The sequence below is a fragment of the Streptomyces tibetensis genome (genome assembly GCF_007655005.1).
Classification (GTDB): domain Bacteria; phylum Actinomycetota; class Actinomycetes; order Streptomycetales; family Streptomycetaceae; genus Streptomyces; species Streptomyces tibetensis.
Map to the genome: position 1 here is coordinate 112,438 of NZ_SZVW01000004.1, position 114,140 is coordinate 226,577.

95 protein-coding genes, 4 tRNA genes and 7 pseudogenes (2 of these 106 only partly in view) are annotated in these 114,140 nt (G+C 70.5%); 55 read left to right on the forward strand and 51 right to left on the reverse strand.

Going from position 1 to position 114,140, the window contains the following annotated elements; all coding sequences use genetic code 11:
* Positions 1-146, forward strand: partial view of an RNA polymerase sigma factor SigF gene (locus tag FDO69_RS07720; RefSeq protein ID WP_104778999.1) — the end only. 757 nt of this gene lie to the left of the window's left edge; the window shows 146 of its 903 coding nt (coding positions 758-903); the start codon falls outside the window, past its left edge; its stop codon occupies positions 144-146.
* Between the two features lie 255 nt (positions 147-401).
* Here the strand turns inward: FDO69_RS07720 and FDO69_RS07725 are convergent, their stop codons facing one another.
* Complete coding sequence (locus tag FDO69_RS07725; protein ID WP_104779000.1) at positions 402-599, reverse strand: hypothetical protein; 198 nt, start codon at positions 597-599, stop codon at positions 402-404.
* A gap of 215 nt (positions 600-814) precedes the next feature.
* On the opposite strand from FDO69_RS07725, the gene FDO69_RS07730 reads away from it, so the two are divergent.
* The 3 genes from FDO69_RS07730 to FDO69_RS07740 all read left to right on the forward strand — a co-directional run bounded on the left by FDO69_RS07730 (position 815) and on the right by FDO69_RS07740 (position 4,764).
* Complete coding sequence (locus FDO69_RS07730) at positions 815-1,303, forward strand: MarR family winged helix-turn-helix transcriptional regulator (protein WP_104779001.1); 489 nt, start codon at positions 815-817, stop codon at positions 1,301-1,303.
* A gap of 97 nt (positions 1,304-1,400) precedes the next feature.
* Positions 1,401-3,854 (forward strand): MFS transporter, encoded by a 2,454-nt coding sequence (locus FDO69_RS07735; protein ID WP_167526551.1) that lies wholly within the window; start codon positions 1,401-1,403, stop codon positions 3,852-3,854.
* Between the two features lie 88 nt (positions 3,855-3,942).
* Complete coding sequence (locus FDO69_RS07740) at positions 3,943-4,764, forward strand: YceI family protein (RefSeq protein ID WP_104779003.1); 822 nt, start codon at positions 3,943-3,945, stop codon at positions 4,762-4,764.
* Here FDO69_RS07740 and FDO69_RS07745 read toward each other — a convergent pair.
* Together FDO69_RS07745 and FDO69_RS07750 are read right to left on the reverse strand one after the other, a co-directional pair.
* Complete coding sequence (locus tag FDO69_RS07745) at positions 4,747-5,448, reverse strand: GAF and ANTAR domain-containing protein (RefSeq protein WP_104779004.1); 702 nt, start codon at positions 5,446-5,448, stop codon at positions 4,747-4,749. The genes FDO69_RS07740 and FDO69_RS07745 overlap by 18 nt on opposite strands.
* A 57-nt stretch (positions 5,449-5,505) precedes the next feature.
* Positions 5,506-6,225: a GAF and ANTAR domain-containing protein gene (locus tag FDO69_RS07750; RefSeq protein ID WP_104779005.1), complete on the reverse strand. Its 720-nt coding sequence runs from the start codon at positions 6,223-6,225 to the stop codon at positions 5,506-5,508.
* A gap of 273 nt (positions 6,226-6,498) precedes the next feature.
* Here FDO69_RS07750 and FDO69_RS07755 point away from each other — a divergent pair, with 273 nt between their 5' ends.
* Together FDO69_RS07755 and FDO69_RS07760 are read left to right on the forward strand one after the other, a co-directional pair.
* Positions 6,499-6,792, forward strand: coding sequence for an STAS domain-containing protein (locus FDO69_RS07755; protein ID WP_104779272.1), 294 nt, complete (start codon positions 6,499-6,501; stop codon positions 6,790-6,792).
* A gap of 10 nt (positions 6,793-6,802) precedes the next feature.
* Positions 6,803-7,273 carry a PPOX class F420-dependent oxidoreductase gene (locus FDO69_RS07760; RefSeq protein ID WP_104779006.1) on the forward strand — a complete coding sequence of 157 codons (471 nt, stop codon included), beginning with the start codon at positions 6,803-6,805 and terminating at the stop codon, positions 7,271-7,273.
* Here FDO69_RS07760 and FDO69_RS07765 read toward each other — a convergent pair.
* The 8 genes from FDO69_RS07765 to FDO69_RS07800 form a co-directional block, all read right to left on the reverse strand.
* Positions 7,270-8,046 (reverse strand): TetR/AcrR family transcriptional regulator, encoded by a 777-nt coding sequence (locus FDO69_RS07765; RefSeq protein ID WP_104779007.1) that lies wholly within the window; start codon positions 8,044-8,046, stop codon positions 7,270-7,272. The genes FDO69_RS07760 and FDO69_RS07765 overlap by 4 nt on opposite strands.
* Before the next feature lie 143 nt (positions 8,047-8,189).
* Positions 8,190-9,686 (reverse strand): MFS transporter, encoded by a 1,497-nt coding sequence (locus tag FDO69_RS07770; RefSeq protein WP_104779008.1) that lies wholly within the window; start codon positions 9,684-9,686, stop codon positions 8,190-8,192.
* A gap of 140 nt (positions 9,687-9,826) precedes the next feature.
* Positions 9,827-12,088, reverse strand: a complete 2,262-nt coding sequence (locus FDO69_RS07775; protein ID WP_104779009.1) for an ArnT family glycosyltransferase — start codon at positions 12,086-12,088, stop codon at positions 9,827-9,829.
* Positions 12,085-13,461: a bifunctional glycosyltransferase family 2/GtrA family protein gene (locus tag FDO69_RS07780; RefSeq protein ID WP_104779010.1), complete on the reverse strand. Its 1,377-nt coding sequence runs from the start codon at positions 13,459-13,461 to the stop codon at positions 12,085-12,087. Before FDO69_RS07780 ends, FDO69_RS07775 begins: the two co-directional genes overlap by 4 nt.
* A 14-nt stretch (positions 13,462-13,475) precedes the next feature.
* Entirely contained in the window at positions 13,476-15,155 is a 1,680-nt protein-coding gene (locus FDO69_RS07785) for a sensor histidine kinase (RefSeq protein ID WP_104779011.1), read from the reverse strand.
* Positions 15,152-15,892, reverse strand: coding sequence for a response regulator transcription factor (locus FDO69_RS07790; protein WP_104779012.1), 741 nt, complete (start codon positions 15,890-15,892; stop codon positions 15,152-15,154). Before FDO69_RS07790 ends, FDO69_RS07785 begins: the two co-directional genes overlap by 4 nt.
* Positions 15,893-16,601: 709 nt before the next feature.
* Positions 16,602-17,474 (reverse strand): DUF2797 domain-containing protein, encoded by an 873-nt coding sequence (locus FDO69_RS07795; RefSeq protein WP_104779013.1) that lies wholly within the window; start codon positions 17,472-17,474, stop codon positions 16,602-16,604.
* Between the two features lie 204 nt (positions 17,475-17,678).
* On the reverse strand, positions 17,679-18,089 hold the full coding sequence (locus FDO69_RS07800) for an HGxxPAAW family protein (RefSeq protein ID WP_104779014.1): 411 nt from the start codon (positions 18,087-18,089) through the stop codon (positions 17,679-17,681).
* 96 nt (positions 18,090-18,185) lie between these two features.
* Between FDO69_RS07800 and FDO69_RS07805 the strand changes: the two genes are divergently transcribed.
* The gene (locus FDO69_RS07805) at positions 18,186-18,662 is read left to right on the forward strand and encodes a MarR family winged helix-turn-helix transcriptional regulator (protein ID WP_104779015.1); all 477 of its coding nucleotides are present in this window, start codon (positions 18,186-18,188) and stop codon (positions 18,660-18,662) included.
* A gap of 46 nt (positions 18,663-18,708) precedes the next feature.
* Here FDO69_RS07805 and FDO69_RS07810 read toward each other — a convergent pair whose 3' ends face one another.
* Positions 18,709-18,975, reverse strand: coding sequence for a hypothetical protein (locus tag FDO69_RS07810; protein WP_104779016.1), 267 nt, complete (start codon positions 18,973-18,975; stop codon positions 18,709-18,711).
* Between the two features lie 228 nt (positions 18,976-19,203).
* Here FDO69_RS07810 and FDO69_RS07815 point away from each other — a divergent pair, with 228 nt between their 5' ends.
* Entirely contained in the window at positions 19,204-19,548 is a 345-nt protein-coding gene (locus tag FDO69_RS07815) for an SH3 domain-containing protein (protein WP_234387869.1), read from the forward strand.
* 490 nt (positions 19,549-20,038) lie between these two features.
* Here FDO69_RS07815 and FDO69_RS07820 read toward each other — a convergent pair whose 3' ends face one another.
* The 3 genes and pseudogenes from FDO69_RS07820 to FDO69_RS41810 all read right to left on the reverse strand — a co-directional run.
* Positions 20,039-20,872, reverse strand: coding sequence for a YihY/virulence factor BrkB family protein (locus FDO69_RS07820; RefSeq protein WP_104779017.1), 834 nt, complete (start codon positions 20,870-20,872; stop codon positions 20,039-20,041).
* A 361-nt stretch (positions 20,873-21,233) separates the two neighbouring features.
* Positions 21,234-21,638, reverse strand: a complete 405-nt coding sequence (locus FDO69_RS07830) for an STAS domain-containing protein (protein WP_104779018.1) — start codon at positions 21,636-21,638, stop codon at positions 21,234-21,236.
* A gap of 401 nt (positions 21,639-22,039) precedes the next feature.
* Positions 22,040-22,501, reverse strand: a pseudogene (locus FDO69_RS41810) (DUF5994 family protein); the annotation flags it as partial.
* Between the two features lie 645 nt (positions 22,502-23,146).
* On the opposite strand from FDO69_RS41810, the gene FDO69_RS41815 reads away from it, so the two are divergent.
* Positions 23,147-23,395 (forward strand): hypothetical protein, encoded by a 249-nt coding sequence (locus tag FDO69_RS41815; protein WP_104779019.1) that lies wholly within the window; start codon positions 23,147-23,149, stop codon positions 23,393-23,395.
* 7 nt (positions 23,396-23,402) lie between these two features.
* Here the strand turns inward: FDO69_RS41815 and FDO69_RS07850 are convergent, their stop codons facing one another.
* Positions 23,403-23,663: a GntR family transcriptional regulator gene (locus FDO69_RS07850; protein WP_234387870.1), complete on the reverse strand. Its 261-nt coding sequence runs from the start codon at positions 23,661-23,663 to the stop codon at positions 23,403-23,405.
* Between the two features lie 470 nt (positions 23,664-24,133).
* Between FDO69_RS07850 and FDO69_RS07855 the strand changes: the two genes are divergently transcribed.
* On the forward strand, positions 24,134-24,418 hold the full coding sequence (locus tag FDO69_RS07855; protein ID WP_104779020.1) for a hypothetical protein: 285 nt from the start codon (positions 24,134-24,136) through the stop codon (positions 24,416-24,418).
* A gap of 523 nt (positions 24,419-24,941) precedes the next feature.
* Here FDO69_RS07855 and FDO69_RS07860 read toward each other — a convergent pair.
* The gene (locus FDO69_RS07860; protein WP_104779021.1) at positions 24,942-25,958 is read right to left on the reverse strand and encodes a Crp/Fnr family transcriptional regulator; all 1,017 of its coding nucleotides are present in this window, start codon (positions 25,956-25,958) and stop codon (positions 24,942-24,944) included.
* A gap of 586 nt (positions 25,959-26,544) precedes the next feature.
* On the opposite strand from FDO69_RS07860, the pseudogene FDO69_RS41585 reads away from it, so the two are divergent.
* The 3 genes and pseudogenes from FDO69_RS41585 to FDO69_RS07875 form a co-directional block, all read left to right on the forward strand.
* Positions 26,545-26,899, forward strand: a pseudogene (locus FDO69_RS41585) (IS5/IS1182 family transposase); the annotation flags it as partial.
* 63 nt (positions 26,900-26,962) lie between these two features.
* A pseudogene (locus FDO69_RS07870) lies at positions 26,963-27,388 on the forward strand (transposase); the annotation flags it as partial.
* 223 nt (positions 27,389-27,611) lie between these two features.
* Positions 27,612-28,694: a pentapeptide repeat-containing protein gene (locus tag FDO69_RS07875; protein WP_159030596.1), complete on the forward strand. Its 1,083-nt coding sequence runs from the start codon at positions 27,612-27,614 to the stop codon at positions 28,692-28,694.
* Positions 28,695-28,763: 69 nt separating this feature from the next.
* Here the strand turns inward: FDO69_RS07875 and FDO69_RS07880 are convergent, their stop codons facing one another.
* Positions 28,764-29,855: a helix-turn-helix domain-containing protein gene (locus tag FDO69_RS07880; RefSeq protein ID WP_104779023.1), complete on the reverse strand. Its 1,092-nt coding sequence runs from the start codon at positions 29,853-29,855 to the stop codon at positions 28,764-28,766.
* A gap of 31 nt (positions 29,856-29,886) precedes the next feature.
* Positions 29,887-30,570 (reverse strand): hypothetical protein, encoded by a 684-nt coding sequence (locus FDO69_RS07885; protein ID WP_104779024.1) that lies wholly within the window; start codon positions 30,568-30,570, stop codon positions 29,887-29,889.
* A gap of 333 nt (positions 30,571-30,903) precedes the next feature.
* On the opposite strand from FDO69_RS07885, the gene FDO69_RS07890 reads away from it, so the two are divergent.
* Positions 30,904-31,437 carry an NUDIX hydrolase gene (locus FDO69_RS07890; RefSeq protein WP_020274944.1) on the forward strand — a complete coding sequence of 178 codons (534 nt, stop codon included), beginning with the start codon at positions 30,904-30,906 and terminating at the stop codon, positions 31,435-31,437.
* On the opposite strand, the gene FDO69_RS07895 is transcribed toward FDO69_RS07890, so the two are convergent.
* Positions 31,415-32,755 carry an NsdA family TPR-like regulatory protein gene (locus FDO69_RS07895; RefSeq protein WP_104779025.1) on the reverse strand — a complete coding sequence of 447 codons (1,341 nt, stop codon included), beginning with the start codon at positions 32,753-32,755 and terminating at the stop codon, positions 31,415-31,417. The genes FDO69_RS07890 and FDO69_RS07895 overlap by 23 nt on opposite strands.
* A gap of 113 nt (positions 32,756-32,868) precedes the next feature.
* On the opposite strand from FDO69_RS07895, the gene FDO69_RS07900 reads away from it, so the two are divergent.
* The 3 genes from FDO69_RS07900 (at position 32,869) to FDO69_RS07910 (ending at position 34,670) form a co-directional block, all read left to right on the forward strand.
* Positions 32,869-33,111: a hypothetical protein gene (locus FDO69_RS07900; protein ID WP_104779026.1), complete on the forward strand. Its 243-nt coding sequence runs from the start codon at positions 32,869-32,871 to the stop codon at positions 33,109-33,111.
* Between the two features lie 202 nt (positions 33,112-33,313).
* The gene (locus tag FDO69_RS07905) at positions 33,314-33,757 is read left to right on the forward strand and encodes a glycine-rich domain-containing protein (RefSeq protein WP_104779027.1); all 444 of its coding nucleotides are present in this window, start codon (positions 33,314-33,316) and stop codon (positions 33,755-33,757) included.
* Between the two features lie 70 nt (positions 33,758-33,827).
* Positions 33,828-34,670 carry a serine/threonine-protein kinase gene (locus FDO69_RS07910; protein WP_104779028.1) on the forward strand — a complete coding sequence of 281 codons (843 nt, stop codon included), beginning with the start codon at positions 33,828-33,830 and terminating at the stop codon, positions 34,668-34,670.
* A gap of 893 nt (positions 34,671-35,563) precedes the next feature.
* Here the strand turns inward: FDO69_RS07910 and FDO69_RS07915 are convergent.
* Positions 35,564-36,049 (reverse strand): GntR family transcriptional regulator, encoded by a 486-nt coding sequence (locus tag FDO69_RS07915; RefSeq protein ID WP_104779029.1) that lies wholly within the window; start codon positions 36,047-36,049, stop codon positions 35,564-35,566.
* 170 nt (positions 36,050-36,219) lie between these two features.
* On the opposite strand from FDO69_RS07915, the gene FDO69_RS07920 reads away from it, so the two are divergent.
* From FDO69_RS07920 to FDO69_RS07945, 7 genes and pseudogenes are all read left to right on the forward strand, one after another.
* Positions 36,220-36,570 (forward strand): SCO3933 family regulatory protein, encoded by a 351-nt coding sequence (locus tag FDO69_RS07920; RefSeq protein ID WP_031104037.1) that lies wholly within the window; start codon positions 36,220-36,222, stop codon positions 36,568-36,570.
* A gap of 83 nt (positions 36,571-36,653) precedes the next feature.
* The gene (locus FDO69_RS42665; protein ID WP_267896215.1) at positions 36,654-36,779 is read left to right on the forward strand and encodes a hypothetical protein; all 126 of its coding nucleotides are present in this window, start codon (positions 36,654-36,656) and stop codon (positions 36,777-36,779) included.
* Positions 36,776-38,197 (forward strand): FtsK/SpoIIIE domain-containing protein, encoded by a 1,422-nt coding sequence (locus FDO69_RS07925; protein WP_104779031.1) that lies wholly within the window; start codon positions 36,776-36,778, stop codon positions 38,195-38,197. Before FDO69_RS42665 ends, FDO69_RS07925 begins: the two co-directional genes overlap by 4 nt.
* 46 nt (positions 38,198-38,243) lie before the next feature.
* Entirely contained in the window at positions 38,244-38,966 is a 723-nt protein-coding gene (locus FDO69_RS07930; RefSeq protein WP_104779032.1) for a SpdA protein, read from the forward strand.
* 152 nt (positions 38,967-39,118) lie between these two features.
* A pseudogene (locus FDO69_RS07935) lies at positions 39,119-40,575 on the forward strand (replication initiator).
* The gene (locus FDO69_RS07940) at positions 40,572-40,754 is read left to right on the forward strand and encodes a helix-turn-helix domain-containing protein (RefSeq protein WP_104779033.1); all 183 of its coding nucleotides are present in this window, start codon (positions 40,572-40,574) and stop codon (positions 40,752-40,754) included. Before FDO69_RS07935 ends, FDO69_RS07940 begins: the two are co-directional and overlap by 4 nt.
* Positions 40,754-42,037, forward strand: a pseudogene (locus tag FDO69_RS07945) (site-specific integrase). Before FDO69_RS07940 ends, FDO69_RS07945 begins: the two are co-directional and overlap by 1 nt.
* A 91-nt stretch (positions 42,038-42,128) precedes the next feature.
* Here the strand turns inward: FDO69_RS07945 and FDO69_RS07950 are convergent.
* Both FDO69_RS07950 and FDO69_RS07955 read right to left on the reverse strand, forming a co-directional pair.
* Positions 42,129-42,201 (reverse strand) — tRNA-Arg (locus tag FDO69_RS07950).
* Positions 42,202-42,397: 196 nt separating this feature from the next.
* Positions 42,398-42,488 (reverse strand) — tRNA-Ser (locus FDO69_RS07955).
* A 184-nt stretch (positions 42,489-42,672) separates the two neighbouring features.
* Between FDO69_RS07955 and FDO69_RS07960 the strand changes: the two genes are divergently transcribed.
* Positions 42,673-43,191, forward strand: coding sequence for an SSI family serine proteinase inhibitor (locus tag FDO69_RS07960; RefSeq protein WP_104779034.1), 519 nt, complete (start codon positions 42,673-42,675; stop codon positions 43,189-43,191).
* A 564-nt stretch (positions 43,192-43,755) separates the two neighbouring features.
* Complete coding sequence (locus tag FDO69_RS07965; RefSeq protein WP_104779035.1) at positions 43,756-48,948, forward strand: PAS domain-containing protein; 5,193 nt, start codon at positions 43,756-43,758, stop codon at positions 48,946-48,948.
* Positions 48,949-49,018: 70 nt separating this feature from the next.
* Here FDO69_RS07965 and FDO69_RS07970 read toward each other — a convergent pair whose 3' ends face one another.
* On the reverse strand, positions 49,019-49,597 hold the full coding sequence (locus FDO69_RS07970) for a TetR/AcrR family transcriptional regulator (protein WP_104779036.1): 579 nt from the start codon (positions 49,595-49,597) through the stop codon (positions 49,019-49,021).
* Between the two features lie 129 nt (positions 49,598-49,726).
* Between FDO69_RS07970 and FDO69_RS07975 the strand changes: the two genes are divergently transcribed.
* Positions 49,727-50,926, forward strand: a complete 1,200-nt coding sequence (locus FDO69_RS07975; RefSeq protein WP_104779037.1) for an MFS transporter — start codon at positions 49,727-49,729, stop codon at positions 50,924-50,926.
* Positions 50,927-50,998: 72 nt separating this feature from the next.
* Here the strand turns inward: FDO69_RS07975 and FDO69_RS07980 are convergent, their stop codons facing one another.
* From FDO69_RS07980 to FDO69_RS08010, 7 genes are all read right to left on the reverse strand, one after another.
* The gene (locus tag FDO69_RS07980) at positions 50,999-51,880 is read right to left on the reverse strand and encodes a hypothetical protein (RefSeq protein WP_104779038.1); all 882 of its coding nucleotides are present in this window, start codon (positions 51,878-51,880) and stop codon (positions 50,999-51,001) included.
* A 98-nt stretch (positions 51,881-51,978) separates the two neighbouring features.
* Positions 51,979-53,634, reverse strand: coding sequence for a long-chain fatty acid--CoA ligase (locus tag FDO69_RS07985; RefSeq protein ID WP_104779275.1), 1,656 nt, complete (start codon positions 53,632-53,634; stop codon positions 51,979-51,981).
* A gap of 158 nt (positions 53,635-53,792) precedes the next feature.
* A complete protein-coding gene (locus FDO69_RS07990) occupies positions 53,793-54,353 on the reverse strand; it encodes a SigE family RNA polymerase sigma factor (protein WP_104779039.1) in 561 nt (186 codons plus the stop codon).
* A 133-nt stretch (positions 54,354-54,486) separates the two neighbouring features.
* A complete protein-coding gene (locus tag FDO69_RS07995) occupies positions 54,487-55,659 on the reverse strand; it encodes a lipid-transfer protein (RefSeq protein WP_104779040.1) in 1,173 nt (390 codons plus the stop codon).
* Positions 55,660-55,714: 55 nt separating this feature from the next.
* Positions 55,715-56,143, reverse strand: a complete 429-nt coding sequence (locus FDO69_RS08000) for a MaoC family dehydratase (RefSeq protein ID WP_104779041.1) — start codon at positions 56,141-56,143, stop codon at positions 55,715-55,717.
* Positions 56,140-57,054, reverse strand: a complete 915-nt coding sequence (locus tag FDO69_RS08005) for a bifunctional MaoC family dehydratase N-terminal/OB-fold nucleic acid binding domain-containing protein (RefSeq protein WP_104779042.1) — start codon at positions 57,052-57,054, stop codon at positions 56,140-56,142. The genes FDO69_RS08000 and FDO69_RS08005 overlap by 4 nt, the downstream gene beginning before the upstream one ends.
* A 189-nt stretch (positions 57,055-57,243) precedes the next feature.
* Positions 57,244-57,570 (reverse strand): hypothetical protein, encoded by a 327-nt coding sequence (locus tag FDO69_RS08010; protein ID WP_104779043.1) that lies wholly within the window; start codon positions 57,568-57,570, stop codon positions 57,244-57,246.
* Positions 57,571-57,940: 370 nt separating this feature from the next.
* On the opposite strand from FDO69_RS08010, the gene FDO69_RS08015 reads away from it, so the two are divergent.
* From FDO69_RS08015 to FDO69_RS08030, 4 genes are all read left to right on the forward strand, one after another.
* Positions 57,941-58,807: a bifunctional DNA primase/polymerase gene (locus FDO69_RS08015; protein ID WP_104779044.1), complete on the forward strand. Its 867-nt coding sequence runs from the start codon at positions 57,941-57,943 to the stop codon at positions 58,805-58,807.
* Positions 58,808-58,844: 37 nt separating this feature from the next.
* The gene (locus FDO69_RS08020; RefSeq protein ID WP_104779045.1) at positions 58,845-59,309 is read left to right on the forward strand and encodes a hypothetical protein; all 465 of its coding nucleotides are present in this window, start codon (positions 58,845-58,847) and stop codon (positions 59,307-59,309) included.
* A 9-nt stretch (positions 59,310-59,318) separates the two neighbouring features.
* Positions 59,319-59,843, forward strand: a complete 525-nt coding sequence (locus FDO69_RS08025; RefSeq protein ID WP_104779046.1) for a DinB family protein — start codon at positions 59,319-59,321, stop codon at positions 59,841-59,843.
* Positions 59,844-59,923: 80 nt separating this feature from the next.
* A complete protein-coding gene (locus FDO69_RS08030) occupies positions 59,924-60,496 on the forward strand; it encodes a GNAT family N-acetyltransferase (RefSeq protein WP_104779047.1) in 573 nt (190 codons plus the stop codon).
* A 191-nt stretch (positions 60,497-60,687) separates the two neighbouring features.
* On the opposite strand, the gene FDO69_RS08035 is transcribed toward FDO69_RS08030, so the two are convergent.
* The gene (locus FDO69_RS08035; RefSeq protein ID WP_104779048.1) at positions 60,688-64,968 is read right to left on the reverse strand and encodes an nSTAND1 domain-containing NTPase; all 4,281 of its coding nucleotides are present in this window, start codon (positions 64,966-64,968) and stop codon (positions 60,688-60,690) included.
* A 571-nt stretch (positions 64,969-65,539) separates the two neighbouring features.
* Between FDO69_RS08035 and FDO69_RS08040 the strand changes: the two genes are divergently transcribed.
* The 3 genes from FDO69_RS08040 (at position 65,540) to FDO69_RS08050 (ending at position 67,082) form a co-directional block, all read left to right on the forward strand.
* Entirely contained in the window at positions 65,540-66,007 is a 468-nt protein-coding gene (locus FDO69_RS08040) for a hypothetical protein (RefSeq protein WP_234387873.1), read from the forward strand.
* An 88-nt stretch (positions 66,008-66,095) separates the two neighbouring features.
* Positions 66,096-66,311 carry a ferredoxin gene (locus FDO69_RS08045; RefSeq protein WP_104779050.1) on the forward strand — a complete coding sequence of 72 codons (216 nt, stop codon included), beginning with the start codon at positions 66,096-66,098 and terminating at the stop codon, positions 66,309-66,311.
* 9 nt (positions 66,312-66,320) lie between these two features.
* On the forward strand, positions 66,321-67,082 hold the full coding sequence (locus FDO69_RS08050) for a PIG-L deacetylase family protein (protein ID WP_104779051.1): 762 nt from the start codon (positions 66,321-66,323) through the stop codon (positions 67,080-67,082).
* A gap of 58 nt (positions 67,083-67,140) precedes the next feature.
* Here the strand turns inward: FDO69_RS08050 and FDO69_RS08055 are convergent, their stop codons facing one another.
* The 4 genes from FDO69_RS08055 to FDO69_RS08075 form a co-directional block, all read right to left on the reverse strand.
* A complete protein-coding gene (locus tag FDO69_RS08055) occupies positions 67,141-67,911 on the reverse strand; it encodes a glycosyltransferase family 2 protein (RefSeq protein WP_167526542.1) in 771 nt (256 codons plus the stop codon).
* A gap of 1,015 nt (positions 67,912-68,926) precedes the next feature.
* The gene (locus tag FDO69_RS08065) at positions 68,927-70,156 is read right to left on the reverse strand and encodes a SpoIIE family protein phosphatase (protein ID WP_104779052.1); all 1,230 of its coding nucleotides are present in this window, start codon (positions 70,154-70,156) and stop codon (positions 68,927-68,929) included.
* A gap of 419 nt (positions 70,157-70,575) precedes the next feature.
* Positions 70,576-70,662: transfer RNA gene (locus FDO69_RS08070), tRNA-Ser, on the reverse strand.
* Positions 70,663-70,725: 63 nt separating this feature from the next.
* Positions 70,726-72,144 carry a S1C family serine protease gene (locus tag FDO69_RS08075; RefSeq protein WP_104779053.1) on the reverse strand — a complete coding sequence of 473 codons (1,419 nt, stop codon included), beginning with the start codon at positions 72,142-72,144 and terminating at the stop codon, positions 70,726-70,728.
* A 286-nt stretch (positions 72,145-72,430) separates the two neighbouring features.
* Between FDO69_RS08075 and FDO69_RS08085 the strand changes: the two genes are divergently transcribed.
* From FDO69_RS08085 to FDO69_RS08095, 3 genes are all read left to right on the forward strand, one after another.
* A complete protein-coding gene (locus tag FDO69_RS08085; RefSeq protein WP_104779054.1) occupies positions 72,431-73,258 on the forward strand; it encodes a glycerophosphodiester phosphodiesterase in 828 nt (275 codons plus the stop codon).
* 168 nt (positions 73,259-73,426) lie between these two features.
* Positions 73,427-74,065 (forward strand): ATP-binding protein, encoded by a 639-nt coding sequence (locus FDO69_RS08090; protein ID WP_104779055.1) that lies wholly within the window; start codon positions 73,427-73,429, stop codon positions 74,063-74,065.
* A gap of 122 nt (positions 74,066-74,187) precedes the next feature.
* Positions 74,188-75,177, forward strand: a complete 990-nt coding sequence (locus FDO69_RS08095) for a DUF5926 family protein (protein WP_104779056.1) — start codon at positions 74,188-74,190, stop codon at positions 75,175-75,177.
* Positions 75,178-75,428: 251 nt separating this feature from the next.
* On the opposite strand, the gene FDO69_RS08100 is transcribed toward FDO69_RS08095, so the two are convergent.
* On the reverse strand, positions 75,429-76,100 hold the full coding sequence (locus tag FDO69_RS08100; RefSeq protein WP_104779057.1) for a hypothetical protein: 672 nt from the start codon (positions 76,098-76,100) through the stop codon (positions 75,429-75,431).
* 55 nt (positions 76,101-76,155) lie between these two features.
* On the reverse strand, positions 76,156-76,821 hold the full coding sequence (locus FDO69_RS08105) for a bifunctional DNA primase/polymerase (RefSeq protein WP_104779058.1): 666 nt from the start codon (positions 76,819-76,821) through the stop codon (positions 76,156-76,158).
* Between the two features lie 503 nt (positions 76,822-77,324).
* Between FDO69_RS08105 and FDO69_RS08110 the strand changes: the two genes are divergently transcribed.
* Positions 77,325-78,839 carry a PP2C family protein-serine/threonine phosphatase gene (locus FDO69_RS08110; RefSeq protein WP_104779059.1) on the forward strand — a complete coding sequence of 505 codons (1,515 nt, stop codon included), beginning with the start codon at positions 77,325-77,327 and terminating at the stop codon, positions 78,837-78,839.
* Positions 78,840-78,921: 82 nt separating this feature from the next.
* Positions 78,922-80,379 carry an aminopeptidase P family protein gene (locus FDO69_RS08115; RefSeq protein ID WP_104779278.1) on the forward strand — a complete coding sequence of 486 codons (1,458 nt, stop codon included), beginning with the start codon at positions 78,922-78,924 and terminating at the stop codon, positions 80,377-80,379.
* A 73-nt stretch (positions 80,380-80,452) separates the two neighbouring features.
* On the opposite strand, the pseudogene FDO69_RS41825 reads toward FDO69_RS08115, so the two are convergent.
* Positions 80,453-80,768 (reverse strand): annotated as a pseudogene (locus tag FDO69_RS41825) (triphosphoribosyl-dephospho-CoA synthase); the annotation flags it as partial.
* A gap of 269 nt (positions 80,769-81,037) precedes the next feature.
* On the opposite strand from FDO69_RS41825, the gene FDO69_RS08125 reads away from it, so the two are divergent.
* On the forward strand, positions 81,038-84,031 hold the full coding sequence (locus FDO69_RS08125) for a glycine--tRNA ligase (RefSeq protein WP_104779060.1): 2,994 nt from the start codon (positions 81,038-81,040) through the stop codon (positions 84,029-84,031).
* A gap of 72 nt (positions 84,032-84,103) precedes the next feature.
* On the opposite strand, the gene FDO69_RS08130 is transcribed toward FDO69_RS08125, so the two are convergent.
* A complete protein-coding gene (locus tag FDO69_RS08130; RefSeq protein WP_104779061.1) occupies positions 84,104-84,568 on the reverse strand; it encodes an ATP-binding protein in 465 nt (154 codons plus the stop codon).
* 244 nt (positions 84,569-84,812) lie between these two features.
* On the opposite strand from FDO69_RS08130, the gene FDO69_RS08135 reads away from it, so the two are divergent.
* The 9 genes from FDO69_RS08135 to FDO69_RS08175 all read left to right on the forward strand — a co-directional run bounded on the left by FDO69_RS08135 (position 84,813) and on the right by FDO69_RS08175 (position 94,748).
* Positions 84,813-85,634 (forward strand): hypothetical protein, encoded by an 822-nt coding sequence (locus tag FDO69_RS08135; RefSeq protein ID WP_104779062.1) that lies wholly within the window; start codon positions 84,813-84,815, stop codon positions 85,632-85,634.
* Positions 85,635-85,752: 118 nt separating this feature from the next.
* Positions 85,753-86,496, forward strand: a complete 744-nt coding sequence (locus tag FDO69_RS08140; RefSeq protein ID WP_104779063.1) for a YcnI family copper-binding membrane protein — start codon at positions 85,753-85,755, stop codon at positions 86,494-86,496.
* Positions 86,497-86,590: 94 nt separating this feature from the next.
* A complete protein-coding gene (locus FDO69_RS08145; RefSeq protein WP_104779064.1) occupies positions 86,591-87,244 on the forward strand; it encodes an SCO family protein in 654 nt (217 codons plus the stop codon).
* Positions 87,241-87,714 carry a copper chaperone PCu(A)C gene (locus FDO69_RS08150; RefSeq protein WP_104779065.1) on the forward strand — a complete coding sequence of 158 codons (474 nt, stop codon included), beginning with the start codon at positions 87,241-87,243 and terminating at the stop codon, positions 87,712-87,714. The genes FDO69_RS08145 and FDO69_RS08150 overlap by 4 nt, the downstream gene beginning before the upstream one ends.
* Before the next feature lie 13 nt (positions 87,715-87,727).
* Complete coding sequence (locus tag FDO69_RS08155; RefSeq protein WP_104779066.1) at positions 87,728-89,815, forward strand: copper resistance CopC/CopD family protein; 2,088 nt, start codon at positions 87,728-87,730, stop codon at positions 89,813-89,815.
* Between the two features lie 6 nt (positions 89,816-89,821).
* Positions 89,822-91,120: an iron uptake transporter deferrochelatase/peroxidase subunit gene (efeB, locus tag FDO69_RS08160; RefSeq protein ID WP_104779067.1), complete on the forward strand. Its 1,299-nt coding sequence runs from the start codon at positions 89,822-89,824 to the stop codon at positions 91,118-91,120.
* 62 nt (positions 91,121-91,182) lie between these two features.
* A complete protein-coding gene (gene pheA, locus FDO69_RS08165; RefSeq protein ID WP_104779068.1) occupies positions 91,183-92,115 on the forward strand; it encodes a prephenate dehydratase in 933 nt (310 codons plus the stop codon).
* A 540-nt stretch (positions 92,116-92,655) separates the two neighbouring features.
* The gene (serS, locus tag FDO69_RS08170) at positions 92,656-93,933 is read left to right on the forward strand and encodes a serine--tRNA ligase (protein WP_104779069.1); all 1,278 of its coding nucleotides are present in this window, start codon (positions 92,656-92,658) and stop codon (positions 93,931-93,933) included.
* A complete protein-coding gene (locus tag FDO69_RS08175) occupies positions 93,930-94,748 on the forward strand; it encodes an HAD family hydrolase (protein ID WP_104779070.1) in 819 nt (272 codons plus the stop codon). Before serS ends, FDO69_RS08175 begins: the two co-directional genes overlap by 4 nt.
* Positions 94,749-94,826: 78 nt before the next feature.
* On the opposite strand, the gene FDO69_RS08180 is transcribed toward FDO69_RS08175, so the two are convergent.
* The 6 genes from FDO69_RS08180 to FDO69_RS08205 form a co-directional block, all read right to left on the reverse strand.
* A tRNA-Ser gene (locus FDO69_RS08180) sits at positions 94,827-94,914 on the reverse strand.
* A 371-nt stretch (positions 94,915-95,285) separates the two neighbouring features.
* Positions 95,286-95,549, reverse strand: a complete 264-nt coding sequence (locus FDO69_RS08185) for an SGM_3592 family protein (protein ID WP_104779071.1) — start codon at positions 95,547-95,549, stop codon at positions 95,286-95,288.
* A 101-nt stretch (positions 95,550-95,650) separates the two neighbouring features.
* Positions 95,651-96,370 (reverse strand): ABC transporter permease, encoded by a 720-nt coding sequence (locus tag FDO69_RS08190; RefSeq protein ID WP_104779072.1) that lies wholly within the window; start codon positions 96,368-96,370, stop codon positions 95,651-95,653.
* 9 nt (positions 96,371-96,379) lie between these two features.
* The gene (locus tag FDO69_RS08195) at positions 96,380-97,291 is read right to left on the reverse strand and encodes an ABC transporter ATP-binding protein (protein ID WP_104779073.1); all 912 of its coding nucleotides are present in this window, start codon (positions 97,289-97,291) and stop codon (positions 96,380-96,382) included.
* Positions 97,288-98,205, reverse strand: coding sequence for a hypothetical protein (locus tag FDO69_RS08200; protein WP_104779074.1), 918 nt, complete (start codon positions 98,203-98,205; stop codon positions 97,288-97,290). The genes FDO69_RS08195 and FDO69_RS08200 overlap by 4 nt, the downstream gene beginning before the upstream one ends.
* On the reverse strand, positions 98,195-99,163 hold the full coding sequence (locus FDO69_RS08205) for an ABC transporter ATP-binding protein (protein WP_104779075.1): 969 nt from the start codon (positions 99,161-99,163) through the stop codon (positions 98,195-98,197). The genes FDO69_RS08200 and FDO69_RS08205 overlap by 11 nt, the downstream gene beginning before the upstream one ends.
* A gap of 168 nt (positions 99,164-99,331) precedes the next feature.
* Between FDO69_RS08205 and FDO69_RS08210 the strand changes: the two genes are divergently transcribed.
* The 4 genes from FDO69_RS08210 to FDO69_RS08225 all read left to right on the forward strand — a co-directional run bounded on the left by FDO69_RS08210 (position 99,332) and on the right by FDO69_RS08225 (position 103,891).
* Positions 99,332-101,089: an SDR family oxidoreductase gene (locus FDO69_RS08210; protein WP_104779076.1), complete on the forward strand. Its 1,758-nt coding sequence runs from the start codon at positions 99,332-99,334 to the stop codon at positions 101,087-101,089.
* Between the two features lie 214 nt (positions 101,090-101,303).
* On the forward strand, positions 101,304-101,846 hold the full coding sequence (locus FDO69_RS08215; protein ID WP_104779077.1) for an RNA 2'-phosphotransferase: 543 nt from the start codon (positions 101,304-101,306) through the stop codon (positions 101,844-101,846).
* An 82-nt stretch (positions 101,847-101,928) separates the two neighbouring features.
* Entirely contained in the window at positions 101,929-102,831 is a 903-nt protein-coding gene (locus FDO69_RS08220; RefSeq protein ID WP_104779078.1) for an LLM class flavin-dependent oxidoreductase, read from the forward strand.
* A gap of 190 nt (positions 102,832-103,021) precedes the next feature.
* Positions 103,022-103,891, forward strand: a complete 870-nt coding sequence (locus tag FDO69_RS08225; protein WP_167526544.1) for a Cof-type HAD-IIB family hydrolase — start codon at positions 103,022-103,024, stop codon at positions 103,889-103,891.
* A 19-nt stretch (positions 103,892-103,910) separates the two neighbouring features.
* On the opposite strand, the gene FDO69_RS08230 is transcribed toward FDO69_RS08225, so the two are convergent.
* From FDO69_RS08230 to FDO69_RS08245, 4 genes are all read right to left on the reverse strand, one after another.
* Positions 103,911-104,972, reverse strand: coding sequence for a M23 family metallopeptidase (locus FDO69_RS08230; RefSeq protein WP_104779080.1), 1,062 nt, complete (start codon positions 104,970-104,972; stop codon positions 103,911-103,913).
* A 101-nt stretch (positions 104,973-105,073) separates the two neighbouring features.
* The gene (gene cydD / locus FDO69_RS08235; RefSeq protein ID WP_104779081.1) at positions 105,074-108,589 is read right to left on the reverse strand and encodes a thiol reductant ABC exporter subunit CydD; all 3,516 of its coding nucleotides are present in this window, start codon (positions 108,587-108,589) and stop codon (positions 105,074-105,076) included.
* A 12-nt stretch (positions 108,590-108,601) separates the two neighbouring features.
* Positions 108,602-109,606, reverse strand: coding sequence for a cytochrome d ubiquinol oxidase subunit II (gene cydB, locus FDO69_RS08240; RefSeq protein ID WP_104779082.1), 1,005 nt, complete (start codon positions 109,604-109,606; stop codon positions 108,602-108,604).
* 20 nt (positions 109,607-109,626) lie between these two features.
* A complete protein-coding gene (locus FDO69_RS08245; RefSeq protein WP_104779083.1) occupies positions 109,627-111,135 on the reverse strand; it encodes a cytochrome ubiquinol oxidase subunit I in 1,509 nt (502 codons plus the stop codon).
* 149 nt (positions 111,136-111,284) lie between these two features.
* Between FDO69_RS08245 and FDO69_RS08250 the strand changes: the two are divergent.
* Positions 111,285-111,675: pseudogene (locus FDO69_RS08250) on the forward strand (cyclophilin-like fold protein).
* Between the two features lie 50 nt (positions 111,676-111,725).
* Here FDO69_RS08250 and hisC read toward each other — a convergent pair.
* Positions 111,726-112,805, reverse strand: coding sequence for a histidinol-phosphate transaminase (hisC, locus tag FDO69_RS08255; protein WP_104779084.1), 1,080 nt, complete (start codon positions 112,803-112,805; stop codon positions 111,726-111,728).
* A 431-nt stretch (positions 112,806-113,236) separates the two neighbouring features.
* On the opposite strand from hisC, the gene FDO69_RS08260 reads away from it, so the two are divergent.
* Positions 113,237-114,140, forward strand: the 5' portion of a protein-coding gene (locus FDO69_RS08260) for a LacI family DNA-binding transcriptional regulator (RefSeq protein WP_104779085.1). It continues 209 nt past the right edge of the window; only the first 904 of its 1,113 coding nucleotides appear in the window; it begins with the start codon at positions 113,237-113,239; its stop codon lies beyond the right edge, outside the window.

Consider the following 114,140-nt stretch of genomic DNA (forward strand, 5'->3'; position numbering starts at 1 on the left):
GTGAGCGGCGGATCATCATGCTGCGGTTCTTCGCGAACATGACCCAGTCGCAGATCGGTGAGGAGGTCGGCATCTCGCAGATGCACGTCTCCCGGCTGCTGACCCGGACGCTGTCGCAGCTCCGGGAAGGCCTGATCTCGGACTGAGCGAGTCCAGACGGGCCTGCGGGGTCTGAGGCCTGAGGTCTGAGGTCTGAGATCTCGCGGAGTCTGACGGGACCTCGCGGAGTCTGGCGGAGGGCTGGGGCGCGGCCGTTCAGGCCGCGCCGTATGCCTGTGCCGGTTCGGTGGGGGTGCGGATGCTTCGCCTGATGCCGGGTGCGGGTCGGGGCCGCGCCGGGTTGCGGACCCACCCGGCCTCAGCCGTTACGCCCCGCTACCTGAAAACAGCAGCCGTGGGCGTTACGCCAGCGCCAGCCAAGCCACCGCTGCGATGACCGCTACGGCGACGACCACGCCGAGGATGAGGCCGATGCGCGGGCCGCTGCTGGTGGGTGCCGCCGCCTGACGGCCCTGCGGGGCCTCGTCGACGAACGCGCGGAACATCTGGGTGCTGCCGGCGGGGTCGTGATTGCCCTGCGGGGCCTGGTTGTTAGCCATGGCCCGAGACCCTAGCGAAAAGGACGGGGCTCCCCAAGTGGGGGTTGAGGTTCCGTTTGGGTCCGAGTGACCCCTACCGCCGGGCTCGTCACCAGCACATTTACTCCCGCAATACTTGCCTTTGCCAAGTTTTTGTACCGCACCCCCCTCTTTTATTTGCCTGCAGCAACCAACAGCTCCTATGGTTGCCCTAAGCAACGAAAGCGGGAGGGGTCATGGCCGAAAAGGCGCAGTACGAAGAGCTGGTCCGCCAGTTCAGCGCCTTCGGCGCCGTGAAGCGGGAGCTCGGACGGATCATGCCCGCCGAGTGCCCCGGCGGGTCGGCGGCCGTGCTGACCCTGCTGGGCCGCCACGGCGACATGCGCATGAGCAAGCTCGCCGAGCTGCTCGCGGTGGACATGTCGGTCACCAGCCGCCACGTCGCACACGTCGTGGCCCGGGGCTGGATCGAGCGCTCCCCCGACCCGGCGGACAAACGCTCACGCATCCTGCGCCTCACACCCGCGGGCCACACACAGCTCGACGAGCTGTCCCGGCGGACCACCGAGGTCCTCGCCGAGCGCCTGAGCGACTGGACCGACGAGGAGGTCGGCCAGCTCACGGACCTCATGGCGCGGCTGAGGGAGAGCTTCGACTGCCGTCCCGGGACCCGGGCCGCACCGCCCGCTTTCGACCAGACCACCCGTACACCCGCAAGCACGTAAGAAAAGGAAGCCCATGGCAACGACCACACCAGCCGGTGTGCGGGCTCATGCCAAGCACGGGGGAGGCTCCCACGGCTCCTCCGGCGACGGCGCTCCCATGACGCACCGGCAGATCATGGAGGCCCTCACCGGCCTTCTGCTCGGCATGTTCGTCGCGATCCTGTCGTCGACGATCGTCTCCAACGCCCTGCCCCGCATCATCGGCGACCTCGGTGGCGGCCAGAGCGCCTACACCTGGGTCGTGACCGCCTCCCTGCTGACGATGACGGCCTCCACCCCGCTGTGGGGCAAGCTCGCCGACCTGTTCTCCAAGAAGCTGCTGATCCAGCTCGCGCTGGTCGTCTTCGTCCTGGGTTCGGCGGCGGCGGGCATGTCCCAGAACCCGGGCATGCTCATCGCCTTCCGCGCGGTCCAGGGCATCGGCATGGGCGGTCTGTCCGCCCTGGCCCAGATCATCATGGCGGCGATGATCTCGCCGCGTGAGCGCGGCCGTTACAACGGATACCTCGGCGCCACCTTCGCCACCGCCATGGTCGGCGGCCCGCTGGTCGGCGGCGTCATCACCGACACCGACTGGCTCGGCTGGCGCTGGTGCTTCTACGTCGGCGTGCCCTTCGCGGTGATCGCCCTGATCGTGCTGCAGAAGACCCTGCACCTGCCCGTCGTGAAGCGGAAGGTCAAGGTCGACTGGGCCGGCGCCTTCTTCATCACCGCGGCCGTCTGCCTGCTGCTGGTCTGGGTGACCTTCGCCGGTGATAAGTACGACTGGCTCTCCTGGCAGACGTACGCGATGGTCGGCGGTTCCGTGGTGCTGCTGGCGCTGTTCGTCCTCGTCGAGGCGAAGGCCAGTGAGCCGATCATCCCGCTGCGGCTGTTCCGCAACCGCACCATCACGCTGGCCTCCGTGGCCTCCCTGTTCGTCGGCGTCGCGATGTTCTCCGGCACCGTCTTCTTCAGCCAGTACTTCCAGCTGGCGCGGGACAAGTCGCCGACGATGTCCGGCGTCATGACGATCCCGATGATCGCGGGTCTCTTCGTCTCCTCCACCGTCTCCGGCCAGATCATCACCCGGACCGGGCGCTGGAAGGGTTGGCTGCTCGGCGGCGGCGTGCTGGTGACGGCCGGCCTCGGTCTGCTGGGCACGATCCGGTACGACACCGAGTACTGGCACATAGCGATCTTCATGGCGCTGATGGGCCTCGGCATCGGCATGATGATGCAGAACCTGGTGCTCTGCACGCAGAACCAGGTGGAGCCGAGCGACCTGGGCGCCGCCAGCTCCACGGTGACCTTCTTCCGGTCCCTGGGCGGTGCCGTCGGCGTCTCGGCGCTGGGCGCGGTCCTGGGCAACAAGATCACCGACTACGTCAAGGACGGCCTCGCCGACCTCGGCGCGAAGGGCGCGGCCCTCGGACACGCCGGCACCGGCGGTGGCGGCATCCCCGACCTCGACGCGATGCCCGCGCCGATCCGCACCGTCGTGGAGAGCGCCTACGGCCACGGTGTCGCGGACGTCTTCCTCTACTCGGCCCCGCTGGCGCTGCTCGCGCTGCTGGTGTCGCTGTTCATCAAGGAGGTCCCGTTGAAGACGAAGGGTGGGCTGGCGCAGGCCGCCGAGTCCGAGACGCCGGCCGTGGCTCCCGCCGAGGCTGTCGCCGTCGAGGCTCCCGCCGCGGACAAGACCGCGCCGAGCTGGGCCGTGGCCGAGACCGGGGCCGGGCCCGAAGGCACCCAGCGGCTCGCCGCCGTCGCCACGGCGGAGCGTCCGCAGGAGACCTCCGGCGGGGCCCCCGGTGTCCCCGTCCGCGGGTACGTCCGCGGGAACGAGTCCGCGCCCGTGCCGCAGGCCGCCGTCACGCTGATCTCGCTGGGCGGGCGTCAGCTGGGCCGGTCCGTGGCGCAGGCCGACGGCTCGTACGCCGTGGACGCCCCGGGCGCCGGCTCGTACGTCCTGATCGCCTCCGCCGACGGCTTCCAGCCGCAGGCCTCCACGGTCGTGGTGAGCGGCGAGCCGGTCGCCTACGACATCCTGCTCAGCGGTACCAGCGGGCTGACCGGCCTGGTGCGGGCCGCCGAGAGCGGGCAGCCGGTCAAGGACGCCATGGTCATCGTCACGGATGTGCGCGGGGACCTGCTGGCCAACGCGACCACGGGTGAGCAGGGCGAGTTCTCCTTCGCCGAGCTGGTGCCGGGGGCGGTGACCGTCGCGGTGAACGCCGCCGGGTACCGGCCGCGCGCCCTGCCCGTCGAGGTGGGCGGCACCGGAGTCACCCGGGTCGAGATCGACCTGGACTCGGGCGCCCGCGTCCAGGGTGTCGTCCGCGCCCCGCACGGCCCGCTGGCCGACGCCCGGGTGACGCTGGTCGACCAGGCGGGCAACGTCGTCGGCTCGGCCACGACCGGGACGGACGGGGCGTACGCCTTCACCGACCTGGACGGCGGCGAGTACACCGTCATCGCCACGGGCTACCCGCCGGTGGCCACCGCCCTGACGGTCGCGGGTGCCGGCACCGACGGCCACGACATCGAACTCGCCCACCCCGGCGAGTAGTCCGACCCCGGCCCGTGGCAGTGGGGCGCGCTCTGAGCGGAGGTGCGCCCCCTGTCGCGGGCCGGTTTCTTTCTGAGGAGCAGCTGAGATGGGACTGACCGCGAGGATCCGTACCCGCGATGGATGGGCCGTGTCGCACGCGGTCGTCACGGTCGCGGACATGACCGGCGCGCAGGTGCTGCGGGCCGAGGCCGACGCGGAGGGCGCCGTGCGGGACACGACGCCGATGGAGGCGGGGGCGTACACCGTCATCGTCACGGCTGTGGGCTATGCGCCCGCGGCCTCCAGCGTGATCGTGACCGCGAGCGGGCGGGCCGAGGTCGGCACCGTGACGCTGGCGCGCCAGGGCGGCACCGAGCTGCCGCCGCCCGGGCCGTGGACCGTCGACCCGGTGCACTCCAGCGTGGCCGCCGTGGCCCAGCACCTGGGCATCTCCAGCGTGCACGGCCGGTTCACGGAGTTCTCCGGCGCGATCGAGATCGCCCCGGACGACGTCACCAAGTCGCGGGTGGAGGCGGTGATCCGGGCCGCGTCGATCGACACCGGCAACGGCATGCGTGACGGGCACCTGAAGTCGCCGGACTTCCTGGACGTCGAGCGGTTCCCGGAGATCACCTTCCGGTCGACAGGGCTGACGGCGGCCGGGTCCGACCGGTGGACCGTCCACGGCGAGCTGGGCATGCACGGGGTCGTACGGCCCGTGGACCTGGACCTGGCCTACCTCGGCACGGGTCCGGACCCGTGGGGCGGTACCCGGGCGGCGTTCCGCGCGACGACCGAACTGCACCGTGAGGACTTCGCCATGAACTACAACCAGGTCCTGCAGGCCGGCATCGCCGCCATCGGCACGACGCTGAAGGTGGAGCTGGACATCCAGGCCGTGCAGGGCGAGTCACTTCCGGCGGCGTGAGTCCGGGGCGGACACCCGCGCCACCAACTGGCCGCACAGGTCACGGAGTTTGACGTTCCGGTCCTGTGAGGCCCGGCGCAACCGCTCCAGCGCGCTCCGCGCGTCGACGCGCTCCCGGGCCATCAGGATGCCGATCGCCTGGTCGATGACGCTGCGGGAGAGCAGCGCGGTGCGCACGTCGGCCGCCGACTGGTGCCGGCGCTCGATCCGCAGGGCCACGTCGATCGCGTCCCCGGCCCGGGCCGCGAAGGCGCGGGCCGCGTCCCGGCCCGGGTCCAGCGCCCCGGCCCGCCCTCCGTAGAAGTTGAGCGCGGCGCCCTTCTCGCTCTCGACGACGACCGGCACCGCCAGCACACAGCGCACGCCGACGGACAGCGCGTACTCCGTGTACGCGGGCCAGCGGGACTCCTCGGTGAGATCCGGGGCGTACTGCTCCTCGCCGGTCTCGGCCGCGTCGACGCACGGCCCCGAGCCGTTCTCGTACTGGCGCAGGTCCAGGCCGCTGGGCATGCCGTCACTGCCGGCCAGGGTGAGCAGCCGGCCGTCGCGGCGCACGGTGATGCTGCACGCGTCGGCGCCGGGCACGTCCTGCACCGCGCGGTCGGTCAGATCGCGCAGCAGGGTGTCGAGACCGCTGCTGCGCACCATCGCCTGGTCCAGCGTGTCGGACGTCTCGGAGCTCATGGCCGTACGGGTATCCCGTCATCCCCCGAACACGCCCCTGACGTAATCGACCTCACGTCAGGGGGCGTTGCCGCCCACGATCCGGCGGGCGAGGTCGCGCAGTTTCACGTTCTCCCGCTGGGAGGCCCGCACCAGGCTCTCGAAGGCCGCGGCCGCGTCGATGCCCTGGCGCTCCATGAGGATGCCGGTGGCCTGGCCGATCAGGTCCCGGGTGTGCATGGCCTCGGTGAGCTGCTCGCGCACGGTCGCGGAGTCCAGGGCGATGCTGACGTGCGCGCTGAACAGCCGGCCGACGCGCGTGGCCTCCTCGTCGAAGGCGCCCGGCTTGCGCGCGTAGGCCGTGAGCACGGTCAGCCGGCGACGGTCGGCGCGCAGCCGCAACGACAGCGCCGAGCGCAGTCCCAGGGCCGCCAGCACGTCCCAGCCGTCGTCGGCCTCGCTGTCCGTTATCCGCGCGACCGGGTTGTTCCACAACCGGTCCCACAGCCCGTGCTGTTCGCGGCCGGTGTGCCGGGCCTCGGCGGAGCGCACGACCTCGTCGGTCCAGGCCAGCGTGCGGAGCTTGTTGCCGCGCTCGATGACGGAGATGCCGGCGTGCTCGGCGCCCGGCATGAGATGCACGGCCAGCCGGACCGCCGTGCGGAGCGTGCTGTGAGGCGTGAGGGTTTCGTGCAGTTGCTGAGAAGCCACCGTCAGGGCTTCGGCCAGCTCGACACCAGCCGGAAAACGGGGCAAATCAGGAAACTCGGACGCAGCCACCACGAACCTCTTCGGCATGCACGGCCATGGCCGTGCGCAGGAGAGCTCCGCAGCACATTCCCGACTGCGAGCACAGGACGGAGAGCACTCTAACTGCTCGGTTGCCTCCGGGTGACGCCCGGCCGACGGCGCCACGGACAGCTTCCACCGCCCGCCCCCCGCATGATGGAATGGCCTTCGGGTCAGGAAGCGGCCTTACGGAAATCCGGACGAACGTCTGCCAGGTGAGCCGTGACCCTCTTCACGAATCCCACAGAACCGCGCGACCTCCCCGGCCGCGTCCACCTCACCATGCCCGCCGAGATCGACTTCTGTAACGCGGCGGAGCTGCTGCCGCTCGTCCTGTCCGCGGCCCGGGCCCGCGGCGACCGGCTGGAAGTCCTCGTCCTCGACCTGACCACGACCTCCTTCATGGACTCCCAGGGCATCCGCCTCATCAACGCCATACGGCAGCGGCTGCGCCCCGGGGCCGCCGTGCGTCTGGTGGCCCGGCCCGAGGGGATCACGAGCCGGGTCCTGGAGCTGACCGGAATGCGCCGGGACGTGCCCGTGTACGACAACCTCGCCGAGGCCCTGGCGTCGTAGGCTGCCGCACATGGCACCGAACATCGCGACGAACACCCGCGTGTCCCTGGACGAGTTGCTCGACTTCGTACGCCCCCGGCACCACGCGATCCTGCTGACCCGGCGCTCCGACGGCGGCCCTCAGGGCTCCCCGCTGACCTGCGGTGTCGACGACTCCGGCCGGATCGTGGTCTCCACCTACCCGGAGCGCGCCAAGACCCGCAACGCCAAGCGGGACCCCCGCGTGAGCCTGCTCGTGCTCAGCGACGACTGGAACGGCCCCTGGGTCCAGATCGACGGCACGGCCGAGGTCGTCGACTCCCCCGACTCCGTCGAACCGCTCGTGGAGTACTACCGGAACATCGCCGGTGAGCACCCCGACTGGGACGAGTACCGCGCGGCCATGCTCAAGCAGGGCAAGTCGATCATCCGGATCACGCCGGACCGGTGGGGCCCCGTGGCGACCGGCGGGTTCCCGGCGCGACTGGTGGAAGGGGACTAGCCCCCGGGAGTGCCACTCTCACGGGCGACCATCGCCTCGATGCCCGCGATCAGCAGCTCCAGCGCGAACTCGAAGTCGCGCTCCAGCATCTCGGCGACCGTGTCGCCGCCGCGCGCCGCCATGATCTCCCGGGACTCCCGCAGGACGTCGGCGGCCTGCGGGGCGGCGGTCACCGTGCTCATGGCCTGCTGGAAGTACTCGTCCACGCTCATACCGCCGGCCGCGGCCCGGGCGGCGAGGTGGCCCTCCATGGTGCCGTACCCGTAGACGAACTGGAAGACGGCCGCGATCGTGCTCGTCAGGCGTTTCGCGGGCAGCCCGGTCCTGCGGACGGCGCGCTGGACGACCCGGGAGAACGCCAGGCTGTGCGGGCCGATGTTGAGGAAGACCCCGACCAGCGCGGACACCCAGGGGTGCCGCACCAGCAGCGTCCGGTACTCCCGGGCGAGCGCCCGCACCTGGTCGCGCCAGTCCTCACCGGCGTCCGGATCGGGCAGCCGCACCTCGCCCATGGCCTGGTCGAGGGCGAGTTCGAGCAGGTCGTCCTTGGTGTCGACGTACCAGTAGACGGACATCGCGGTGACGTTCAGCTCGCCGGCGAGCCGCCGCATGGAGAACTTGGCCAGTCCCTCGGCGTCCAGCAGCCGGACGGTGACGTCGACGATGCGCGCCCGGTCCAGCCCCGAGGGCTGCCCGCCACCGCGCCGCCGGTGCGCTGTGCTCTCCAGCCAGACGCTGGACCGCGGCTGATCCTGCCGGGCGGCTTTCGCCATGGCGCACCTTCCTCGACCTCTTACTGCCGATCATGCTAGGCGCCCTCAGGGGCGCGGGACTGTGTCATTGTGCGGCTCCGCCGCGTGGGCGCGATCAACCACAGCGGCGCCGCACGCGCACGACGACCGCACACCCCGAGCTCCTAGGCGGACTCTGCCCGCTCAGCACGCCGAAGCAACGCCGCCGCGACCAGCCCGCCCGCCAGCACGGCGACCGCACCCACCAGCTGACTCGTCTCCAGGCCGGCGGCGAACGCGTCGGAGATCCTGGCCTTCTCCTCGGCCGAGTCCGCCGCCGCAAGCGCCGCCGGCAGTGACGCCGCCGACACGGCGACCAACGACGCGAACCGCGAGTTGAGCACCGCACCGAGCACCGCGACGCCCAGCCCGTTGCCGAACTCGGCGAGGGTTCCGTTGATCCCCGCTCCGACCCCCGCCTTCTCCGGCGGGATCGCCCCCATGATCGCGTTGGCCATCGCCGGCATGGACAGCGCCACACCCGCGCCCATCACGACCAGGCCGAGCAGCATTCCGCCGTACCCGTGTCCACCGAGCAGGGCGATCGCCGCCAGTCCCGCGGACACCAGGGTCATGCCGAGCGCGATGGCCGCCGGCGTACCGGCCTTCAGCACCAGCTTCGCCCCGACCCCCGTGAAGTTGAGCGCGACGACGGTCAGCGCCAGCGGCGCCGTCCGCAACCCGGCGTCCAGCGGCTCGTACCCGAGCACGAACTGGAGGTGCTGCGTGAGCAGGAACAGCGACCCCGTCATGCCGAACGCCACGAGGATCGCGCCCGCGACCGCGCCGACGAACTTCTGGTTGCGGAAGAAGTGCATGTCGAGCATCGGGTGCTCGGTCCGCAGCTCCCACAGCACGAACAGGCCGAGCACGACCAGCCCGGCCAGCGCCGAGACCAGCACCTGTGCGGAGGTCCAGCCGTGCTCGGGCCCGGTGATGATCGCGTACACGACGGCCGTCATGCCGATCGTCGACAGGACCGCGCCGAGCAGGTCGGGCCGGTCACCGGCCCTGTGCTTCGACTCCGGCACCAGCGCGGCGACCGCGACCAGGCCCAGCACCGCGACCGGGATGTTGATGAGGAAGATCGCGCCCCACCAGAAGTGGTTCAGCATCACACCGCCGATCAGCGGCCCGGCCGCGAAGCCGAGCGAACTGACCGTCGACCACAGCGCGATGGCCTTCACGCGTTCCTGGTCGTCGAAGATCTGCACGACGACGGCGAGGGTCGTGGTCATCAGCAGCGCGCCCCCTATGCCCATGCCCGCACGGGCCGCGATCAGCTGGGCGGGGCTCTGGGACAGCCCCGCCGCCAGCGATCCCACGCCGAAGATCGCGAGGCCCGACATCAGCATCAGCTTGCGGCCGTAGCGGTCGGCGGAGTTGCCGGCGGTGAGGAGCAGGCCGGACTGCACCAGGGAGTAGGCGTTCATCATCCACTGGACGTCGGCGGTCGAGGCGTCCATCTCGCGGGTGAGCGAGGGGATGGCCACGTTGAGGATCGTGTTGTCGAGCAGCACGGTGAGCTGCGCGAGGCAGATGACACCGAGGATCAGCCAGCGCTGTGGGTGGCCGCCCTGCATGTTCTGGGGCGCGGCCTTTTCCTGGGGGGACGTCGTCATGTTGTACACCGTAGAACAGTTGCTATACGGCGTACAACGGAGTTGCGGCGGAGACCGTGAAGGGCGGTGGCTTTCGGCCACCGCCCTTCGTCCGGCCCTTCCTCCGGCCTTCATCCGGCCTTCATCCGGTCAGGAGCGGGTCAGCTGCTCGCCTTCGTGGTGAGGTCGTAGAACGTGGCCGAACCGGCCGTGACCTTCTTGAAGTTGGCCTCGACCCAGGAGGTGATCTGGGAGGACGTGCCCTCGGCGCTGCCGCCCGTGTCGCCGCCCCTGCCGCCCATGCCGCCCATGCCGCCCATGCCGCCCGAGGCGATGAAGTAGTGGATCTTTCCGTCCGCCACGTACTGCTTGAACTGGGCCAGGGTCGGGGACGGGTCGGTGCCGTTGAAGCCGCCGATGGCCATCACCGGGTCGCCGGTGGACAGCTGGTAACTCGCCGCGTTCTGGGCGCCGATGGCCGCCGCGACCCAGGTGTACCGGTCGGCGTCGGTCTGCAGCAGCTTCTTGGCCTCGGAGCTGACGCTGGCGCCGTTGAGCAGACCGCCGACACCGCCACCGCCGCCCATGCCGCCCGTACGGCCGCCGTCGCCGTTCTGCCGGTTCTGGCCCTGCCGGCCCTGCTGGTTCTGCTGGCCCTGCTGGTTCTGGCCGCCGCCCGGGAACCCGCCGCCGGGGAAGCCGTTGCCCTGCTGCCCCTGAGCGTTGCCGTTGCCGTTCTGCTGGTTCTGGCCGCCGCCCGGGAGGCCGCCACCACCACCGGGGAAGCCGCCGCCCGGACCACCGCCACCGCCCGGGCCGCCGCGGCCGCCGGCCACCGCCGGACCCGCCGTGACGATCGAGCCGGTGTGCCCCTCGTTCACGGTGGTGAGGGTGTACGCCGCCGGACCGGCCAGCGCGGCGACGAGGCCCAGCCCGGCCGCTCCCAGGGCCAGTCGGCTGCCGAGCCGGCCGGCGAAGATCAGGCCGAGGGCCGCCGTCAGCCCGCCGACCAGGACGACCCACTTGAGCCAGGGCAGGTAGTCGGAGGAGCGGTTGAGCAGGACGTACCCCCAGGCCGCGGTCGCCGTCATCGCGGCGGCCAGGGTCAGCGAGGCCCACGCCTTGCGGCGCTTCTCCCACAGCAGCGTCGCACCCATCCCTACCAGCGGGGCGATGTAGGGGGCGAGGGCGACCGTGTAGTACTCGTGGAAGATGCCCTGCATGTAGCTGAAGACCAGCATGGTGGTGAGCAGCGCGCCGCCCCACACCAGGAACGCGCCGCGGGTCGCCGAGGTCCGGCGGGCCATGGGGGTCCCCCCGCTCGAGCGAAGTCGAGAGTGGGGGAGCGTGGCCACCAGCCCCGCCACCAGCAGGATCAGCGCGGCCGGGATCAGCCAGGAGATCTGGCCGCCGATGGAGGAGCTGAACAGCCGGTCCCAGCCGGTCTCGCCCCACGCTCCACCGCCGTTGCCACCCCCGCCGCCGCCTCCGACGCTGCCGGTCTCGTCGCCGTTGAGGCGGCCCAGGCCGTTGTAGCCGAAGGTCAGGTTCAGGAAGCTGTTGTTCTGCGAACCGCCGATGTACGGGCGGGAGGACGCGGGCCAGAGTTCGACGATCGCGACCCACCAGCCACCGGAGACGACGATCGCGACCAAGGCCGCGGCGAGCTGCCCGATCCGCTTCTTCACCGTCACCGGGGCGCAGACGCCGTACACGAGGGCGAGCGGCGGCAGGATCAGAAAGGCCTGGAGCGTCTTGGCGAGGAAGGCGAAGCCGACCGCGACACCGGCCCACAGCAGCCACTTCGTGCGGCCGTCCTCCAGGGCGCGGATGACGCAACAGCAGGCCGCCGCCATCAGCAGCGCCAGCATCGCGTCGGGGTTGTTGAAGCGGAACATCAGCGCCGCGACGGGGGTGAGCGCGAGCACGGCGCCCGCGATCAGACCGGCCGCGGGGCTGAACCGGCGGCGCACGGCCGCGTACACGACGGCCACCGTGCCGACGCCCATGAGGACTTCGGGCGCGAGGATCGCCCACGAGCTGAGCCCGAAGAGCCGCACGGACAGAGCCATGGGCCACAGGGCGGCCGGCGGCTTGTCGACGGTGATGGCGTTCGCGGCGTCGAGCGAGCCGAAGAAGAACGCCTTCCAGGACTGGCTGCCGGCCTGCACGGCCGCGGAGTAGAAGGAGTTGGCGTAGCCGGAGGCGCTCAGGTTGTACAGGTAGAGCACGGCCGTCGCCAGCAGCAGGGCGAGGAAGGCCGGACGGGCCCAGCGGGGGTCCTCGGGGCGGCCGCGCCACAGCCGCTGTGGGAAGGGCCGGTGCGGGGCACCGGCGTGCGGAGCCGGTGCGGGTTCCGGACGCGTCCGGGTGCCGGGACCCGTGCCTGCGCCGGTGATCTGCTGGTCGAAGTGGACGGTCATCGCGAGTCCCTCGCATCGGTGTCGTGCGGGCGCACCGGCAGCAACCGCACGGTGGTGTCCCGCCAGGAGTCCGCGACGTCACCGGCGCGGAACGGGGTGGTGACGTACGAGGCGACGGGCGTCGGGTCGTCCTCGCGCCGGTCGGGGAAGAGCCACGCCCGGAAGAGCAGGAAGCGCAGCACGGTCGCCGCGAGGTTGGCCGCGATGAGGACGGCCAGTTCGGTGGAGTGCGCGGGCTCGGAGGTCGCCGCGTTCAGCGCCGCGAGCGAGCCGCTGGTCAGGGCGAGTCCGATCCCGAAGACGACCAGGCCCTGCGCCTGGTGCCGTACGGCCCCGCCGCGCCCGCGCACCCCGAAGGTGAGCCGCCGGTTGGCCGCGGTGTTGGCGACCGCCGAAACCAGCAGGGCGAGGGCGTTGGCGATCTGGGAGCCGGTGACGACCCGGAAGCCGCTGTAGAGCAGCAGATAGAAGAGCGTGGACAGGGCGCCGACCACGCAGAACCCGACGAGCTGGCGGGCCAGTCCCCTCGGCACGTCCACGAGGTCACGGTCGCGCGGGTCGTCGCCGAACGGCCGGGCGATCCGGTCCAGCGGCAGCGAGCCGGTGGCCAGGGCCCTGCCGACCCGCCACACGCCTTTGAGGTCGTCGGTCGCGGTCCTGACGATGTGCACGGTCGAGTCGGGGTCGTCGACCCAGTCGACCGGCACCTCGTGGATCCTGAGCCCCGCCCGCTCGGCGAGCACCAGCATCTCGGTGTCGAAGAACCAGCCGGTGTCCTCGACGAGCGGCAGCAGCACCTGTGCCACGTCCCGGCGGATCGCCTTGAAGCCGCACTGGGCGTCCGAGAACCGCGCCTGGAGCGAGCCGCGCAGGATGAGGTTGTAGGCCCGGCTGATGAACTCCCGCTTGGGCCCGCGCACCACCCGTGAACTGCGGGCCAGCCGGGAGCCGATCGCGAGGTCCGAATGGCCGGAGATCAGCGGCGCCACCAGCGGCAGCAGGGCGTTGAGGTCGGTGGACAGATCCACGTCCATGTAGGCGAGGACCGGGGCGTCCGAGGCCGACCAGACGGCCCGCAGCGCCCGGCCCCGCCCCTTCTGCTCCAGGCGGAAGGTGGTGACCTCGGGAATCTCCGCCGCCAGCCTTCCGGCCACCTCCGGGGTGGTGTCCGTGGAGGCGTTGTCCGCGATCGTGATGCGGAACGCGTACGGGAACGTCCGGTCGAGATGCTCGTGCAGTCTGCGGACGCACGGCTGGAGGTCCTTCTCCTCGTTGTAGACGGGGATCACTACGTCCAGGACAGGCGTACCGGCTGGTGCGGCCGGGAGGTGCTCCCGCGCCGGCAGGGTGCCGGGAGAAGAATCGGTTCGCATGGAACCGACTTTCGTCAGGCGCCCTGTCGTGCCGGTGTGGTGACGCTGTGGCGTGCCTGTGAGTGCTGTTGCCGGCTCATGTCCGGCTGCGGCTGCGCCGGGAGCACCTGTCGCCGGCTCATGTCCGGCTGCCCCTGCGCCGGGAGCGCGGGCAGGTGCAGCGTGAAGACGGTCCGCCCGGGCACGCTGTCGACGGTCACGGCACCGCCGTGCGCGGTCGCCACGGCCTGCACGATGGCCAGGCCCAGGCCGGTCGAGCCGTGGGTGCGGGATCGCGCGGAGTCGCCGCGCGCGAACCGTTCGAAGACGTGCGGAAGCAACTCGGCCGGAATGCCCTGCCCGTCGTCCTCGACGTCCACGCACAGCCAGGGTCCGCGCCGCTGGACGCGGGCGGTGACGGTCGTACCGGGGGGCGTGTGGGTGCGCGCGTTGCCGAGCAGGTTGACGAGGACCTGCTGCAGCCGGGCCGCGTCCGCCGAGACGAGCGCGGGCTCGTCGGGCAGGTCGAGGCGCCAGTTGTGGTCCTGGCCGGCGGCACGGGCGTCGCTGATGGTGTCCACGACGAGTGGGACGAGGTCGGTCTGCTCGAACTGCAGGGGCCGGCCGGCGTCGAGCCGGGCGAGCAGCAGCAGATCCTCTACGAGCAGCGTCATGCGCCCGGCCTCGGACTCGATCCGCCCGAGCGCGTGCCGGGTGTCCGGCCCGACGTCCTCACGCCCGCGTCTGGTCAGTTCGGCGTATCCGCGGATGGAGGCGAGGGGGGTGCGCAGCTCGTGACTGGCGTCGGCGACGAACTGCCGGACCCGCGTCTCGCTCTGCTGCCGTGCGTGCAGGGCGCCGTGGACGTGGTCGAGCATCCGGTTGAGCGCGGCGCCGACCCGGCCGACCTCGGTGTGCGGGTCGGTCTCGGAGTCGGGCACACGCTCGCTGAGGTTCACCTCGCCGGTGTGCAGGGGGAGTTCGGAGACCCGGGTGGCGGTGGCGGCGACTCGGCGGAGCGGGCGGGTGGCCACGCCGACGATGACCGTACCGGCGATGCCGGCGGCGACGAGGCCGGCAGCGGTGACGCTGATCTCGACCAGGACGAGAGTGTTGAGGGTGTCGGTGACGTCGGTGGTGGGCAGCGCGACGTAGTAGGCGCCGTTGGCCCCTTTGCGGTATTCCGCGCGGTACTCGCCCAGCCCGGAGATGGTGACCGTGTGTGCCTTGCCGTCCTTGGCGACGGCGTTCAGCTCGGTCATCTGCGTCTTGCTCAGCGTGTACGGCGCGGCCTGCGTGACGTCGTTGTCGTCCTTGGTGGGCTTGCTGACCATGCCCTCGGTGATCGCGCCGCTCCGGACCTTCGCGGCGATGGTGCCGATCATCTGCTGCGGCCCCTGCGTGACGAACTCCGAGAGATCGGGAACCTTGGGCACCCCCTTGTCCGGCCGGCCCGTGGGCTTCGGCCCGGGCTGTGCGCCGTCGGGCAGCTCGGGGCCGGCGCCCGCGGCGCGACCCACCACCCCGCTGAGCGCGCTGTCCAGCTGCTCGTACAGGCGGGAGTGCATCGCGATCGTCGTCACCGTCCCGATGACGGCACACACGACGGCGATCAGCGCCAGGGCGGAGACCACGAGCCGCGTCCGCAGCGTGCGCGGCCGGCGCAGTCGCCCCTGTCTGTCCCCGTGGACCCGCAGCCGCCGTCGTCCGCTCACGACGCCGCGGGCTTGATCAGGTACCCGGCACCGCGCCGCGTGTGGATCATCGGCTCACGCCCGGCGTCGATCTTTCGCCGCAGATAGGAGATGTACAGCTCGACCACGTTGGCCTGGCCGCCGAAGTCGTACGACCACACGCGGTCGAGGATCTGCGCCTTGCTGAGCACCCGGCGCGGATTGCGCATCAGGAACCGCAGCAGCTCGAACTCGGTGGCGGTGAGGTGGATGTTGTCGCCGGCCCGGGTCACCTCGTGGCTGTCCTCGTCGAGGGTGAGGTCGCCGACGACCAGCGTGGAGTCCGAGCGCCGGTCGGCGGCACCGGAGCGGCGTATCAGCCCCCGCAGCCGCGCGACGACCTCCTCCAGGCTGAACGGCTTGGTGACGTAGTCGTCCCCGCCGGCCGTCAGCCCGGCGATCCGGTCCTCGACGGCGTCCTTGGCGGTCAGGAACAGCACGGGCACGTCCGGCAGGTCCCGGCGCAGCCGCCCGAGGACGGCCAGCCCGTCCATGTCGGGCAGCATCATGTCGAGGACGACGGCGTCGGGCCGGAAGTCACGGGCGGCCTGGATCGCGCCCGTGCCGTCACCGGCGCTCCGGATCTGCCACCCTTCGTAGCGCAGGGCCATGGACAGCAGCTCCGTGATCGACAGCTCGTCGTCCACCACAAGCACGCGGACGGGGCTCCCGTCCGGCCTGAGCAGTTCGGTGCGCCCCTGGGGCGAGGTCGTGGTCATGTGAACACGATGTCGAGGGCCTCTGAGAACCCGCTTTCGTCAACCTGTGATTTCTCTGAGAAACGCACAGGCACTTCTCAGGGGACTCCTGGGAAGCCCGACCGGTGCGGAACGGGCCGGGCTGGTAGTGAGGGCCGGGAGGCCCGGCCGGTTCAGAGTCCAGAACGGGCCGGGCGGGTCAGGGAACGCCCGCAGAGCCCGGCGGGGTCAGAGTCCAGAACAGGCCGCGCTGCTCAGGGAACGCCCGCAGAGCCCGGCGGGGTCAGAGTCCAGAACAGGCCGCGCTGCTCAGGGAACGCCCGCAGAGCCCGGCGGGTTCAGAGTCCAGAACAGGCCGAGCTGCTCAGGGAACGCCCGCAGAGCCCGGCCGGTTCAGAGTCCAGAACGGGCCGGGCTGGTCAGGGAACGCCCGCAGAGCCCGGCGGGTTCAGAGTCCAGAACAGGCCGAGCTGCTCCGGGGACGCCCGCAGAGCCCGGCGGGGTCAGAGTCCAGAACAGGCCGCGCTGCTCAGGGAACGCCCGCGGAGCCCGGCGGGTTCAGAGCTCAGAACAGGCCGAGCTGGTCAGGGAACGCCCGCAGCGCCCGGCGGGTTCAGAGCTCAGAACAGGCCGAGCTGGTCAGGGAACGCCCGCAGCGCCCGGCGGGTTCAGAGCTCAGAACAGGCCGAGCTGCTCAGGGAACGCCCGCAGAGCCCGGCGGGTTCAGAGTTCAGAACAAGCCGTCCTGCATGCCCGCGACCTCCTTGGACTGCCTGATCGGCACGGTCACTTCACTCCCCGTGGCGGGCACCAGCCCCCACCCGGTCATCAACCGCGTGTCGAGCACCACGACCCCGGCACCGGTGGCCAGATGCAGATCGGGTCCCGCGGCCGCGACCAGCTCCCCGCCGACCGCACCCCCGGCGACGAGCTCGCGAACGTCCCCGGCGGCGACGGGCACCCCGGCGAGCCCGAACACCCCCACGTGGTCGACGACCCGCAGTGGCTCCCGTACGAGCGACTCCGGCCACGCGGGGAGCGCGACCGCCCGCTGATACAGCTCGGCGACCTCACGGGCCCGGTCGGCGGCGGCCTCCGGCAGCGCGGCCCGCACGGCCCGCTTGTCGACGTACGGAATCCGGTCGGGCACCCGCAGGGCGGCCCTGAGCAGCTCCTCCGTACGCCGCGCGGCCATGAGCGGACCGACGCCGAGCCAGCTGAAACAGACGGCTCCCTGTTCGAGCAGCCGCGCGCTTCCCCGCTCCCGGGCCGTGATCCCGACCTTGACCATGCCGGGCCCGAACCACGCCAGGTACACGCGGTACGGCCGTGGATCGTCGGCGATGGTGTCCGCCGCCACCGAGTGCGCCCGGTCCAGCCGCGCACACTCCTCGCACCGCGCCCCCGTACTCCGCCCCGGCACGACCGCACCCAGCGGGCACGCATGCCCCCGAGCTCCCACGCAGCTGCGCACGCCCCCTTCCGCGACCTCGAAGGCCACGCGTTTCCCCCAGGTCAGCGCACTGCGCCGCCCGCCACCCCACACCAGCACGGGACCATCCGCCGACCACCGCAGCCCCGAGCACTTCCATGCCTGTGCCATCTCTGCCGAGAGTAGGGGGCACCACTGACATCGGGCGGCTGACGAGGGCCGCCCGACGGGGACCGCCTGCGAGGCCCGCCTGAAGAGGACCGCCTGAAGAGGACCGCCTGACGGGGCCGCTTGACGAGGCCCGCCTCACGGGGCCGCTTGACGAGGCCCGCCTCACGGGGCCGCTTGACGGGGGCCGCCTGATGAGGATCGGCCTCACTTCACGGAGTCGGTCCCCACCGCGGCGACGGTCTCCGGCTCACCCGTGCGCTGCACCGGCATGACCGGCTGCACCGCGCCCGCACCCGCCCCCGCACCAGCCGCACGCCGCCCGCGCCCGGCCAGCCGGCACCCCAGGCACTCCTCGTGCCCGCCCGGCGCCGCCGAGTCCCGCACGCGCCAGCCCCACTCGGCCCGGGACCGCACGCCCGGCCCCTTCCCCCACCCGGCAAGGTGCAGGGCCCAGGTGACGAGCAGACTCACGAGCCCGATCGCCAGCCCGCCGGCGATCAGCACACCGGAGACGGTGCACACCCCTAGCCCCGCCACACAGGCCCCGACCGAGGCGATGGCGAATCCGACCCATCCCGCGACCGTGTGCCCGTGGTCATACTGATGTGCACTCACGTGCCACTCCCTCGCACCCGAGGGTCCGACCCACGGAACCCCTCACCTGCTAAGACTTTTACCACCCAAACATCTCACGAACTAAGGGATCTGGGAATGCACGCGAAGCCTCGTCCGGCCGCCACGCCGGAGCAGGCGCTGTCGGCCATGGACCAACTCATCGCGACTCACCTGGTCGGACAGCACGAGATCGCCCAACAGGTGGGCCTGAGTGTGACCGACCTCACCTGCTTCGCCTATGTCATCGAGGCCGGCGAGAACCTCCCCACGGCAGGCGACCTGGCGGCCCGCGTCCATGTCACCACCGGCGCGGTCACCGGCATCCTCAACCGCCTGGAGCGCGCCGGCTACATCACCCGCCGCCCCGACCCCACGGACCGCCGCCGCATCCGCGTCGCGGCCCAGCCCGACGCGGTCGCCCGGGTCCGGGAGGTCTACGAGCCGTACTACGCACGCCTCACGCACCTCTTCGCGGACTACTCGCCGGACGAGATCGCGGTCCTGCACGACTGGTTCACCCGCGCCGGCACGCTCGCGGCGACCTACCTGGAAGAGCACTGCCGCCCGGACTGAACCAACCCTCCGGCCGGGCACCTCACCGAAGGAACGCCCAAGGCACCTACTTGGGCTGCCGCGAGTGCCGGCTCGACCGTCGGCGCACGGTGAAGACGCAGGCGAGCACGCCGAGGCCCCAGGCGATCAGGAGGGCACCCCACAGCGGCATGGTCACGATCGGCACGAGCAGGCGGATCTCGACGTCCGAGCGGTTCTCGAAGATGAAGATCAGGGCAACCGCACTGATCAGAACGAACGGCAGGAAGCGGCGGACACCGGGGCGGGAAAAGAACGGTGCGCGCGCCTTGTGGTCCCGGCTGGTCTGAGCCATGGAGTACTCCTCCATCACGTTGCCCCCGAACCCAGCGTCCCCTTGCCGGCCGGGGCGCGCCACCGACGCCCCCCGTCTTTGAAGATTGCACAAAGTCGCGGAGCGTGGGCGTCACCTCTGCAAAAGCGCCGACTACGCTCACCGCGTTGCGAGTTCGCTGGAACGAGCGACAACGAGCGGCGCGTCCATACGGGGGTGCGCCTGTCACTGGCACAGGAGAAGGCAAGCATGCGGCAAGGTTTGCTCCGCAACACGATCGCGACGACTGTCGCGGCGGTCGCACTGTTCGGCGGGGCGATGATCACCGCCCCGAGCGCCGGCGCGGTCACCAACCCGAAGTGCAATCTCGACGAACCGGACCAGACGTACTACAAGATCAAAACGAACAACGTGAACCTGCGCAAGGGCCCCGCAACGAGCTACGGCTCCCTGGGGCAGCTGACCAAGGGGACCAAGTTCACGTACTACTGCACCAAGACGTACCCCACTCCGGTCTGGTGGTACGGCAAGGTGACGTCCGGGGCCCACAAGGGCGTCACGGGATGGGTCCGCAGCGACTACGTCACCTACTGACAACCCCGACGCGGCGGCAACCCTCCGTCAGCGAAGGCGAGATCGCCCCGCCACCGCACGTGCGGAGCATGCACACGTCGGACGTGCCGTGGTCTACGGCCTGACGGGTTGCGGCGATCCCGCCTTCGAAGCAAGAGGCCAGAGGCCCTGCGGACTGCTCCGCAGGGCCTCTGGCCTGCTGCGCACTCGGCAGAATTCGAGCCTGCGACCTTCTGATCCGCAGGATCGGGCACCCTCTGGCAGGAGGGCCGACGGCTTCCTGCTCCGATCGCTCGTAGCAGCGATCGTGCGCGCACGTGTGCCGTCGTTGCCGTCAGAACTGCCGTCAACTTCGAACGGCTGGTCGCCGCAGCAACGGCGATCAGGACGGTTCCCTCAGGCCGCTCCGGCGCCCCGCCTCCGTCCGCCCACCAGGGGCGGACGGGTGCGACACGCTGGCCCGGGCGTGTCGGGGGGCGTGGTCCACGCGGGGTTCACGTCCGGATGTGCCTCATCTGGGCCGCTTCAGTAGGTGTGCCATGCGAGGGAGTTCTTCGCACAGCAGTCGACCGACCAGCGCCCCGCCGAAGATGACGACACCGACACCGACCAACCAGGACTCGATGACGAGAACACTTCCGACAGGTCCGTAGGTGACAGCGTTGGATGCGATCAACGGCGAGAAGACGAGCTTGGAAAAGACCCTCAGACCGAGCAGCCCGATCACGGTGGCCACAGCGCCGGGCAGCAGGGCACGCCAGCGGATCCTCCCGCCGAGCAAAAGGCGTTGGGACCACCACAGGAACAGCACTGCGCTAAGCGAGGCCACGGCCCCGCCTCCCAGAGGTTCGCGCAGCAGCGTGATGGTGGCGGAGAAGTAGAGGTATCCGATGAGGACGCCGAGCCACACCACATGCCGCCATCTGGCCCACCAGCGAGCCGGCGGCAATTCCCAGACCTTTTCATAGCCTGTCTGCACGGCCGCACTGAAGGCCAGGCCGAACACGGCAAGGGTGGCGATACCGAACACGGTGGTGGTCCGTAGGGCCTGGCCGGGCCCAATGAACAACTGCTCGACCTGCCGCCTGGAAGCCGTCGACACGCCGAGCCCTTCCCCCAGCCACTGCGCGAACCCCCGTCCGTGCTCGAGGTCGGCAGAGGAAACAATGATCAGCAGCGGCACCAGCGTGAGGAGCCCCAGCGCCGCGAAGCCCAGTGAACGCGACCACAGCTCGATATCGCTGCTCCGCCGCCATCCACGCCCGACTGGCGAACTACTGATCACGCGGTGCAGTCGCCCGAACCAGGATGAACGGTCCGTGGCGCCTGCAGGCTTCATCGGCATGCCTGTCGACTACCACGGTCGAAACCCATGTCACGCGAGGGCGCGACCCAAAAATCCCGGAAGCCTGGGCACAGAGGACCACCGAGGGCCATCAGGGTGTGAGTGCCCGCAGGGGCTCGCGCGATGCGGGGATCCGTTTGCACACCCTTTGAAAGCCGTCTCCTCCCCGATCAGCAGCGCGAATCCGGCCCCCGGATGTCGCAGCCGCCGCAGGAACGCCTTCCGGCCTCGATACTCCTGGCCAGCCTGCGCCAGGGAAGACTCCACGTACAGATCGGCCAGGTCCTCCCGCACTGGTCTCGGCCTGCCGGCGGTTCAGCCGGCGCAGACGTACGGCGTGGGCGGGAGCGGTGTGCTTCCCTCACCCTGTGGCGGCTCCCGGCGGAGCGGGGACGTCACCGCGCGCCGACCGCGGCGGCGGGAAACCGCGTGATGGTGGGCGAACGGTGTGGAGCTCGTGGAGCAGGAAACCGGAGCCGGTGATCTCGATGATGCGGGCCATGATCGGTGGCGGATGGTGCAGCCGGAGGATCGTTCCGGCTTCGGTGGCAAGCCCCGATGCCATGAGGAAGGCGTTGAGTCCGCTGGCGTCGCAGAAGGTGACCTCAGTGAGATCGACGTCGGTGGTGCGGATGCCGTCGTGCAGGCATTCGGCCAGCGCGGCACGCACGAGCGGGGCGGTGGCCAGGTCGATCTCTCCTGCAAGGGTGATCAACGCGCACGTGGTGTGGTCGTATCGGTGGACGTACAACCGCGGAAGAGGCATGGCTCCTCAGTTCGGAGTGCCCGTCGGAGAGCCTCGTGGCCGGGCCGGGTCCGGCCCTCGCGGCATACGCCGGTACGGGGTGTGCGGGGGTAGCGGGTGAACGGCCGGCCCACAAGCCTGAGGTAGCGAGCACCGTGGCTGATCCGTCGTCCGGGGATGCGCCACGAATCGGACGGGAGGTCCGCGCCCGGCGGCATCGCGACTTGGAGGGATGGCTGCCCCGGCCTCTGGGCAGCCATGACGCTGGAGCCCCCCGGCCTGTCGTGTGCGGTGCTGCGGCCGGGTTCTGGACTGCGGCTATCGGTTCGGTCGGTTCGGCCCGTTCGGTGACGGACCGGGAGAGTCTGCCGGATGGGTGGGGGTCGCGTCCGCCTCTTCGGCCCGGTCGCGTCGTGCAGCGTCCGCAGACGCGTCGCCTCCTCCACCAGCCGGCTCGCGGTCGACACACCGCGCGGGTCGCTCGCGGCGGCCATCAGCCAGGCGGCCGAGTCGGGAGTCGTCTGCGGCGGGACCACAAGGAGATTCCGGCGGCCCACGTGGCAGGAGAGCAACAGCAGTTCATGCGGGTCTTGCTCGTCCCGGAACCAGCCCACGTTCACCACGTGCCCGGCGACGGGCACCTTGTGTGGGATGACCGGCCACTGGTTGGGATTGACCGTGACCCGGGTGATCCGCCCCCACAGCGGATCCAGTACGGCGGCCAGGGACGGCAGTTCCGCCCCGAGATCGCGGGAGCGAGGCCACCAGGCGCCGTCCAGCAGAGCCGGCGCGGAGCCGGCGGGAGCCAGCGACAGACGCAGAGAGGACGTGGAGAACCGGTCATCGGCCTCGGTCGTCGGCGGGCGGGAAATGGTCGCAGTCACGACGCGAACCCTGCCCCGGGCCAGCTTGAACCGGCCCGGAATATTCAATCGCCGAAAACGACACAAGCCTGAAAGCCGGTGCTCGAAATATCCTCGGTAAATCCAGCCTACTCCTCGAACAGGCCCAACGGACCGTACGGGCAGCGGAGGAACGGTCCCATGCGTCCCTTCCCGTAACCGTCGTCCCTGAGGCAACGATTCCGGGCTCGGGCAGTGAGCGCCCCCTCGGCGAGATTGCGGCGGACGTGGTCATGGCCCGCGAACGACGTCTAGCCAAGATCTTCGTCGAGATCACGGACTGCCTTGTCGAGGACTTCGACGTCATCGACCTGCTGCACCGGCTGTCCGCGCTGCGTCGAGCTGCTCGACGTGTCGGCGGCCGGGATCCTGCTCGCGGACGCGCACGGCGAGTTACAGATAACTTCGATCTAACGCGGCTGACGAACGAGGAGGGGCGGAAACACCATCAGGGAGCAACGGAAAACCCGCTGACGCGCCGTCGGCAGGGCCCGGTCATCGGCGTTCGCCTGACCACCCGCCGACAGCTTCACAAGGGCGACTCTCCGGGTACGCATGAGCGAAGGCACACGCGGGTAATCAGCCTGACCTTTTGGCGACGGCCCTCCGATCGCGTTGCTCCCTTGCATGGCGAGCAACCAGCAGACCAGACCAGGCATCGGTGAACTGGCGAAGGACACCGCCAAGGGACGTATCGGCATCGTCATGTGTGAGCTCGGCGGTCGAGTGCAGATACGGCCCATCGGTGGCGGCCGGGAGTCACCCGAGCGTGCCGAGCTGCCGCCCGGTGAGCTGGGCGAATTGATCGAGGCGATGCTCAGCCACACTCCCGAAGACCGGCCGACCATCTACGAGGTGGGTAAGGCCCTGAGCTGAGTCCTGGCTACGTGTCCCTCTCTGCTGCAGCATTCTGGGGCCGCTCGGCAACGAACGACCCCAGACCGGGTTCGGTGTACGTCAGCCCCTCTTCGCGCAATGCGCGAAGCACCTTGTGCGCTGTCGCGTTGGCGATACCGAACTCCGAAGTCAACTGCACGACAGAGGGGACACGGGTACGCGGCGGATAGGTGCCGTCCGCGATGCGACGGCGAACCACTTCGGCCACCTGCCGCCATCGAGGAATGTCAGGAACGAACTCGATCACCCTCATAGCATGCGCATGCTTGGACATCCGTGCGATACATGGAATTCCTAGTATCCCTAGCATGCCCTAGAACGCTTCGGCTACGGTTACCCACGTGAAGCCCCGGCGACGGTTGGAGCCGCCCCGGGGCACGGCCACCAGCTGATCGGAGCTGATGACATGAGGGACCTTATCCGTCGCCACGCCGCCTGGGTGTACATCCTGTTGAAGGGCCCCGGCGCGACACCACGCCACCAGCCGCCGGCGCCCACCCTGCCCGTGCGTCCAGCCCAGCACCTCATTCCACCCCTGCCGCCGCACCGCAGCCCCTACAGCCAGGACTGCACCTCACTCAACGTCACAGGTTCCCCGTCTGTACGCCCGTATCTGATCGCTCATGAGCAAGCTCAGCGTCAGCATGAAAGGGCCAGGGTGACGCCGCAGCACCCCATTGCTGGTCGGCACCGCGATCACGTAGTGGCGGTCGCCTGATGTCGGATGAGCACCGGCTGCTTCCCCGGTCCGGCACCGACGGCAAGCACAGCTATCTGATAACCGACCACCACGGCGGACCGGTCTCCCGAGCCGCCGATGCCACAGAGTCAATCCAACTTCACATGGGCGACCAACTCGTCCAACACGCCCTCGTACTGCTCCCCGAGACGCAGCCCGGTGATCTTCGCTACCTCGCCGAGCGCCTGACCGAGGCCCTACAGGACGTTTTGCGCATCGCGGAGAGCAGAGGTCGGCGTTTGCGTCATCCGGACAACACCTGAAACCTCTGAAGCCCCGGGTCTCTCCGGGGCTTCTCAGGCACAGCACGATCGCCGCAGCGCCTGGGCGCACGTGGTTGGGACGAGCGGTGGGCCACGATCCCGAAGAAGAGATCTTGTAGTCAGCAGCCTTCATCACGTCATCGGCACGGCCTACGTAGACGTTGATGTCACCCGGAGATGTCAGAGGCCCCGCCGGACGAACCGGCGGGGCCTCTGATCTGTGTGCACTCGGCAGGATTCGAACCTGCAACCTTCTGATCCGTAGGATCGGGCGAGCCGTTGGACGGGGGCCCGACCTCCAATTCTGCTGATCGCTGATCGTCGTGAGCAACGGTCTACGTGTGCCGTCGTTGCCGTCAGGGCTGCCGTCAGCCAGGAAACAGTGGCAGGGGCTGCGACGGCCGCTGCCAGGTCCGCTCCCCTTCAGCCCGATTTGCTGAATGGGGCCAAAGCAGCTCGCTCCGCTCACCGTACGGGTACAAAGTGGGTCTGCATCCGTGTCACGCTCTAAAGGCGGGCGGGATCAGATTGGGTCGTAGCCGGCCTGACGGCGCAGCGCCTGCAAGGACAGAATTCTGATTCTTCTATACCCGAGGGCGATAACCCCACGCTCCACCAACGTGCGCAGTCCAGCGTGGACACGCCTTTCTCTTGACCCTATAAATGAGGCCAAGTCTGACTGCGTGAGAGGATAAGGCAGCAGCCCGTCCCTTGGCGCAGCCCTTTCATGCAGATGAATAAGCAGATGTGCCAGCTTAGTTGTGACATCCCCCTCACTGAACCAGCTTCGGAAGCTATCGGCGCGCCTAACGGTTTCCGACATTGCCCACAACAATGCCAACGACAAGTCATGGTTAGCCTCGGACAAAGCGTTTATGCGGTCGCGGCCAACGAAAAGGCATTGGGTGTGCGTAGCTGCGGTGGCTCTTGCCTGCGCTGGTTTGGCCAGGAGAACGCTTGCCTCAACAGGCTCTCCGGGGGCAAGGATATCCAGCAGCTGTCGATGCCCGTCGGCTGTGGAGGATTCCCTTTTCACGTAGCCGTGCACCACTACGCAGAATCTTTGCGTCCATGCGCCTTGATGGATGATTGTTTCCCCAGGTGCGAACAATTTGGGGGACCCGTGCTCGCTCAATAGGTGGACAAGATCGTATGGATCGTCATTGCCTTGGCGGCTGGTGAGCTGCGGGGATGCGGGGGCTTGGTTTGGGCTTGCTTTGCCAATACTCCGAGATTTGGTCGTCTGGCCAGCAGGTCGGGCAGCTTCTTTTACTTCCTGCTGCTCCTTGGCGGCCCGCGCCCAAAGCTCTTGAAATCTCTGCTTATTGCCCCCCATTGCTTCGACAATGGACTCCAGAGTGGACCAACGTGGAAGGCGAGTTGCCCGGAGCGTGGCGTGCACGCTCTGGTGGCTCACCAGGTTGGTGCGCTTGGCGAGTTCACGTGTGGAGGGGGCGCCAGCGGAGAGGTGGAGCTCACGCAAGGCATGGGCCAAGGCGCTGAGTGCCAGCAGGTGCTCCTGGTTGCCCTGCCCTTCCACGCTTCCTCCTGCGGGCGTTGGTGCTCTGACTCCATTCTGTCACGTCTTGTCAACGTCGCCGAAAGTCGCACCGATGCAGGTTCTGTAAAAGGCGGCGACGCCGATACTCTCCAGTGCAGCCAGCCTCCGAAAGGACACACGTGTCTACTCGGAGACGCTGCACAGCACAGTGGGCCCGACGCTTGCGCGTCGAGCCCACCGACAGGGGATCCGATTACTTCGTGCTTGGCCGGCTGAAGATCAGATCACCTGTGACCACGAGCGCCCTCGCTCCAGCGGCGAGGGCATCGTGCTGGGTAAGCACAAGTGCCGTCTCGCAGACCGTCAGTCCTAGTCGAACCTTGGGCCAGATGTGGATCGAGATCTTCGTGTTGTTGTTCTCTCCGGCAGGTGCGCCGGAGTCGTTCTCCTGTGGACAATCTTGCTGACCCATACACCCTCCTTGCTCCCGACGCGGTAAGCGTCGGGCCCACCACCCTTGGCGGGCGCGCCTCGTCAAGGCGGTGTTTCAGAGGGGATGCATCGATCTCACATGGAGAACAGGGCCATGATGGCGTGAAGATGGCAGTGGCCGCTAGAGGCACTGACGCACGATTCTCCGCCAACTCACTTCAAGCCACCGTGCGTTGCTCGTCACGACCAAACGAGGCACCCCCACCGCGGCCGCCACTTCAAACCTCAACGCCTGCACGCCGACGAGGCGTACGACGTTCCTCACCTGCGGAGATGGGCACGCAGCAAAACCGGCGTCCCCATCGCGCGCCAAGGCGTCGAGCCCAGCGAACGATTAGGGCGCCGGCGGTGGGTCATCGAGCGCACCATGTTCTGGCTAACCGGCTGACGCCGACTCAACCACCACTGCGAGCGACACCTGCTACCTGGCCTTTCTCGGCTTCGCCCCCGCCCCCTGCTGGCACAAACGACTCGTCCGCCTCACCACGTGGGACCACGGTCTTAGAGGTCGTTTTCACCGGGCCCTCGACTGCGGTCGGCCATGCGAACATGACCTGCGCGACATGGACGCGATCTTGTACGTGGACCGCACCGGGGTGCAGTGGCGCTACCTCCCGCACGACTTTCCGCACTGGAATACGGCCTACGGCTACTTCGCCCAGTGGGCGGACGAGGGCGTATTCGTTCAGCTCAACGGCTTCTCCGGCAGCTTCTGCGGAAGAAGGAAGGACGGGACGCCGAGCCGTCGGCCTGTGTAATCGACGCGAGAGCATCAAGACCTCCACCAGCGTCCCCGTCGCCGGCCAGGGCATCGACGCCGGGAAGAAGATCGTGGGCAGGAAGCGGAAAATCGTCACTGACAGGGTTGGACTCTTGCTTGCCGTGCTGGTCACTGCGGCAAGTGTGCAGGACTCCCCGCCGGCGCCCGGCTCTTGGACCAGGTCGCCGCTGACCGTCCTGGTATCCGCAAGGTGTGGGTAACGGTGGCTACCGCCAGCATCTTGGCCGCTCTCAACTCCTGTCTCTCGGCGCTGGCGTCTTGCCTGCGCCGCCGTCAGGGTCGAGCTCCTCGCGTACGGCAGGGCGGACGTCCATCCGGATCGGCAGCTGGATAGCGCTGCGTACTCCCACGCTTGCTTCAGGTCCGCCGATCGGCCGCCACGGTTAGCGAACCGCTGGCTTATGGCGTGCCATAGGCTCATGACCGAACCCAAACCTCAGCAGGGTAACGGAACACGTTGGTTGGCCATCCTTGCGGGGGCCACACTATTCGGAGGTTTCCTGTACTTGCTGTGGCAGGCGCCATGGTTCCTCGACCGGATCCAGCTTGGCCGATTGGACGATAGCGATGCTCCTAAGGCAACCGTTATTTCCGGTTTTCGAACCGCAATAGCTGCGCTCGTGGTCGCATCTGCTGGCGCTGTCGGCCTCGTCTTCACCGCCCGCTCGCTCCGCGACACCCGGGAGGCGCTGGAGCACACCCTCCAACAGGATCAGGCACAGTTGCAACTCACCCAGGCGTCCCTCGCGCTCAGTCAAAAACAACATCAAGACCAGGTGAATCTCACTCGCGAGGGGAAGCTTAACGACCGTTTCGCAAAGGCGATGGAGCATCTTGCTTCGTGTCGAATCACTGAGCAATTGGGCGGCATCTACGCGCTAGAAGCGATCATGAGGGACTCTCCTGACACCCAACCCACGATCGTAGAGGTGTTGGCGGCGTTCGTACGGCTGCACGCCCCGGCTCCATCCGCAAATTACGGTGAACACAAAGAACGCAGGATCCGACCGCCCGAACACGTAAAGGCAGCACTGATCGTTCTTGGCCGACGCCCCCGGCGCAACGAACCCTTCCGAGTAGACTTGCGCCGCACAGACCTACGCGGCGCTTATCTGGAGTTCGCCCATCTGGACGGCGCAAACATGGGTGCAGCGCGACTGGAGGGTGCATTTCTAAAGGGCTGCCAGCTGCAAGGAGCGTGGCTGGGTGGCACGCATATGGACGATGCAGACTTGGAAGGAACAAACCTAAACGGCGCAGACCTCAAGGGCGCACAAATGCAAAATGCATTGAACTTGGAAATCGGGCAGGTTCTCGCTGCTCGCCCAACTCGGGACACGACTCTTCCGAGGAAGTTCTCAAGGGATGAAAAGTGGTCGAGGGTGGAAGAACACATGCTCCTAGTGGAAGAAGGCAAGCTACCTCCCCACCCTCTGCGCAAGTGGGCAGACGAAAGACAAATGCTACAGTTTAACGAAAAGGCCTTCGGCGCAAGACCCTAGCCTAGGCAGATTTCGCCATCGCCCGTCAAGCGGTTGGAGAAATCCCATTTGACCGAGCCGACTGTCGCATCACTTAACAACCTGGAGATGAGGGCGCTTAGCACCGTGCCCGGGTCGCTCCTCCGGTCGGACTGGCGAGATCAGCTCAAAGACCCAGCTGTTTAGTTCACCGACGCTTGTGTTAAGTTCCCTGGCAACGTGGCTCGACGTTGTCCCTTGCTCCCATAGAAAGCCGAAAACCTTCTGCAAAAGCATAGATGTTTCCCGGTCTCCGCCATCAGGTTCGCCGGTCCTATACCCGAGGCGGCCGAGCTCAATCACGGCCTGCCTGTACTGCCAGTCGGAAATGCGCCCCAATGAATGGAGACGGTAGGTAAGCGCGAGAGCCGAGACGTTCCAGTATTTCTTAAGCCTGATGATCTGATCGGTTGTTGGATTGTCGGGAACCTTTGCTGCCAGACTTCTCCTAGGCATCAACAAATTCGACGCAAATTCATCCGCCTCCTTCTCTGCGGCACGAGTGCGTGATCCGGCATCATCGTCAGCGTGCATGATTAGATGCCCCAACTCATGCGCTACATCGAATCGGCTCCTAGGAGCCGATTTCAATGTGTTGAGAAAAATGAAGGGACGGCCATCCCTCCAGAACGAAAACGCATCGACTTCGGGGTATTCTGGCGCTAGGGAGAACACCCTTACGCCATGCGCCTCCACCATATGAATGGTATTCCTGATGGAGGTATCCTCTCCTAGCCGCCAAGATTCACGTAGATACTCTACAGCGAGAGCCGGGTTCATCTTTCGACCAGGAGTCGGCAGATCTACTTTTGGTAGCTTGAATCGCTCATCGATCCAGTTATTGAGTTCAACAGCTAGTCTCGACTCGGCTAGCGCGGCCTCTCGGGTTGAAGCCGCCAACTTGCTCCGAGCTCGGAAATTCACTGACCTTGCATCAATCTCATCTACTTCAGAAGCAGTAAAAAAAGAAGCCGGAAAGTCGAGGACTTCTGCCAGTATTTGCAGCGTTGCATGAGATGGCTGCTGCCGCCCACGCTCGTAGTTAGAAAGACTCTGGCTGGTCACCCCCACCCGGTTGCCCAACTCGACAAGAGTCAAGCCTCGCCGTTTGCGGGCCAGGGCCAACCGGGATGGAGTGAACATACTTCGTCCTTCTGTTACATGTGAGCTCGAGCTACAGCGGCTCTACCGAAACGACATCTGGCGGGCCGAACCCCTCATTCGGATCGTCTTCGACCTCGAATGCGTCATCTCCCACCGGGTAGAAGTCGGGCGGAGCGATCCGGACATACCAGTCCTTCACGTAGCCTTTGACGCTAAGCCTTTCGGGCAGTGAGATCTCGTGCCTGATCTCCTTCTTCTTCTGATCAAAGTAGACCAACATCAGCCAGAGGTTGTAGCCATCCAGCTCGTCCTCCGGCTCGTCGACCTGGAAGGCGGAGCGAGCCAGGAACTCGATCTGGCCAGGGGAGATGTTGCGCCCCACCAGCTTCCTCGTCAGCTCCCCTTTGGGGTACCGCGAGCTGGGCTGCTGCCGGCCGGCTCGGATGCCCGTAAGCCGGTTGCCGCTCGTCACGCCGAGCGCCACTCGCATCTCAGGGTTCAGCATGATCGGAAGGACCCCAGCAAGGTCAACTCGTTCCCATCCCTGGTTGTCGAGCTGCTTGCTGAGACTGGTGACCAGTCCGTTGTAGGCGTAGATCCCAGGCGCGATGCGCGCGGAGTGCTTCTTCGAGCAGAGCCCGCGCTCGGTGTTGCTCGCCCCGAGCGCCTCACGGAGGGTATCGGGGTGAAGACCCAGCTTGGCCAGCTCCCCTACGTATGAACTGGCCTCGCCCACCGCTTCCAGGTTGATCATCCTGCCTCCAACAGCACTTATGGATGCGAGCCCTCGGATGAGGGCTCAAATCTATAAGAGGGTACACACCGGCACTGACAACGCGGCCTCCCAGTCACTCATCATCAAACAAGTGCTCGAATTTTAGGTGGCTGGCTTCCAGCTGCTCAAGTGATGCCAGGGGCAGGATTCCAGCACTCACAGAGAAGGGCGTGCGCCCGATCCTGGTGTATGCCGTGGGCAGCACCCACGCACTCACGGGCATGTCGTCAAGGTGACGCGAAAGGGTCAAACTTGCTGCTGCGCCCGTAAGCGATCTGAGATCCTTGAGACCGATCGAGAGGGGCCGCAGGTATGGAGTGGAAGACCCACGGTGAGCGACAGGTCTACACCAACAAGTGGGTGAATCTGTGTCTGGTCGACGTCCAGCAGCCAGACGGGCGTAGGTGGGAATACCACGTCGTTCGCCTCCGGCACCTGGCCGTGGCCGCCGTGGTCAACGACCGCCAAGAGGTCCTGATGATGTGGCGGCACCGCTTCATCACGGACTCGTGGGCTTGGGAGCTGCCCATGGGCCTGGTCGAAGATGGCGAGACCCCGGAGGAAGCGGCGGCCCGCGAAGTCCTGGAAGAGACCGGCTGGCGCCCCGGCCCCATCAAGCCCCTGATCTATGCCGAGCCGGCGAACGGCATCACCGACTCGCAGCACCACGTCTTCCGCATCGACGGCGCCACCTACGCCGGGCCGCCCACGGAGAAGAACGAATCCGACCGCATCGAGTGGATCCCCCTCTCGGAGGTGCGCGGGATGATAGACCGCCGCGAGGTCGTGAGCAGTGGATCGCTCGTCGGTCTGCTCTACCTGCTCATGGACGAAGCGATCCGCTGACCGGCGGGAGGAGTTCCCGTAGCCGTGCCTCGAAGGCAAGGGCTACGGGCTCCTGCCTGTGTGGGGCCAACTGCTCGTAGAACTCCCTGAGATGCCCGGACACTCGCTCTGAAGCCACTGCCGACGCGGGCTCAAGGGCTTGCGTGGCGGTGTGACACGCCTGGTCAAGCTTGCCCTGCTCCAGCTGCGTTCGGGCCAGCCAGAACGAGTGGAACGCGCGGCCTCGCTGGTTGGTGTGGTGCTCCCGCCGCAGGGCATCGGCGATCAAGGGTTCGGCGGTTGCCGCTTCCCCCAGACGGCCATGGGCGATGCCCGTGTCCACGATGAGCTTCGGCTCGTCGAAGTAGGTCACCCATGAGGGGTCCGGATCGCTCGCCCCGATCTGCTCGAATTGGCTGTGCGCTTCCCCGATCGCCCGGTGCGTGTCATCACGGTTGCCGAGCGTGGCATGGGCGAAAGCTTCCCGCATGGCCAGCATCGACATAACGCGCGGCGTGCTGCCGAGTGTTGACCGAGCTTGGTCCTGGGCGGCGGTCACGAGTGCCAATGAATCCGCGGGCTTGTCCTGGTAGGTCGCCTGCAAGCTCATGCAAGCGAGGACGTTAGCCATGAACTGGCGGTCGTCGATCTCCTTCGCCAGTTGCAGGGCCTCGGTGAAGTACGCACGGGCCTGGTTGTACTGGCGGGCGTCGAAGTAGGTCCAGCCGGTCAGGCGGGCCAGCTCGGCCGCGATGCCGTACAGGCCGTTCTGGATCGACGACGGTCGGCTCTCCTTCAAGAGTCCGACGACATAACGGAGCTGGCCAACGATGGCGGGCCGCAGTGCTTCGCCACCGTGCTGGTCGTCCCGTCGCCAGTAATCCTCGATCGAAGAGCGGAAAGCTTCAAGCGTGGCCTTGTTCAGGCTGGTCCGCGTGGCCAGCGCCAAGATGCTGTCCACCTCGGGACCTGGCAGAGACGTGGGGGCCTGCTGCTCCGGCTCCGGCGTCTGGGGCGCCTCGCGCTCGTCGACCACGAGGGCCTGGGGCGTCTCCCACGCTCGGCGGGCCAGCCCGAGCATGTCCCCTGGGATGCGCAAACCGTCCGAGATTCGCTCGATGACATCCATGTGCAGCAAGTGCCGTCGGCCAGCGATGACTTCACCCACGCGGCTCGGCGTCAGGTCACAACGCCGGGCAATCATCGACGGGTAGATGCCCGCCCTGACCTTCACCAGCCGGAAGACTCTGGCGAAGTCCCGGGCCCGACACGCATCGATCATCTCGGGATCGGTGAGCAGCCTGGCCGGCAGTTCCTGCGGCCGGTCCGGGTCGGGCATCGGCAAGCTCCCAAACTGCGAGGGCTACGCAACGTCGCTGGTTCTCTACTTCCCGCGATATTACCCAAGTTGGGTAATCAGCCTGACCTTTTAGTGGCGGCCCTTTGATCGCGATGCTCCTCTGCATGGCGAGCAACCAGCAGACCAGACCAGGCATCGGTGAAATGGCGAAGGACATCGCCAAGGGACGTATCGGCATCGTCATGGGTGAGCTCGGCGGCCGAGTGCAGATACGGCCCATCGGCGGCGGCCGGGAGTGGGATGCCATGCCGGACAAGGTGGTGCAGCTGAGTGCTCGGGAAGAACTGAGCGCCCGTCTGGCCATCAAGAACGGCAACAGCAGGGACGGCCTGTGATGCGCGCCATCGGCCGCTACGCGGGAGTCCTCTTCATCGTCATGATCAGCGGGTCTTGCGGCCTGGTGATCGGCATGGCTCTCGCTGTCGGCCAATAGACCGGCCGCCCCGGACGGGGGCTCATTCCCGGTTCCCCCACCCCTGGGCGGGGCGGCCTCCCACCCGTAAGTGCCACGCTCCACAATCCAGAAGGAGTACTCGCATGACGGCAACGGCGAACGACCAGAGGACCGGCCGCGCGGTGTCTGGCGAGGAACTGTTCCAGAGCCTCGCCCACTTCGTGGTCGTCCACAACGGGCAGTCACCCGAGCGTGCCGAGCGGATCGCGGACCAGGCGGTCGCCTTCGTGGTCACCGCAGCCACCGCGATCGTTCCCATGGTTCCGTCGGATGACGTGGACCTGGGACTGCACGCGCTCATCCTGCACACGAAGGAGTACGCCGAGCTGTGCGAGCGGTACGCGGGCCGTTTCCTGCACCACAACCCGAAGCCCGGTGGCGGGGCCCGCGACCCGAAGCAGGTCGCCGCTTCGGCACGCGCCATGAAGACGGCGGGCTTCATGGTCTTCGATGACCTGTGGACCGTGGACGGCACGAACCTTGCCCAGTGCGACTCCGACTGCGGCCGTCCGTACGGCCAGGCGTAACACAAGACACCAGCGGCGCGGCCGGCCTCGACTCGTGGTCGGCCGCGTTCGCCCGGAAGGAGAAGAGACGTTGTCCGGCTCACCCTCTGAACTGCCGATCGTGGTGCTCGACGCCCTGATGCCCACGTCTCAGCGCCTGGTCCTGAACCGCCGGGGCTCCATGGTCTGGGAGGTGCAGAGCCATCGAGGTCACTACGCCGTCAAGGTCGGCTATCCGATCGAGGCTACGGCCGACTGGCCCGCCCAGCCCTGGACCGCCCTCGCGCCCGCACGCGAGGGTGCCGTGCTGCATCGTCTCGGATTCGACGACTTCGCGTACGGAGAATGGGAGCGCGGGACGTGGAATTTCCAGCCGTGGCATGAAGGGCCGGACCTGCACCAGCTGTGGGAGCCCTGCCGTGAGCAAGCCCCGTCCATCGCACCGGACCCCCGTGTGGCGCTGGGTTGTGTCGAGATCCTGGCCGAACTGCACGCCAAGGGCTGGGCCCATGGCGACGTACAGCCCGCCCATTTCATCGTCGGGTCGGATCGGACACACCTCATCGACCTGGCTCTAGCCCGAGGCGGGCACGTCCCGGAGGGCTACGACTTCCCGTTCCGCGGCTGCCTCGTCCACTACGAGGCACCGGAGATCGCGCGCAGCGTGCTCGCCACGGGGGAAGCCGAGCCCACGCCGGAAGCCGACGTCTACGCCCTCGGCGCCTCGCTGCTCATCTCGGCCACTGGTTGGCGGGCTATCGAGTACCCGGACGACGCTCCCCGCCCCGTCCAGAGAGAGGCCGTGGCCAACGGCAGACGCCGCTCCGTCAAGGCGCCCGGTGAGCTGGGCGAATTGATCGAGGCGATGCTCAGCCACACTCCTGAAGACCGGCCGACCATCTACGAGGTGGGTAAGGCCCTGAGCCGCCTCTAGAGCCGGTTCGCCCGGCGGCGCTCACACAACGAAGACCAACAACGAAAGACCGGACCACCCCTCAGCCTGGACAGCATTCCGGGTGGTCCGGTCGCGGAAGCCCTGATCAGGACCCCGGTGCCGATGGTAGCCGGGGCAGTTGGCGTGCTCGGATGCGGGTGCGGGCCCTCGGCTTCATGTTGTCCAACGAGGAAGGGGCTTGACCTGAGCCACCGAAAGTCAGCCATGACGGCGGGCGAGACGAACGAGCACCCGCCACGTGTGCTTCCAGCAACCACTCACCGGCCTCAGCCACGCTTCTTCCAAACGTCACGGCTTGGTCCTCGATATTGCATGAGCGTTGCCGACGTGCCCAGCGTCTCCACCGGCCGTGCGGATCGGGACTGTGGGCGGTCTGGTGGCGCGGTCACGCCTGGCTCGTCCCGGCCTGGTCCTGGTGCTCGGCGGTGGGCGCGTTGCTCGCTGGTCTGGTTGTCCGCCCTGGCGGTTGTGCGCGCTGAGCGGCGGGGGGCCGCCGGAGCGGTGGCGGAGACAAGGAGCGGCGGCGGCCACGGGCCGCCAGCGCGCGCGGCCCGCCGTAGGCGGGCCGCCTTGATCCAGTAAAGAAACTCTGAACAGCTCCGCAGGGTAGATCGATGGCGGATCAGCGAAGGAGCCGCTCAACGTCGTGGAGGCGCTCAGCGGCTGGGAGGAAGCGCGGCAGCGCGAAACGCATCGACGGCACGGGCGGCAAGCGGGAGACATGGCCGAGCACATAGCGGACTACGAGATGGGGTTGACCAGCATTCACGTTGAAGACGCGGATCAAGTGGCCGCGCTGATCCAAGAGATGCGGGCCATGGTCGGTCGCCTCAGCAAGGAGACCAGAGCACTGCGTGAGGAAGTAGCTCAGCTCAGGACTGCGACTTCGATTGCTGAGACTTCAGCTCCTCGACCTCACGCCGCAGTTCCTGATGATCAGCGCTGAGGGAACGGAGCTCGTCACGTAGAGCAGTGAGCATCTCAGTGAGAGTGGCCCCGGTGACTTCGGAACCGTCGGGGCTTCCCTCCATCTGCTCAGTCTGAGGGGACGTCTTGCCCCTGTTGGCGAGGTACCAAGCTGGCGGGGTGTAGCCCGCCGAGAACTCGCCGGCGGCGTCATGGTCAGCTACGAAGCTGCCTCGCCCGTGGATCGTGTAGATCAAGCCTTCGTCGCGCAGCACGTTGAGCGCGCCCCTCGCGGTCATGTTGGCCACGCCGAAGCGTTCCTGTAGCTCGCGAATGGACGGCATCTGCTCGCCCGGCTTGATCCGTCCCTGCAAGATGTCGCGCCGAAGCTCGTCGGCAGCGTGCTGATACGGCGGCCGACGGTCTCGCTTGCTCTCTGGCGCGGGGCTCATGGCCCAAGAGTAGCGATCCTTAGCACCCCTAGCACACCCCACTGACATAGGTGGCCTACGTCAGTTGACACCTAGCTCACCACGCACACTTGACACTGCTAGGTCAGCTATGTTCAATGGTGATCACGCCCCGCCGCCTGGCGGAGCGCAACCGAAGGGAAACAACTCCCATGGCACGCATCCGTGTTGGCCTGCTCCCCACCTCGTCATTCATGGTCGGAACCCTGCCGGTGCCGAAGTACGCGGACCAGGAGAAGACGCAGTTCGCCACCGACCGTGAGACCGGCGCGAAGCTCTACACGATCACCCTCTTCTTCATGGAGGAGGGCCGCGCCGAGGCTCTGAAGATCACCGTTCCGGAGACCGGTCTCCCTGACGGTCTCAAGCCCGGTGTCCCGGTCATGCCGGTGGAACTGTTCGCCACCCCGTGGGCGCGAATCTTCAACGGCTCGCTCTCGGACGGCATCGCCTACCGCGCGGACCGGCTGGACCTGATGGCCCCGGCTGCTGAAGCGGCGTGAACGGCACGGCTCCCCGGTCCGGCGCTGAGCGCAACTACCCGTTGCCTCACGCCGGGCCGGATGCCCGGTTCACCGAATCCCTCGTGACCTCGGTGGCGGGCGTGCTCGTCGGCTACGGCTATCCCCGCCTCGACGCCTCGGCCGACCGGGCGGCCCTCGAATCGGCCCTCGCGGCCTTCCTCTACAACCCTCTGGAGCGCAGCAAATGAACGGTCCGAACGGCCCGGCAGAAGGGGCCTTCCCTTACGGCTCCCTGGTGGTCGACATGGCGCTGGTGCTCCTCGTCGGTTGGGCGGTGTGGTGGATAGTCCGCTACCTGCGCGCCGACGCCATGACCCGGCAGTCCATCCGGCAAGCCGTTCGGGTGCGGTGCGGCTGGAAGCGGCTCGCTCCGATGCTCAAGCTGGCGGCCACGGACAAGACTCCGACCGCGCTCGCGTCGCTGGCGAACACCGACGGCAAGCCGATCAAGCCTCGCGTCCTCATCCCGGCTCTCAAGGTCACTCACGACGCATACGGCGTGATCGCACGGGCGAGTTGCCTGCCCGGCGTGGGCCTGACGCAGTTCCAGAAGGCGGCCCCGCATCTGGCCGACGCCTGGAAGTGCACGCGGGTCGCGATCACGCAGGACAAGCCCGGACAGGTCGTCATCCGGGGCGTGCGGCTCGATCCGCTCAAGCTCCCCACTGAGCACCGGCCCACGGGGGACGCGCCGGACGAGACGGCCCAGTGGGACTTGGGCTTGGACGAGTACGCACAACCGGTCTCGGTAGACCTCACACAGGTGCCCGGAGTGACCGTGGCCGGCCTCCCAGGCTTCGGCAAGACGAGCCTGATCAACCGGCTTCTCTCGGACTGGGCACCTTCCCCTTGCGTGCAATTCGCCTGCGCTGACGGCAAGGTGTCCGCCGCGCACGAAGGTGACTATGCCGACTGGGTGCAGCGCATGTTCGCCTTCGTCGGGGACGACCTGGAAGAGGCCAACAAGCTGTTCCGGGACCTGGTGGAACTGCGGCGCCTGCGGTCGGCCTGGGTACGCAAGGCGCTCGGCGTGAAGTCCATGTGGGATGAGGGCCCGTCGGAGAACTGGCCACTGGTCGTGCTGGTTATCGACGAAGCACACACGTACTTCCGCGACCACAAGGGCAGCGACCCGAAGACCAAGAAGCTCGCCGCTCTCGCTGCGGAGAACGCCCGGCTCGTCGAGGACCTGGTGAAGAAGGGCCGTTCGGTGGGGATGCTCGTCATCCTCGCCACTCAGAAGTCCACCGGCGATGCGATCCCGACCTTCATCCGTGACGTGTGCCCCGTGGGCTTGAGCTTCGCCCAGAAGACCGCTGAGGCCGCTGTCGCCGCTCTGGGCGAGGAGATCCGGGAGTGGCCCGATGCCAACCCGGTCAACCTCCAGGACCCGACCTATGTCGGCGTCGCCTCGATGAACCACCAGTCGCAGCCCGGCTTCACCCGCATCCGCACCCCGTACGTCTCCGACGCCGACGCAGCCCGCATCGCCGACAGTACCGCCCACCTGACCGCCGACCCCTCCGCGCTCCTGGAAGCCCTCCTGGGCCCGCGCATGTGGGACAAGGAAGTCGACCTGGAGAAGCCCGCCGCCGACGCCGCCTGACACTCGACCCGCGCCCGTCACACAGCACTGAAGGGAGGTGAATCCCTTGACAGAGGACCGGATCACTCAGCGCACCATCACCGCCGTGATGATCATCATTGCCGTGCTGGCGTTCGTCTTCTACTTCGGCAACGTCTGGTCTCTCGCCCTTCGCTTGGGCGTCCCCGCACCGATCGCACCGCTCATCGCCCCGATGGTGGATCTTTCCGTGGGCGGCCTGCTGGTTGCCCTGCGCTACCTCTCCTTGCGCGGTCTGCCTGGCGAACAGATGACAGCCGCTACCCGGCTGATGCACTTCTCCGGACTGCTGACCCTGGCCCTGAACGTCGCCGAACCCATCGCCGCCGGACACTACGGCCGGGCAGCCGTGGACGCCGTGGCTCCTCTGCTCTTGCTCGGTTGGGGCACGGTCGGCCCGCAGCTCCTGCGCGCCTTCCACACCGTCTCGCGCTCCGCTGACTCGGCCTCCAAAGCAACGGTGTCTGAAGCAGAGCCCGTAACGGCCGTCGCTGAGGCCCCGGCTGCCACACCGCCCGCCGACCTGGCTCCGCGCGTCGCTCCGGGCCCCGTCCCGACCTCAGTGGCTCCACGCACCGCCCCGATTCCCGCCCCGCCTGCACCCAAGGTGCCTGAGCCGCTGCTGACCGAAGCACGCTCCATCGCCGCGTCCCATCACGCCGAGCACGGAGAAGCGATCACTCCGGCCCAGCTGAAGACGCGACTCGGCATCGGCCTGCCCATGGCCACTGCCCTGCACGCCGCGCTGTAGGGCGGCACCCTCCGCCGGCCTTTCCGGCTCCCCCACCCCACCTCACCCCGCCCCTGGGCGCCCCGCCATGCCTGCGGGCAGCAGCCCGAGCGCACTGAATCGCTGCTGCCCGCGGGCCCCACCACGACGCCAGAACGGAGACCCCGCCACTCATGCGCCGCCCCCTCGACCTGCGGCACGTCGTCAGCCCCGGCCTGCGGGACCTGATCGAGCTGGCCAACACCAACGACTTCAACCGCGTCACCGAACAGGTTCGCAACCTGCGCGGCTGCACAAGCCCCGTCAACCTCCACGGCTGGACGATCACCACCGACTCGGCGACCAAGGAAGTAGTCCGCTCCTACCGCTCCGAAGACGAGCCCTCCGGACGCCTCCTGACCACCTGCGGCAACCGCCGTGCTTCCCGCTGCCCCGCCTGCTCCCGTGTCTACGCCGCCGACACCTACCACCTGATCAAGGCCGGACTGTCCGGCGGCAAGAGCGTCGCCGAAACCGTCCGCGACCACCCCGCGCCTTCGTCACCCTCACTGCCCCGTCCTTCGGTCCCGTCCACAACCGCAAGACCGACAGCACGGGCAAGGCCCGCCCCTGCGGCTGCGGCAGCCACCACACCGAGGACGACCCCGCCTTGGGCACCCCGCTGGACCCGGCCACATACGACTACACCGGGGCCGTGCTCTGGAACGCCCACGCCGGGCAGCTGTGGGGGCGCTTCACCACCTACCTACGCCGTGCCCTGGCCGAGCACCTCGGCATGACGCAGAAGGCACTGAACGCCGCTCTCCGCATCTCCTTCGCCAAGGTCGCCGAGTACCAGAAGCGTGGCCTGGTCCACTTCCACGCCGTGATCCGCTTCGACGGACCCGACGGCCACACCACGTCGCCCCCGCCCTGGGCCACCTTCGACGCCCTCCAGGTCGCCGTGGGCCTGGCGGTCGAGCGGGCCCGACTCACCGTCGAGTCCGACGCCATAGGTGAGCGCGTGATCCAGTGGGGCGACCGGTTCAAGATCGACCAGATATCCGCCCTGGGCGACGGCGAACTCACCGATGCCAAGGTCGCCGGATACGTCGCCAAGTACGCCACCAAGAACGCCGAAGGCGCGGGCACCGTAGATCGCACGCTCATGTGCCGTCCATGCCAGGGACGCGGCTACGTACGAGGTCCCGACGGCTTCCGCGACCTGTGCGACGACTGCGAAGGCACCGGGCAGGCCGAACCCATCAAGGCCCTGCCGGTGCAACGGCACGTACGGCAGATGATCCGCACCGCCTGGGACCTCGGGAACCTGCCGGAATTCGCCGAACTCAAGCTCTGGAAGTGGGCCCACATGCTCGGCTTCCGCGGCCACTTCTCCAGCAAGTCCCGCGCCTACTCCACCACCCTCGGCGCACTCCGTGACGTCCGCCGCGCGTGGCGTCTCGCCCAAGCCGAAGCCGCACGGGCTCGCGCCGGCCTTCCCACCGACGAGACCAGCCTCGTCACCGCCTCCTCGTGGACCTACCTCAGCAGTGGCTACCGCCCTGGCGAGGAACTACTCGCCGCCCAAGTCCGCCACGACGTAGCCCACACCCAACGCCTGAAGCAGGAAGGACTGCTGCCCGTATGACGACGGCCGTACTCACCGTGGACCAGGTCGCCGAGCGTCTCGGCATCAGCCGCTGGAAGGTCCACGACCTGATCCGCTCCCGCGAACTCGCGTCTTTCAAGATCGGCCGCTGCCGCCGCATCAGCGAAGCCGCCGTGGACGCCTTCGTCTCCCTCCGCACCGAACAGGAAGCCGCATGATGGCCAAGCCGAAGAAGAACGCCAACAACGAGGGCACCATCTACCAGCGGAAAGACGGCCGGTGGGAGGGCAGTGCGTACGTGCTCACGACGGACGGCACGTACAAGCGGCGCAGTGTGTAAGGCAAGACTTGGGATGACGCCCACGAGAAGCTCACCAAGCTCAAGGCGGACTCCCTCAACGGCCTCCCGGTCGCCACCAACAAGATGACCATCGCCGAGTACCTGACGTACTGGCTGACGAACGTCGCCCAGGGCAAGGTCCGCCGGACGACCTACGTCAACTACGAGTCCCTGGTCCGTAACTACGTCACCCCGGACTTCGGCCGGAAGAAGCTGGTCCGACTCACTGCCCGCGACATCCGCGCCTTCCTCGCGAAGACGGCCGTCACCTGCCAGTGCTGCGCCCAGGGCAAGGACAGGAAGCGGCCCGAGCACAAGAGGCGCTGCTGCGCCCTCGGCAAGTGCTGCAAGAAGCTCCCCTCTGACCGGACGGTGCGCTTTCTCCTGGTGATCATGCGTGCTGCTCTCCAGCACGCCGTTCGTGAGGACGAGCTGCCCCGCAACGTGGCCCGGAACGTGGAGCTGAGCATGGGAACGAAGCGAGAGATCGAACCGCTCACGGCGAAGGAGGGGCGTCAGCTCCTGGCGGCTGCCCGTGACAACCGGCTCTGGGCCGCATATGAGCTGGCGGTCCGCATCGGCCTGCGGCGCGGCGAGCTGCTGGGGCTGCGCTGGTCGGACGTGGATCTCCACGAAGGTGTCCTCACCGTCCGGCAGGCCCTGCAACGGGTCGGCGGCGAGCTGCTGATCGTGGCACCGAAGACGCAGCGATCGGCCCGACGCGTCGCCCTGCCGTCCGAGTGCGTGACAGCGCTCCGCGCTCAACGCGCCCAGCAGATCTCCGACCGGAAGGCGGCGGGTACCAACTGGAAGGGCACTGCCCACGGACTCGTCTTCACCACGAAGAACGGGACCCCCATCGAGCCGCGCAACCTGAACCGCTCCTTCGAGGTGCTGTGCGTCCGCGCCGGCGTCCGCAGGGTCCGTTTTCACGACCTGCGCCACACGTGCGCCTCGCTGCTCCACGAACAGGGCGCCGACGCCCGCATGATCATGGAAGTCCTCGGCCACAGCTCCATCCGCGTGACCATGGACATCTACACCTTCGTACGGCTCGACTCCCAGCGGTCCGCCTTCGACCGCGTCGGGGAGGCGCTGAGGGGTGACGGCAACGAACCGGACGATGACGACGGCCCGGCCGGCGTCCCGGTAGCCGTCTGATCGGCTCGCAAAGGCGGTTGCCGTCAAACGCTGCCGTCAAGACAAAAGCCAGAGGCCCTGTGGAGTGATCCACAGGGCCTCTGACGTGCTGTGCACTCGGCAGGATTCGAACCTGCAACCTTCTGATCCGTAGTCAGATGCTCTATCCGTTAAGCTACGAGTGCTTGTTCTGTTTTTTCGCCGCTCTCGGGCCTTCCGGCTCGCTCGCGGCGACAGGAAGAACATTACATGACTGCCGCCGCCATGTGAAATCCGTTAGCCGCACCCCTTGTGAGCTGCGGAAACGGCACTTCAGGCCGCAGATTCGAGGCCAACGACAGCGAAGCCCCGGTCGGGTGACCGGGGCTTCGTGATCGAGTGCGGAGGCGGAGGGATTTGAACCCTCGATGGGCTTTAAGACCCAAACCGCATTAGCAGTGCGGCGCCATAGACCGGACTAGGCGACGCCTCCAGCATCACTCCCGCGCGAGCGCGAGCGGTGCGTGCCGATGATGACACAGTCGAGCGTGCTGTCACCAATCGACCCCCACGGTACTAGGCGGGAAGGGCACGGGGCAAAGACCTTGTCAGTCCCGTGCGGGCCCCGCCCGGGCGTCCGCGCGCAACATCCGGGGCCGCGTCGCGTTAGGCAGGGCATGTTGCGTGCCACTCCCCGGGCCACCGCCCGCCCCGTCCTGCGGCGCCTCCTCGTCGGCGCCGCCGCCTCCGTCGCCGTCGCCGGATCGCTGACCGCGGCGCCCCCGGCCGCGTATGCCCAGGCCGAGGGGACCGGACTGCCGTCTCCGGCCAGGCCCGGCGCCGGCCCGGACCGGGATCACCTCACCGTCACCGTGCGGAACGCCGGCGGCGGGGCCGACGGAACGTTCGAGCTGTACTGCAACCCCGACGGCGGCAGCCACCCCGACCCGGGCGGCGCCTGTGCCGCCCTGGAGCGGGACACGCGATGGGGGCAGGACGTCTTCGCGGCCCCGTCGGAGGGCGGCTTCTGCACCATGCAGTACGGCGGCCCTGCCACCGCGCACGTCACCGGCACCTGGGCCGGGCGGCCCGTCGACGCCACGTACGACCGCCGCGACGGCTGCCAGATCTCCCGGTGGGACCGGCTCGTGCCACTGCTGCCGGCCGTGGGAGGCAACCGAGGCGCCAGGGCCTGAGCCGCCCGTACGCCCGTCGCTCCACGCCCGTCGCTTCGCTCCCCTCCTCCGTTCGCTCCCCTCCTCCGTTCGCCCACCCCGTCCGTACGCTCACCCCGCCCGTTTCACCCCCTCCGCCCGCTCGGCACCGCACTGCTCTGCACTGCACTGCATGCGGACCGTGCGCGGTGGCTGGGCGTGGGCGGCGGGGTGGCAGGCAGGCCGTCGGGGCGGCAGGTCGCCGAGGAGGCGAACCCTGAGCCGCGTCCAGAGGTGTCCGGCGCCCCGCGCCGCGCACCCCATTTGCGCCACTCTCCGCCCCCATCCCGCCAGCCCGGCCAAAAGGTACAGAAAAGCCGTCGTCGTAAAGGTCCCGCGAAGGTCCCGCGACGTCGTCGCAGGAGGGCGGGCGTTTGACGGTTACTCGGTCGTCAGTTCGGGGTCACTTCCTCGTGCGTCCTCCCTCTCATCCGGCGTCGCGAGCGCAACCGCAACCTTTAGACTCCCTCGCGTGACACGCCGCGGGACGGTTGGCAAGATGGCCCGAGCGGTCGGCAAGGTGCGGTAACAGGGAGGAAGCGTCTCGTGAGCAGCAGGCCATCCCGAGGCGCTGCTCGCCTCGCAGCCATACTGGACGCGCTTCCCGACGCGTTGGTCCTGGTCAACGCCAACGGCACGGTCGTCAACGCCAACACCATCGCCCTGGAGGCCTTCGAGACCCCGGGCACCGCCCTGGTGGGGCGCGGGCTGCTCGATCTGCTGCCGCAGTTCGACTCCAAGCTCATCCCCGGCTCCATGCGCCGGCCGGAGCACCTCGATCCGCATGCCCGGACCAAGCCGACCCGGATGATCGCGCGCAGGACCGACGGGACCGAGTTCCCCGTCGAGGTCACCAGTGCGAATCTCGAGAACGGGCAGCAGGCCTACGACGGTTACGGCTACACCGGTGACGAGCTGCTCATGCTCGTCGTACGGGACCTGTCCGGGACCGTGGACACCGAGGCCGAGCTCGCCCGGTCGCAGCGGCAGACCGAGATGATCCTGCGGGCCGCGGCCGAAGGCGTCGTCGGCACCGACACCGACGGGCGGGTCGTGCTCGTCAACCCGGCCGCCGCCCAGATACTGGGTTTCCGGGCCAGCGACCTCGGCGGGCGCGAACTGCACGACCTCGTGCTGCACTCGCGCGCCGACGGCTCGCCCTTCCCCTACGAGGACTCGCCGCTCGCCGACACCCTGCGCTCCGGACGCAAGCACCGGGTGCGCGGGCAGGTGCTGTACTCCAAGGACGGCGGCAAGGTGCCGGTCGACCTGACGACCGCGCCCGTGCGCGACGGCGACCAGCTCGTCGGCGCCGTGATGACCTTCACCGACCGGCGGCCCTACGACGCCGTCGTCGAGGAGAAGGAAGCGGCGGAGAAGCGGCACGCCGAGGAACTGGAGCGGATCGCCGAGGAGCACGCCTCCGAGCTCACCGCGCTGCGCCAGCAGCACGTCACCGAGCTGGAGGAGCTGACCGAACGGCACGCCGAGGAACTCGCCGCGGGCGAGGACCGCTACGCCGCGCTCGGGGAGCGCGAGAAGGACCGGTTCGAAGCGCTCGCCGCCCGGCACGAGCAGTTGCTGACCCTGCTCGGCCGGTCGCTGCGCGGGCCCCTGGAGGAGCTGCGCCGCGAGCTGGCCGCGCTCGCCGCCGACGACGCCGGGCAGCTGTGGCCCGAGGCCAACCAGGTGCTGCACCACCTGTCGGCCGGCTATGCGCGGATCACGACACTGATCGACAACGTCCTCGGGTACCAGCGGCTCGACGCGGGCAGCGAGAACGTCGCCCGTACGAAGGTGATGCTGGACGCCGTGGTCGCCGCCGGGGTCGACGGGGCCGTCGAGCTCATCGGGCCCGGGCGGGTGCAGTTCGCCGTGCACGCGCCGCCCATCGAGGCCGAGGTCGATCCCCGGCTGCTCGCGACCGCCCTCGCGCATCTCGTCGCGGACGTGGCGGGGGTCGACGCGACCGGCAACACGCCCGTGTCGGCGGGCGGTTACCTGGACAACACCGTCGTGGTGGCGGCGGCGCAGCGCGGCGAGGTCGTACGCATCGAGGTGCGCGGGCCGTACGCCGGTGGCGACACCGTGCACGAGCCCATCGTGCGCGGGATCGTCCGGGCCCACGGTGGTGTGCTGCAGACGCACGATGTGCCGGGGATGAGCGGGAGCGCGTACGTGCTCGAGGTGCCGATCGGGGGCGGGGCCGGAGCTGTTGCCGCCCAGCCGGTGGACGAGTCCGCCGCGCTCGCCCTCGTCGAGCCCGCCCTCGTCGACCCTGCTGCCGTCGACGCCGCTGCCGTCGACCCCCTTGAGCAGGGCTCCGGTGGGGGGCGGCGCCGGGCGCGGCGGGCCACCACCGATTCCTTCCTGGACGGCGACGTTCCGGGTGGAGACAGCGATGAGACCGGTGCTCCCGGGGTCGAGGGGGCCGGTGGTCCCGGAGCCGACGGGGCCGTGCCCACCGGGCGGCGCCGGCGGCGGGCCGCCGGGGAACCGGCCGCTCTTCCGGCGCAGGCGTCCGGTGAGGACGCCGCGGCGGGCGGCGCGTCCGGCGGCACCGGGCGTCGGCGGCGTGCGGCCGAGGAAGCCGGTGCGGACGGCGTCGGCAGTGCCGTTCAGGGCATCGCCGAGGGGGCCGTGGTGACGGCCGCCGAGCACGCGGCGGGGACCGCCGCCTCGAACACTGGCCTGGGCGGAACCGTGCCGCCGCAGGGTGTGCCCGGGCCGTCCGGGCGACGGGCCCGGCGGGAGCCCGGTGAGCAGGCGGCGCTGCCGCCCGCCCTGCCCGCGGCGTCGTCCGACGGTGAGGCCGCCGGTTCCGCCGGTTCCGCCGATGCGGCTCAGGGGCAGGGCCAGCAGCAGCCGACCGGGCGCCGACGGCGTGCGCTGGCCGCGGCCAACGAGCGGGCGGCCGCCGCGCAGGAGGCGGCCGGGCCGCGTCCGGTGTTCGCGCTGCCGCCGGCCGGTTCCGATCAGACTCCGCCCCCGGCCCAGCAGGAGGCTCCGGCCCAGGCCGACCAAGGGCAGCAGGTCATGGGCGGCCCCGTCGGAACGCCCGTTGCCGCACCGGGCGGCGTACCGGGTGGCGCCCCGGATGTGGCGCCGGGTGTGGTGCCCGCCCAGGGGCAGGGACAGGTGCCGGCACAGGGACAGGTGCCGGTCCAGGGGCAGGTTCCGGCACCGGGGCAGGTACCAGCACAGGGGCAGGTGCCGGTCCAGGGGCAGGTTCCGGTACAGGGACAGGTTCCAGCACAGGGGCAGGTGCCGGGCCAGGGGCAGCCGCAGCAGGCCGTGGCGGGTTCCGCGGCGGCCGGTGCCGGCGACGGCGTGGCCGACGAGGGGCGGCACGATGCCGTTCCGCACGACCAGTCCGCCGATCACACTCCGCCGCAGCCGCATCCCACCAGTGCGCCGACCGGCCGTCGGCGCCGGGCCGTCGCGGCGCCGCGGCCGGCCGAGGAGGCCGGAGCACCGGCGCCAGGAGCTGCCGACCAGGTGGGTCCTGCACCGGGGGGCTCCGCACCGGCGGGTTCCGCACCGGCGGGCCCTGCACCTACGGGTTCTGTGGGTGCCGCGCCCGCGGGCCCCGCCGCGGCAGGACCCGTGCCTCCGGGTTCCGTGCCTGCCGCTTCCGCGCCGGCCGGACCCGTGCCCGCCGGAGCCGCGCAGGGTGTTCCCGCGCAGCAGGACGCCACCGGCCAGGTCCCGCTGGGGCAGGCCATGCCCGGCCAGGTCCCGCTGGGGCAGGCCATGCCCGGCCAGGCCGCGCCGGTGCAGGGCGGTGTCGCAGCCGCCCCCGTTGCGCCGGGTACGGCCGTGCCGCCGCAGGGCGTGCCGGTTCCCGCGCAGGGCAACGCCGTACCTCCGCAGGGCAACGCCGTACCTCCGCAGGCACACGCCGTGCCGCCGCAGGGCGTGTCCGTACCCGCTCCGGGTGGGCTCGGGCACAGTGTGCAGGCGGCCCTCCCGGGGCAGGTCCTGCAGTCCTCGGTCCCGGCCCAGCCCCTGCCGCAGCAGGGCATCGCCGCACCGGGTCAGCCCGCCGCAGGCCGGCCGCTCCCCGCGGAGGCCGCTGCGGGCCAGGGCGTCCCGCCCCACGGCGCGCCCGTTCAGGCATCTCCGCCGCAGGGCGCTCCGGCTCAGGGCGCGCCCGTTCAGGCGTCTCCGCCGCAGGGGGCTCCCGCCCGGGGAGTGCCGGTGCAGGGAGCTCCGGCCCAGGGCACTGACGCCCACGGCACCCCGCCGCAGGGTGGCACCCCGGCCGCTCAGCCCTGGCCCGCCGCCGACGACACGTCGGGGACCGGGGCCCCGCACCCGGTGCCCGCGAACGGCACACCGCCCAGGGGCGCTCAGCAGCACACGCCCGCGCCGGGCACGCCGCTGCCGCCTCACGGCACGCCGCTGCCGCCTCAAGGCGCGCCGCGGGCGGCTCAGCCGTTGCCCGCGGAGGCCGCGGCACCCGTCGATCCGAACTCCACGCAGGGACGTGCGATCAGCGTGCGGACGCTCGGCCAGGGTGTGCCGTTCACCCGGCAGGCGGCCCAGGTGCAGCAGCCGTCGGCCGCACCCTTCCCGCAGTCCGCCGCGTTGCAGTCGGCGACTCCTCCCCCGCACCAGCCGGGCGGATCGGGCCGGCGCCGCAAGCTCGGCACGCCGCCCGACCCGGCGGCGCGTGCGGACCAGGCGGCCCGCCCGGAGCAGGGGCAGCCGCGCCAGGCGGGCCAGGGGGCCCGTCCGGAGCAGGCCGCGCGGCCGCATCCGGCGTCCGAGCACACGCCGCCGCCGGTCGCCGCGCAGGTCCCCGCCCCGGCCACCGCACCCGTCCCGGCACAGCCGTCCCTCGCCGGTCAGTCGCGCCTCGCGCACATGACCGAGGGCGGCGGCCGGTCGTACGCCATAGGCGCACCGGACGAGAACGCCGCCGAGGGTCCCGAGCCGCTGGACGGGCCCGGCGGGGCCGTCGAGGTGGCCGATCCGCCGCGGCCGCAGCCGATGGACGACGAGTTGCCGCCCGAGCCGCTGGACAACCCGCGGCGGCTGCTGGTGTGGCCCGCGCCGGACGTCAGCACCCAGCAGGCGCTGAGCGACCGCGGCTACCGGCCGGTGATCGTGAACTCGCGCGAGGAGGTCGACGCGCAGATCGCGGCGTTCCCGGCCGCGCTGTTCGTCGACCCGCTGACCGGGCCGATCACGCGTACGGCACTGCAGTCGCTGCGGCAGGCCGCCGTGGCCGCCGAGGTGCCCGTGCTGGTCACGGCCGGGCTCGGGCAGGCCTCGCGGGACGCGGCGTACGGCGCCGATCCGGCCGTGCTGCTGAAGGCGCTGGCGCCGCGCGACACCGAGCAGCACCCGCCGCGGGTCCTGCTGATCGAGGAGCACGCGGAGATCGCGCTGGCGCTGACGGCGACGCTGGAGCGGCGCGGGATGCAGGTCGCGCGGGCCGCGAGCGACGCGGACGCGGTGACGCTGGCGGGACAGTTCCGGCCGAACCTGGTCGTGATGGATCTGCTGCAGGTGCAGCGGCGGCAGGAGGGCTTCGCCGGGATCGTCGACTGGCTGCGGGCGAACGGGCAGCTCAACCGCACCCCGCTCGTCGTCTACACGGCCGCCGTCGACCAGGCCGACCTGCCGCGGCTGGCGTCCGGGGAGACGGTGCTGTTCCTCGCGGAGCGGTCCACCAGCAACGAGGTGCAGTCCCGGATCGTCGACCTGCTCAGCCGGATCGGGACCAACTAGCAGGTCCCGGTGCCGCGCAGGCGACGTTCGGCCGTGCGTCGCGACGGGGCGGACGTCGCCTGTCGCGGTACTAGCGTGCCGTCAGCCGGCGCGCCGCCTCCTTCACCGACGCGCGCAGGCGGTCCCGGTCCGGCTCGCCCTCCCCGACCAGGATGCGCCGCATCTGCGGGACGACGGCCGTCCAGTTGGCGAGGGCCGTGAGCAGGAACAGCAGGTCGGCCGCCGGGATGGCGTCCGTGACGACGCCGCGGTCCTGCGCGTCCTGGAGGGCGCCGACCTTGCGGGCGTAGTGCTCCTGGCGGCCGGACTCGTGGGGCAGTTCGGAGCTGCCGTACTCCAGGCCCTCCCAGAAGAGCAGGCGCAGCAGCTCGGGGTGGGCGGCGTGGTAGTCCATCAGGCGGTCGATCCAGCTCTCGATGTCGTCCGGGTCGACGGGGACGGCTTCGGCGAGGTGGAGCATCTTCCTCTCGAGGACGATCGCGAACAGCTCCGCCTTGTTGCCGAAGTAGGCGTAGATGAGCTGCTTGTTGGCCTTCGCCTCGGCGGCGATGCGATCGATGCGGGCACCGGCGATGCCGTGCCGGGCGAACTCGGCGACCGCCGCCTCGAAGATCCGGGCCTTGGTGGCCTCGGGGTCCCTTGCTGCCATGGGGGAGAGGGTAGCGCGCCGAGCAACCAACTGTTTGGTTGACAGGGAAGGGCGGGGCGACCCAGACTGTTCCCCCACCAGCCAACCAACCAGTTAGTTGCTAGAGTCGACTCCAAGGAGTCCCTTCCCATGCCGTCAGCGACCACCACCGCCCCGCAGGCCACGAGCCCCGCGCGACCGGCTCGTACGCCCGCCCCCGGTCTCTTCCTCACCCTGCTCGCCGTGTGCAGTGCGGTCACCGCCGCCAACATCTACCTCGCCGCGCCGCTGCTCCCGCTCATGGCCCGGGACTTCGGCTCGGCGCCCTCGGCCATCGCCTGGATCGCCTCGGTCGCCCAGCTCGGCTATGCGGTCGGCCTGCTGTTCTTCGCCCCGCTCGGCGACAGCGCGAACCGGCGCCGGCTGGTCGCCGGGCTCACGGTCGTCACCGCGCTCGCGCTGGGAGCCAGTGCGCTCGCTCCGGGCGCCGGGACCCTCGCGGTCGCGATGTTCGTCGCCTCGGCGGCCACCGTCATACCCCAGCTGCTCGTGCCTCTGGTCGCCGAGCGGGCCCCTGCCGAGCGGCGTGCCCTGCATGTCGCGACGGTCATCGCGGGCCTGTTCCTCGGCATCGTCGGAGCCCGGGTCCTGGGCGGGCTGGCCGGACAGGCCTTCGGCTGGCGGTGGGTGTTCGCCGGTGGGGGCGTGCTCACCCTCGCCCTGGGGCTCGCGACGGCGGTGGTCCTGCCGTCGCGGCGACGCCGGGAGGGCCCGCTGTTCGCGGGGCTGGTGGCGCTGCCGTCGGTGCTGCGGAGCTCGCCGGAGCTGTCGCGGGCGTGTGTGCGACAGGCCGGGATGTTCGGTGCGTGGAGCGCGCTGTGGACCTCGTTGACGCTGTTGCTGACCGGGCCGGCGTACGGGCTGTCCGCCGCGACCGCCGGGCTGTTCGGGCTGTTCGCCCTGACCGCGAGTGCGGTGGCGCCGCTGGCGGGCGGACTCGTGGACCGGTTCGGGGCGGCGCGGGTCGTGCGGTCGGCGTATCTGGTCGCCGCCGTGTCCGTGCCGCTGTTCTGGCTGGGCGGGCAGGTGCTGGGGGCGCTGTTCGCCGCGGCGGTCGCCGTGCACGCGGCACTGGTCGCCTCCCATGTCGCCAACCAGACCCTCGCCCTGACCACGACCGCCACCCCCGCCACGGCCAACACCGCCTACGTCGTCGCCGGTTTCGCGGGCGGCGCGACCGCTTCGGCCCTCGCCGGGGTGGCGTTCAGCCACTTCGGGTGGGGTGGGGTGTGTGTCGTGGCGGGCGTGTGGCTGGTGCTCGGGTGGGGTCTGACCTCCCTGCGCCGGTGAAGGCCGGGCCATCGGAGGGGTCCGGGTGCGCCGGGCGGGGGCCGGGTGCGCCGGGCGGGGCCGGCTCCGGCGTCAGGACGGCTGGTGAGGCACGCCGTGCGGCACTTCGGAGGAAGCCGAGCTGCGGTCGCCGATCGCGAACGTGGAGGAGTCGACCGACCCGATGTGGATGCCGGCCTGCTCGGGCCTGGTGAGGAAGTCCCGCAGGGTGCGGCCCACAGGGGCGATGTGCGGGGCGACGCTGATCAGAAGGGCGACGCCGAGCACCACGGCGGCCAGCTGCCCGACATAGCCGAGCAGGGCGGCCAAGGGCGGAACGGTGAACGTCAGGAACGCCAGCGCGAAGAAGGTCGGGACGTGTTCCCGGTCCTCCTTCCTGCGGGCGGCCGCGCGTTCATGGACGTCGACGTCCCCCTCCTCGTTGTGATCCACGACCTTCCAGCCGGTGATGTCCCGGGCGGCGACGGAGAGTCGCAGCGTCACCGACCGGCCCCGCTCGAGATGGCCGATGACGAAAACGGCCTCGCTCGCGTCCTGCTCGAGATCGGGGCGCCTGGACACCCCCATCTCGCGCTCGGGCTGCGAGGTCGGCACCGCTTCGATGACCTGTGCGCTGGGCGGGAAGCAGAAGCGCAGTCGCTCGTTCTTGACGACCCTGTTGCCACTGTTCTCGACCCGGAACTCGACCGAACTCAGCCCCTCGATGGGGTAGTCGTTGTAGCTCAGCCGCAGCAGGCGCCGAAGCGTGTCGTCCGTGGAGACCATGGCGTGGTGGACCTCGGCGTCCCAGGAGAGCCGCTTCGTCGGTTCGCGGCGGAGCTTCATGCGCTCGATGGCGACGGTTCCCAGGATGCCGAGGATCACGCCCACGACGGCGACGACGAGGTTCTGCTGGAACTCGGACAGCACACCTTCGGCCGCCGTCACCACGGCATGAGCCGCCCCCAACTGCATGACCGTCCCCCCGCCCCCGGCCCGGCGCCCGGTCCCTCATCCAACCAGACGTGACGTGTCGAGGCAGGTGAGTCGTCCGATCGCCGGGCCCCGCCGGATCAGCTGAGGGACGTCACGTCCAGCTCCCCCTGCGCGTACTGCCTGCGCAGGACCTTCTTGTCGAACTTTCCCACGCTCGTCTTCGGGACCGCCTCGATGACCGTCCAGCGTTCCGGGAGCTGCCACTTGGCGATGTGGCCCTCGTCGGCGAGGAAGGCGCGCAGGGTCTCGAAGGTGGCGCTGGAACCTTCCCTGAGGACGACCGTGGCCAGGGGGCGCTCGCCCCACTTCTCGTCGGGGACGGCGACGACGGCCGCCTCGGCGACGTCGGGGTGGGACATCAGCGCGTTCTCCAGCTCCACCGACGAGATCCACTCGCCGCCCGACTTGATGACGTCCTTGGCCCGGTCGGTGAGGATGAGGTAGCCGTCGGGGGAGATGGTCCCGACGTCGCCCGTCTTGAGCCAGCCGTCCTCGCTGAACTTGTCGGCGGGGCGCAGCGGTTCGCCGTCGGGGCCGTTGTAGTAGGCGCCCGCGATCCAGGGGCCGCGTACCTCCAGCTCACCGGCCGACTCGCCGTCCCAGGGAAGGCGTTCGCCGCCGGGGCCCGACAGGCGGGCTTCGACACCGGCCGGGAAGCGGCCCTGGGTGAGGCGGTAGGCGAACTCCTCCTCCGTGCCGGCCGCACTGGCGGGCGGACGGGCGATCGTGCCGAGCGGGGACGTCTCCGTCATGCCCCAGGCGTGGCAGACCCGCATGCCCAGCTTGTCGAAGGCCTCCATCAGCGAGGGCGGACAGGCCGAGCCGCCGATGGTGACCTGGCCGAGGGAGGAGACGTCACGCGGGTTCGCCGTCAGCTCGGCGAGCAGGCCCTGCCAGATGGTGGGGACGGCGGCCGCGTGCGTGGGCTTCTCGCTCTCGATCATCGCGGCGAGGGGGGCCGGCTGGAGGAAGCGGTCCGGCATCAGCATGTTCACGCCGGTCATGAACGTGGCGTGCGGCAGGCCCCAGGCGTTCACGTGGAACTGGGGGACCACGACCAGCGAGGTGTCCTGGTCGGTCAGACCCATCGACTGGGCCATGTTGACCTGCATGGAGTGCAGGTAGATGGAGCGGTGGCTGTAGACCACGCCCTTGGGGTCGCCGGTGGTGCCGGAGGTGTAGCACATGGCGGCGGCCTGGCGTTCGTCCAGCTCGGGCCAGTCGTACGAGGTGGGCTTGCCGGCGATCAGGTCCTCGTACTCGTGAACGTGGATGTGACCGACGCTCGCGCCGGCGAGGAGGGAGCGGTCCCCGGGGCCGGTGACGACCACGTGCTCGACCGGCTTCAGGTGCGGCAGCAGCGGGGCGAGCAGGGGGAGCAGCGAACCGTTGACGATGATCACGCGGTCGGCGGCGTGGTGGACGATCCAGGCCAGCTGCTCGGGCGGGAGGCGGAGGTTCAGGGTGTGGAGGACCGCGCCCATGGACGGGATGGCGAAGTAGGCCTCGACATGTTCCGCGTTGTTCCAGGCCAGGGTCGCGACGCGCTCGTCGCCGGTGACGCCGAGGTCCTCCCGCAGCGCGTGGGCCAGCTGGGCCGCGCGGGCGCCGATCTCGGCGAAGGAGCGGCGGTGCGGCTCGTCCTCACCGGTCCAGGTGGTCACCTGCGATGTCCCGTGGATCGTCGACCCGTGGGTCAGGATCCTCGAGATCAGCAGCGGTACGTCCTGCATGGTGCTCAGCACGGCGTCCTCCCGGGCGACATTGCCTACGCGGTGGTAAGGGCTGCGCTGATTCTGCGCACATACCGCGCGGTATGTCACTAGGACCGGGCGATCGATCACATCACGCCATGCCGGAGGGGTGACTCACAGCCGGGTGGAGCGGCGCCTCACTGGTGGACGAGCCCCAGCTCAGCGTCCTCGCGGAGCTTGCCGATCGCCCGGGAGACGGCCGATTTCACCGTGCCCACCGAAACGCCGAGCACCTCGGCCGTCTGGACCTCGCTGAGGTCCTCGTAATACCTGAGGACCACCATCGCCCGCTGCCGGTCGGGCAGCCGCATGATCGCCCGCCACATCGCGTCACGCAGCGCCTGCTGCTCGGCCGGGTCGTCACGGCCGGCCACCGGGTCCGGCTCGGGCAGCTCGTCGCAGGCGAACTCGTCGACCTTGCGCTTGCGCCACTGCGAGGTCCGGGTGTTCAGCAGCGCCCGGCGCACATAGCCGTCCAGGGCGCGGTGGTCCTCGATGCGCTCCCAGGCGACGTACGTCTTGGCGAGCGCGGTCTGCAGCAGGTCCTCCGCGTCGCTCGGGTTGCCGGTGAGCGAGCGGGCGGTACGCAGCAGCACCGGCTGGCGGGCCCTGACGTACGACGAGAACGACGGGTAGGGAAGGGTCTGCGCCGCTGGTCCGGCCGCCTTCGAAGCGCTCGTGCAGACGAGTGTGGTCATGGCTCAACGCTATGAGCGGGGGCATGGCGAGCGGATCGGCCGCAGGTCCCGAAGCGGGGTCCCCCTCAGGTTGTACGGGTAGGGCTTGCCGCACCTCCTGTAGGTGGAGCGAAGGGCCCGGGGTACTGCGGGTTCACCCCTGGGGGTCCGCGGTCAGGACGAGTCCCGACGTCGGCACACCCGTCCCGGCCGTCACCAGGACCCGCTCCGCTCCCGGTACCTGGTTCGCCGCCGTGCCCCTGATCTGCCGGACGGCCTCCGCGATGCCGTTCATGCCGTGCAGGTACGCCTCCCCGAGCTGCCCGCCGTGCGTGTTGAGGGGCAGGTGCTCCTCGGCCACGAAGTCCGCCGCCTCGCCCGGGCCGCAGAAGCCGAACTCCTCCAGCTGCGTCAGCACGAACGGCGTGAAGTGGTCGTAGAGGATCCCGACGTCGATGTCGGCCGGGGCGAGCCCCGAGGTGCGCCACAGCTGCCGGGCGACGACCGCCGCCTCGGGCAGGCCGGTCAGGTCGTCGCGGTAGTAGCTGGTCATCTGCTCCTGGGCGCGTCCGGCGCCCTGGGCGGCCGCGGCGATCACGGCGGGCGGGTGGGGCAGGTCGCGGGCGCGTTCGGCGGAGGTGACGACGAGGGCCTGCCCGCCGTCCGTCTCCTGGCAGCAGTCCAGCAGGCGCAGCGGTTCGACGATCCGGCGGGAGGCGGCGTGGTCGGCCAGGGTGATGGGCCGGCCGTGGAAGTGGGCCGCCGGGTTGGTCGCCGCGTACTTCCGGCCGGCGACCGCCACGTGCCCGAAGGCCTCCGGGGTCAGCCCGTAGGTGTGGAGGTAGCGCTGGGCCGCCATCGCCACCCACGAGGCCGGGGTGAGCAGGCCGAACGGCAGCGACCAGCCGAGGGCCGCGCCCTCCGCCGAGGGCTCCCGGTGCCGCACCCCGGAGCCGAAGCGGCGGCCCGAGCGCTCGTTGAACGCCCGGTAGCAGACGACCACGTCGGCCACGCCCGCGGCGATCGCCAGGGCGGCCTGCTGAACGGTGGCGCAGGCCGCGCCGCCGCCGTAGTGGACCCGGGAGAAGAAGGAGAGCTCCCCGATGCCCGCCGCCTGGGCGACGGTGATCTCGGGGCTGGTGTCCATGGTGAAGGTGACCATTCCGTCGACGTCGGCCGGAGTCAGCCCGGCGTCCGCGAGGGCCGCCCGCACCGCCTCGACGGCGAGGCGCAGTTCGCTGCGGCCCGAGTCCTTGGAGAACTCGGTGGCTCCCACACCTACGACGGCCGCGCACCCGCCGAGTCCGTCCCGCCGTCGCCCGCTCATGCCTGGACCGCCCGTCCTCTCCGGTTCGTACCGGGACCGCCCGGCCCTCTCGCCCTCATACCGAGTCGCCTCCCGCTCCAGTGGAGAGGCCCTCTCCGGCTCCCGCCGGGACCCTCACCGTCACCGTGCCCGTGACGTGGTCGCCGAGGCCGTTCGCGCCGACGATCCGGACCGTCGCGGTGTCGCCGTCGACCTCCTCGACCGTGCCGGTGAGCACCATCGTGTCGCCGGGACGGTTGGGCGCGCCGAGCCGGATGGCGACCCGGCGCAGCTGCGCGCGCGGGCCGAAGTGGTCCGTGATGTAGCGGCCGACCAGGCCGTTGGTCGTCAGGATGTTCATGAAGATGTCGGGGGAGCCCTTCTGCCGGGCGAGCTCCGGGTCGTGGTGGACGTCCTGGTAGTCGCGGGAGGCGATCGCCCCGGCGACGATCAGGGTTCGGGTGATCGGGATCTCCAGCGGCGGGAGCCGGTCCCCGGCGTTCACGACGTCACCCCCTGGAAGACGGGCAGCACCAGCTCGTCGTCGTACCGCTGGAACTCCAGCCGCACCGGCATGCCGATCCGCACCTTGTCGTACGGCACCCCGACCACGTTGCTGACGATCCGCACGCCCTCGGCGAGCTCGATCAGGCCGACCGCGTAGGGGGGCTCGAAGGCCGGAAAGGGCGGGTGGTGCATCACGACGTACGAGTAGACCGTGCCCTCGCCGCTCGCCGCGACGGTGTCCCAGTCCGGGGAGCCGCACGTGTTGCAGCCCGGCAGCCAGGGAAAACGCAGGGTGTCGCAGGCCGTACAGCGCTGGATGAGGAGCTCGTGGCGGGCCACGCCTTCCCAGAAGCCGGCGTTGTCGCGGTTGACGACGGGGCGGGGGCGGCGTTCCGCCGGTGCCGAAGGCCGGTGGGCGGGGGCGTATTTGAGGATGCGGAAGCGGTGGATTCCGGCCAGTTCGCCGCCCGCGCGGACGTCCGTGCGGGTCGTGACGAAGTAACCCGCCCCGAGCTTGGTGGTCTTGCGGCCGGACACCGACTCGATCACCGAGTCGAAGGTGATCGCGTCGCCCGGGCGCAACGGGCGCAGGTACTCCTGTGCGCAGTCGGTGGCGACGACCGCGTCGTGGCCCGACGCGTCGAGCAGGGCGAGGAGTTCGTCGTAGGCCGCCGTGCGTTCCGGGCGGCGGGTGAGGCCGGCCATGGTCCAGGCCTGGAGCATGGTGGGCGGAGCGATGGCGTCCGGGCCCGTGTACGCGGGGCTGGTGTCGCCCATGGCCTCGCACCAGTGCCTGATCATCGGCTCGTTGACGGGGTCGCGGCCGACCCCGGTGGCGGCGGCCGGCAGGCCCTCGTAGGCCTTCAGGCGCGCCTCGAACTCCTCGTGGACCTCCGGCTCACCACTCACAGTTTCTGACTGTCCGTCAGATCTACTGTTCAGTCAAGGCCCCGTCGCGGCCCGCCCGGACCGCCCGGACCGCCCGGACACGCAAACGTCTGAGCGGCGGTACCGGAGTACCGCCGCTCAGACGTTTGTGACCCCACGAAGCACACCCCACAGCACCCGGGCCGGTGCCGGCGCACCGGCCCGCTCAGCTCACCACCACAGCGGGGAGAAGCTGACGGCGGTGTTGCCGTTGCCCTGATTGACGGCCGTGGGCTCGGTGCCGTTGACCTGGGCGGTGTTGCTCTGGTTCGAGGTGCCGTCACCGAGTGCCTGTTGCTGGGTGGTGGCCGCGTTGCCGAAGTTGTCACCGCCGACGCCGCTGCCGAGGATGCCCTGCTCGGTCTCTGTGGCGGACGCGATGGATCCGTTGTCCGCGAAGGCGCCGGTGTCCGCCGTCGCGACACCGGTGAAGAGGGCGGCTGCGAGCGGAAGGGCGGAGACGGCCGCGATGACGCGGGCGGTACGGATGCTTGCCATGTTTCTTGTCCCTCCAGGACTGATCGGACCGAGGACGCACCGGCTCGTGACCGGCCGGTGCGTGAACCACTGCTGTCACCGGGGAAGTTGGCCGACCGCCCCGGTACGGTGCTCGACGTCGCGAGTCCAGAGTTGCCCACCGAAACCCCGGCGAACCACCCCGGAAGCCGCCTTTCGCACGCAAGCGTGAGGACAAGTCGATAAACCCCTATGCGTCACTTCCGTACCGAACGGGAGCGAAAGAGGGCGTTCGAGCCCGGACGTCGCAAGGGACGAAGCGTTCCAGCACTTTTTCCCGCCGCCACCCGCCCCCGGCGCGTCGCACCCGCTCCCCCTTTCCTTTTTCGAACGTACGTACGAAACTAGAAGCATGGCCACCACCGACCGGCAGGCCACGACGCTGGCCCTCGCACACGCCCTGTCAGCCGCCGAACGCGGACTGGCCGTCATCCCCCTGTCCCGCTCCAAGCTCCCGGCACTGCGCTCCCCGCACCGCGACGACCCCGCCCCCTCCCCCTGTCACGGCGGGTGCGGCCGGCCCGGGCACGGGGTCTACGACGCCTCCAGCGACCCGGACCGCATCCGCGAGCTGTTCGCCGCCGCACCCTGGGCGACCGGCTACGGCATCGCCTGCGGGCTGCCCCCGCACCATCTGATCGGCCTCGACCTGGACGTGAAGACCGGCACGGACTCCTCGGCCGCGCTGCGCGAGCTGGCGTTGCGGCACCTGTTCACGATCCCGCCGACCGTGGTCGTCGTGACCCCGTCCGGCGGGCGGCATCTGTGGCTGAGCGGCCCGCCCGAGCTGGTCGTCCCCAACTCCGCGGGCCGGCTCGCCCCCGGCATCGACATCCGGGGCGCGGGCGGCTACCTGGTCGGCCCCGGCTCCCGCACGGGCCAGGGTGTGTACGCCGCCGCCCCGGGCACCGCGCACCTGGCCCCCGCCCCCTGCCCGCGCTCCCTGCTGCGACTGCTGATCCCGCCGCCCCGCCCCCATCACCCCGTCCCCGCGGCGACCGGCGGGCACGGCCAGGGCCTGGTCCAGTTCGTCCTGGCCGCCCACGAGGGCCAGCGCAACACCCGCCTGTTCTGGGCGGCCTGCCGGGCCTACGAGGACGGCATCGGCCCGGCGCTGGTGGACCCCCTGGTCGACGCGGCCCTGAACACCGGCCTGTCCGAGCGGGAGGCCAGGGCGACGATCGCCTCGGCGGCACGGATGACGGGGCACCGGCCGTGAGCACGGCCCCGCCCATGACCACCACCGAAAGACCTCGATGCAACACCACGCAAAGACGCCGGCCCTGGCGCTCGCCCGCCTCGTCCTGGCCTCCGGCCGCTCGGTGGACCTCGCCGAGCTGCGGTTCTTCTCGACGTACGGCGACCTGCAGGACGGCTACCCCTGCAAGCCGCTGAACGACCTGCGGATCCGGAGCCTCCTGCACACCGCCGAGCGGTCCCGCCCGGGCACGCCGGTGCACCTCGTCCCGCCGCGGCGCGAGTACCCCGACCAGTACGCGGGCGGCCTCGGGCCGGTCGAGGTGCTGCCCGCGGTGGCCTGCCTCGGAACGTTCCACTCCACGGCCCTGGATCCGGCCCACGACCCGGTCGCCTACCGCTCGCGCCTGACCGTCGTCTGGTTCCAGCCCACGCCCCGCCTGCCCTCGGACCACGACGCCGAACCGGCGCTGCGGGACCTCGACTGGGCGGTACTGGCCCGGGACGCACCCGCTCCCCCGTAGGGTCGCCCGATGAACGCTCCCCGCATCGAACTGCCGCGCTGGCAGTTCGAGTTGACCTGGTCCCTGTTCGAGTACCACCTGGAGCGGCTGGAGCCGGAGGACTTCCTCTGGGAACCCGCCGCGCACTGCTGGACGATGCGCCGGGGCGCCGACGGCACCTGGGTCCCGGACTGGGCGGACACCGAACCCGACCCGGTCCCCGTCCCCACCCTCGCCTGGGTGAGCTGGCACCTCGGCTGGTGGTGGAGCGTCGCCCTCGACCACCTGCAGGGCCGCCCGCCCCGCGACCGCGAGGACATCGTCTGGCCCGGCGAGGGCGCCCCGACGGTTCAGTGGCTGCGGGACCTGCGCACCCAGTGGCTGAAGGTCCTCGACGGCCTCACCGAGCAGGACCTGGACGCGACGGCTCCCTTCCCCTGGCCGAACGATCCCGAGCACACCGTCGAGCACATGGTGGCCTGGGTGAACGCGGAGCTGATGAAGAACGCGGCCGAGATCGGCCAACTGCGGCTGCTGCGGGCGGTGTCCGCCTAGAACGCGGGGCCCGGGCACCCCGTCACGGTGTGTTCCCGGCCTGCCGGGCGCGCCCGCCCGGTGCGTGGCATCGTGGGGGCATGAGCATCGACGTGCGCCCGGCCACGGACTTCGAGGGCGTCCGTGCCGTGCTCGGGCCGAAGTCGCCCGGGGCGAACGTCTGCTGGTGCCTGAGCCACCGCATCCCCTCCAAGCTCAACAAGGAGCTGCGTGGCCCGGCCCGCGGTGAGTACGTCGCCGGGCTGTGCCGCGCGGACCCGCCCCCGGGTGTGCTCGCCCACGACGGTGACGAACCGGTCGGCTGGGCCGCCGTCGCACCTCGTGCGGACACCTCGTTCGCCCGCAACCGCAAGATCCCTCACCTCGACGACCTGCCGGTGTGGTCGCTCTGGTGCGTCCGGGTCCGCCCCGGCCACCGCGGGCAGGGCATCTCGCACGCCCTCATCGCCGGTGCGGTCGCGTTCGCCCGGGACCGGGGCGCGCCGGTGATCGAGGCGTACCCGCTGGACAACGGCGACGCCAAGGTCGACCTGACGATGGCGTACGCGGGTCTGCGGAAGAACTTCGAACGGGCCGGCTTCGTCCACGCGGCGGACACGACCTCGGTCCTGGCCGGTCATCCCCGGATTCTGATGCGCCTCGACCTGCACTGAGAAGACGCGCCTCGACCTGCGCTGAAAAAGGCCCGACCGCTGGCGACGGGGGATGCACCAGCGGTCGAGCTATGGCCAAGGGTAACAAGCGCTTGCCCACCGCGAGCCGACCGGCCACCGGGAAAGCCAGGTTGTGACTCGTCTCACTCAACTGCCCTGGCACGCCGAGCCTGTTGTCCGAGACGGTCGCCTCAGCCGTCGCACGGCGGGTCATAGGAGAGCCGCGGCAGGTACTCCCGCCAGGTGTCCTGCGTCAGCACGCCCCGGGTCATCGAGCAGATGCGGCGGACGGCCGTGTCGACGTCGAGATTCCAGAGCCGGATGGTGTCCGCACCGCTCGACACCCCCAGCGTGTGGCTGTTCGGGCTGAACGCGAGGAAGGTGCCGGTCTTGGAGTTGGGGCTCATCGACTGGCCGATCGCGGTGGCGTGCGAGGGGTCGGTCACGTTCCACAGCCGGACGGTGCTGTCGTTGCCGCCGCTGGCCAGGGTGCGGCCGTCGCCGCTGAACGTCAGCGACACGACCGCCTCCGTGTGGCCCGTGAGCAGCGCCTCCTCGGAGGCCTCGGCGGGGTCCGTGATGTCCCAGAGCCGGACGGAGTTGTCGTCGCCGGCGCTGGCCAGCGTGTGGCCGTCGCGGCTGTAGGCGAGTGTGTTGACCGCTCCGAGGTGGCCCCGGAGAGGTTTCCCGATCAGGGTCGCCCGGCCGGGGGCGGTCGCGTTCCACAGCCGGATCGTGCCGTCCGCGCTGCCGCTGGCGAGCGTCCGGCCGTCGGGGCTGAACACGAGGTGGTTGACGTAGCCCTTGTGACCGGTGAGGGGGCTGCCGAGCGGGTGCGGCCGGGCCGGGTCGCCGACGTTCCACAGCCGGATGGTGCGGTCGTCGTAGGCGGTGGCCAGGACCTTCCCGTCCGGGCTGAACGCCAGGGGATCGGCGTACCGGATGCGCAGGGGCAGGGGAGAGCCGTAGCGGACGGGGTGTTCGGGGTTGCCGAGGTTCCACAGCTCCACCACCCTCTCGCCCGTCAGGACCGCGAGGGTGCGGCCGTCCGGGGCGAACTCCAGGGAGCGCACGTCGCCTTTGCCCGGGTGAAACGGTTCGCCCAACCGCACGGGCCTGCCGGGCGTCCGCACGTCCCACAGCCGGATCCGCCCGTCGCGCGCCGCCGTCGCGAGCAGCCGCCCGTCCGGCCGGAACACCCCGGTCCGGCCGGTCATGTCCGACGTCGGCAGCGACCACAGACGGACCTTGTTGTCGCCCGCGCCGGTCGCCAGGGTGCGCCCGTCGGGGCTGAAGCCGAGCGCGTACATCTCCCCGCTGCTGCCCGCGAGGGACGCGCCGACCTGCGAGGGGTACTGCGGATCGCTGACCTTCCACAGGCTCGCGGTGCTGTCCGCGCTGGCCGCGGCGAGCATGTTCCCGTCGGGGCTGAAGGCCACGGACCAGACCGGCCCGGTGTGGCCGGTCAGCGGCGCGCCGATCGGCGCCGGGCGGCCCGGACCTGCCATGTTCCACAGGCGTACGGTGCCGTCCGCGCTGCCGCTGGCGAGCGTGCGCCCGTCGGGGCTGAAGGCCACGGAGTGCACGGTGGTGGTGTGGCCGGTCAGCGGCGTCCCGGCCGGTTCCGGGCGCGCGGGGTCGGACACGTCCCACAGCCGGATCGTCCCGTCGTCGCCCCCCGCGGCCAGCGTCCGGCCGTCCGGGCCGAACGCCACCGAGCGCACGGCGGCCCTGTGCCCGGTCAGGGGCTTGCCCAGGGCCCGCGGGCGGCGCCGGTCGGCCATGTTCCACAGCCGGACGGTGTGGTCGTCGCCCGCGGAGGCCAGCGTGCGCCCGTCCGGGCTGAAAGCGATCAGGTAGATCGTGCCGGCATGGCCGGTCAGGGGCCGTCCGAGCGACTTCGGGTGCGCCGGATCGGTCACGTCCCACAGCCGAATGGTGCCGTCGTCGGAGGCGCTGGCGAGCGTCCGGCCGTCCGGGCTGAAGACGGCGCTGCTCACCCAGCTCGTGTGCCCGGTGAGGGGCTTGCCCAGGGCCTTGGGGCGCTTGGGGTCGGCGACGTCCCACAGCCGTACGGTCCGGTCGTAGCTGGCGGTGGCCAGGACCTGTCCGTCCGGGCTGAAGGTCGTGAGGTAGACGGCGCCCGTGTGGCCGGTGAGGGGGGTGGAGAGCGGGGCGTTGACGATGGAGATCAGGCGGCTGTTCGCGCCCTTGTCGTCCGGCCGCAGCCCGTGCGCCACCAGGTCGAGCTGCGCGGACAGCGACGGATCGGTGTCCTGGACGCGGTCGGACTGGGCGAGCACCTGCTCGAAGACGGCCTCGTCCCGCTGCTTCCAGGCCACCACCGCCGACCCGACGGCCAGCATCGCCAGGACGACCAGCGTCGCCACCGCCCCCCGGCTGATCCAGATGATCCGCCTGCGCAGCCGGACCGAGGCGGCCAGGAACTCCATCGCGCTGCGGGTCAGGAACGTGTCCCCGGCGGATCTCGCCCAGCCGTGGGCCTGTTCCAGCCGGGAGCCCCGGTAGAGCAGTGAGGTGTCGCGGTTCGACTCCTCCCAGGCCCGGCCGTCCTCCTCCAGGCGCTGGCGCAGCAGATTGCCCTGCCGGTCCTCGTCGATCCAGTCGCGCAGCCGCGGCCAGGCGTGCAGGAGCGCCTCGTGGGTGATCTCCACGGTCTCCGCGTCGAGGGTCACCAGCCGGGCGCGGACCAGCGCTTCGAGGGACTCCTCGGTCTTGCCGGGGTCGGCCGACTCCTTCGCGAGCTGACGCCGGGTTCCGCGGCGGCGGGTGGCCTGGGTGTCCTCGCCCAGCCGTACCAGGCGGAGCAGCAGCAGCCGGGCGGCGGTGCGCGCGGCAGGGTCGAGGCCGGTCCAGGCCCGTTCGGCGGTCGCCGCGACCGCTCCCTGGATGCCGCCGGCCGCGCGGTAGCCGGCCAGGGTGAGACGGCCCGCCTTCCGGCGCTGCCAGGTGGCGAGCAGGGCGTGCGAGAGGAGCGGCAGCACACCGGCGTTGTGCGCCCCGCCCGGGCCGTCGGCACTGACCTCCCGGACGATCAGCTCCGCCAGCCCCGGTTCCAGCTCCAGGCCGACGGCCTTGGCCGGTCCGTTCACCGCCTCACGCAGCTCCGCGGTGGTCAGCGGCCCGAGCACCATGTGCCGGTGCTGGAGCGCGTCGGCGAGCTCCGGGTACCTCAGGCAGCGGTCGTAGAAGTCGGCGCGTATGCCCAGCACCACGACCGCCGGGGCCGGTTCGCCGGGGCCGGCGGGCGAGCAGGCGGCGTGCAGGACCTCGATGAAGGTGCGCCGGTCCGCCTCGTCGGGGCAGAGGGTGAACGTCTCCTCGAACTGATCCACGATGACGACCGGACGGGCCCCGGAAGCTGCTTCGCGCCGGGCCCAGACACCGACGGCGGCACGGACGACGTCGGGGGAGGGCGCGGTGTCGGGGAAGGCTGCGGGGGCCGGCCCGGGATTCCCCGCGGGGGTGACGTCGGGTCCTGCTGCGGGGGCCACGCCGGCCACCGTCGCGGGGGCCACGCCGGCCACCGTCGCGGGGACCGCACCCGCCCCCTTTGCGGAGGCCGCACCCGCCCCCTCCGCGGAGGCCGCGCCGGATCCCGCCACGGAGGCCGCACCGGATCCCGCCCCGGCGGCCGCACCGGACCCCTCCCCGGTGGCCGCGTCCGGTCCCTCTGTCCGTGGCCGGGCAGAGGCTTCTCCCGGTGGGATCGAGACCGGGACGACGGAGGCCAGCTCGGGGATGCACCGGGTCAGCTCCGCCAGCGGATCGCCTCCCGGTACGAGTTGTACGACCTTTCGCGGCCGGCCGTTCCCCTCACCACCGTCACCGTCGTCACCGCCCAGCGCGCCGTCCCGCAGGGCGGGCACCAGGCCGGCGTTCAGCAGGGAGGACTTCCCCGCCCCCGACGCGCCCACGAGCATGACCAGGCCACCCGAGCCCGCGACGGCGCCGAGCTGGGCGACGAGCGCGTCCGTGCTGCGCTCCCGGCCGAAGAACCACCGGGCGTCCTCCCGGCGGTAGGAGGCCAGCCCCCGGTACGGGCACACCCCGCCCGGGGTGGACGCGGACTCGTCCGCGGACCGCTCCTCGGCCGCGGAGGGCGCCGGGCGCTCACCGACCGGGTCGGCCACCGCGCGTTCCCACAGCCGCTGCCACTGGCCGAGGTCGTACAGACCGGGGGAGACCGGCGTGGGCCGTGAGCGCCGCGCGTCGGGGATCAGCACGTGCAGCACCGCCGCGAGGGCGGCGAACTGGGCCGGGACGTTCCGGGCTCGCCGCCAGTCACTGATGCGCTGCGCGGACACCCGCACGGGCCGCCCGCGTTCGTCGACCCGCTGGAGCCGGACGACCGCCTCGGACACCCGCTTGAGAGGAGGGTTGCCGGCTTCCTTGTACAGCAGTGCGAGGCGTTCCGCGAAGGCGGTGCGTGCCCCCGAGTCGGAACTCAAGGTCTCAGCTCCTTACTTCCCACGCCTGGACGTCCGGACCGGAAAACTCACTCTATATGGCTGACCTGCGGCGATTCCGTCCGCTGGGTGCCGGAACCTCCTCCTCCATGGCCGGAAATGGCAGGATCCGGACGCAGCGGCGCACCCATCCGGCCAGCTTCCGTCCGAAGCGGACGATGAGGCTCCACCGTTCGGTACCGGTCCCCACGAGGGGAGGGACCGGTACCGGACGATGTGGTGATCCTCCCCATCACCCCCCGCCCCGCAACCCCGGCGGATCGTGGTCCTGGACACCGGCGGACACCGCTCCCTCGGCCCTTGACGGACCGTGCTGCCGAACGTCCCGGCCGACCGACGACCCTGGAAAACTGACGACCCGTCAGCTATGGTCGCCCTGCCGCACCGCCCCCGGAGCGACGCACGAGCGCGGCACGAGCGCGGCACGAGCGCGGATGGGAACAGTCGAGAACGTTCGGGAACAGTCGAGAACGTTCGGGAACGGTCCAGAACGGACGAGCAAGGCGCAAGCAGAGGCCGGGCGACGCATCAGCGACGTACAGGGGTGAGCGCAGTGGAGTCACGTCCCGAGAGCCCACGACCGCAGGGTGCTCCGCGCTGGGTCGCGATGTTCTACCGGTCCGCCGAGGGATCCTGGCGGACGGCCGCCCAGTCGCCCCACCGCGCGCCCGTGCTGTACGCCCTGGGCGAGATGACCCAGACCCTGCGCGCCCGGGGCGACGACGTGACCGTCGCCCTGTGGGGGCCGAAGGACGGCGCGTGGCACCGGTTCGACACCCCGCTGAAGCAGACCGCTGTCCCGCGGCCGGACCCCGAGCCCTCCCCCGGCGAACCGGCCAAGCTGGCGGAACGGATGACCGGCCGCCGCCACCAGGTCCTCATGGCAGGCCTGACCAAGGCGGGCCTCTACGACCTCTCCCCCGAGGACGACACGACCGTGCAGGCGTTGGTGGAACATCTCGACGAGGCCGCCGTACGCCGGGTGGCCCACTGGCTGGCCATCGCCGGGAGCGCGCGCTAGCCGGGGCCGGTTCAGCCGGTGCCCCGCTGGGCAGTCAGCTCCGGACGGCCACCGGGGCCCCGATGCCGTCAGGAGGGGGACGACAACCATGAAGGTCTTCGTGGACCGCGATCTCTGCTACGGCTCCGCCGAGTGCGCCCACCGGGTCCCGGCGGTCTTCGAGTTCGTCGACGGCTTCGGGGTCGTCCGACCGGGCCGCGAGGAGACGGGCGAGGATCCCGAGGTCATGGAGGCGGTGGAGAAGTGCCCGAGCCAGGCGATCGGCATCACCGGGGCACCGCGGTCGGCGCCGGACCGGCCGTAGCGAGAGCGCATGCCGGCACCGAACCTGCTCGCGGTCTTCGCCCACCCCGATGACGAGTCCCTGACGGCGGGCGGCGTCCTCGCCCGCCACGCGACCGCGGGCGCGCGCACGGCGGTCGTCACGGCGACCTGGTCGGCGGACACCCCGCGCGCCGCGGAACTGGCCGAGGCGCTCCGCGTCCTGGGCGCGGACCCGCCACGCATGCTGGGGTACGCCGACGCCCGCGTCCCGCACTCGGCCCCGGGCAGGCCACGCTGGTGCGACGTACCCCTGGACGCGGCGGTGGGGGAACTGGTCGCGCACCTACGCGACTTCCGCCCGGAGATCGTCGTCACCCACGACGCCTACGGCAACCTGACCGGCCACGAGGACCATGTGCACACCCACCGCGTGACCACCCTCGCGGTCCACGCCGCCGGCCTGGAACGCCTCTACCCGGACGCCGGAGCACCCTGGCAGCCGAGCGCCCTGTACCTGGCCACGCACCCGCACTCGGCCGCTGGGGCATGGGGCGGGCACCTGGCCCCCGTGGGCAAGGCGGTGCGCACGGTGCCCGACGAACGCGTCACCGCCACCGTCGACGTCACCCCCTGGCTGGACCGGAAGATCCCGGCGATCCTGGCCCACCGCACGGAGGTGGCACGGGGAGCGGCCCCGGGCCTGATCGCCGCCCTCACCACAGCCGAACGGCAACGGCTGCTGGGCACGGAGTTCTACATCCGTCACGACCCGGTGCCGACGGCTCCCTCCCAGACCGAGCTGCTCTCATAGCGCGGGGTACATCCACCACGACCCGGCGCCGACGACCCACGCGCAGACCGGGCCGCTCTCATGGCGCGGTCGGCGCGCCCCACCGGAGCCGGGACAACGCCCTGGCCCTGGCCTCGACGACAGCCATCCGCACCTCGCGTTCGGCCCGGTCGGTATGGGCAGCCTGCCCGGTCACCTGCCCGTCCCACTTCCGGTACAGCAGGCCCACCTCCCGCGAGAACCATCCCCGGCTCACCGCGTTCAGCGCCAGCAACAGCCCCGTGTCCTCCGAGGCGGGCAGCGCCATCCAGCCGCCCAGGGCGAGCAGCAACTCCCGGCGCACGCACAGCGAGGCGGGATGCACCTGCGCGAGGAAGCCGTTGGCCTTCCAGTGCGCGAGCACGGCCCCGCGCTCGATCGGCCCCTGGTCGGGATCGCCCGGAAAGCCGACGGTCGACCCGTCGGGCATGAGGTCGAGCACCCGCGAGGTGGCCCACCCGAGGTCCGGGTCCCCCTCCAGCACGGCGAGATCCCGCGCGAGCGCACCCGGCGTCAGCCGGTCGTCGGCGTCGAGGACCTTCACGTACGCACCGTCCCGGTGTGCCAGCGCCATGGTCCTGGCGACGCCGGGCCCCCCGGCCCGCCCCTGCCGGAACGTCACCCGGGCGTCCACGGGCACATACGGTCTGACGCTCTCGCTCTCCCCGTCCTCCTGCACGACCCAGTGCCACTCCCAGCCCTCGGGAAGCCGCTGCGCGCACAACGACGCGTAGGCCTCCGGCAGGAACCGGGCGTGGGGGCCGTGCACTGCGGTGACCACGACGATGCGCCGACTCACGGCGGCGTTCACCCACCCTTCTCCGACCGGCACACCCTGGTGATCGTAATGCTCACGGCGGCCCCGGCTCGTCGCCCGGTTCGAGAACGAGGTGATGGCCACCGGCCAGATCGACACCGGTCCGCTCGCGGAGCACCTTGACCGCGGCCAGCGCCCTCGCCTCGTCCTGGGGCGTCCTGCCCGCCGGGGGTGGTCAGCGCTGCGGTGCGGCCCTTGGTGTTCGTCATGGCACTCCTGCGTCGTGGGATCCCGACACCGAGGACGAGGAAGAGCCGGGCGCCGTTGCCCCTCACGCAAAGGGGGTGCCCCTCGCGGGAAGGCACCCCCTTCCGGCCGGGATGACCCGCCCGCGACCGGTTCGACAATGCGTGGCGCCGGGTTCAGGCGACCTGCGTGGGGCCGACCTGCGCCGCACCTACGGCCTGAAGGCAGAGGGTCTCGTTGTCACCGACCTCGACTCACGGACGAAGCTGCCCCCGGCCCTGGCCAAGGATCCTGCTGTCCGGGCCCGAATAGCGGAAGTCGAACGGCTTCTCGGACCCACAGAGCCAAGTCGAAAAGCCGCAAAGGAACCGCGACCCTGAACCGAGCAGACGCGGCCAGCCCGGGATAGCCCCACAGCCCAGCAACCCGCTGCTCATGGGGCACGTTGGCGCAATCGTGACCCCCGTACTCGTCACCAGCAAGCGAGGCCCCCCGGCTGCGGTGCTGCGCGCGGCCCTGTACTGATGGGCGTTCCGGGCTGTTCGTGGGCCGACGGGGCCTGGATGCGCGTCACCTCATAGAGGAGCCGCCCGCCGACATTCGCGCCGCCTTGGAATGGATGGCCACCCACTCCATCAGGGTCAAAGACTGATCCATGCCGAGCCGGTGAACGGGATCACCGACTCGCAGCACCACGTCTTCCGTATCGACGGCGCCACCTACGCTGGTCCGCCCACGAGAAGAAAGAGTCCGACCCGCATCGAGCAGATCCCGCTCTCATAGGTGGGAGACAACACCGAAGCTGTCGATGAGCCGCGCAGAGTTACAGACGGATGACGACGAGGGCGATGTCGTCAGGGCCGCCACCAGCGACACCGAGGCGGGCCAACAGCGCGTCGGCCAGTTGGTCAGGCGAGACGGAGCTGTCCTTGGCCAGGGCTGTGGTCAGGCGCGCCAGGCTGGCGTAGATGTCCTCGTCACGACGCTCGATGAGGCCATCGGTGTACAACACGAGGGTGTCCCCCAGGTTGTAGGCGAGGCCGGCCTGGGGGCGAGGCACATGGTGTGGCCGGGCGCCGAGTGGTGGATCGGTCGCCTGGTCCAGCAGTTCCCAGGTCCCGTCGGGGTGGAGCAGAACGGGCGGCGGGTGTCCGGCGCTGCTGTAGATGATCAGCCTGCTGCGGGTGTCGATGAGTACCTTGACGGCGGTTGCGGCCGTTGCGCCGTCCAGGGAACGGGCGTAAAGACCGAGGACCTCCAGGGCTTGGGCAGGGCTGGGAATGGCGCGGATGGCTGCGCTGAGGGCACTGCGGAGCATGCCCATGACGGCGGCGGCATGCAGGCCGTGGCCGACGACGTCTCCGACGGCAGCGGCGTAGCGGTCAGGGGGCAGGTCGACGACGTCGTACCAGTCGCCGCACACGTTCAGTGATGTGGTCGCCGGTAGGTAGCGCACGGCGATGTTGCTGTGCTGGTCCAGGTCGGGGGCGGAGAGCATGGCTTCCTGCAGCGTGACGGCGACCTGTCGTTCATGGGCGTGGGCCTGGCGCAGTTCCTGGTTCAGCCGGTGTAGCGCTCGGGCCCGTCCGTAAAGCTCGGCTGCCATGCCCAGCTCCTGCTCGGTGAACTCCTCGGTGGGTCGGCGGGGTCGGCCCGAGCGGGCAAAGGTGGTGACGTCCTCGGTCCATTGGACGATCCACTTCACCCTGCCGTCAGGCCCGGCAATCGGAGTGTGGATCGCGGACCACCATCGCTCCTCGAAGCCGCCCGGCCGGGGAATGTCGTACCGCTGCAGCACCATGGTGTCCGGCTTTCCGGTGTCCAGGACGAGGCGCATTGACGCCTTCAGATTGCCCTGCGCCTCGTCGGGGGAACCGGTGGGGTTTTCCGGCAGGGCATCGAAGAAGTGCTTCCCGACCAACTCGTCCCTGGTCCGTCCGGTGCTCTGCAGGCATGCCGGGTTGACGTAGCGAATCACCAGGTCCGTGTCCAATACCAAGTACGGGCTTGGTGTGGCGTCGAAGAACGCGGCGAAGTCGATGTCCACTGTCATGACGCGCTCTCCAGGGGCCGCGCGCGACTGCTGGCACTCCCAATCTACGAGCGATCCATCGTGCGGGCTCGCCGGTGGCAGACCTGGGACGCCTGCGCAGGGTCAGGTGATCAAGCTGCCAGCGTGAGATACGCCCTCTGGAGGGCTGGTGGGGCGGGCTGGCAGCGCGTAAGACGCCTGGTCGCGAGGGCGATCGCTGCCCAGGTGACGTGCGCCTTCGAGGTGCCGTGGACCATCACACGACCCGTTGTAAGAGCGGCGGCTGACCTGCTGCTTCTCTCGTGCTCTTGGTCCACGCCCGGTCCACACGCAGTGATCCACAACGTGACAGAGCCGGGTCAAGGTGAGACAGGACCCACTCAGAAGGGGTGCCCCTCAGCGAGAGACACCCCTTCTGACCTGCACATCTATGACCTGCGCGGAGGCGGTGGGATTTGAACCCACGGTGACATCGCTGCCACGACGGTTTTCAAGACCGTTCCCTTCGGCCGCTCGGGCACGCCTCCCCGCGCCGGCCGTGATCGGCGGCGCGGGGACAAGGGTAACGGGTCGGTGCGGGCGGGTGGGGGTCAGTTGTCGCCGACGCGGGAGCCGAGCGTGACGTCGACCGTGTGCTGCTTGCCACCGCGCTCGTAGGTGATCGTGACCTTGTCGCCGGGCTGGTGGGTCCAGATCTCGCCGATCAGGGTCGGGCCGGAGTCGATCACATGGTCGTCGAGCTTGGTGATGACGTCGCCCGGCTTGAGGCCCGCCTTGGCCGCCGGGCCGCCCGGCTCGACCGGTGCCGCACCGCCGGCGCCCTGGTCGGTGATCTGCGCACCGTCGGAGCCGTCGTCCAGGGACACGGACGCGCCGATCTTCGCGTACACCGGCTTGCCGTTCTTGATCAGCTCCTGGGCGACGTACTTGGCCTGGTTGATCGGGATGGCGAAGCCCAGGCCGATCGAGCCCGACTGCCCCGTGCCGAAGCCGCCGTTGCCGGTGGACTGGATCGCGGAGTTGATGCCGATGACATTGCCCTGCGCGTCCAGGAGCGGACCGCCGGAGTTGCCCGGGTTGATCGAGGCGTCGGTCTGCAGGGCGCTCATGTACGACGCCTGGCTGCCGCTGCCGTCGCTGGAGGCCACCGGGCGGTTCTTGGCGCTGATGATGCCCGTCGTCACGGTGTCGGACAGGCCGAACGGGGCGCCGATCGCGATGGTCGCGTCCCCGACGGCGATCTTGTCCGAGTCGCCGAGGGTGAGCGGCTTCAGGTCGGAGGGGGCGTTCTTGAGCTTGATGACCGCCACGTCGTAGCCCTGCGCGTGACCGACCACCTCGGCGTCGTACTTCTTGCCGCTCGGGAAGGTCGCCGTGAGCTTGCCACCGTCCACCGCGTCCGCCACCACGTGGTTGTTGGTGACGATGTGGCCCTGCTTGTCGAAGACGAAGCCCGTGCCGGTGCCGCCCTCGCCGCTGGTGCTCTCGGCCTCGATCGTGACCGTGCTCGGCAGCGCCTTGGCGGCGACACCCGCGGTCGTGCCCGGGTCGCGCTTGACGTCGCCGCCGTTCGAGGAGGCCGAGACCGTCGTCGAACCGGTGCTCTCGTCGTTGTCCTTCGCCAGCACGTATCCGAGCCCGCCGCCCATGCCGCCCGCGACCAGCGCGGCCACCAGGACCGCGGCCACCAGACCGCCGCGCCTGCGACCGGACGGAGGCGCCGGCTGCTGGTACGACGCGCCCCAGCCGCCCGAGCCGGACCCGGAACCGCCGTCGCCGTACGGGGCGGTCGGCGGCGGGGGCGGGGGCCAGGACGGGTCGGGGGCCGAAGAGGAGGCGCCGGGATGGCCGGCGCCGCCCTGCCCCTGGGGGACCTGCCCCTGGGCGTCCTGTCCGTACGGCCCCTGATGGGCCTGTCCCTGGGGCGCCGGAGCAGCGGGAGCGTCCACCGGCACGGGGGGTGCGGACGGGGCGGGGGGTACCGCGGTGCCCTCGTTCTCGGTGCTCACAGCTTCTCTCCTAGATCCACGGCCGTTTCCGGGTCGCATGCGTTCACGCTTTTCACGCCGGCCGACGGGTCCGGCGCGATACAGCTGAGCTTGTCCCTTTGTATGCCGTCAGCTTTTCCCACAGGCCGTCAGGGCACCATAAGCGGTGCCTGTGCGTCCGAGGCCATTCTTTATATAGGTCATTAAAGGCGAAAAGGATGCAATTCCAATGCCTCCGTCCGGACCTGCGTCTCCGTCGAGCCCGTCCGACCGGACGCGTACCCGCACTCGGTGGCACCATGACGCGGTGACCCACGCACGACAGCACGTGATTCAAGTCGTCGCCCACCGCGGAGCCTCCGAGGACGCCCCGGAACACACCCTGGCCGCGTACACCAAGGCGATCGAGGACGGCGCGGACGCCCTCGAATGCGATGTGCGCCTGACCGCCGACGGCCACCTGGTGTGTGTACACGACCGCCGGATCAACCGTACGTCCAACGGCCGCGGCGCGGTCTCCGCGCTGGAACTGGCCGACCTCGCCGCCCTGGACTTCGGCTCCTGGAAGAGGGGCGAGTCCTGGAAGGGACGCGACGAGGAACCCGACTGGGAGCACCGCCCGGAGGACCGCGAGGCGACATCCGTACTCACCCTGGAGCGGCTGCTGGAACTCGTCGCCGACGCCGGGCGCCGCGTGGAACTGGCCATCGAGACCAAGCACCCCACACGCTGGGCCGGGCAGGTCGAGGACCGGCTGCTGGACCTGCTGAAGCGGTTCGGTCTCGACACCCCGGCCTCCGCGGCGGAGTCACAGGTGCGGGTCATGAGCTTCTCGGCCCGCTCGCTGCACCGCGTGCGCGCCGCCTCGCCGACGCTTCCGACGGTCTACCTGACGCAGTTCCTCTCACCCCGGCTGCGCGACGGGCGGCTGCCCCCGGGCGTGCGGATCGCGGGCCCCTCCCTTCGCATCGTGCGCAACCACCCCACGTACATCGAGCGGCTGAAGCAGGCCGGCCACCAGGTGCACGTGTGGACCGTGAACGAGCCCGGGGACGTGGACCACTGCGTCGAGCTGGGCGTCGACGCCATCATCACCAACCGCCCGCGCGCGGTGCTGGACCAGCTCGGCCGCTGACGCCCCACCCCGGCGCGACCAACCTCTCAAGTCCCACCAGACCCACGCGCACCTCTTGACCCCGCGCGGTGCCGGGCGGGATCCTCCCTTCTCGGCCACACCGATGATTTCCAGCCAGCGGTTACAGGGAGTGCTCCGGCGCGTTCGATCCGTATTCGGTCGTGGTGAGTGCGTCACCGGACGTGGATTGGCCGGTTTCCGGTACAGGCCAATGGGGCATCCACACCGTGGCGTGGGGCGAAGGAGGTCTCGGGGGTGGCGTTGGTGGTGGCACAGGAGGTGCCCACGTCGTCGAGCATGGCCGTTCCCCATGGCCCTGCGGGCGTGGGGAAAGCGAGACACCGGATGCGTACGCAGTTGCGCGGAGGTGGGGTCGCGGAATCGGTCATCGACGACGCCGTACTGATCCTTTCCGAGCTCTTGAGCAACGCCTGCAAGCACGGCAGACCTCTGGGCGATGCCCTGTCCGGCGATGGTGACGTCCGTGCCGCGTGGCGCGTGGAGCCGGCCGGCCGGCTCGTCGTGGAGGTCACGGACGGCGGCGGCCCGACCCGCCCCGCCCCCGCGACCCCGTCGGTCACGGCGCACGGCGGCCGCGGGCTGAACATCATCACCGCCCTCGCCGACGACTGGGGCGTGCGGGACGACATCCGCGGCGAGGTCACCGTGTGGGTCATCGTCCACGACGACGTGCACGATCCGGACGCCGGCCACCGCCGCGACGACTTCGCGACGCGCGTCGCCGCCCCCGCGGTCTCCCAGATACCCGGGTTGGACTTCGCGGACGCCTTCGAGGACATGGACTGAGACCGAGGGACCGGGCGTGTACGCCGCGCGGGTCGGGTGTTGTCCACAGGACCCCATGACCCGGGGCACGAACGGCTAGGCTCGCGATCGTACGAGACGAGCCGTAACCGGGAGACCCATCGATGGCCAAGAAGCGACCCCAGACGAAGGCCAAGCGCCCGCAGACCACGGGCGGGGCCCGCACCGCTGGTGCCGAGGGAGACGTTCCGGTCGTCGGCGCTCGTGAGCCCTGCCCCTGCGGCAGCGGCCGCCGCTACAAGGCCTGTCACGGCCGGGCCGCCTCGCACGCCGCGACCGAGCTGGTGCACCGCCCCTTCGAGGGCCTGCCCGGCGAGTGCGACTGGGTGGCCCTGCGCGAGCTGGTCCCGGCGGCCACGGTCGAGCTGCCCCTCAAGGACGGCCTGCCCGAGGGCGTCCCGGCGGTCACCCTGGCCACGGTCCTCCCCATGGCCTGGCCGGCTCTGCGCCGCGACGACGGCTCGGTCCTGCTCGGCCTGCAGAACGACACCTCGTCCGGCGACATCAGCCGCGACCTCGCCGACACCCTGCAGCGCGCACTGGAGGCCGAGCCCGGCACGCCCGTCCAGGGCCGCCGTGCCCCGGCCGACAGTCCGCGGCTGCAGGATCTGCTCGACCCCGAGGGCGCCTTCGAGCCAGAAGTGCACAGCGGCTTCGAGTTCTGGGTGCCGGACCCGGAGAACGCCACGCCTGACGTGACCGCCTCCCTGGAGCGGGCCAACGCCGCGGCCATCCCGACCGTCAAGCTCCAGGGCGTGGACGCCGCCTACTGGTGCGAGACGCCGGAGAAGAACCATCTGCGGTGGGTCATGCCGCACGCCGAGGAGCAGCTTCTGGACGCCCTCGCCCGGCTGCACGCCGCGGGCCGTTCCAGCCTCGGCGAGGGCACCCGCCTGGTGGGTTCCTTCCGCGCCCACGGGCTCACGGTGCCGGTGTGGGACCTGCCCAGCGGGGTCACCGCCGAGGACGTGGAGAAGCCCGCGGCGGAGTTCGCCGAGCGCCTCGCCGCCGCACTGGCGACGGACGCGCCGCTCACCGCGGACGAGCGCCGCGCCCGCGGCGGCCTCACCAACCGGCAGGTCACGCTCAGCTGACCCCGCCCGGGCGTCCGGTCGGCCGGTCCACCGGCCGACCCGCTTCCGGCACCCCGTCAGGCCCCAACTCCCGTCGGAGACAAGCCAGTCGGTGACTGGAAAGGCGAGTTCGAATTTGCGAACCGCCAATCTCTTGTTACCGTTCCTGTAGCCCGGTTGCTGGTGCATCCCCCGTCGCCAGCAACCGGGTCTTTGCGTCTCCGCCTCCGTTCACGGAACGCAGCGGCCCCTCAACTACCGGGATTCGCAGGCTAGTTGCTTCCCGAGCGCAGCAGCAGCGGTCCCTGACCGCCCCGCTCGGCGAACTCCGCGACGGCCGTGTACGCCGCCGGATTCCCGCGTGCGGGCTCCCGGGGCGTCTCGCACGTCCCGGGCTCGTCCTCCGCCTCCAGGGCACACGTCATCCGCACCGTGCGGTCGCCCGGACCCATCAGGCTCAGTGCGGCGTCCAGCGCCTCGCCCGTCGTATTGCGGTAGTAGGTACGCGCCCAGGTCTCCACACCCTGCGTCACCACACAGGTCTGCGCCTCGACGCCCTCGGGTGAGGAGAGTTCGGGACCGCAGCGCACGGCGGTCGACAGGCCCTGGCCGAGCGCTTCACGACCGGACGCGTCGGCGGACGACGCCCCGGGTGCTTTGCCGTCGGCACCTGAGGATGGCCGTACGGCAGCGGAACCCGACGAGCGGGAGTGGGCACCGGAACCGGACGTACGGGAGCCGGAACCGGACGAGGCGGCGCCGGAATCGGACGTGCGGGCGCCCGCGCCCACCGAAACCGCAGCCCTTGTCCCCGCCGACATCACCGGTCCCGCGGACGCCACCGCCAGCGGCAGTGCGATCGCGCATGTCGCCACGACGCCCGCGAGGGCGAGCAGCCTGATCTTTCGAGGTTCCCGGGAGCGGCCCCGGGCGTGACGCCGCATGGTTCCGGAACTTAACGCGCCGGGGCGGGCCCAGGGCTCAACGCGCCCGACAGCCCTAGAACTCGGGCGCGCTCACACCCGTACGAGTGAGGGCTTCGACCACGGCGTCCACCACGGCCTCGACATCGGGCACCCACGGCGAGGCCGAGCCGGGCAGCGGCGCGCGCTCCCAGCGGATCTCGCCCTGGCCCGTCTCGGAGGGCGGCAGCGCCAGGTAGCCGCCCTCGCCGTGGAAGCGGAGCGAGCCGGGCACGAAGTCCTTGGCGTAGAGCAGCTCACCGAGCTGCTCCATGGAGTACGGCTTGACGAGGATCGCCCAGCGGGCGGGGGAAGCGACGACCGGGCCGAGCCGCATGCCCGTCTGGTCGAGCGCCTTGAGGGCGCGGGCCGCCGGCAGGGCCGGCAGCGAGACCGCGCAGGGCGCGTGACCGCCGGTGGCCAGCACGATCGGCGCCGTCGGCCGGTTGCCCCACCACCAGCGCACCATGCGTCCGTCGGTGGTGGCCGCGAGGAGGCCGGGGTCGAAGGGGTGCGCGCCGGGCACCGTGCAGTCGGGGTCGGGGCAGCTGCAGCGGGAGTGCCCCTGCGGGTCCGCCGCCACGCCCGGGAGTACGGGCCACTGCCACTGCGTCGCGTAGGTCAGGGCCGCGTCGATCAGCTCAGGCTTCCCGTCGCTGCGCTGAGACAAGAGCCTGCGTCGCCTTCCGAGGATCTCGCGCATGAGCGCTCGTTCCTTTCCGTTGCACGCCTGGCAACACCGTGGTCCACATCACATCATGTGTCGATCACTTCACTGTGCGTACCTGTTGGCGCATCACACCCCTGCTTGAAGCAAGGGGAACCCCTATGGGTCGAGCTTGGGCTGCCTCCGCGGCTGTCCCGCCCATACTGCGTCTGTCGAAAGCACGGGCGTGGCGTAGGGGTGGCGAAGTATGGCGTTTGCCGTCGCGCGTATTTCTCTCCGCCTCCGCCACGGGAGGATGGGGCACGGTCGTCGGTGGATAGGACGCCCGGTTCCGTCACCAGGTTCCGGGTGGTTCCCAACCACCCCTGGCCTTCACCGAGTACGTACCCATCACGACCGTTGTGACGCTCCGTCGAGCAAGCCCAGTCGACCGCAATAAGCCGTCCCCTGAGGCAGTTTTAAGCCAACTTTGCATTTCCGCAAGGGGAAGGAGAGTTGTTCCCTCGCACCTCACGGACACCAGGAATTCCGGCAGGACAATGCTGGACATCTCCTCACGAGTGCGTGTACATGTGGAGACACTGCTAGCGACGCAGAATGACATGGGGGTTTGCGATGCTTTTGAGCAGTACGTACCGGTTGGAAGGCCGGACGCCATGAACGCTCCGCACCCTCCGAAAGTGGCCGGAATCGATTCAACGGTTCCGGCACCCGCACACACTGTCGCGCCCGTGACGGCGGGCTCGTCCCCGGCCGTACCCGCGAACCCCCCGGCCCCCGCCGGAGCCGTGCTCCAGGACCGCCTCGCCGGCTGGGTCTCCGACCTCACCACCCTGCACGAGCTCACCGAACGCCTGGCCCGCACCACCACGCTCGACGAGGCGCTCCAGGAAGTGCTGCGGGCCGGCGCCGCCCTGGTGGGTGCCCGGCGCGGCCTCGTCGTCATGGAACCCGGCGACGGACTCGGCCCCGACACCACCATCGGCCTGGGCCTCGCCCGCGCCGACCTCGGCCACATCGAGACCGTGCCGCGCAGCGCCCTGTCCTACGGCCGGATCCTCGACGGGCTGCCGGGCGGCGAGGGCGGCATCGCCGATCCCGACCTCTTCGCCCAGGAGGGGCTCGACCCCCGCCACCGCGAGGTCGCGGCCCGCCTCGGCTACGCCGCCAGCTACGCCCTCCCCCTGACCGCCGACACCGCCGTCCGCCTCGGCGCCGCCGTCTGGCTCTACGACGAGCCCGCCGAGCCGGGCGAGCGACAGCGCCATCTCGCCGGCCTCTACGTGCGGTACGCAGCCGAGCACCTGGCCCGCCTCCTCGAACTGGAACGCACCCGCACCTCCATGGCCACGATGTCGGACGAACTGCTGCCCGCGCGGCTGCCCCGGGTCGGCGGCGTCCAGCTCGCGGCCCGGCACCGCACGGGACCGCTCGGCGGAGGCGACTGGTACGACGCGCTGCCGCTGCCCGACGCCGCCCTCGGTCTCGCCGTCGGATCCGTCACCGGCTCGGGGCCCAGCGCGGTCGCCGCGATGGGGCGGCTGCGGGCGTCGCTGCGCGCGTACGCCGTGATGGAGGGGGAGGACCCGGTCGCCGTCCTGTCCGACCTGGAGCTGCTGCTGCGGCTGACCGAACCGGCCCGGTCGGCCACCGCACTGTTCGGCTACTGCGAACCGGCCGCGCGCAAGATCACGCTGGCCGGTGCCGGGCACAGCCCGCCGCTGCTGATCGGGCAGCGTCGCACCGAGTTCGTCGAGACCTCCGTCTCCGCCCCGCTGGGCATGCTCGCCTGTTGGGAGGCGCCCAGCGTGGAGATCCTCGCCGAGCCCGGAGAGACGGTTCTGCTCTACACCGACGGGCTGCTGCACCGCACCGGCGAGGGCACCGACCGCGCCTTCGCCCGGCTGCACGCGGCGGCGGCCTCGGTGCCGCGTGCCCTGCGCGGTGATCCCGGCGCGATCGCCGACCACGTGCTGCGGAGCGTGCTGCCGGACGGCCTGGACGCGGCCGACGGTGCGGAGGACGTCGTCCTGCTGGCGGTCCGGTTCGAGTAACGCTCCTCGTCATCGCCCTGGGCCCCCTTCCCCGCCGCCGTACAGTGGACGGTGGTCCAGTGCCGTATCGAGGAGGATGACCGTGGCCGAGGAGCTCACACCGGCGACCCCGGACGAGAGCGAAGAGCCGATCAAGCAGCGGAAGAACGGACTGTACCCGGGCGTGTCCGACGAGCTGGCCGAGAACATGAAGAGCGGCTGGGCCGACACCGAGCTGCGCGACCTCGAGCCCATCCCCCAGGCCGCCGAGACCGCCGCCCGCCGGGCCGCGCTGTCCGCGCGCTTCCCTGGTGAGCGTCTGGTGATCCCCGCGGGCAACCTGAAAACCCGCTCGAACGACACCGAGTACGCCTTCCGCGCCTCCGTCGAGTACGCCTACCTCACCGGCAACCAGACGGAGGACGGCGTCCTGGTCCTGGAGCCCGAGGGCGAGGGCCACGAGGCGACGATCTACCTGCTGCGGCGTTCCGACCGGGAGAACGGCGAGTTCTGGCTGGACGGCCAGGGCGAGCTGTGGGTCGGCCGCCGGCACTCCCTCACCGAGGCTGGGACGCTGTACGGCATCCCCGCTTCCGACGTGCGCGAGCTGGCCGGCGCCCTGCGCGAGGCCACCGGCCCGGTGCGGGTCGTGCGCGGGTACGACGCCGGCATCGAGGCCGCCCTGACCGACAAGGTCACCGCCGAGCGCGACGAGGAGCTGCGGGTCTTCCTCTCCGAGGCGCGCCTGGTCAAGGACGAGTTCGAGATCGGCGAGCTGCAGAAGGCGGTCGACTCGACCGTGCGCGGCTTCGAGGACGTGGTGAAGGTCCTCGACAAGGCCGAGGCGACCTCCGAGCGGTACATCGAGGGCACGTTCTTCCTCCGTGCCCGCGTCGAGGGCAACGACGTCGGCTACGGCACGATCGCCGCAGCCGGGCCGCACGCCTGCACGCTGCACTGGGTGCGCAACGACGGAGCCGTGCGCTCGGGCGAGCTGCTGCTGCTGGACGCGGGTGTGGAGACGCACACGTACTACACGGCCGATGTCACGCGCACGCTGCCGATCAACGGTCGCTTCAGCGAGACCCAGCGCAAGATCTACGACGCCGTGTACGAGGCCCAGGAAGCGGGGATCGCGGCGGTGAAGCCGGGCGCGAAGTACCGCGACTTCCACGACGCCGCCCAGCGGGTGCTGGCCGAGCGGCTCGTCGAGTGGGGGCTCGTCGAGGGGCCCGTGGAGCGGGTGCTGGAGCTGGGGCTGCAGCGGCGCTGGACGCTGCACGGCACCGGGCACATGCTCGGCATGGACGTGCACGACTGCGCGGCCGCGCGGGTCGAGGCGTACGTGGACGGTGTCCTGGAGCCGGGGATGTGCCTGACCGTGGAGCCGGGGCTGTACTTCCAGGCCGACGATCTGACCGTGCCGGAGGAGTACCGGGGCATCGGGGTGCGGATCGAGGACGACATCCTCGTGACGGAGGACGGGAACCGGAATTTGAGTGCGGCGCTGCCTCGCCGGTCGGATGAGGTCGAGGCCTGGATGGCGTCCGTCAGCAGCTGAGTGTCGTCTGCGGGTGCGTGGGGGCTGGCCGCACAGTTCCCCGCGCCCCTGAGGGCGTCCAGGAACAGTGCCCCAGCAGGCCGAGCGTCCACCGGGCGCCCCGGTGGACGCCGCCCGCCGCCACCGTGGGTTCCGTGGAGCGGCCGATCGCGCCCGGGTCCGTGCGGAGGCGGGCGCTGGGCTCGCTCGTGCGGCGGGCCGGGGCGGTCATCGCCGTGAGGCCGGGGAGCAGGGCTCGGGCAGGCCAGCGCAGGGCGCTGTGGTCCCGGGCTGTGCGCTCCCGCGGATCGGGAAGACCCGGCTTGGGCCAGCTGACCGACCAGTGCGTCGACGGCGGCCTGCGCGAGTGCCTCGTCCTCACAGCCGTTGTCGTACTGCGTTCCCGTCATGGGCCGGGAATGTAGAGGCGCCACACCCATGAGACGGGTGGCGGCCACCTGTGAGCGCCTTGGGTACCGCGCCTCAATGGGGCGCGGGGAACTGCGCGACCAGCCACGCACAACCCGCGCCCGCCCACGGCGAACCCGTGGCACCCACCCCAGCGGCCCTTCCCAGGCCGCGTCCGACCGGTCGGTCAAGAAACAGCAGGTCAGCGCCAGTTGACGTGTGAGATCATGGCCGACCTTGCCGGTCCGACTCGGGGAACAGGCGCATCATCATGAAGAACGTATCGACGGCGCTGACCATGCAGGACGCCATCCTCACCCTGCAGAAGTACTGGAGCGACAACGGCTGCATGATCACGCAGCCGCTGAACACCGAGGTCGGAGCCGGTACAGCCAACCCGGCCACGGCACTGCGGGTGCTCGGTCCCGAGCCGTGGAGCGTCGCCTACGTGGAGCCGAGCGTGCGGCCGGACGACTCGCGTTACGGCGAGAACCCCAACCGCCTCCAGACCCACACCCAGTTCCAGGTGATCCTCAAGCCCGATCCGGGCAACCCGCAGGAGCTGTATCTGGGCAGCCTGCGCGCCCTGGGTGTCGATCTGAACGCGCACGACGTGCGGTTCGTCGAGGACAACTGGGCCTCGCCGGCGCTCGGCGCCTGGGGGCTGGGCTGGGAAGTCTGGCTGGACGGCATGGAGATCACCCAGTTCACCTACTTCCAGCAGGTCGGCGGTGTCGCCCTGGACCCGGTGTCGGTGGAGATCACGTACGGGCTCGAACGCATCCTGATGAACCTTCAGGGCGTGTCCCACTTCAAGGACATCGCCTACGCGCCGGGCATCACCTACGGCGAGGTGTTCGGGCAGAACGAGTACGAGATGAGCCGCTACTACCTCGACGACGCCGACATCGACACCAACCACCGGCTGTTCGAGTCGTACGCGGCCGAGGCCCGGCGCCTGCTGGACCTGGAGCTGCCCGTCCCGGCGTACACCTACGTGCTGAAGTGCAGCCACACCTTCAACGTGCTCGACGCGCGCGGGGCGATCAGCACCACCGAGCGGGCCAAGGCGTTCTCGCTGATGCGCGGACTGACGCATGAGACGGCCAAGCTGTGGGAGCGGCGGCGGGCCGCGCTGGAGCATCCGCTCGGGCTGGCGGCGGCTCCGGCCCCTGCCGAGCGCGCCATGCTGCCCAAGGTGCCCGGCGTCGAGACGCTGTTGTTCGAGATCGGCGTGGAGGAGCTGCCGTACGCCGACGTCCCCGCCACCACCGAAGCGGTGCGCGAGTCGGTCACCGCCAAGCTCGCCGCGACCCGCCTGGGGCACGGCGCGATCAACGTGATGGCCACACCGCGCCGGATCGTGATCACGGTCGACGGTGTGCAGCCACGCGAGCGCGACACGATGCGGACCGTGCGCGGGCCCAAGGTCGCCGCCGCCTACAAGGACGGTGCCCCCACCCCCGCGCTGCTGGGCTTCGCCCGCAGCCAGGGCGCCGAACCGGCCGACGTGCGGGTCGTCGAGGCGAACGGGGTCGAGTACGTGGCGGTGACCCGTCACGAAGAGGGCCGTCCGGCCGTCGAGGTGCTCAGCGAGCTGCTGGCCGAGGTCGTCTCCGGGCTGCGGGCCGGGCGCAACATGCGCTGGAGCGACCCGGGGCTGTCGTTCTCGCGTCCGGTGCGTTGGCTGCTCGCGCTGCTGGGGCGCACTCCGCTGCCCGTGGTGGTCTCCTCCCTGTCGTCCGGCGACACCACGCGGGTGCAGCGGCAGGCGCCCTATCCGGAGGTCCGGGTGACCTCCGCCGAGGGCTACCCGCACTTCCTGCACATGCACGGCATCCTGCTCGACCGGGAGGCCCGGCGCGGCGCGGTGGTGCGTGGCGCCCTGGAGGCGGCGGCCGAGGTGGGCGGGCGCATCGACGTGGAGGACCAGGCCGGGCTGATCGACGAGATCACCGACATCCTGGAGTTCCCGTACGCCGTGCGGGGCTCGTTCGACGAGCGCTACCTCGAACTGCCCGCGAGTGTCCTGACGACCGTGATGCGCAAGCACCAGCGCTATCTGCCGGTGCTGGACGGCGACCGGCTCATGCCGCACTTCGTGACGTTCGCCAACGCCCTGTGCGACGACGACGTGGTGCGGGCGGGCAACGAGGCGGTGCTGCGGGCCCGTTACGAGGACGCCGCGTTCTTCTGGCGGGCGGACCTGAAGGTGGCGCCGGAGGAGTTCCGGCGCCGGCTGGACAAGCTGACCTTCGAGGACCGGCTGGGGACGGTCGCCGACCGCGCCGTCCGGCTCGCCTCCCTCGCCCAGGACCTGGCCGGACGGGCCGGTCTTCCTGAGGAGTCGGTGGAGGTCGTGCGGCGGGCCGGCGCGCTGGCCAAATTCGACCTGGCCTCGCAGATGGTCATCGAGTTCTCCGGTCTGGCCGGGGTCATGGCCGAGGAGTACGCCAGCCGGGCCGGGGAGTCCGCCGAGGTCGCCCGCGCGCTGGCCGAGATGGAGCTGCCCCGCTCCGCCGGTGGCGCCCTGCCGGCCGGGGACGCGGGGGCTGTGCTGTCCCTCGCCGACCGGTTCGACCTGGTGACGGGCATGTTCCTGATCGGCGCCGCGCCGACGGGGAGCTCCGACCCCTATGGGGTGCGCCGGGCCGCGATCGGGCTGCTCAACGTGTTGCGGAGTGTGCCCGCCGTGGCCGGGGTGCGGGTGAGCGAGGGTCTGCGCGCGGCGGCCGTACGGTACGCCGCGCAGGGCGTCGAGGTGCCCGCCGAGCGGGTCGCCGAAGCCGCCGAGCTCATCACCCGGCGCTACGAGCAGCAGCTCACGGACGCCGGGCACGAGCACCGGCTCGTCCAGGCCGTACTGGTGTGGGCCGACCGGCCCGCCCATGGCGACCGCACGCTCGCCACGCTGGAGCGGCATGTCGGCAGCGAGGCGTTCGAGGCGCTCGCCGCCGCTTTCCAGCGGGTGGTGCGCATCCTGCCCGAGGGCGGTGTCGAGGAGGCCGACGGGTCCCTGCTGACCGCGCCCGCCGAACTTGCTCTCGCCGAGAGCGCACAGGCCGTGCGTCAGGCGCTGCAGGGGCGGGAGGACGATCTCGGCGCGCTGATCGAAGTCTCCGCCCCGCTGGTCGAGGCGATCGGCACCTTCTTCGACGAGGTGCTGGTCATGGACCCCGACCCGGCGGTCCGGGCGGCGCGCCTGGCGCTGCTGACGGACGTGGCGGGCCTGGCGCGTACGACGCTGGACTGGGGAGCGCTGTAGGGCTGCCGATCACAAGAGGTGTTTCACGTGAAACGCGACTGTTTCACGTGAAACGCCGCCCCGCCGGGGAGGTCAGACCGCCATCAGCGGGGCGTCGGAACGCCACTTCAGGACCTTGTCGAAGCTCACCACGGCGCCACCCCGGCCGGGCTTGTTGCCGATGTGAACGTGGTCGGCGAGCTCCTCGATGAGACACAGCCCCCTGCCGTTCTCCGCGTCGGAGTGCGCGGGGCGGATCGGCGGGCGGGACAGGCCGGCGGAGGCCGCGGGGAAGCCCGGGCCCGCGTCGGCGACCTCGATCCGGCACTTCTCGCCGTCGAGGTACGCGGTGACCCGGTACGCCTCCGAGCCGGGGCCGCGCCCTGTGTCCCCGCCGTGCTCCACGGCGTTCGCGCACGCCTCGCTGAGGGCGACGGAGAGGTCGTAGGAGATGTCGGGGTCGACGCCCGCGGTCTCCATCGTGCCGATCAGGAGGCGGCGGGCGAGCGGCACGCTCGCAGCTTCGCGCCGCAGATGGAGTGACCACCAGATGCTCATGCTCCAGCCTCCTGGCTGCGGCTCGACATACCGTTACGTATTGCCCCGAGTCCCCCTGTGTAAGCGTGAAGTTGACGTGACGCCGCCCATACGGCGGATGCGCGCTGGTCCTGATCGGTGTATGTGGGGGAAGGTATCGGCACATCCAGGGGCGCCCGGGGCCAGAGCATGACGTTCCGGTCGTACGGCATCTTGTGGACCTGCCGCACGAGGCCTGCAAGGCCAGTGCGATGATGAGCCCGCCATGACTGCCCCCCACGCGCGCGCGACGCGCTCCGGACACACGGTCCGGATCCTGCGGGCCGCGGTGTTCGCCGCGGTCTGCGTCGTGCTGGCCGGGGCAGGTCACGCGCTCGCCTCCTGCGGCGCCATCCCACTGTGGACGCTGGGTGCCGGATTCCTCGGAGTGGCCGCGGTGGCGGCTCCGCTCGCAGGGCGGGTGCGCTCGCTGGCGGGGATCACGGCGCTGCTCGCGATCGGCCAGACGGTGCTGCACACGCTGTTCGGCCTCGGCCAGCACGGTACGGCCGCCGTCACGTCCTCGGCGCCGACGGGCGGGACTGACGCCGCGCTGGTCCAGCAGGCCGCGCGGTTCGTGTGCGGCACGACGGCGGCGGCGATCAGCCCGGCGCAGGCCCACAGGATCCTCACCGACGCCCGGATCCAGCCGCCCGCGGGTGCGCACACGCATCTGGCCGCGGACGCCATGTCCGGGTCGTCGGCGTCGCTGTGGCCGTCCCTGCCGATGCTGCTCGGCCACCTCCTCGCGGCGCTCGCCGCCGGCTGGTTGCTGCGTCACGGAGACCTGGCTCTGCTACGGCTCACCGAGCTGTCGGCACAGGGAGTCGCCGAGGGCGCGCTCATCCGCGCCCTGCGGGCCGCTCTCGCCCTGGTCCGCGCCCTGCGCGCCGGGCTCCCGGAAGCCCCGGACCTCGGCCCGCGCCCGGCGCACACCACTCGGCCCGCGCCCCCGATGCCTCGCACGGAGGCGCTCCAGCACACGGTGATCCGGCGCGGCCCGCCGACCGCCGCGGCTTGCGCAACCGCACTCGCCCTCGCCGCCTGACGCGACGCGACCACCACCACTCCGCTCCCGCGGAGGAGGGGCCGCCGTCGTGCGGCAGGCGCGTGTGCGCATCCCTCCTTCCTCATCCAGACCGAACTCACTGCGGAGTGCCCCTTCCATGAAGGCTTCCCGTATCGTCGCGGCCGGTGCCGCCGCCGGTATCACCGTTCTCGCCCTGTCCGCCCCCGCCTTCGCGCACGTCACCGTGCAGCCCGAGGGCACGGCCGCCAAGGGCGGCTACGCGGTCATCGACTTCAAGGTCCCCAACGAGCGCGACGACGCCTCGACCACCAAGCTCGAGGTCAACTTCCCGGCCGACCACCCGCTGGCCTCCGTCATGCCGGAGCCCATGCCGGGCTGGAAGATCGACGTCACCAAGTCCAAGCTGGACAAGCCGCTGGAGATGCACGGCGAGAAGATCACCGAGGCCGTCACCAAGGTCACCTGGACCGCCGAGGGCAAGGGGATCGAGGCCGGCTACTTCGAGAAGTTCCCGCTCTCCGTCGGCCAGCTGCCCGAGGACACCGACCAGCTGGCCTTCAAGGCCCTCCAGACGTACTCCAACAAGGAGGTCGTCCGCTGGATCGAGGTGCCGCAGAAGGGCAAGGAGGAGCCCGACAACCCGGCCCCGGTGCTGGAGCTGTCCGCGGCCTCCGAGGACGGGCACCACGGCTCGTCCGCCGATGAGGACTCCGACGCCAAGTCGGCCGAGAAGACCTCCGCCGACACCGCCGCCTCCGACTCCACCTCCTCCGCCGGCACCGACACCACCGCTCGCGTCCTGGGCATCGTCGGCATCGTGGTCGGCGCGGCGGGCGTCGCCTACGGCGTGCTCGCCGGGCGCCGGCGGTCCGACGCCTGAGGCTGCTTCCGTTGACGGCGCGCACCGGACCCCCGCCCCCGGGCGGGGGCGCCCCCGGTGCGCGCCGGGCCACCGACATCTGGGACATTTTTCTATGCGCACCAAAACCTTCGCCGCGGCCGCGCTGCTCGCCGCCGCCTCCCTGACCCTGACCGCCTGCGGCAGCGGCGGCGAGAGCGACAAGCCCGTCTCCGTGGTGTCCGAGGAGGCCGGCTCCGACAAGGCCGCCACCGTCCTCGACAAGCCCTTCGAGAAGCCGGACCTGGTCCTCACCGACACGCAGGGCAAGAAGTACGACCTCCGCAAGGAGACCGCGGGCAAGCCCACGCTGATCTACTTCGGCTACACCCACTGCCCCGACGTCTGCCCGCTGACGATGAACAACATCGCCGTCGCCAAGAAGCAGCTGCCCAAGGCCGAGCAGGACGAACTCCGCGTCGTCTTCGTCACGACGGATCCAAAGCGCGACACCTCCGCCGAGCTCGGCAAGTGGCTCAAGGGCATCGACAGCCAGTTCATCGGCCTGACCGGCGACTTCGCGACCATCCAGGCCGGCGCTCGCACCCTCGGCATCTCCATCGAGCCGACGCGCAAGGACAAGAACGGCAAGCTCATCTCCGAGCACGGCACCCAGGTCATCGCGTTCTCCCCGAAGACCGACGGCGGCTATGTGCTCTACGGCGAGGACGCCACCGTCGACGACTACACCAAGGACCTCCCCAAGATCGTCAAGGGGCAGAACCCGTGAGGCGGCGACTCGTCCCGACGGCCCTCGTCATAGCCGGCACCCTGGCTCTGGCGGGCTGCGGCGGCTCTGACTCCGGCGGCGGAAACGACTCGGGGAAGCCGGACCTCTCCGCCGGCTCCGCCTACATGCCGCAACCCGTGTCCGACGACATGGCGGCCGGCTTCCTCACCGTCACCAACAAGGGCGGCGCCGCCGACGAGCTCACCTCGGTCACCAGCGACATCGCCGGGCAGGTCACCGTGCACGAGACCGTCGACGGGGCGATGCAGGAGGTCAAGAGCCTCAAGATCCCCGCGGACGGCCGGCTGGAGCTGAGGAGCGGCGGCGACCACCTGATGTTCGAACAGCTGAAGAGCAAGCCCAAGGAAGGCCAGACGGTCTCCGTCGAGCTGCACTTCGCCCACTCCGACCCGGTGAAGGTCGAGATGCCGGTGAAGCCGCCGACCTACACCCCGACGACCGGACACTGAGGGAGGGACCTCCGTGACACAGACCATCGCCCCCCGCGTCCGGACACTGGTGCTGCTGCTCCTGGCCGCGGCCTGCGCACTCCTCGCCGGAGCCGGCCCGGCCTCCGCGCACGCCGCGGTGACCGGCAGCGACCCCGGGCAGGGGGCGGTGGTCGACAAGGCCCCGGCCCGGATCTCGCTCACCTTCTCCGAGCAGGTCGCGCTGTCCGACGACTCGCTGCGCGTGCTCGACCCCGAGGGCAAGCGCGTCGACACCGCCAAACCGGCCAACGTCAGCGGCACCACGTATGCCGTGCCGCTCCACTCGGGGCTGCCCGACGGCACGTACACGGTGGCCTACCAGGTCGTCTCGGCGGACAGCCATCCCGTCGCCGGCGCCTACACCTTCTCCATCGGCGCCCCCTCCAAGACCTCCGTGTCGGTCTCCGGGCAGTCGACGGACGACGGGGTCGTGGGCTGGCTGTACGGCTTCGGGCGGTACGTGTCCTACGCCGGGTTCATCGTGATGGCCGGTGGCGCCGCCTTCCTGCTCGCCTGCTGGCAGCGCGGTTCCGGGGTGCGGCCGGTCCAGCGGTACGTCGTCTCCGGGTGGGTCGCGCTCACCGCGGCGACGCTGGCGCTGCTGCTGCTGCGCGGCTCCTTCACGGGCTCCGGGAAGGTCGCCGACGTCTTCGACCTGTCCCTGCTCGGGCAGGTGCTGCAGACCAAGACCGGCGCGGCCCTGGTGTCCCGGCTGCTGCTGCTCGCCGCGGCGGCCCTGTTCATCGCGGTGCTGTTCGGCGCGTACGACAAGCGGGAGGACGCCGGGGAGAAGAGGGACCTGACCTTCGGGCTCGCGATCGGCGGCGTCGTCGTGGCGGCCGGGCTCGCGGCGAGCTGGGCGATGTCCGAGCACGCCTCCGTCGGTCTCCAGGCGGGCATCGCCATGCCGGTCGACGTGCTCCATCTGCTGGCCGTCGCCGCCTGGCTCGGCGGGCTCGGTGCGCTGCTGGTCGCCCTGTACCGCGCTCCCGCAGAGGCGCCCGTCGACGCACCGGCCGTACGCCGCTTCTCCCAGGTCGCCTTCGGCAGCGTCCTCGCCCTGATCGCGACCGGGACGTACCAGTCCTGGCGCCAGCTCGGCTCCTGGTCGGCCTTCACCGACACCCGCTACGGCCGGCTCCTCCTCGCCAAGATCGCCCTCGTGGTCGTCCTGGTCGGCGTCGCGTGGATCTCGCGCCGGTGGACGGGGCGGCTGGCGGAGGCGGCATCGGTGGAGGTGCCGGAGGTACGGGAGCCGGATGTACGGGAGCCGGAGGTACGGGAGCCGGAGGTACGGGAGAAGGAGCGGGTCGGCGCGCGGGCGGACGGCGCGGATGGCGCCGGGGACGTGGAGGCCGCGGCCGCCGGCAACGGGGACGCCTCCGGCAAGGGCAGCGGGGACGCCCCGGGCGAGGGCGAGGGCGAGGGCGGCGAAGAAGCCGCCCCCGGCCGCAACACCGACGAGCAGCCCGGCCCCGACGAAGCCGCCGACACCGAACGCGCCGCGCAGCTCGCCCGGCAGCAGGCCGCCCGGGACGCCGCACAGCGGAAGCGGATCCGGGACGCGGACCCGAACCGCTTCGGACTGCGCCGCTCCGTCCTGGCCGAAGCCGGCATCGCCGTCGTGCTGCTCGCCGTCACCACCGTGCTGACGCAGACCGAGCCGGGACGCACCGAGCAGGAGGCCAAGGCGGCCACTTCGTCCTCCGCGTCCGCCTCCGCCGACACGGGCGCGTCCGGGGCGCTGACCCTGAACATGCCGTTCGACACCGGCGGCGAGGACGGCAAGGGCATCGTCACGATCGACCTCGACCCCGCGCGGGTGGGCGACAACGAGATGCACGTCTACGTGGAGCGTCCCAACGGCCGAGCCTTCGACATCCCCGAGGTCAAGGTCGAGTTCACCCTGAAAGCCAAGGACATCGGGCCCCTGCCCGTCGTCCCCGACCACCTCGCGACCGGACACTGGTCGGCGAACGGAGTGCAGATCCCCATGGCCGGCGACTGGCAGGTCGACGTGACCGTGCGGACCTCCGACATCGACGAGGTCACCGTCTCCAAGAACGCGCAGATCGGCTGAACGACCATGCCTGACCAGCCCCTTCCGAAGGCCCGCACCCCCGAGGCCGGCCCGGGGAAGAGCGAAACGGCCCCCGCCCACGAGGGCATCTCACGGCGGCGGCTGCTCGGTACCGCCGGTGCCACCGGACTCGTCCTCGGCACGGCGGGCGCCGCCGGGGGTTACGCCGCCGCCCCCTCCGAAGCGGCCGCTCCGCTCACCTCCCTCGGCACGGACCGGGCGATGTTTCACGGGAAACATCAGCCCGGCATCACCGACGGCCTCCAGGCACGCGGCCACCTCGTCGCCTTCGACCTCGCGGCGGGCGCCGGGCGCAAGGAGGCAGCCGCCCTGCTCCGCCGCTGGTCGGAGACGGCCCGGCGGCTGATGGCGGGTGAGCCGAGCACGCACGCGGACACGGACGTCGCCCGCGACGCCGGGCCCTCGTCGCTGACGCTCACCTTCGGCTTCGGCCACAGCTTCTTCGCCCGGACCGGCCTGGAGAAGCAACGTCCGGCCGCCCTGGACCCGTTGCCCGAGTTCTCCTCCGACCACCTCGACAAGAACCGCAGCAACGGCGACCTGTGGGTGCAGATCGGCGCCAACGACGCCCTGGTCGCCTTCCACGCCCTGCGTGCGATCCAGAAGGACGCGGGCCGGGCCGCGAAGGTGCGCTGGCAGATGAACGGCTTCAACCGCTCACCGGGCGCCACCTCCCACCCCATGACGGCCCGCAACCTGATGGGCCAGATCGACGGCACCCGCAACCCCAAGCCGACCGAGTCCGACTTCGACCAGCGCATCTTCGTGCCGGAGAAGCCGGAGAAGGGCGATGCGGCCTGGATGGCGAACGGCTCCTACGCCGTCGTACGCCGGATCCGCATGCTCCTCGACGACTGGGAGCAGCTTTCCGTCAAGGCGCAGGAGGACGTGATCGGGCGCCGCAAGTCCGACGGGGCGGCCCTGTCCGGGGGCACCGAGACGACGGCGATGGACCTGGAGAAGACGGACGCCAAGGGCAACCTGGTCGTCCCGATCAACGCCCACGCCCGCATCACCCGGCCCGACCAGAACGGCGGCGCGGCGATGCTCCGCCGGCCCTTCTCCTTCCACGACGGCATCGACGCCGACGGGGTGCCCGACGCGGGTCTGCTCTTCATCTGCTGGCAGGCCGATCCCCTGCGCGGCTTCGTGCCGGTGCAGCGCAAGCTCGACCGGGGCGACGCCCTGTCGCAGTTCATCCGGCACGAGTCGAGCGGACTGTTCGCTGTGCCGGGCGGGGCCGCCGAGGGTGAGTACGTGGGGCAGAAGTTGCTGGAGGGGTGAGAGTTCACCCCTGCGTGTGCGTGTGGGGGATAGCGCTTCAGCGAGCCCATTAGGGTGAGGTCATGCCAGCGAGCTATGCGTATCTCGGCCCTGAGGGCACCTTCACCGAAGTCGCCCTGCGCACGCTTCCCGAGGCCGCCACCCGGGAGCTCATCCCGTACGTCTCCGTCCAGTCCGCGCTCGACGCGGTACGCGCCGGCGAGGCCGAGGCCGCGTTCGTGCCGATCGAGAACTCCGTCGAGGGCGGCATCACCACCACTCTCGACGAGCTGGTCGCCGGCGCGCCCCTGATGATCTACCGCGAGGTGCTGCTGTCGATCACCTTTGCGCTGCTGGTCCGCCCGGGCACGAAGCTGTCGGACATCAAGACCGTCTCGGCCCACCCGGCCGCGCAGCCGCAGGTGCGCAACTGGCTGAAGAAGCACCTCCCGGACGCGCACTGGGAGTCCGCCGCCTCGAACGCGGACGCCGCACGGCTGGTCCAGGAAGGCCAGTACGACGCCGCCTTCGCGGGGGAGTTCGCGGCCGCCCGCTACGGTCTGGAGGCCCTGGAGACCCAGATCCACGACGCGGAGAACGCCCAGACGCGGTTCGTGCTGGTGGGCCGGCCCGCCCGGCCCGCGGCGCCGACCGGCGCGGACAAGACCTCGATCGTGCTGTGGCAGCGCGACGACCATCCCGGCGGCCTGCGTGACCTGCTGGGCGAGTTCGCCACCCGGGGCATCAACCTCATGCTGCTCCAGTCCCGGCCCACCGGCGCCGGCATCGGCAACTACTGCTTCTGCATCGACGCCGAGGGCCATATCTCCGACCGCCGGGTGGCCGACGCCCTGATGGGTCTGAAGCGGATCTGCCTCCAGGTGCGCTACCTGGGCTCCTACCCGCGCGCGGACATGCAGCCGGGGGATGTGCAGCCGCCGCGGCTGGGGACGTCCGACGAGGAGTTCGCGGGGGCGGCGGACTGGGTCGCGCGGTGCCAGGACGGGCGTTTCTAGTCCGGGTTCCCGGCCGTGCCGGGCTGGTCGTACCTGCTGATTGTCGTTATCCACAGAAGTTATCCACAGGTCCGCTTCTCGACCTGGGGACAAGTCGACAACGAACCGTGGGTCAGTCGACAAATCGCCCTACAGGTCCTTGATGCGCCCATCGCCGGGCAGGTCACCCTTCGTCCACTGTTTTCCCTTGCGTAACCCTTCGAGGTGACCCACTTCCACTCGAAAGTGAGAGGAGAGGGGGTTTGTCATGGGAATTCATGGGACGGTCCGACCATTCGGAGTGATCAATTCCGTAGTCCACAGATCTTCCACACAGCCTGTGGATAACTCTCGCCCGGACGTGGATCGCTGTGGACAACCGAAGCCCAAGTCCCTTTCCGCCCAAGGGATTCGAGTCAAGATGACGCCCGTCGGATGCCACCTTCCGGGGAGAGACGTCTTCTTTATTGACACTGCGCGCAATTCGCTCATAACGCTACGTAAGGCGCGAGCGGAATAGTGAGTCGTGGGCGGTCATCCCGCACCGGTAGCCTTGGGCGCGTGATTGACCTTCGCCTGCTCCGTGAGGACCCCGACCGTGTGCGCGCGTCGCAGCGCGCCCGTGGAGAGGACGTCGCGCTCGTCGACGCCCTCCTGTCTGCCGACGAGCGGCGCAGGTCGTCCGGCGTCCGCTTCGACGAGCTCCGCGCCGAGCAGAAGGCACTCGGCAAGCTCATCCCCAAGGCGGCCGGCGACGAGAAGGCCGAGCTGCTGAAGAAGGCGGGCCAGCTCGCCGCCGACGTCAAGGCCGCCGACGCGGACCGCGACGCGGCCGCGACCGAGACGCAGGAACTGCTCCAGCGGCTCGGCAACCTCGTGCACCCGGACGTGCCCGTGGGCGGCGAGGAGGACTTCGTCACCCGCGAGACGCACGGCACGATCCGCGACTTCGACGCCGAGGGCTTCGAGCCCAAGGACCACCTGGCGCTCGGCCAGCTCCTCGGCGCGATCGACGTCGAGCGCGGTGCCAAGGTCTCCGGCTCGCGCTTCTACTTCCTGACCGGCGTGGGCGCCCTCCTGGAGCTCGCCCTCGTGAACGCGGCGATGGCGCAGGCCACCGCGGCCGGCTTCACCCCGATGCTGACCCCGGCGCTGGTCCGCCCCCAGTCCATGGCGGGCACGGGTTTCCTCGGCCAGGCGGCACAGGACGTCTACCACCTCGCCGACGACGACCTCTACCTGGTCGGCACGTCCGAGGTGGCGCTCGCGGCGTACCACATGGACGAGATCCTCGACGCCGACCGCCTCCCCCTGCGCTACGCGGGCTTCTCGCCCTGCTTCCGCCGCGAGGCCGGCTCGCACGGCAAGGACACCCGGGGCATCTTCCGCGTGCACCAGTTCGACAAGGTCGAGATGTTCTCCTACGTCGCTCCTGAGGACTCGCAGGCCGAGCACCAGCGCCTGCTGGAGTGGGAGAAGCAGTGGCTGACGTCGCTGGAGCTGCCGTTCCGGGTCATCGACGTCGCGTCGGCCGACCTCGGCTCCTCGGCCTCCCGCAAGTTCGACTGCGAGGCGTGGATCCCGACCCAGGGCAAATACCGCGAGCTGACCTCGACCTCGGACTGCACCGAGTTCCAGTCCCGCCGCCTGTCGATCCGCGTCCGTGAGGGCAAGCAGGTCCGCCCGCTGGCCACGCTCAACGGCACGCTGTGCGCCGTCCCGCGCACGATCGTGGCGATCCTGGAGAACCACCAGCAGGCCGACGGTTCGGTGCGCGTGCCCGAGGTGCTGCGTCCGTACCTCGGCGGCCGGGAGGTACTGGAGCCGGTGGCCAAGTGAGCGACACGGCTTCCCCGGGCGGCTTCCCGTACCGGCTCGTCGCCACCGATCTCGACGGAACGCTGCTGCGCTCCGACGACACGGTGTCGCAGCGCACCCGTGACGCGCTCGCCGCGGCCACCGCGGCGGGCGCCGCGCACATCGTCGTCACGGGCCGCGCCGTCCCGTGGACCCGGCACATCCTCGACGACCTCGGCTACCAGGGCCTCGCCGTCTGCGGTCAGGGCGCGCAGGTCTACGACGCCGGCGCGCACCGCCTGCTGACGTCGGTGACGCTGGACCGGCAGCTGGCCGGGGTGGCGCTGGCCAAGATCGAGGCGGAGGTGGGCCCGCTCCACCTGGCGGCGAGCCGCGACGGCCTCGACGGCGAGGTGCTGGTGGGCCCGGGCTACGCGGTGCACGGCGCCCTGCCCGCCACTCCCTTCACGGACGCGTCGGACCTGTGGGCCGCGCCCCTGAACAAGCTGTACATCCAGCACCCGACGCTGACCGACGACGAGCTCTGCGAGGCGGCGACGCGCACCGCCGGCGGTTTCGTCACCGTCACGATGGCGGGCGAGGGCATCGTCGAGCTGCTCCCGCTGGGTCTGTCCAAGGCGACGGGGCTGTCCCTGGCGGCCCGTCGCCTCGGGCTGAAGGCGGCCGACACGATCGCCTTCGGCGACATGCCCAACGACATACCGATGTTCGCCTGGGCCTCCTGCGGCGTCGCCATGGCGGACGCCCACGAGGAACTGAAGGCGGTGGCCGACGAGGTGACGTCCTCCAACGACGAGGACGGCATCGCGGTGGTGCTGGAGCGGTGGCTCGGCTGAGCCCGGGGCCCGGTGGTCGGAGCCCGTTGCTCAAGGCCAGTGCTCAAAGCCCGATACTCAGGGCTCGACGGTGCTCGGCGGAGGATGCACGGATCGAACGTGCGCGGGCCTTTGAGACCCGACCACGGTTTAGCAAACCGGTGCCTTACCACTCGGCCAATCCTCCGGGTGGGCGGCCCACGCGATGTGCGATTCGCGTGCTCGAAGCGGCCGCCCCGGGCAGCTCCCCGTGTGGGCGGGTTCCACGGAGGGGTAGTGGCTACTCCGGATCCCGCCGCCGGCTGCCCTGAAGGGAGCTGGACGTACTGCCGTGCATGGACATCGTCCCGCTCCTCTCCCGGCTCGTGACTCCGGACCGCTCGGGCCCGGCGTTGACGACAACCACTCTGCCTGCCGGGCGAATTGGACGCCACTGAATAAAACGGCGGTGGAACGTGCCCACGCGGACGGTTGGCGGTCATTTCCGGCAAGGCGGACGGTCAGCAGTGGATCCCGGCAAGGCGGACGGTCGGCGGTGGATTCCGGCCGGGCGGTCGGCTAGCGCCTGCGCCATCTGCGGCGGCGGGCCTTGCTGAAGAACCAGCCCGCGGGCGGCTCGTCGGACCGCCAGGGCTGCGGTTCCGGTTCCTCGCGGCTCCACCTCGCGGCGAGCATCCGGGCCCGGGCGGACGGCTCGGAGGTTCCGGCGGAGCGTATGAAGTCCTCGTCCAGGACGACAGCGTCGAACTCGTCCCGGGTGCCGTCACCGGCCCCTGAACCGTACGAGCCGCGGTCGTCGTACTGAGCGCTCTCGCCCGCCATTCCCGTCCTCCCAGCCGTCCAACTCCCGTTGAGCTTCCCCTACATCCCGTTCGCCCAGTGTGCCCTGGCGAAGATGAAGCCTCCGTCAAGGCCGGGGCACGTCACTCCTCGCCCGCGAGCGTCAGGGAGCGCAGCTTCTGTCCGGCGAACCAGGTGGCCAGCACCGTGACGGCCACCAGCAGTACGGTCGCCGTGGTCAGACCCACGTCCGAGGAGACCAGGTCCCCGCCGGACACCTTCTGCGCCACCGCCAGCGACCACTGCTGGACGCTGAGCGTGCGCGCGCCCGGCACCAGGGAGCCGAACAGGGCCTCCCAGACCAGCGCGTAGACGAGACCGAACACCACCGCGTGCCGCGAGACCGTGCCCAGCAGCAGGAACAGGGCCGCGTACGCGATGGAGGCGACCAGCGCGGCCACCGTGTAGGCGACGGCGACCTGCTGGCCGTTGCCGTTCAGGATGAAGCCGGCGATGAGCGTCGGCACCGCGGAGAACACCATGGTCACGGCGATCGCGACGATCAGCTTGGTGAAGATGATCGTCGGCCGTTTGATCGGCTTGGACAGCAGGTACACCACCGAGCCGTCGTCGATCTCCGGTCCGATCGCGCCCGTTCCGGCGATGACGCCGATGATCGGCACCATCGTGGCGAGGGCGAGTCCACCCAGGAGGTCGGACGCCGTCTGGTCGTCCGCTCCGGCCAGGGCGCGCACCGCCACGGCGATCACGATCAGCAGCATCGGCAGGGCACCGAGGATGAGGGCCCGGCGTCGGCCGAGCAGGGCCCGGTAGGTGAGCCGGGCGACTGTGGGGTCGTACATCAGGGCCTCCTACGCCGCGACGAGGTACGAGAAGACGGACTCGAGGGACTCGTCGGACGGCGAGACCGTGAGCAGCCGGATGCCGTGGTCCCTGGCCACCCGCGGCAGCAGCGCCGTGAAGCGGCCGAAGTCGACGGCCTGAATGCGCAGCGCGCCCTCGGCGAGGTCGACCTCGATGCCGGCCGTCGACGGGTCGGCGATCAGCGCGGCCGCGAGGGCGCGGTCGTCGTTGGAACGCACCAGGTAGCGGTGCGGCCGATCGGTCATCAGGCGGCGGATCTTGCGGAAGTCGCCGCTGGCGGCGTGCCGGCCGGCGACGACCACCTCGATGTGCCAGGCGAGTTGCTCGACCTCTTCGAGGATGTGGGACGAGAACAGCACCGTGCGGCCCTCGTCGCCCATGCGGCGCAGCAGGTCCATCAGCTGCATGCGCTGGCGCGGGTCCATGCCGTTGAACGGCTCGTCCAGCAGGAGCAGCGAGGGGTCGTGGACCAGGGCGGAGGCCATCTTCACGCGCTGACGCATGCCCTTGGAGTACGTCTGGATCTTGCGGTCCTGGGCGTACTCCATCTCGACGGTGGCGAGCGCCTTCTGGGCCGCTTTGGCACCCAGGCCGTGCAGCTCGGCGTTGGCCAGGACGAACTCCTTGCCGGTGAGGAAGTCGTACATCGCCTCCCGCTCGGGGACGACGCCGATGTGCTTGTAGATCTGCTCGTTGCGCCAGACGGCCTGGCCGTCGAGGGTGACCGTGCCGGTGGAAGGGGCCAGGAAGCCGCCCATCATGTTGATGAGGGTGGACTTTCCGGCGCCGTTGGGGCCGAGCAGGCCGGTGACCCCGGGGCCGATGGTCATGGTGATGTCGTTGACGGCGACCACGTTGCCGAACCAGCGGGAGACGTGGTCGATGGAGAGCGTGGTCACAGTCCCACCTTCTTGTAGCGGCGCATCAGGAGGCCGTAGCTCGCCGCGATCAGGCCCAGGGCGACGAGGACGTAGACGATGCCCTCGGCGGTGCTCGGGCCCACCCCGCTCGGGGAGGCGGACGTCGCGCCCAGGAACGCGGACTGCACACCGTCGACGATCGTGATCGGCGAGAACAGCCCGATCCACGGCACCGCGTCGCCGCTGCCCTGGGCGTCGGCGATGGCCTGGAGGGTGGAGACCGCGCCGTAGGTGATGGTCAGCACGGCGATCACGGCCGCGATGCCGAAGCCGCGGCGCGGGGTGAAGGACGCGATGACCAGGCCGATGCCGGCGAACAGCAGTGAGAGCAGTGCCACGGAGACGAGTCCCTGAGCGAATCCCTTGGTCTGGTCGGCGAAGTCGAGCTTGGCCAGCAGTGCGCCCACGTAGAGCACGAGCAGGGGCGCCGCGGTGAGGATGAACAGCGCCGAGGCCAGTGCCGCGAACTTGGCGCGGACGTAGTCGGCGGTCTCGATGGGCCGCGAGAAGTACAGCGGAACGGTCTTGAAGCGCAGGTCCCGCGAGACGGACTGGGGTGCCTGCGAGGCGACGTACAGGCTGATGACCGCCTGCATGACGATCGCGTTGCGCGTGTAGTCCAGCGGGAGGGCGTTGGCCTTGGTGGCGACCGCTACGGCGACCATGATGGCCGCGGGCACGCACATCACCACGAAGAGCAGCATCGGCAGCACCTTGGACTTCACCGAGCGGCCGAGGCCGTAGGAGCCACGCAGGGACTGCGAGTACAGGGAGCGGCGGGCGTAGGCGCGGCCGAGGCGCGGGCCGTCGTAGGTGCGGTAGCCGATGTTGTGGATGCGGGTCTGGTCGCCCGGTGCCGGGGCGGCTGCCCCCGTGGAGTGCTCAACCGCCATGGCCGACCGCCTCCTTCCGCTGCTCGCGCTCGTCGCTGCTGGTGAAGACCTCGGAGATGTGGTGCCGGCGCTGCTCCATGCGCACCAGGCCGAGTCCGAGGTCCGCGATCACGTCCCGGACCAGGTCGTACGTCTCCTCGCCCTGCGCCGTGAGCAGCAGGACGTGGCCGGCGCCCGGCAGGCCGCTGCCGTCCTCGACGGCCACCCCGCGCGCCTGCAGCGCCTCGCGGACCGCGCGGGTGCCGTCCGGGTGCTCGTCGGTGTCGGTGACCTCGATGGCGAGGGTCGTGGTGGTCTGCGTGAAGTCCGTGGTGGAGCTGGAGCGCAGGAGCTTGCCGCCGTCCACGACGACGACGTGGTCGCAGGTGCGCTCCAGCTCGCCCAGCAGGTGCGAGGTGACCAGGACCGAGATGCCGAAGTCGGTGTGGATCCGGCGGATCAGGCCGAGCATCTCGTCGCGGCCGACCGGGTCGAGGCCGTTGGTCGGCTCGTCCAGGAAGACCAGCTGCGGGTCGTGGACGAGGGCCTGCGCGAGCTTGACGCGCTGCTTCATGCCGGTCGAGTAGCCGCCGATGGGGCGGTAGCGCTCCTCGTACAGGCCGACGTGGCGCAGGGTGTCGGCCGTGCGCTCGCGCGCGGCGGTGGGCGGCAGACCGGACATGCGCGCCATGTGGACGACGAACTCGGTGGCCGAGACGTCCGGCGGCAGGCAGTCGTGCTCGGGCATGTAGCCGACCCGCTCGCGGATGGCGGCGCCCTTGGTGGCGACATCGAGACCGAGCACTTCGGCGCGGCCCTCGGTGGCGGGGGACAGACCCAGCAGGATCTTGATCAGTGTGGACTTGCCGGCTCCGTTGGCTCCGACGAGTCCGGTCACACCGGGCCCGACGTCCACGGAGAGCCGGTCAAGCGCGGTCACCCGGGGGAACCGCTTGCTCAGGCTTTCGGTCGCGATCACAGTCACCCCTCGAAGGTAGGGGCCGTGTGCGTGGCGGTCGTCACTCCGCAGAGCTGTCTTCGGATCAGCCCTGAGTATTACGGGCCCCTAGGGGAGCTGCTCCTTGAGGGTTACCACCACCGGGCAGCTCCTATTGACGAACTCTCTAACAACTGCCAGATTCGCCGGATGACGTTGCTGACGGGCGCGCGGGAGCGCAGGGTGCGGACCGGCGAAGTCGAGCTGTGCGTGGCCGAGATGGGTGATCCGGGACGGCCGACGGTCGTCCTGGTGCACGGCTACCCGGACAGCAAGGAGGTGTGGTCCGAGGTCGCCGGGCGGCTCGCCGGACGCTTTCACGTGGTGGCGTACGACGTCCGCGGGCACGGCCGGTCGACGGCGCCGCGGCCGCTGCGGGGCGGGTTCACGCTGGAGAAGCTGACAGACGACTTCCTGGCCGTCGCGGACGCGGTGAGCCCGGACCGGCCGGTGCATCTGGTCGGGCACGACTGGGGCTCCGTGCAGGCCTGGGAGTTCACCACCGTGCAGCGCACCAGGGGCCGCATCGCCTCGTTCACCTCGATGTCCGGGCCGTCCCTCGACCACTTCGGCCACTGGATCGGCCGGCGCGTGAAGCGGCCCACCCCGCGCCGGATCGGACAGCTGCTCGGGCAGGGCGCCCGGTCCTGGTACGTGTACCTGCTGCATACGCCCGTGCTGCCCGAGCTGGCCTGGCGCGGCCCGCTCGGCAGGCGCTGGCCGCGGATGCTGGAGCGGGCCGAGAAGGTGCCCCGGGGCGACTACCCCACCGCGTCCCTGCCGTCGGACGCGGCACACGGGGCCTGGCTGTACCGGGACAACGTCCGGCCCCGGCTGCGCGCGCCGCGCGCGGATGCGCACGCCCACGCGCCCGTGCAGATCATCACGCCCCTGGAGGACCGGTTCCTCTCGGAGCGGCTCCACGACGAACTGGAGCAGTGGGTTCCGCACTTGACCCGCAGAACGGTCCAGGCGGGTCACTGGATCCCTCGGACCCGCCCCGACCGACTGGCCTCGTGGATCGAGGAGTTCGTGACGTCCGTAGAGAACAAGCAGTCCCCGGTGGCGGGGAGCGGCGAGCACGCCCAGCGGTTCGGCGGGCAGCTCGTGCTGGTCACCGGGGCGGGCAGCGGCATCGGGCGGGCGACGGCGCTCGCGTTCGCCGAAACCGGTGCGCGCGTCGTGGTCGTCGACCGGAACGGGGAGGCGGCGGCCCGCACAGCCGAGTCCTGCCGCCTGCTGGGCGCCCCCGAGGTCTGGGCGGAGACGGCCGACGTCTCCGACGAGCAGGCCATGGAGAAGCTCTCCGACAAGGTCACCACCGAGTACGGGGTGGTGGACGTCCTGGTGAACAACGCCGGGATCGGACTGTCCGGTTCCTTCTTCGACACCACCCCGGAGGACTGGAAGAAGGTCCTCGACGTCAACCTGTGGGGTGTCATCCACGGGTGCCGGCTCTTCGGCCGGCGGATGGCCGAGCGCGGACAGGGCGGCCACATCGTCAACGTGGCATCGGCCGCGGCGTACCAGCCGTCCCGGGCGCTGCCCGCGTACAGCACCTCCAAGGCGGCCGTGCTGATGCTCAGCGAGTGCCTGCGGGCGGAGCTCGCCGGACGTGGGATCGGCGTGACGGCGGTCTGCCCCGGCATCGTGAACACCGCCATCACCTCGACGGCGCACTTCGCCGGGGTCGACGCCCTGGAGGAGAAGCGGCTGCAGAAGCGCGCCGCCCGCCTGTACGGGCTGCGGAACTATCCGCCGGAGAAGGTCGCCCGCGCGATCCTGCGGGCGGTCGCGCGCAACGAGGCGGTGGCGCCGGTGACACCGGAGGCGCGGGGGGCGCGGTGGTTGTCACGGTGGGCACCGGGGGCACTGCGAGGCCTGGCGCGGATGAGGCCGCCGGTGTGAGGCGAGGTGAGGCAGGCGAGACGAGGTGAGGCAGGCGAGGCGGAGCAAGGCAGGTCAGGTAGGCGAGGCGGGACGAGGACCAAATCCCCTGCGTCGGCGCTCAGTTGTCCACAGAAACGCCAATTCCCCTGTGGATAACCATACTTCGCTGTGGATCAAACCTCCGAGGTGAAACTCGATCGCGTGATTCGGGTCTCTCCAGCACCCTGGTGGGATGGACGAAAGACGCACCGTGAAGGTGTCGAAGTATCTGTCGAAGCATCTGCGCCACCAGCCGGAACGCATCGGGCTCACGCTCGACGAGGCCGGCTGGGTCGAGATCGACACCTTGATCGCCGCGGCAGCCGCGCACGGTTTCCGGTTCACCCGCGACGAGCTGGACCATGTCGTCGCCACCAACGACAAGCGGCGTTTCGCCGTCGAGGGCACCCGGATCCGCGCCAGCCAGGGCCACACCGTGGAGGTCGACCTCGGCCTGGCGTCGGCCACCCCGCCCGCACACCTCTACCACGGCACCGTCGCCCGCCACCTGGATGCGATCCGGGCCGAGGGACTCCGCCCGATGAACCGGCATGCCGTGCACCTCTCGCCCGACCGGGAGACGGCGACCCGAGTCGGAGCCCGTCGGGGCCGGCCGGTCGTGCTGACGGTCGACGCGGACGCCATGCACCGGGACGGCCATGTCTTCCAGGTCAGCGCGAACGGGGTGTGGCTGACCGAGGCCGTCCCGGCTCGGTACCTGCGCTTTCCCGGCTAGTTTCCGTGTCCACCCGGACGCGCACGGTGACTGTTTCACGTGAAACAGGGGGGACCGCCGGCGCTCCCTTAGGCTCGATGCCATGAGTCTGCGTCTGAGCACCGTGATCCTCCCGTACCGCCGCTGGCACGAAGGCGGCCGCGCGGCCTGGACGCGCGCCGAGCAGCTCGGTTTCCACACCGCGTACACCTACGACCACCTGTCCTGGCGCACCTTCCGGGACGGCCCGTGGTTCGGCGCCGTGCCGACCCTCACGGCCGCCGCGAGCGTCACCGACCGGCTGCGGCTGGGCACGCTGGTGACCTCCCCGAATTTCCGGCACCCCGTGACGCTCGCCAAGGAACTGATCTCCCTCGACGACATCTCCGGCGGGCGGGTCACGCTGGGCATAGGCGCGGGCGGCTCCGGCTTCGACGCCACCGCGCTCGGCCAGGAACCGTGGACCCCGCGCGAGCGCGCCGACCGCTTCGCCGAGTTCGTCCCGCTGCTCGACCGGCTGCTCTGCGAGGACGCCGTGTCCTACGAGGGTGACTTCTACTCCGCCCACGAGGCGCGGAACATCCCCGGCTGTGTGCAGCGCCCCAGGCTGCCCTTCGCGGTGGCCGCGACCGGGCCACGCGGCATGCGGCTGGCCGCCCGTTTCGGGCAGGCGTGGGTGACCACCGGCGACCCGAAGCTGTACGAGAACGGCACTCCTGAGCAGTCGGTTCAGGCGATTCGTGGGCAGGCGGAGCGGCTCGACGACATCTGCGCCGAAGTCGGCCGCGACATGACCGACCTCGATCGGGTGCTGCTCACCGGTTTCACGCCGGACCGTGTCGGCCCGCTCCAGTCCCTGGACGCGTTCGTGGACTTCGCCGGACGGCATGTGGAGCTTGGCTTCACGGAGATCGTGATCCACTGGCCGATCCCCGACTCGCCCTTCGCCGCGGACGAGAAGGTCTTCGAGCAGATCGCGATGGAGGCGCCGGCGCAGCTGCGCTGAGGCGGCCGGATGCGTCGGAGCCTTGCAGGGCCTGCGTCCGGGTCTCTGCCGGGGCCTCACCGCCAGGACCCCGCGGAGCGGCTGCTCATGCAGGGCTCCCGGTGGCAGCGGGGCTCCTGGTGGCAGCGGCATCCACTCACCTGTGCGGAGCCCCGCACGCCCGTGCAGACATGTGCGGGACAATGGCCGGGTGACCTCAGCGACCCGACAGCCCGAGACCGCGCCCGAAACCCTCCCGCCGCGACTGATCGCCACCGACCTCGACGGCACTCTGCTGCGCGACGACAAGTCGGTGTCCCCGCGTACGGTCGCCGCGCTGGCCGCCGCCGAGGAGGCGGGCATCGAGGTCTTCTTCGTCACGGGCCGCCCGGCCCGCTGGATGGACGTCGTCAGCGACCATGTGCACGGCCACGGCCTGGCGATCTGCGGCAACGGCGCCGCCGTGGTCGACCTGCACGGCGGCCCCGGTGCCCACCGGTTCGTGAAGGTGCGGGAGCTGGCCCGGGAGAACGCCCTGGACGCCGTACGGCTGCTGCGCGACGCGGCGCCGGGCACGGTGTACGCGGTGGAGCAGACGTACGGCTTCTACCAGGAGCCGGCGTACCCGAAGCTGCACATGGAGACACCGGACAGCCTCGCTCCGGCCGAAGAGCTGCTGGGCCCGGACCACCAGGCCGCCGCGGAGCCGGTGCTGAAGGTCCTCGCCTACCACCCCGAGATCGACCCCGACGCCTTCCTGACCCTGGCCCGCCTCGCCATCGGCGATCGCGCCAACGTCACGCGCTCCAGCCCCAGCGCCCTCCTCGAGATCAGCGGCCCGGGAGTGTCGAAGGCCAGCACTCTCGCGCTGTGCTGCGCCGAGCGCGGCATCTCGCACGAACAGGTCGTCGCCTTCGGTGACATGCCGAACGACGTGGAGATGCTGACCTGGGCGGGCCGGTCGTACGCGATGGGCAACGCGCACCCCGACGTGATCGCCGCCGCCTCCGGTCGGACGGTGGCGAACAACGAGGACGGGGTGGCGGTCGTGATCGAGCAGTTGCTGACGGAACTGCCGTAGCCGCCGGAGCCGGGGTGTCTCAGAGGGACACCCCGCGCGCCGCCAGCCACGAGACCGGGTCCACCGAAGAGCCCGACTCCGCCGTGATCCGGGCCTCGAAGTGCAGGTGCGGCCCGGTGGAGTTGCCCGTGGTGCCCGACTGGCCGATCCACTGTCCGGGGCTGACGTGCTCCCCCTCGTCGACCGCGATCGAAGCGAGATGGGCGTACTGCGTGTAAGGGCCGCCCGCGTGCTCGATCACGATCTCCATGCCGAAGGCACCCCCGCAGGACACCCTCACCACCCGGCCCGCACCCACGGCCCGCACCGGCGTGCCGATCGGCACCGCGAAGTCCTGCCCGGTGTGCCGGTTCGACCAGCGCGCACCACCGCTGCCGTAGGACGCCGACAGCTCGTACGTCTCGACCGGAGCGACCCAGTCGCCCTCGCTGAACCCCGTCTCCGGCTGGTCGAGCCGGACGGCTCCGCGGCACGCCCCGGCAGCGGCCGCGGCGTCCGCCTGCCCTTGGAGCTGTGAGCGCGCCGACTCCAGCTTCTGCTCGATGTCCGCCTTCAGACTCGCGAGTTGAGTGTTACGGCGTTCCAGCGCCTGCCACCGGTCCGCGGCCCTGGCCTCGTCCGCCGCCAGCCGCGCCTCGGCCCGCCGGTTCTTGGAGATCGCGTTGTTCACGGCGAGATCCGCCTGCGAGAAGGCGTGCTGACCTCGCATCAGGCTGTCGGGACTGTCGGCGAGGATCATGTACGCGGCCACCGGCAGGCCCCCGCTGCCGCGGTACTGCGCCCGGGCGATCCGGCCGAGGTCCTCGTGCAGAACGGCGATGTGCCGCCGCTGCGCGTCCAGGAGTTCCTCCGCCCGCTGGACCTCGGCCCGCTGCTCCTCGGCCTCCTTACGGCCGGCCTCGTACTGCTGCGTCGCCACCGCGGCCTCCTCGTACAGGCGCGCCACCTCGGCACTGATGCCGGTGTCCGCGCCGGTGCCGCTGCCGGGCTCCTCGGGCGCTGCCGTCGGCCGGGCCGCGAGCACGGCCAGCGCACACAGCAGGACCGGAACCAGCAGCCGATGACGGCGATATGAGCGCATGTCAGCGATCGTCGCCCAGCACCGCGGGCCCGGTCCTGTTCAGGTCCTGCGGCTGGGGGACCGGCTGCGCCGAACGGCCCAGTGCACACCGTTCCCGGCCGCTACCGCACTGCCACCAGCGACTCCGCGGCCGCTTCCCGCTCCGCCATCTCCCGCAGCGGCCCCTGCGCTGCCAGCAGGTCCGCGTACCGGCCGCGCTGCACGACCCGCCCCCGGTCCAGCACGATCACCTCGTCGACCGCTTCGAGGCCCGCCAGCCGGTGCGTGATCAGCAGCGTGGTCCGCCCTTCGGTGACGGCCAGCAGATCGGCGGTGAGCGCGTCGGCCGTCGCCAGGTCGAGATGCTCGGCGGGCTCGTCCAGTACCAGGACGGGGAAGTCGGCGAGCAGTGCCCGGGCCAGCGCCAGCCTCTGCCGCTGGCCTCCCGACAGCCGCGCCCCGTGCTCGCCGACGAGCGTGTCCAGACCGTCGGGCAGGCTGTCCGCCCACTCCAGCAGCCGGGCGCGGCCCAGCACGGCGCGCAGCTGCTCCTCGGTGGCGTCCTTCCTGGCGAGCAGCAGGTTCTCGCGCAGCGAGCTGTCGAAGAGATGCGCGTCCTGCGCACACAGTCCGATGAGCGCTCGTACGTCGTCGCCGTGCAGCGCGGACGCGTCCACACCCGCGAGCGTGAACGAGCCCGCCTCCGCGTCGAGGAACCGCAGCAGCACCTGCGCCAGCGTGGTCTTGCCGGAGCCGGATGGTCCGACCACGGCGATCCGGCGCCCCTCGTCGAGGGTCAGGTCGAGCCCGTCGAGCGCCTCCCGGTCCTGCCCTGCGTGCCGGGCGGTCAGTCCCTTGACGACGACCGGGAAGGGCGAGGTGGGCACCTGCCGGGGCCGCTCCGGCTCCCGCACGGGCTCAGGGGCGTCCAGCACCTCGTACACCCGCTCCGCACTGCGGCGCACGCGCTGCCGGTACTGCACGGCGAGCGGCATCCCGAGCACGGCCTCGAAGGCGGCGAGCGGAGTCAGGACGACAACGGCCATGGTCACACCGTCGAGCCGCCCGGCGGCGACCGCCTGCGCGCCGGCCAGCGCCGCGGCCGTGACGGTCAGCCCTGAGATCAACGCGGTGAGACCGTCGCCCAGGGCGGTGGCCGTGGCGGTCCGCGCGGCGATCCGGGTCAGTGCTCCGTCGGCCTCGCGGGCCTGGGCGGTCCGCGCGGGAAGTGCGCCGGCGACGGTCAGTTCCGCGGTGCCGGTGAGCAGGTCGGCCACGCGCGTCGCGAGCACCCCGCGGGCGGGTGCCAGTTTGTGTTCGGCCCGGCGGGCCACAGCGCCGGTGATCAGCGGTACACCGACCCCGGCCGCCAGGAGCCCGGCCGCGAGCACCGCCCCGGCCTCGGGGAGCAGCCACGCGGTGAAGCCGACCGACGCGGCCGACACGACCAGGGCCGCCCCGGCCGGCAACAGCCACCGCAGCCAGTAGTCCTGCAGCGCGTCCACGTCCGCGACCAGCCGGGAGAGCAGATCGCCCCGGCGGACCCGGCGCAGACCGGCCGGTGCCAGCCGCTCCAGCCTGCGGAACACCGCGACGCGGGCGTCCGCCAGCATCCGCAGCACGGCGTCGTGCGACACCAGCCGCTCGGCGTACCGGAACACGGCCCGTCCGATCCCGAACGCCCGTGTCGCGGTGACCGCCATCATCAGATAGAGCACGGGCGGCTGCTGCGAGGCCCGCGAGATCAGCCACCCCGAGGTGGCCATGAGCCCCACGGCACTCCACAGGGCGAGACTTCCGAGCAGCAGCGCGAGTCCCAGCCGCCCGCGCCGGGGACCGGACATCGCGCGGACGCGCGTGAGGACACCGCCGCGGGCCGACCGTCCGACGGACTCGGCCGGGGCGGGCGGCTCGGCCTCGGCGATCCGGGCGCCGGCCGGCCGGGTCGCGGCGGACGCCACAGGCAGGGCAGCGGTGGCCCCGGACTCCGCCTGCCGCGCCGCCAGGTCCGTGCCCTCCAGCCGCACCACCCGGTCCGCGACGTCCAGCAGCGCCGGCCGGTGCACCACCAGCAGGACCGTCCGGCCGGCCGCGAGCCGCCGCACCGCCGCGACGACCTCGGCCTCAGTGGCCCCGTCCAGCGCCGCCGTCGGCTCGTCGAGCAGCAGCACGGGCCGGTCGGCGAGGAACGCCCGGGCCAGTGCGAGGCGCTGCCGCTGCCCGGCGGACAGCCCGGCGCCGTCCTCGCCGAGCACGGTCTCCACACCCTGGGGCAGCGTGTCGACGAACTCCAGCGCCCCGGCGTCCCGCAGCGCCCGCCGTACGGAGTCGTCGTCGGCGCCGGGCCGCGCCAGCCGTACGTTCTCGGCGATCGTCCCGGCGTAGAGATGCGGCCGCTGCGGCACCCACGCGATCCGGGAGCGCCACTGCTCCAGGTCGGCATCGACGAGGTCGACACCCCCGACCCGCACCTGCCCCTCGGCCGGTCGCACGAACCCCAGCAGGACGCTCAGCAGCGTCGACTTGCCGGCGCCGCTCGGTCCCACCAGCGCGACCGTCTCCCCGGGCTCGACGCCGAAGGTCACGTTCGTGACGGCGTCCGCCGACCGCCCCGGGTAGCGGACGGTCACGCCCTCGAACGACAGGGCACCCTTCGGCACGGGCTCGGAGCCGGACGCCGGCCGGGGCGCCTCCAGGACCTCGAAAATCTCCTCGGCGGCGGCGAGCCCCTCCGCCGCCGCGTGGTACTGCGCCCCGACCTGCCGCAACGGCAGATACGCCTCGGGCGCGAGGATCAGGATGACCAGACCGATGTACAGATCCATCTCGCCGTGCACCAGCCGCATGCCGATCGTCACGGCGACCAGAGCCACCGAGATCGTCGCGAGCAGTTCCAGGGCGAACGAGGAGATGAAGGCGACCCGCAGCGTCCGCATGGTCGCCCGGCGGTACTCGCCGGTGATGCGCCGGATCGACTCGGCCTGCGCCTTGGCCCGTCCGAAGACCTTCAGCGTCGGAAGGCCCGCGACGACATCCAGGAAGTGCCCGGACAGCCGCGACAGCAGCCGCCACTGACGGTCCATCCGGGACTGGGTGGCCCAGCCGATCAGCACCATGAAGACCGGGATGAGCGGCAGGGTGCCCACGATGATGGCCGCCGAGACCCAGTCCTCGGTGACGATCCGCGCCAGCACCGCCACCGGCACGACCACCGCGAGGCCCAGCTGCGGCAGATACCGCGAGAAGTAGTCGTCGAGGGCGTCGACGCCCCGGGTGGCCAGGGCGACGAGCGAGCCGGTCCGCTGCCCGCTCAACCAGCCCGGGCCGAGCTCTGCGGAACGCTCCAGCAGCCGTCCCCTCAGCTCGGACTTCACTGCCGCACTCGCCCGGTGCGCGGCGAGTTCGGTGAGCCAGCCGACCAGCGCCCGGCCGACCGCGACGCCCGCCAACAGCACCAGGGGAGTGCCGAGTTCGGACACCGTCATGCGGTGCTGGAACGCGCCGACCACCACCTCGGCGATGAGCATCGCCTGCGCGATGACCAACCCCGCCCCCACCGCCCCCAGGGCGACGACCGCCACCAGGAAGACACGGGTGGCGCGGGCGTACCGGAGCAGACGCGGGTCGATCGGTTTCACGTGAAACACACCTCAGTGCGCGGTCTCGGCGATGTGCTGTGTACCGATCCGCTTGCGGAACACCCAGTACGTCCAGCCCTGGTAGAGCAGGACGACCGGCGTGGCGATCCCGGCACACCAGGTCATGATCTTCAGTGTGTACGGGCTGGACGAGGCATTGGTGACCGTGAGGCTCCAGTCCGGGTTCAGCGTCGACGGCATGACGTTCGGGAAGAGCGTCAGGAACAGCATCGCCACCGTGGCCACGATGGTGAGCCCCGACAGCGCGAACGCCCAGCCCTCACGCCCGGCCCGTGCCGCGACCAGGGCCACGAGGAGCGAGGCCACGGCCACGGCCATCGCCACGAGCGACGGACCGTCTCCCCGGTCGGACTGCGTCCACAGCAGGAAGGCGAGCGCCAGCAGGGCGGTCACCGCTCCGACCCGCAACGCCAGCTTCCGCGCCCGCTCCCGGATCTCCCCGACCGTCTTGAGCCCGACGAACACCGTCCCGTGGAAGGTGAACAGCGACAGTGTGACCAGGCCGCCGAGCAGTGCGTACGGGTTGAGCAGGTCCAGGACGCCGCCGGCGTAGTTGAAGTCCTGGTCGATCTTGACGCCCCGCACGATGTTGCCGAAGGCCACGCCCCACAGGAACGCGGGCAGCAGCGAGGCCCAGAAGATCGCCGTCTCCCAGTTGCGCTGCCAGTTCTCCTCGGGCCGCTTCACCCGGTACTCGAAGGCCACACCCCGGACGATCAGGCAGACCAGGATGAGCAGCAGCGGCAGGTAGAAACCGGAGAAGAGCGTGGCGTACCACTCGGGGAAGGCCGCGAAGGTCGCGCCCGCCGCCGAGAGCAGCCACACCTCGTTGCCGTCCCAGACGGGGCCGATGGTGTTGATCAGCACCCGCTTCTCGGGCCGGTTCCTGGCGAGCAGCTTCGTGAGCACGCCGACCCCGAAGTCGAAGCCCTCCAGGAAGAAGTAGCCGGTCCACAGGACGGCGATCAGAACGAACCAGACGTCGTGCAGTTCCATGACTGTGCAGCTCCCTCGGCCTAGTACGAGAAGGCCATCGGCTTGTCGGCGTCACGGGCGTCGCCGCCGATCTTCGTGGGCGGGTTGAGGTCGGCCTCGGTGAGCTCCGGCGGGCCCGCCTTGACGTACTTGGCCAGCAGCTTGACCTCGACGACGGCGAGGATGGCGTACAGCGTGGTGAAGACGACCATCGAGGTGATGACCTCGGCCTGCGACACACCGGGGGAGACCGCGTCACGCGTCTGGAACAGGCCGTAGACGACCCACGGCTGGCGGCCCATCTCGGTGAAGATCCAGCCCCAGGAGCTGGCGATCAGCGGGAAGCCCAGGGTGAGGATCGCGATGCGCCAGTACCACTTGGTGAGGGTCGGGCCGAGCGCCTTCTTCGGCAGCAGGACGAGATGCGGCACCTCGTCGTCGCCCACCCTCAGGTGCTGCGGCAGCATGAACTTCTTGCGGGTCAGCCACAGCCCGGCCAGGCCGATGGCGAACGACGTCATGCCGAAGCCGATCATCCACCGGAAGCCCCAGTAGGCCACGGGGATGTTGGGCCGGTAGTCGCCGGGCCCGTACTTCTCCTGCTCGGCCTTGTTGACGTCGTTGATGCCGGGCACGTACGAGGTGAAGTCGTCCTTCGCGAGGAAGGACAGCAGGCCGGGGATCTCGATGGCGACCTTGTTGTGGCCCTTGTCGACGTCGCCGATGGCGAAGACCGAGAAGGGAGCCGGCTTCTCGCCGTCCCACAGCGCCTCGGCCGCGGCCATCTTCATCGGCTGCTGCTGGTACATGATCTTGCCGAGCACGTCACCGCTGATCGCGGTGAGGAGGCCACCGATGACGACGGTGACCAGGCCCAGCCGGAGCGAGGTCTTCATCACGGGGACGTGCTTCTTGCGGACCAGGTGGAAGGCGGCGATGCCCACCATGAAGGCGCCGCCGGTCAGGAACGCCGCGGTGAGCGTGTGGAAGACCTGGGCGAGCGCGGTGTTCTGCGTCAGCACCAGCCAGAAGTCGGTGAGCTCGGCCCGGCCCTTCGCCTCGTTGATCCGGTAGCCGACCGGGTGCTGCATCCAGGAGTTGGCCGCGAGGATGAAGTAGGCCGACAGGATCGTGCCGATGGAGACCATCCATATACAGGCCAGATGGATCTTCTTCGGCAGCTTGTCCCAGCCGAAGATCCACAGGCCGATGAAGGTGGACTCGAAGAAGAACGCGATCAGTGCCTCGAAGGCGAGCGGCGCACCGAAGACGTCACCGACGAAGCGCGAGTAGTCGGACCAGTTCATGCCGAACTGGAACTCCTGCACGATGCCGGTGACCACACCCATCGCGATGTTGATCAGGAAGAGCTTGCCCCAGAACTTGGTCGCCTGGAGGTACTTCTCCTTCTCCGTCCGCACCCACGCCGTCTGCAGACCGGCCGTGAGCGCGGCCAGGGAGATCGTCAGGGGGACGAACAGAAAGTGGTAGACGGTGGTGATTCCGAACTGCCATCGCGCCAGGGTCTCCGGCGCCAAAGCCAGGTCCACGTCGCCGCTCCTTACATACGCTTGTGAAAGCGTTCACATTCACAAGCCATTATGCAGCACGGACTTTCGAGCATCTTGAGGGGGTCCGTGTCTCCCCCGTCACAGTCGAGCCCTTGGCTCGAACTTCAACATATTGTTGAATCGGCGGCATGCAAACACCGCCACCGCTACAGATACGGATCTCCTGGCCGCGGGCCATCTCGACGCCTCGCTCGGCGACACCCCGACCAGCCAGGCCCTGGTCAAGGCACTGCCCCTCGTCTCCACCGCCCGCACCTGGGCGCGGAGGTGTACTTCGACACGGGGGTGTCGGTTTCACGTGAAACAGGCGCCCAAGAGGTCGTCGAGCCGGGCACCGTCGCCTTCTGGACCGACGGCGATGCCCTCGCCCTCCCCTACGGACCCACTCCGATCTCGCGGGACGATGAATGCCGCCTCGCCGGTCCGTGCAATGTCCTGGGCCGCTTCGACGGCGACCCCGGGCTGCTCGGGACCGTGCGGGACGGAGACCCCGTCCGCGTGGAACTCCTGGACACCTGACCAGGCACGCGGAGAGTCGCTGCTCCTTGCCGCCTGGCGGCCACGAAGCCCTACTGCTCCTTGCGGAACCCTTCCGACACCTTCAGGAAGATGTCGTTCCCCTCGGCCTCCCCGACCGTCACCCGCACACCCTCGCCCGGGAACGGCCGGATCACCACACCCGCCTGCTCGCAGGCCTGCGCGAACGCGACCGTGCGCTCCCCCAGCCGCAGCCACACGAAGTTGGCCTGGGTCTCGGGCACCGTCCAGCCCTGCGAGCGCAGCCCGTCGACCACGCGCGTGCGCTCACACACCAGCGAACCGACCCGGCCGAACAGCTCGTCCTCGGCCCGCAGCGAGGCGATCGCCGCCTCCTGCGCGAGCTGGCTCACGCCGAACGGCACCGCCGTCTTGCGCAGCGCCGCGGCCACCGGCTCATGGGCGATGGCGAAACCGACGCGCAGGCCGGCGAGGCCGTAGGCCTTGGAGAAGGTCCGCAGGACACAGACGTTGGGCCGGTTCCGGTAGATCTCGACGCCGTCCGGCACCTCGGGGTCGCGGATGAACTCGCGGTACGCCTCATCGAGGACCACCAGCACATCGCGCGGGACCCGGTCGAGGAAGCGCTCCAGCTCCGCTCGTCGCACCACCGTGCCGGTCGGGTTGTTGGGGTTGCAGACGAAGATCAGCCGGGTTCGATCGGTGATCGCGTCGGCCATCGCGTCGAGGTCGTGCACATCCCCGGGCGTCAGCGGCACCTGGACCGGCGTCGCGCCGCTGATCCGCGTGATGATCGGGTAGGCCTCGAAAGAGCGCCAGGCGTAGATCACCTCGTCACCGGGGCCTGAGGTGGCCTGAATCAGCTGCTGGGCGACACCGACCGAGCCGGTGCCGGTGGCCAGGTGGGAGAGAGGCACCCCGAACCGCTCGGACAGCTCGTTCATCAGCGCCGTACAGGCCATGTCCGGGTAGCGGTTGAAGTTGCAGGCCGCCGCCGTCACGCTCTCCATCACGCCCGGCAGCGGCGGGTAGGGGTTCTCGTTGGAGGACAGCTTGTAGGCCACCGGGCCATCTGCCGCGGCGGGCTTGCCCGGCTTGTAGGTGGGGATCCCCTCCAGCTCGGCGCGCAGCTTGGGGCTCGTCTCGCTCACCGCAGTCCTCCTCGTGAAGACCGGCGGCCCATGACCGCCGCCGACATCCAATACTCCTCACCTTATGAGGATTCGGCGCCGCTGCGTATAGCCACGACCGAGCGGCCGGCCCCGCGCTCCCCCGTCCCACCGGCATCTGGGGCATCACCGCACCAAGGCGTACTAATCCGGGGGCGCGCCGCACATATATCTATGCGCCGGTGGTGCACGCCGTGGCGCGCATCCCCCGTGCAGGTGAGTTGAGACCTCTTCGCAACCTCGGCCAGTTGGCAGGCCCGTGCACGCCGACAAGCCACGTACTGCCAAGAAAGCGCTCAACACCCATGACTTCCAAGGCAATTGAGGTTAAATGATCATGCAGAAACGTGCCTGTCAACGCGTGCATATGCGTCCGCACTACCCCACCGCATGAGCCCTACTATCGGCTCGCCATGACAGCAGCAGGGAAGCACCAGGTGAGCCGCGCGGAAACCTCACGGCGAGGCAGTCGGCCGGGCCGGGCCGGCATCAGAGACGTGGCCGCCGCCGCCGGAGTCTCCATTACGACCGTCTCCGACGCCCTCAACGGCAAGGGCCGACTCCCGGACGCCACCCGGCGCCATGTCCGGGAAGTCGCCGACCGCCTGGGCTACCGGCCCTCGGCCGCCGCCCGGACCCTCCGTACCGGCAAGTCGGGCCTCATCGGCCTGACCGTCACCACGTACGGGGATGAACCTTTCACCTTCACGGAGTTCGCGTACTTCGCCGAGATGGCGAGGGCCGCCACCTCCGCCGCGCTCGCCCGCGGCTACGCGCTCGTCATCCTGCCCGCGACCTCCCGCCACGACGTGTGGTCCAACGTCGCCCTGGACGGCACGGTCGTCATCGACCCCTCCGACCAGGACCCGGTCGTCAGCGAGCTGGTCCGGCAAGGGCTGCCGGTGGTCTCCGACGGCCGCCCGGCCGGTGCGCTGCCGGTCACGGCCTGGGTCGACAACGACCACGAGGCCGCCGTCCTCGGCATCCTCGACCACCTGGCCGACGCCGGCGCCCGCCGCATCGGCCTGCTGACCGGCACGACGACGGACACCTACACCCACCTGTCGACCACCGCTTACCTGCGCTGGTGCGAGCGCGTCGGCCAGGACCCGGTGTACGAGTCCTATCCCGCGCACGATCCATGCGCGGGCGCCGTCGCCGCGGACCGGCTCCTCGCCCGGCCCGACCGGCCCGACGCGGTCTACGGACTGTTCGACCCGAACGGCACCGACCTGCTCGCCGCCGCCCGCCGCTACGGCCTGCGCGTCCCCGACGACCTGCTGCTGGTCTGCTGCAGCGAGTCCACGGTGTACGCCA

Bases quoted from the DNA above. Each gene is read 5' to 3' on its own strand.
- FDO69_RS07725 (WP_104779000.1), bottom strand. From the start codon at position 599: ATGGCTAACAACCAGGCCCCGCAGGGCAATCACGACCCCGCCGGCAGC.
- FDO69_RS07730 (WP_104779001.1), top strand. From the start codon at position 815: ATGGCCGAAAAGGCGCAGTACGAAGAGCTGGTCCGCCAGTTCAGCGCC.
- FDO69_RS07735 (WP_167526551.1), top strand. From the start codon at position 1,401: ATGACGCACCGGCAGATCATGGAGGCCCTCACCGGCCTTCTGCTCGGC.
- FDO69_RS07740 (WP_104779003.1), top strand. From the start codon at position 3,943: ATGGGACTGACCGCGAGGATCCGTACCCGCGATGGATGGGCCGTGTCG.
- FDO69_RS07745 (WP_104779004.1), bottom strand. From the start codon at position 5,448: ATGAGCTCCGAGACGTCCGACACGCTGGACCAGGCGATGGTGCGCAGC.
- FDO69_RS07750 (WP_104779005.1), bottom strand. From the start codon at position 6,225: ATGCCGAAGAGGTTCGTGGTGGCTGCGTCCGAGTTTCCTGATTTGCCC.
- FDO69_RS07755 (WP_104779272.1), top strand. From the start codon at position 6,499: ATGCCCGCCGAGATCGACTTCTGTAACGCGGCGGAGCTGCTGCCGCTC.
- FDO69_RS07760 (WP_104779006.1), top strand. From the start codon at position 6,803: ATGGCACCGAACATCGCGACGAACACCCGCGTGTCCCTGGACGAGTTG.
- FDO69_RS07765 (WP_104779007.1), bottom strand. From the start codon at position 8,046: ATGGCGAAAGCCGCCCGGCAGGATCAGCCGCGGTCCAGCGTCTGGCTG.
- FDO69_RS07770 (WP_104779008.1), bottom strand. From the start codon at position 9,686: ATGACGACGTCCCCCCAGGAAAAGGCCGCGCCCCAGAACATGCAGGGC.
- FDO69_RS07775 (WP_104779009.1), bottom strand. From the start codon at position 12,088: ATGACCGTCCACTTCGACCAGCAGATCACCGGCGCAGGCACGGGTCCC.
- FDO69_RS07780 (WP_104779010.1), bottom strand. From the start codon at position 13,461: ATGCGAACCGATTCTTCTCCCGGCACCCTGCCGGCGCGGGAGCACCTC.
- FDO69_RS07790 (WP_104779012.1), bottom strand. From the start codon at position 15,892: ATGACCACGACCTCGCCCCAGGGGCGCACCGAACTGCTCAGGCCGGAC.
- FDO69_RS07795 (WP_104779013.1), bottom strand. From the start codon at position 17,474: ATGGCACAGGCATGGAAGTGCTCGGGGCTGCGGTGGTCGGCGGATGGT.
- FDO69_RS07805 (WP_104779015.1), top strand. From the start codon at position 18,186: ATGCACGCGAAGCCTCGTCCGGCCGCCACGCCGGAGCAGGCGCTGTCG.
- FDO69_RS07810 (WP_104779016.1), bottom strand. From the start codon at position 18,975: ATGGCTCAGACCAGCCGGGACCACAAGGCGCGCGCACCGTTCTTTTCC.
- FDO69_RS07815 (WP_234387869.1), top strand. From the start codon at position 19,204: ATGCGGCAAGGTTTGCTCCGCAACACGATCGCGACGACTGTCGCGGCG.
- FDO69_RS07820 (WP_104779017.1), bottom strand. From the start codon at position 20,872: ATGCCGATGAAGCCTGCAGGCGCCACGGACCGTTCATCCTGGTTCGGG.
- FDO69_RS07830 (WP_104779018.1), bottom strand. From the start codon at position 21,638: ATGCCTCTTCCGCGGTTGTACGTCCACCGATACGACCACACCACGTGC.
- FDO69_RS41815 (WP_104779019.1), top strand. From the start codon at position 23,147: ATGGCGAGCAACCAGCAGACCAGACCAGGCATCGGTGAACTGGCGAAG.
- FDO69_RS07855 (WP_104779020.1), top strand. From the start codon at position 24,134: ATGTCGGATGAGCACCGGCTGCTTCCCCGGTCCGGCACCGACGGCAAG.
- FDO69_RS07875 (WP_159030596.1), top strand. From the start codon at position 27,612: ATGACCGAACCCAAACCTCAGCAGGGTAACGGAACACGTTGGTTGGCC.
- FDO69_RS07880 (WP_104779023.1), bottom strand. From the start codon at position 29,855: ATGTTCACTCCATCCCGGTTGGCCCTGGCCCGCAAACGGCGAGGCTTG.
- FDO69_RS07885 (WP_104779024.1), bottom strand. From the start codon at position 30,570: ATGATCAACCTGGAAGCGGTGGGCGAGGCCAGTTCATACGTAGGGGAG.
- FDO69_RS07890 (WP_020274944.1), top strand. From the start codon at position 30,904: ATGGAGTGGAAGACCCACGGTGAGCGACAGGTCTACACCAACAAGTGG.
- FDO69_RS07895 (WP_104779025.1), bottom strand. From the start codon at position 32,755: ATGCCCGACCCGGACCGGCCGCAGGAACTGCCGGCCAGGCTGCTCACC.
- FDO69_RS07900 (WP_104779026.1), top strand. From the start codon at position 32,869: ATGCTCCTCTGCATGGCGAGCAACCAGCAGACCAGACCAGGCATCGGT.
- FDO69_RS07905 (WP_104779027.1), top strand. From the start codon at position 33,314: ATGACGGCAACGGCGAACGACCAGAGGACCGGCCGCGCGGTGTCTGGC.
- FDO69_RS07915 (WP_104779029.1), bottom strand. From the start codon at position 36,049: ATGAGCCCCGCGCCAGAGAGCAAGCGAGACCGTCGGCCGCCGTATCAG.
- FDO69_RS07920 (WP_031104037.1), top strand. From the start codon at position 36,220: ATGGCACGCATCCGTGTTGGCCTGCTCCCCACCTCGTCATTCATGGTC.
- FDO69_RS07925 (WP_104779031.1), top strand. From the start codon at position 36,776: ATGAACGGTCCGAACGGCCCGGCAGAAGGGGCCTTCCCTTACGGCTCC.
- FDO69_RS07940 (WP_104779033.1), top strand. From the start codon at position 40,572: ATGACGACGGCCGTACTCACCGTGGACCAGGTCGCCGAGCGTCTCGGC.
- FDO69_RS07960 (WP_104779034.1), top strand. From the start codon at position 42,673: ATGTTGCGTGCCACTCCCCGGGCCACCGCCCGCCCCGTCCTGCGGCGC.
- FDO69_RS07970 (WP_104779036.1), bottom strand. From the start codon at position 49,597: ATGGCAGCAAGGGACCCCGAGGCCACCAAGGCCCGGATCTTCGAGGCG.
- FDO69_RS07975 (WP_104779037.1), top strand. From the start codon at position 49,727: ATGCCGTCAGCGACCACCACCGCCCCGCAGGCCACGAGCCCCGCGCGA.
- FDO69_RS07980 (WP_104779038.1), bottom strand. From the start codon at position 51,880: ATGCAGTTGGGGGCGGCTCATGCCGTGGTGACGGCGGCCGAAGGTGTG.
- FDO69_RS07985 (WP_104779275.1), bottom strand. From the start codon at position 53,634: ATGCAGGACGTACCGCTGCTGATCTCGAGGATCCTGACCCACGGGTCG.
- FDO69_RS07990 (WP_104779039.1), bottom strand. From the start codon at position 54,353: ATGACCACACTCGTCTGCACGAGCGCTTCGAAGGCGGCCGGACCAGCG.
- FDO69_RS07995 (WP_104779040.1), bottom strand. From the start codon at position 55,659: ATGAGCGGGCGACGGCGGGACGGACTCGGCGGGTGCGCGGCCGTCGTA.
- FDO69_RS08010 (WP_104779043.1), bottom strand. From the start codon at position 57,570: ATGGCAAGCATCCGTACCGCCCGCGTCATCGCGGCCGTCTCCGCCCTT.
- FDO69_RS08015 (WP_104779044.1), top strand. From the start codon at position 57,941: ATGGCCACCACCGACCGGCAGGCCACGACGCTGGCCCTCGCACACGCC.
- FDO69_RS08020 (WP_104779045.1), top strand. From the start codon at position 58,845: ATGCAACACCACGCAAAGACGCCGGCCCTGGCGCTCGCCCGCCTCGTC.
- FDO69_RS08025 (WP_104779046.1), top strand. From the start codon at position 59,319: ATGAACGCTCCCCGCATCGAACTGCCGCGCTGGCAGTTCGAGTTGACC.
- FDO69_RS08030 (WP_104779047.1), top strand. From the start codon at position 59,924: ATGAGCATCGACGTGCGCCCGGCCACGGACTTCGAGGGCGTCCGTGCC.
- FDO69_RS08045 (WP_104779050.1), top strand. From the start codon at position 66,096: ATGAAGGTCTTCGTGGACCGCGATCTCTGCTACGGCTCCGCCGAGTGC.
- FDO69_RS08050 (WP_104779051.1), top strand. From the start codon at position 66,321: ATGCCGGCACCGAACCTGCTCGCGGTCTTCGCCCACCCCGATGACGAG.
- FDO69_RS08065 (WP_104779052.1), bottom strand. From the start codon at position 70,156: ATGACAGTGGACATCGACTTCGCCGCGTTCTTCGACGCCACACCAAGC.
- FDO69_RS08095 (WP_104779056.1), top strand. From the start codon at position 74,188: ATGGCCAAGAAGCGACCCCAGACGAAGGCCAAGCGCCCGCAGACCACG.
- FDO69_RS08100 (WP_104779057.1), bottom strand. From the start codon at position 76,100: ATGCGGCGTCACGCCCGGGGCCGCTCCCGGGAACCTCGAAAGATCAGG.
- FDO69_RS08105 (WP_104779058.1), bottom strand. From the start codon at position 76,821: ATGCGCGAGATCCTCGGAAGGCGACGCAGGCTCTTGTCTCAGCGCAGC.
- FDO69_RS08110 (WP_104779059.1), top strand. From the start codon at position 77,325: ATGCTGGACATCTCCTCACGAGTGCGTGTACATGTGGAGACACTGCTA.
- FDO69_RS08125 (WP_104779060.1), top strand. From the start codon at position 81,038: ATGAAGAACGTATCGACGGCGCTGACCATGCAGGACGCCATCCTCACC.
- FDO69_RS08130 (WP_104779061.1), bottom strand. From the start codon at position 84,568: ATGAGCATCTGGTGGTCACTCCATCTGCGGCGCGAAGCTGCGAGCGTG.
- FDO69_RS08135 (WP_104779062.1), top strand. From the start codon at position 84,813: ATGACTGCCCCCCACGCGCGCGCGACGCGCTCCGGACACACGGTCCGG.
- FDO69_RS08140 (WP_104779063.1), top strand. From the start codon at position 85,753: ATGAAGGCTTCCCGTATCGTCGCGGCCGGTGCCGCCGCCGGTATCACC.
- FDO69_RS08145 (WP_104779064.1), top strand. From the start codon at position 86,591: ATGCGCACCAAAACCTTCGCCGCGGCCGCGCTGCTCGCCGCCGCCTCC.
- efeB (WP_104779067.1), top strand. From the start codon at position 89,822: ATGCCTGACCAGCCCCTTCCGAAGGCCCGCACCCCCGAGGCCGGCCCG.
- pheA (WP_104779068.1), top strand. From the start codon at position 91,183: ATGCCAGCGAGCTATGCGTATCTCGGCCCTGAGGGCACCTTCACCGAA.
- FDO69_RS08185 (WP_104779071.1), bottom strand. From the start codon at position 95,549: ATGGCGGGCGAGAGCGCTCAGTACGACGACCGCGGCTCGTACGGTTCA.
- FDO69_RS08190 (WP_104779072.1), bottom strand. From the start codon at position 96,370: ATGTACGACCCCACAGTCGCCCGGCTCACCTACCGGGCCCTGCTCGGC.
- FDO69_RS08200 (WP_104779074.1), bottom strand. From the start codon at position 98,205: ATGGCGGTTGAGCACTCCACGGGGGCAGCCGCCCCGGCACCGGGCGAC.
- FDO69_RS08210 (WP_104779076.1), top strand. From the start codon at position 99,332: ATGACGTTGCTGACGGGCGCGCGGGAGCGCAGGGTGCGGACCGGCGAA.
- FDO69_RS08215 (WP_104779077.1), top strand. From the start codon at position 101,304: ATGGACGAAAGACGCACCGTGAAGGTGTCGAAGTATCTGTCGAAGCAT.
- FDO69_RS08220 (WP_104779078.1), top strand. From the start codon at position 101,929: ATGAGTCTGCGTCTGAGCACCGTGATCCTCCCGTACCGCCGCTGGCAC.
- FDO69_RS08230 (WP_104779080.1), bottom strand. From the start codon at position 104,972: ATGCGCTCATATCGCCGTCATCGGCTGCTGGTTCCGGTCCTGCTGTGT.
- cydB (WP_104779082.1), bottom strand. From the start codon at position 109,606: ATGGAACTGCACGACGTCTGGTTCGTTCTGATCGCCGTCCTGTGGACC.